Below are 115,343 nucleotides of genomic sequence, written 5' to 3'. Positions count from 1 at the left end.
ATGCATTTGCCCCGGTTGCTGCTCATCCCGAACACCTGGGAACTGAAATAGCAGTTCGCTCCGTGCACGGAACACATATCGCCATGGATGAAATATTCCAGCTCTACACCGCTTCTGCTTCCCAGCAGCTTCGCTGTCTGCAGATCCATCTCACGGGAGGTAACGACCCGGCTGACGCCAAGCTCCTTCAGTGCGTGAATCATCTCCAGATTATGCACATTCATCATGACCGAAGCGTGAACCGGAACGGTAAGCTCCATCTCGCGGATCAGCTCCAGCACAGCCATATCCTGCACGATCAGCGCATCCGGACGGGCTCCGTCAAGAAACCGCAGGTACTCTCTGGCTTCTTCCACATCTTCTTCGCTGAACAGATTATTTACAGTGACGTATACTTTTTTATCCAGCTTGTGGGCGATCGACACGGCTTCAATTATTTCCTCATGACTTAAGTTATAGCCCTTGCGCATCATTCTCATATTCAGCACCGGACCGCCGAAATACACGGCATCACACTTCGATTCAATCACAGCCTTGAAAATCTCAAACGTTCCGGCAGGTGCCAACAATTCAATCTCTTTACCATTAAAATAACGTGCCATTCTTGTTTCCTCCTAAACTTCCTACAATAATGCTACTGCAATTCCTAAGACAACGAACATAGCTACAAACAGCGTATCAGCGGCGCCCCACCTGAGGCGGTGATACCGGCTGCGCGGCGCATCCATACGGAAGCCACGGGCTTCCATGGAATAGACAAGGTCCTGGGCACGCCGGAAAGCACTGGCGATGACCGGAACCAGCAGGGAAACTAGCATCCGCGCCTTCTCTTTCAAAGGGAGCTCCTTCAGATCGGCGCCGCGCGAGGCCTGCGCCTTCAGAATAATCTGCGCTTCATCCAGGATCGTCGGGATAAAACGCAGCGCGATGCTGATCATCAGCGTAATCCGGTCCGGTGACAGGCCGAGCTTCTTAAACGGAGCAAGCACACCTTCAAGGCCCTGGTTCAGCTTGCCGGGCGTGGTCGTAAAGGTCAGCAGTGCCGTGAAGGTCAGCAGGAACAGCATGCGGATGACCGAGAACGCCCCCAGCCGCAGGCCTCCCTCATGCAGCGAGAAGGAGCCAAGTGACCACAGGACATCCCCTTCCTTCACGGACAGGGACTGCACAATGAAGATGAATAACATCAGATAACGCAAAGGCTTCGCAGCCTTAATGAAATATTTTAGCGGGATGCGGGTGGTTGCCATAACAATGATGGAGAACACGGCTATGAGCCCAATCTCCATCCACGAATTGGACAGCAGGATAATCACTACGTAGAGCAGCATGCCCGTAATTTTGGACCGGGCATCCAGCTTATGGACCCATGAGCCCGTATCAATGCTGCGTCCCAGCAGCAGGCGTTCATTCATGGCCATTCCCCTTTTCTTCCATGCCGGCGGCGTTCTTGCGCTCTTCGAGCAGGGCGGCGATCCGTTCCGCGAGGGCCTCTGCCGTAAGGAGCGGCTTCTCGCCGGTCAGGCCGAAGCGCTGCGAGGCAGCCTGCCAGTACCGGAGAGACTGCGGAACCGTCAGTCCGCAGCGCTCCAGGATCGCCGGATCAGCGGCCAGCTCCTGGCCGCTGCCCAAGAAGGCGAGTCCGCCGTCCTTAAGCAGGGCCCAGCTGTCAGCATACGGCAGCAGCTCATCCATCCGGTGCGTCACGATGATGATCGTCCGGCCCTGCTCGCGGCACAGCCGCTCCAGCAGCGCGATCAGCTCGGCGCGGCTTACCGGGTCCAGCGTCGCTGTCGGCTCATCCAGCACGACAATGTCCGGGTCCATCGCCAGCACCGAGGCGATGGCGGCTTTGCGCATCTGTCCGCCGCTCAGGCGGAACGGATTGCGCTCAAGCAGGGCCAGATCCAGGCCCATGTCCGTCATCGCTTTGCGTGCCCGCTCCTTGGCCTCCTCCGGACTCACGCCGAAGTTAAGCGGCCCGAAGCAGAGGTCCTTCTCCACCGTATCTTCGAACATCTGCTGCTCCGGGAATTGAAAGACCAGTCCGACCCGGCGGCGCAGCGGAAGCAGCTTCGGCGACTTCTCTCCTGCAGTGATGGTTATATCAAACACCTGCACCGTACCTTCTGTCGGTTTCAGAATCCCGTTGAACAGCTGGAGCAGCGTGGACTTACCGGAGCCCGTTGCCCCGGCGATCCCGGTCAGCGACCCCTGGGCAATATTCAGATTAATCCCATGCAGCGCCGTCTGCTTCCACATACTGCGGTCAGCATACGTATAGCTTACTTGCTGAAGTTGTATGGCCATAGTGTGTCTATAAGCTCCTTTTCGCTGGCGGGTACATCCACCGTAATCCCCCGGCTCTGCAGTTCACGGGCAAGACGCCAAGGGTAGGGTTCCCGCAAATGGCATTTCTCCAGCAGCTCTTCATTACGGAACAGCTCCGCAGGCGGCACATCCGCCGCTATGCTTCCGCCATGCAGCGCAAGCACACGGTCCGAAGCCAGGATTTCATCCGGATCATGTGTAATCAGCAGTATCGTGTACGCCCCTTCTGCCTGCATGTCCCGCAGAATGCCCATAAGCTCATCACGGCTGCCTTCGTCCAACATAGAAGAGGCCTCGTCGAGGATGACGATGCCTGGCTTCATGGCGAGAATCGAAGCAAGCGCGACACGCTGCTTCTGTCCGCCCGACAGCTCTCCGGGATGCTTGGACAGCAGATGATCAATGCCCAGCTTCACGGTATAGAGATCAAGCCGCTGCTTCATCTCTTCGTAGGGCAGACACAGGCCTTCCAGGCCGAAGAGAATATCTTCCTCTACCGTCTGTCCGATAAACTGGTTATCCGGATTCTGGAATACCATCCCGATGCATTGCCGGATGTCTCCAATTGTCTCTTCCTGCAGCGTATGTCCGCAGACAGTAATCTCCCCGGCACTCTTGGGCAGCAGTGCATTCAGAAGCTTGACGAGCGTAGATTTCCCGCAGCCGTTGGGTCCTACAATGCTTACCCATTGGCCCTGCGGGATAGACACGTTTATGTCATGGAGAATCGGATGCTCCGGATCATATCCGAACGAGACTCCCGCAAGCGTAATAACGGCCGGTTCCTCACCGGCCTCTGTATCTTTGTACGATTGATTCATGTTAGTCATCCTTCCGCAGCTAGTGGCCCGGTCCGTTCAGGAACTCTTCAAACAAGGATATTTTGGATAGCGAGTCTACGACGTACCGCACGGCGAAGCCGACAGCAATCCCCGTCACAATCCCGGTAATCAGCAGAATCGGCAAGTAGTAGAAAATACTCGTTGAATTGAATACAAACGAGGCCGCAAGCAACTGGCCGGTATTATGAGCCAGACCCCCTGCAATGCTGATTCCGATCACACTGAACCTCTTGCCGCCGAGCTTCACCAGTGCGAACATGACCACAAAGCTGAACAGCGAGCCGAACAGGCTGAAGAGCAGACTGGACAGTGTGCCAAGCAGAAATGCGGTCAGCAGCGTCTTCAGAATGACCAGCACGAATACATCTCGTCCACGCAAAAAGTAAATACAGGTCAAAATCATAATATTGGCGAAACCCAGCTTGGCTCCGGGCATCAGCCCCATTCCCGCAAGCGGAATCTGAGCCTCGACAATACTCAGCACTACGGCAACGGCCGCGAAAATCGCAATAATGACCGTCCGCTTCAGCGCTGTAGCCGATTCACTACTGGACATAGGCATCTACTTCATCCTCCCCCGACCCGCTTGCAATTTCAACTAATACCCGGTGCGGAAGGCATACTATGGTCTGCTTGGGCAGCGTGATAAATCCAAAGCCGAGACATACCTGATCGGGACAATCCGCATCGTACATCTCAATCCCGTAATCATGCACCTTCAAAATGTTATAGCCCCGATCTGTGCGAATATCAATGGTTTGCTCTTCTTTGGTAAGCGTTACTGTTTTGAACAGCTTGCCGTCTACCGTTATATTGGCCGTAAGTTCCTTGCCCGGCCCACCTTTATCAGCATCATTTGACAGCCATCTCGGCACCAGAAAAGCGAGCGCAGCAATCAGAACGATAGAAATCAGCAGCACATCTGCGCGTTTCATAGAAATCTCCCTTATTTTTTAATTAAAATCCAGACTTAATAATTATAACGGTCCGCCCGCAATCCTTCAATGAATGTAGTCGTTAATTGTCGCATTTCAATGGCAGTTCACAAAATAGGCACGCAAAGCAGAAGCGGAACCCACCATAAACTGGATGGCATCCGCTTCTGCAAGAAATATAAGGATAACCGGAAGAACGCTGCATCCTTATCCTGTTTTGACGGGATAGCCTGTTTGAAGAGGTTCCGGCTTCCGTCCAAAGTAAGACAGAAACAAGCCGGCGAATTCCGGGTCCCATTGAGTGCCCCTTCCCTGCTCCAGAATAGCCAGTGCCCGGTCGTGATCCATCCCTTTGCGGTAAGGGCGGTTAGAGGTCATGGCATCATAGGCATCCGCCACAGCGATAATCCGGCCATGTAAAGGGATATCCGTACCGGCAAGGCCATCCGGATATCCTTTACCGTCATAACGTTCATGATGGGAACGGACGCCGCCCAGATAGGGTGCCATCTTTTCTACCGGTTCAATCTGCCGCAGAATATTCTCTCCAAGCACCGAATGGCTCTTGATCTGGTCAAACTCCTCATCGGTAAGGGCTTCTTCCTTGAACAGGATGCTGTCCCTCACCCCAATTTTGCCAATATCATGCAGCAGGGCCGTCTTGCGCAGATCGTCCAGCTGCTGCCCGGTGAGTCCAGCCAGCTGGCCGATAATGACAGAGTATTCCGCGACACGCAGGGAATGCCCTGCCGTGTAAGGATCGCGGGCATCCAGCGCCACAGCCAGTGTAGTGAAGTAGCTGCCCAGCAGCTGCCGGCTCTGTTGCTCCCGGGCCTGCAGCCCCCGGACCATCATATTAAACCCCGCTACAAGCTTAGAGAATTCATCGGAGTATTCATCCTGCACCTGAATCATATTGCCGTCCTTCACATGATTCATTGCCTGATACAGCTCATTAATAGGATGCTGCACACTGTTGGTCAGCAGCCATGCTGCAATGGAGGAGAAGAGGGTGCCGATCAGCAGCACCATACTCGCCCAGGCCCAGTAACTTTGAAGCCCCACCACAACTACAGGACCTACATGACCATTCAGACGAATATGGGTAGCCATGATAAACAGGAACAGCGGAAAGGTGCCGATCAGCATGCAGCTCACCAGAAACTTGGGACGGATAGGTACAAATACATGTCCTTCCAGGGAAAAGTCGACACCATACTGCTCCAGCGCCCGGTTCCTGAATTCTTTGATCAGCGGAATAATGGCCGTACAGGTCAGAAAAAATTCAATCAGCGCATGCATACACGCCACAAGAACAGCGCCGCACATAGCCAGAATCAGATAAAAATACGGGATAGTGATCCAGCCGTTGTAGATCATCCAGAATGTCATCAGGACAGCCGGGAGGGACAAGCCCAGAAGGTGAGGCCCCATAATCCGCTGAACCGCGCGCTTCGGCAATTGATGTGTATGCAGATATGCCTCTTCCAGCATAGACAAAGTAAGGTTATCTTCATACAGCGCAGTGCGTACCGGTCTGATCTGATTGATAAAAACACCGATCTCCATGACCGCCATGATCACGAATGACAGGGCGAGCACAAGCAAGAGCCTGAAGTATTCGATGCTGCTAATCTCCAGAGAGGAGAGCAGAATCAAACTCCCTACCGCCAGTACCGCTACTGCTGAGCCGAATATATAATTCCGGATCTGATTTTTCAAAAATCTTCTGTATAATCTCATCTGTCCCATCATCCGTCCCGGCCTCAGCCCAATATCCGCTTGCATTTCTATATATCGCATGTTATAATAATATAATATTTGTTTTCGTGTATGATTATCCCCATCAAGAAGATGTCAGGCCGGTGAATTACTTGTCTTTATTATCGGCAGTTTGGACACAAAATCTTACGTTTTCTTGCAGTACTTTTCCTTTTTATGAGATTAAATTCGAACATAGCATTCCGATTCGCACTGGCGCGGCCACGGAGCCGCAAGGACAAAAGAGAGGTAGGGCTTTTGTCGTATTGGAAGGATTTCTCTCGCCACACGGCTGCTGGAAATAACAAGGAACAACGACACCCGTTTCGCTCACAAACGGCGGGGGATTCATATACCGATAAGACATGGCTGGCTGCTTCCCTGACACAGGGAAAGGCCCCATGTGTGGAACATAATAAGCGCCCGATACCCGCTGTTTGCGGATATCGGGCGCGTCTACGTTCCGGGGACTTTTTTTAGACCCAATCAGCCGCTGCCGGGCTGTGTATATAACGTTCCACGAAGTCGCCTACTGTGCGGATATACTCCCTTTTATCCGTATCATAGGCAAGACCATGCCCCGCTCCATGCACCACCAGCTTCTCCTTCGGACTCTTGCAGGCATCATACAGCTCATCCATCATCGCAAAAGGCACAAACTTATCCGCATCTCCATGGATAAACAGAATCGGCACCCGGGCTTTACGCACCTGATTCAGCGCTGACGCTTCACCGAAATAATAACCGGCCTTCATCCGCGTTACCAGGCTGGCTATCTGCACAAAGGGAAAGCCCGGCAGATGATACATCCGCCACAGCTGGTAAGTCAGCTGCGCTTTGACTGAGGTGTAGCCGCAATCAGCGACAACGGCTTTGACCTGCGGAGGAAGTGGTTCACCGGCGGTCATTAACACTGTCGATCCGCCCATAGATACACCATGCAGCACAATTTGCGCCTCCGGCCCGGTCTCCTGCAGAATAAATCCGATCCACTGCAGATAATCACGGCGCTCCGGCCAACCGAAGCCAATGTAGTCCCCTTCGCTCTTCCCGTGACCTCTGGCGTCGGGCAGCAGTACATTATATCCCAGGTTGTCATAATAGTTTTTGGCGGTTGCCCCCATGTCCTTAGCCTTGCCGGAATAACCGTGGGCGATAATTACGGTACGGCCCGCAGCACGCTCTGAAGCCAGATAGTAGCCCTGCAGCTTCAGTCCATCTTCCGAGACCAGCTCCACTTCACGGAAGTTCTGCCGCGCCACCCATTCCGCCCCTTCCCCCCACGAAGCTCCGGCTACCGGCGGGTCCACCTTCAGATCCGGCGTCTTGCCCAGGAATTCCTTAGGCGCCCGCTTAATAGCCACTCCATAAAAGTAAAATCCGGCATAAGCCAAAATCCCCGCGATTACAACCAGCACTACTAGCAGGTATATACCCCACATAACGTTCACCCTTTCAGTAAGCAACCATCCCTTTGAGGAAATGTGTATTCTTGCTTTTGAATTCTCCCCCACTTAGCTAACGCTTGAAGTGGCGGATTCTTGCGAACAGAAGAGTACCCTCTTCTTATGGAGCAAGCGATCCCTGCGTTCCCGCAGTTTTACATTTTTGACGCAAGTGAAATGTTGAATTCTATCGTTTGGTTAGGTGGCGGTTAAACCGCTACTTGTTCAATATTGTGAGCGGCGTTTTCGTCACGGTCATGGATCGTCCCGCATGCCGTACATGTCCATTCCCGAACGGACAGGTTCTTCACCTCGGGGTGGATCGTGCCACACACATGGCAACGCTGACTGGTCGGCTCAAACGTGTCGGCGATCCGAAGATTTCGTCCATACCATTTCGCTTTATACGTCAGCTGTCGCACCCACTCGCCCCAAGACGCATCAGCAATGGATTTTGAAAGCTTGGGGTTCTGAATCATATTCGCCACACGCAGATGTTCGATACTAATCGTTTGGTTTTCACGAATCAGTCTCGTGGTCAGCTTGTGGAGGAAGTCATTTCGTTTATTGGCAATGCGTTCGTGAATACGAGCGATATGCTGCCTTGCTTTCTTCCAGTTGGAGCCGCCCGGAGTACGCCGAGCCATCCGCCGCTGCCAAAGCGCCAGCTTGTTCTCGTATTGACGGTAAAAGCGAGGATTGGCGATATGTTCGCCGTTTGAGCATACTGCATATTCTTTCAAGCCTAAGTCGATGCCAATAGGTGTATCCACTTGGGGCAGAGGGTTCTTTTGAACTTCGCAAACGAGCGAAACGAAAAATTTCCCGCTGGCGTTTTTACGAACGGTAGCGGACAATATCCGGCCTTCCAGCTTCCGGGAGTTTGCAAAACGTATCCAGCCGAGTTTTGGGAGCTTCAAGCGACTGCCCTCCATGGCGATATTCCCGTTGGTGAATTTGGTCGTGTAACTTTGAATCGGATGCTTTCGGCTCTTGAAGCGTGGCGCTTGATTTTGCTTCTTGAAAAAACGATCAAAGCTATCCGCCACATGACGAGCAGCCGACTGCAAAGCGATGCTATCGACTTCTTTCAGCCAGTCGTATTGTGCTTTTAAACCGGGGAGTTGTGTTGCACAAGCGTGATAAGACAAGCCTTTTCCCGTTTCCACATACCTTTGATTCCAAGCTTCCAAGAAGTAATTGAACACAAAACGGCAGCAGCCAAACATTCGACGAATGAGTTGCTGTTGCTCTGTATTGGGGTAGATCCGATATTTATAGGCTTGATGAACCAGGGGTTTCGAAGAAACCTCCTGCGCAGACACGAGCATGTGCAACACCTCCTTTTAGTGATCTCATTCATATTATAGCACATATGTTCGTATTGAAATCGAAAACTGCTGATTCATCCCCAACCTATCGAGGGTGGAGTATTCTCAGCTTTTTTAGATAAATAATTTGAGCATAGTATAGCATGGTATCCGTCCAACTAAAAACACTGCCGTCAGTCCGGCGCTGTCTGGTGTGTGTAAGTAGTGAGCTACGAATTGAATGCGCTCCCCGTATACAAAAAGACTGCTTCCCGGAGAATCTCTCCGGCAGCAGCCCTCATCCAAACACAGCGGCTTAATCATAATTATTTGCGCTTGTTCACTCTGGCAGTTCTTCTAAGAAGCAGGCCCAGACCGGCAAGAGCAACACCCGCAATATAGTACGGCGCAGGACTTGATTCACCCGTCTGCGGCAGGGTTTGCTCTGCAGTCACACTACCCAGAGGAATCTCGTCATCGATAATGATTTCTTCAGGTGCCGGTCCTGCTACAGGTGAAGGTCCAGGTGCAGGAACCTCCACAACTGGCTGTGGCGCTGTTGTTGTCATCACCGTCACAACCGGTGATGCTGCCGGCCCGAGAGGAACCGGGTCATCAATAATAGTCGTGTCAGTATCAGTCACAATAGTCCCAATCACTGTCGGAGCGGTTGATGTCGGAAATACGAAGCTTGGGACAAAGACGCTCGTGCTGGTTGCTGTTGGTGCCGCTGTAGGTGCCACTGTCGGTACAGCGGTCGGCACTGTTGTTGGTGCCGCTGTCGGTGTTGCCGTTGGCACTGTTGTCGGCGTTGCCGTTGGTGCCGCTGTCGGTGTTGCCGTTGGTGCCGCTGTCGGCGTTGCCGTTGGCGCTGTTGTTGGCGTTGCCGTTGGTGTCGGCGTTGGCGCTGTTGTCGGCGTTGCCGTTGGTGCCACTGTCGGTGTTGCCGTTGGTGCCGCTGTGTGTTGCTGTTGGCGTCGCTGCCGGTGTTGCCGTTGGCGTTGGCGTCGCTGCTGGCGATGCTGTTGGCGTCGGTGTCACTGCCGGCGTTGCTGTTGGCGTCGGCGTCGCTGCCGGTGTTGCCGTTGGCGTCGCTGCTGGCGATGCTGTTGGCGTCGGTGTCACTGCCGGCGTTGCTGTTGGCGTCGGTGTCACTGCCGGCGATGCTGTTGGCGTCGGCGTCGCTGCCGGTGTTGGCGTCGGCGTCGCTGCTGGCGTTGCCGTCGGCGTCGGCGTCGCTGCCGGTGTTGCTGTTGGCGTCGGCGTCGCTGCTGGCGTCGGCGTCGCTGCCGGTGTTGCCGTCGGTGTCGCTGCTGGTGTTGCTGTTGGCGTCGGCGTCGTTGCCGGTGTTGCCGTCGGTGTCGCTGCTGGTGTTGCTGTTGGCGTCGGCGTCGTTGCCGGTGGCGTCGGCGTTGCCGTTGGCGGATCTTGGCCTTTATAAGGTATATGGTGGGATTCTCCCGATCCTGAGAGCGAAGCTCCGATCAGATTCCCGTTGATTTGACCATTATTAAATTGAATAGAGGCATATGGAGCCAGCACAGATCCCAGAACTCCGATACCTTCGATTTGAAGACTGGTCGCTTGACTGAAGTTATATAACACTTTACTGTTCATAGCGTTATCCTTATTTCCGTTACCATTAATTCCAGTCCCCATATTCTTCATAGTTACTGAAGTACCGGAGATATTAACTATAGCTGTTGAGCTATCGGGAATCTTAATTCTCAACTCATTTGCACTAGACAGCTTGCTGCCGTCTACAGTAAATATGTTAACATCCGAATTTGTACCTTCCAAAAAGAAATTACCGGAGTTGGCAGTGGTAACCCCATTAACAGGCAGAGAAGCAAGCTGCTGAGATTTCTCACGGAGCAAACTGAACTCGGCTGCAAAGTCCACAACATTTACTTGTTGTTGTAAGCTTCCTGTTCCCCCGCGCGGGCCGCCGCTGCCGCTATAACTCCCCCGTAGACTACATCACCCACGGTTTCTCCCTGGGAATAATACAGATTACCACCGGCGATGAGAGAGTAGGCTTCCTTCGTTTCCTCACTAGTAAGACTATGTCCCACAGAATAATTAACATTTAAATTCACGTTTCCGCCGGCAGCTAATCTACCTTCAATATCACTATGTTTAACATCAACATCTCCCAAGATGAACACATTATACTTGGATGCATTGCCCGGCAAAGAGTTGCCCTCGGCTTTAACTGAGGTGCTCCCCAGTGAAATAATTCCGCCGCTTCCCACAATCAGAACTGCTATAAGTCCGAACACCGTAAGTCGTTTGAATTTTTTTAATTGGAACATACAGCTCACCTCACAGTTAATATAGATATAGGCCACATTTATATAACAAAAAAAGACCGCCGGAAAGAGGATTGCTCTCTTTACGGCAGTCGGACGATCATTGCGCTCCATCGCGCTTTAGACTCCTGGACTTTGCGTCCCGTCCTTTCGAACGGTTTGCGTTTATACGTCAGTGGAAGATTAGGTTGTGAAATTATGTACTAAATCAAACTTTTATACTAATGTCTATGACATTCGTTACTTTGGAACTATTTTTAGTTTATCCGCTATCAAGGCTGATTGTCAATGAAATCCTTTGAAACATCTGGTAATAGATTATATCTGCTGATTCATTCCAAAGCACTGTTACAAAAGGTTTTTTTAAAGAATCTATAGCTTTTTCACCTAAATCCCGATCCTCTCATCGCCCTCGATGGCACCTACAAGAATATTTTGGAACCATGTATAAAGAACTAATTTTAATATTACAATTTTTAATATAAACATGAGGGCCCATGATCGTAAAGACGCACCTCTTTCTCCTTAGCACATTTTCTTTTACGAGGAAACATAATAACAAATGTATATCCCACATAAAAAAGGCTGCTTTCAGGAGAACGTCTTCTCCCAAAGCAGCCTTTTCCCGATTTAGCGGTGATATCGCCAGCCTTTCGGAAAGGATCTTACGGATTGCATTTATTTACGTTTATCTGTTCTGGATCTTCTGCCGAGGAATATTCCCAATCCTGCAAGGGCTAGACCGACTAAGTAATAAGGAGCCGGACTGGACTCACCAGTCTTCGGGAGCGCGGCATCCGCAGGTACATTGCCTAACGGAATCTCTTCATCAATGATTGTCACAATCGGTGTTGGACTTGGTGTTGCGCTTGGGCTTGGCGTTAGGGTTGGACTTGGTGTCACCACTAACGGCCGAGGTGTTACTGTTGCCACAGGGCCCAAAGGCAGCGGATCATCAATGATTATGGTATCTGGATTTACAATATAGCCGATTATTGGAGTCGGCGTTGGCACTACATTAATAAAGACGGGCGGTGCAGACGATGGCACTGGTGCCGGTGGTAAAGTCGGCGCTGGTGTTGGTGTTGGTGTTGGTGTTGGTGTTGGTGTCGGCTCTGGCGTTGGTGTTGGTGTCGGCTCTGGCGTTGGTGTTGGTGTTGGTGTTGGTGTTGGTGTCGGTGTCGGTGTTGGGGTCGGTTCTGCCGTTGGCGTTGGTGTCGGTGCTACTGTCGGTGTCGGTGTTGGCTCTACTGTTGGCGTTGGTGTCGGTACCGCTGTTGGCGTTGGTGTCGGCTCTACCGTTGGTGTTGGTGTCGGTTCTGCCGTTGGCGTTGGTGTTGGCTCTGCCGTTGGTGTCGGTGTTGGCTCTGCTGTCGGCGTTGGTGTCGGTGCTGCCGTTGGTGTTGGTGTCGGTTCAGCCGTTGGCGTTGGCGTTGGTGCCGCTGTTGGCGTTGGTGTCGGCTCTACCGTTGGCGTTGGCGTCGGTGTCGGTGCTGCCGTTGGCGTTGGTGTTGGTGTTGGTGCTGCCGTTGGCGTTGGCGTTGGTGCCGCTGTTGGCGTTGGTGTCGGTGCTGCCGTTGGCGTTGGTGTCGGTGCTGCCGTTGGCGTTGGTGTTGGCGCTGCCGTTGGTGTTGGTGTCGGTGCTACCGTTGGCGTTGGTGTCGGTGCTACCGTTGGCGTTGGCGTTGGTGCTGCTGTCGGCGTTGGTGTCGGTGCTGCCGTTGGCGTTGGTGTTGGCTCTGCCGTTGGCGTTGGTGTTGGTGCTGCCGTTGGTGTCGGTGTTGGATCTGCCGTTGGCGTCGGTGTCGGTGCTACTGTCGGTGTTGATGTTGGATCTGCTGTTGGTGTTGGTGTCGGTGCTGCCGTTGGCGTTGGTGTCGGCTCTACCGTTGGTGTTGGTACTGCTGTCGGTGTTGGTGCCGCTGTTGGCGTTGGTGTCGGTGCTGCCGTTGGTGTCGGTGTTGGTGCCGCCGTTGGCGTTGGCGTTGGTGCTGCCGTTGGCGTTGGTGTTGGCTCTACCGTTGGTGTTGGTGTCGGTGCTGCCGTTGGCGTCGGTGTCGGTGCTGCTGTCGGCGTTGGTGTTGGCGCTGCCGTCGGTGTTGGGGTCGGCGCTACCGTTGGCGTCGGTGTTGGTGCTGCCGTTGGCGTTGGTGTCGGTGCTGCCGTTGGTGTCGGTGTTGGTGCTGCCGTTGGTGTCGGTGTTGGTGCTGCTGTTGGCGTTAGTGTTGGTGCTGCCGTTGGTGTCGGTGTTGGTGCTGCTGTTGGTGTTGGTGCCGCCGTTGGCGTTGGTGTCGGTGTTGGTGCCGCTGTTGGCGTTGGCGTTGGGGTCGGCGCTACCGTTGGTGTCGGTGTTGGTGCTGCCGTTGGCGTTGGTGTCGGCGCTGCCGTTGGCGTTGGTGTCGGTGTTGGTGCCGCTGTTGGCGTTGGTGTCGGTGCTGCCGTTGGTGTCGGTGTCGGTGCTGCCGTTGGTGTCGGTGTTGGCGCAGCTGTTGGCGTTGGTGTCGGCGCTGCCGTTGGTGTCGGTGTTGGTGCAGCTGTTGGCGTTGGTGTCGGTGCCGCCGTTGGCGTTGGTGTCGGTTTCACTGTCGGCGTTGGCTTCACTGTCGGTGTCGGTTTCACTGTCGGCGTTGGCTTCACTGTCGGCGTTGGCTTCACTGTCGGCGTTGGCTTCACTGTCGGTGTTGGCTTCACTGTCGGTGTTGGCTTCACTGTCGGCGTCGGTTTCACTGTCGGCGTTGGTTTCACTGTCGGCGTCGGCTTCACTGTCGGCGTTGGTTTCACTGTCGGCGTTGGTTTCACTGTCGGTGTTGGCTTCACTGTCGGTGTTGGCTTCACTGTCGGTGTTGGCGTCGGAGTGCACTTAGGTGTCGGCGTTGGCTTCACTGTCGGCGTCGGCTTTACCGTTGGTGTCGGCGTCGGCTTCACTGTCGGCGTCGGCTTTACCGTTGGTGTTGGTGTCGGCTTCACTGTCGGTGTTGGCGTCGGAGTGCACTTAGGTGTTGGCGTTGGTTTTACCGTCGGTGTCGGTTTCACCGTTGCTGTCGGTGTTGGTGTTGCGGTTGGTTTTACCGTCGGTGTCGGTTTTACCGTTGCTGTCGGTGTTGGAGTTGGTTTCACCGTCGCCGTCGGCGTTGGCGTTGCGGTCGGTTTCACTGTTGGTGTCGGGCTTGGTGTTGCGGTTGGTGTTGGCGATGGGCTGGGTGTTGGTGTTGCGGTCGGCGTCGGACTTGGCGGCGGTCCATCTCCCTCGTATGTTCCAAGGTGCATTTCTACTCCGCCGCTAAAAGACTTGGCAATTAGCGTTCCGTAAAGCTCTGCACCGGAATAATTGACATCCGCCTTAGGCGCCAGTATCGTTCCCAAGAAGGTCGTATACGCAATATTCACCTTGGTCGCTTCGTAGAAATTGAACAACACTTGACTTGCTCTACCGTTATTCATTGCGAAACTTGGTACTTTGACCGTAGCTCCACTTATGTTAATAATTAACGTGGCATTCTGGGCAATGTTGAATTGAATATTGTTTGTATTCGCCAGCGTTGCCTCATCCAGATGAACTACGTTGAAAAGATCCGGCGCACTTATTGTAAGTGTTCCATAATTATTACCAACTTCTTTCGTAGCGGACAATGCCCCGTATGCTGCAGAACGCGAGATCAGATACTGCTTCTCAGCCGGGAAATCAATCGGGCTTCCCTGCTTCTTCGCGCCTATAATATTCACACTAGGCTCATTGGCTTCAATGGTGTCCCCATACACAACGTTTCCGTAGATTTCTCCGCTGCCCGAATGTTTAAACTTCTTGCCGGCAACGAGTACGTCGGTGGCTGAAGAATTCCTGTAGGCCCTGGCTACCCCGTAACCTCCAGAGAGAGTAATATTCCCCCCGCTGCAAGACGGCCTTCAATTTGATCATTGCCTTGCGTGAAATCGTCAAAGATAAAAGCATTAAAATTCCCGGCAATCCCCAAGACCGGCGTTGGATTGTAAGGCACACCAGATGTTGCCCTTACCTCCGTCCCCCAAGTGAAGGCGCTACTTACGGTCAGTACGCCCGCCAGAATAAAGGCGGCCGCTTTTCGCATTTTTTTCTCAATAATCTACACCTCCTATTCAACTATTCTATGAAATCGCCGCAAAACTATAACAAAAAAAAGACCGCCACGAAGGGTTAGCTTCACGGCGGCCGGACGACCATAGCCCGGACTTAAGGGGCATCAGATTCCTGACTTTGCGTCCCGCTCTTTCGAAACGGTTTGCGTTTGTACATGATTGATATGAAATTGGAAAAGCTTATGTAATACCCAACTGAAATCTGTGATATTTGTTACTTTAGAACTAACTTCAGTTTAGATGCCGACTGGCATATTGTCAATATATTTCCAATTGATTTCACAGCTATTTTTTTGATGAAAAAAGATTGAAAAAACCCTTTATTTATAAGGATTTATAGAAGTTGAGAATATAACCTCCTGACGAAAAAGGTCGATAATTCCGCTAATTCGCCGCAGTATTTCTTCCTTTTCACAGAGCTGTTTCTTACAATTTTAAATATTAAAATTTAGTATTTTAGTCCTACTCCTTCTCCCTTCCCCCAACTCATCTCCGCTTAAGCAAACCGCACCATGGTAAACGCGAAGAAACGGGCGCCATCCCCTTTAAGGATACCGCCCGTTTTCCGTTCATACCGGAGAGCTCTTTTATAGTAAGGGCTCTATGATATTCATATATTTTCACAAAAACTGGCGCCTAAGCAAACCCTGGCAGCAGTCTTTAATCGACATTTCTAGGGAGTTTGCGTAGAGGGCTGAAAATCTGCACACGCAGGAATCCATTTTTAGAGCAGCTGAATCCAGCCAATCATTGACACCCAGAGCGGAACGCTAAGGAATAACCCGAATAATAAACCGCGGCGGAGATTTCCTTCATGACTCATTGCCATTCTCCTTTTAATCTGATTTATTTTTAATCTTTAATATTTCAATTTTAATATAAAATAATTTTTATTATCTTATTGTGAATTATGTCACATTAATAGCCCTCTTTTTTAAATACTATTGATTTTTTTTGAACTTCGGGTTAAATTACGAATATATGTTCTCATTAGAGGGGTGAGATTGATGCACAGAGCTGAGAGCCAGGACAATATGCTGGTGAAATCATATATCTTGCTGCCGCTCATTTTATCCGCCTTTGAACGCGATGCTTCCATCCTATCTGCAGAGCTGCGCACACCCGCTCCTTACCTGGAGGTTGTCCGGACAGCGGCGGGTGCAGCCATAGCCGATCTGCGGAATGTCCGCACCGAGATGAGAGCCCGTGGTCTGAAGGTCTATGCACAGCAGCAGCTGGAAGTTGGCATTGAAGCCAAATTTGTCTGCAGGGGTTATCATGAACGGATGCTGCTGCTGGATGATGTCATTACCGCCCAGTCTACTATCCGCATGCGCAGATATCTGGGTCTTGGCACTCCGGACTCAACCGCCTTGAGATGAACAGCATTCTGGCGATGTTAATTCTCAGCGTTTCTCCCCTCATAAAAAAGAGGCCCGCCATGATCGGCAAGACCTCAGGGTACCATATTACACCGGGGGATGTTTGGTAACCCCAATATACATCCCTTACCTGAAAATAAGCTGATACCCAGATAAAGATTACATTAAAATCGTCCAATACCCAAGCGTGCCGCAGATAACCACAGCCGCTACGGGATACAGGATCTTCCGGCTTACCTGATCCTTAAACACAATAAACAAACAAAGCATACAAAGCCATGCGATAAGAAGGCTGCCCATCTCTTATGCATACGCTCCTTCCCGGCAATTCTGCCCTGGCTCCTGCAGCATACCGCCGCAGAGCCCGCTTTCCATATATATAAGAAGATTACCCGCTGAATATCCCTATCATACCCGCTGACAGCTGATCTGCATGAAATTTTTATTTATTTGGCCACAAACGGATTCACCACTCCTGCTCAAGAATGGGATATTCCCAGAAACCTAAGCGCCCCTTGACAGGTATAGGATGAGCCAGCGCAACTACCCCCTCCAGCTTCCAGGCATACCGGCCTTCTGCATAATCGCCGAACACATATTCATTCCCGCCCGGCCAGCTCTGCTGCGCCTGCTGAGGCGTAACCCCACAGCAACCGGCCAGCCGGCTGGCGCAAGGATTACTCCGGAGGGCAGATTATCCGCGGTGTAGCCGTGCCGGGCAAGCACTGATTGATACGGCTCCGTCTTGCATATGGCCTTATCTACCTGCATACCGGCATGGATGGCTAAATCCCCCCGGTAAGACGTCGGCCAGGAACGGGTCTCGATCTGTTTTTCACCCAGCGCAATTAAGGTGGCCCAAGGCTGGCGAATCGTCAGACACTTCATACAAGGCTTGCCTCCATTCCAGAAAACACATAATGTCCAGTTTACACTCAGCTTCCCAGTTGTTCAAAAACTGTATGAGCAGCTTCATCGACCGGTAAGTAGGCCTCAATTCTTGGATATAGATGATGGCCAGCGGAAATATGAATTTGCTTGTACCGGATAGGAACCAACTTATCTGAGGCACCCATTCTGGCTAAGATCATTTTGTGCTGACCATACTCGTTACCTGTGTTGTCAGGCCGCTTATTCCAGTACTTATTGAAATCACTGTATTGCCGGAGTCTTTCGAGGCTATGCGTATACCATGGCTCCTGTCTGGAGCCGGTGTGTAATTTTTGGTAAGCATGTATACCCTCCACTGCATGAGATTCCCATAATTCAAAGGATGCGGCATTGAAGGTCGAGCGGGAGCGCACAGGATAATCCGTATTGAAGTGAAGATCTGCCATATTCAAGTCTTTATAGAAAGCTTGATGTGCAGGCAACTCAAATAACCGGCTAAACCGTTCATTCACCGCCTTGATATTTAACATGTGGTTCACAATCATTGCCGGCAGCGGCAGGCTGCTCAGGATCTGCCTCACTTCTTCCAGCGCCTGCTCCATAGCTGCTCCTTCAAGAGCCGGATAGACCGGGAGATAACCGGCAGCCAGCAGCAGAGCATTCCGTTCAACGGCTGTACACTCCAGATATTCAGCAATACAGATAATCATCCGGCGATCCGGCATACGGTGTGAGCGTCCCATTAATAGGTTTTTATACGTAGGGCAAGCCATATCGTTAAGCTCCTGCTGAGTAAACCGTTTCAACAACGGATGGGGTTGATTAGCATAATCCAGTTGACGTGTTACGCGAAGATTCTCAATTTCAGCGATTACCCCCTTCAACGTCTCATCCTGAACGTCCCTATCCTTACGTATAGTCATCAGGCTCACCGCCTTTACCATATTGAGGTGTAATTCTACTCTTGGTACAAGCCAATTCCTACAGTATACTCCACTATGAAAACAGGGCGCAATTTCCATTACGCTTCTAATTATATTTATGGAGGAGATCCTATGAATCGTGCAATTGTTACAGACTCACCGGCTCATGGATATTTGACCGTCAAGGAAGTCGCCGCACCGGAGGCCCAGCCCGGGGAGGCAATCGTTAGAGTGCATGCTTTCTCCCTTAACCGGGGTGAAGTTGTTGATGCAAGGAAGGAGGCTGAGGGATTCCGGCCGGGCTGGGATTTTGCCGGAACTGTTGTCCAGCAAGCCCGGAATGGCACCGGACCCAGAGAAGGAAGCCGTGTCACCGGGCTTCTCCCGATGGGGGCATGGGCAGAGCGAGTAGCAGCTCCCGCTTCGTTCCTGGCAGAGATACCGGATAACGTAACCTTCGCCCAAGCCGCCATTTTGCCTGTAGCAGGCCTGTCCGCACTTTACACCCTTAGAAAGGGCGGGATGCTGCTCGGCAAGAAAATATTGATCACCGGCTCCACTGGAGGCGTGGGAATCATGGCTCATCAGTTAGCCGCACAGTCCGGGGCATTTACAGTAGGTGTAGCAAGAACAAAGGAAAAAGCCCAGGTTGCCCGGGAAGCCGGCGCTAATGAGGTTGTGGTTGGAGAAGCTGCGATATCTCAGGCAATTCCTTTCGGGCCTTATCATCTAATTGTGGATTCGGTGGGCGGTGATACACTGGCTGCTTTGATGCCTCAGCTGGAACCGGGAGGGACCCTAGTCTCGATGGGACATTCAGCCTCTCCTTATTCCACACTTGATGTCAGAGGCTTAGGCGGCAGAACCTTGTACAGCTTCTTTCTTGGAGAAGAAGCTAGCCGTTACTCCGTAGCCGACGATCTCAAACTGCTGGCCGGCCTCCTCTCAACAGGCCAATTAACACCCCTCATTGAAGTGGAAGCGTCATGGGAGAAGATAGCGGAGGTATCCGAGGCGCTGCTGGAACGCAGATATTCCGGTAAGGCCGTGCTGTTAGTCGATTAATTCTGATATAAAAAGCGCCTGTAAAGCACGCACGACAGATATGGCAGACCCGTTTCACCACAAAAGAGGTTAAATTGGTCATAATGTTCTCAATCTCTTAAATGGAGGATTAGGCAACAATCTCAATGAATCAGGCTACCCCCCATTGTATTGAAGGAGGATAATAAACATGCAGAACTAAATAAATAAAGAAAGAAAGGATGAATATAATGGAAGATAGCATTAACCCCTCCCATCCTTATATTGGGATGTGGGTAACCGCAGATGGTTATATAAGGCATGAATTACTGCCTAACGGCCGCTATGATGAAGCACGCGGAAGCAGAAAAAGCGCTTATCAAGGAAGTTATTCTATTACAGGTGATCATATTGAATATGTAGATGATACCGGCTTCACCGCCGATGGTGATTTTCGCGATTCGGTGCTCTATCACGGAGGCATGGTCTTGTATCGGGAGTAAACCAAGTTTCCACATAACAGGAATAACAAAAACACCGCATTCTCAGGAGAATTGGCGGTGTTTTTGTGTGATGCAACTATATCGTTTCCCGGAACCGATGTACATCCCGAATAGGCGGCTGGCCGAACAAGCGGGCATACTCACGATTGAACTGCGTGGCGCTCTCATAGCCAACCTGATAAGCGACACTTGTCGCATCGCTCGTTGTCGCCAGGAGAATTTTCCGAGCTTCTGTCAGCCGCAGGCGTTTCTGATACTGGAGGGGGTCATTGCCGTCACTTCTTTGAAACAGGCAAAAAAAGATGATTTGCTCATTCCGGCTGCTTGCGCGAGCTTCTCCACCCGCATGGGTTCCGCATAGTGGAGATTCATCCCTTCAATCACGTGGGCAATTTGATGGGCACGGCTGCCCAAGAGAGCGAACTGCCGTATAGAGTCCCCTTGCTCAGTCTGCAGCATACGGTAAAGAATCTCGCGCACTGCATAAGGAGCCAGCACCGGTAGATCATCCGGCGTATCCAGCAAACGGATTAGATGCATGACAGCCTCATGAAGCGGATCGCTCATCCGGCTGATAACCAAAGCGCGGGGAGGTTCTTGTCCTGTGTTTTCTGTGACATTAGATTGTTGAATCACATCCAAAATCTGATCCATATCGAACTGTAGCTGAAGGGACAAGTACGGGGTCTCTGGAGAGGCTTCAATGACTTGTCCGGTAATTGGCAGGTGCACGGAAGCGGCCAGATAGCTTCCGTGATTATAACAATAGCTTTCCGGTCCCAGCATTACCCGCTTGGCACCTTGAGCAATCACACACAGGGATGGCTTGTATACCGCAGGCACTGGCGCGGATATGTCGGAAGAACGAATAAAAGAAAGAGCAGGATAGGCGGTAACGATGGTCCCATCTTGTACGGCAATACGTTCGATTCGTTCGGTCAATTCAGTCAAGCGTATTCCTCCATTCTGCGACTATTACAATTTACTTTATTGCATTTTGGAGGATTAGGCAATCTCTTCACAGTATCCGGCTACCGCAAGCTTTGAAGTCGGCAGCATAATGAACATGTAACACCTAAGCGTATTTCATTCATAAAAGGAGCGGTGTGGCATGTCGACATTAAAAGATAAAGTAGTGCTTATTACCGGTGCCAGTAGCGGCATTGGAGAAGCGACCGCCAAATGGCTCGCTAAGCGTGGAGCACAGGTGGTGCTCGGTGCAAGACGGACGGACAGGCTAGAAAAGCTGGCGGAGGAGATCAGAAACGCGGGCGGGATTGCTGAATACCATTCCCTCGACGTAACGGATTTTGAGCAAATGAAATCAATCGTCCAATTTACAGTTCATCAATTCGGACGCCTTGATGCCCTTGTAAATAACGCAGGTGTGATGCCGTTATCGCCACTTGATGCATTAAAGATCGAGGAGTGGAACCGTATGATTGATGTCAATATTCGCGGTGTGCTGCACGGGATCGGAGCTGCTATTCCCGTAATGAAGGAACAGAATTCCGGCCATATCATCAATGTTGCCTCCGTTGGCGCATATACTGTCTTTCCGAAATCATCGGTTTATTGTGCCACCAAGTTCGCGGTCCGGGCGATTACAGAGGGCCTGCGTCAGGAGTTGGGAGCAACAATCCGTACGACGGTTATTTCTCCAGGCGTAACCGAATCCGAACTGGCTGATACCATCACTGATGAGTCAGCCCTCGAGATGATGAAATCCTTCCGGGCCAATGCTTTGCCCTCTTCCGGTATTGCCCGCGCCATTGCCTATGCCCTTGAGCAGCCTGCGGAAGTGGATGTAAATGAATTGATCGTGCGCCCAATGGGGCATCCGGCTTAAACCGCTAAGCAGATTAGGAAATAAGACTTGACGGCTACCAAAAGTGAATTCCGTTACTTCACTCGAATATGGTAGAAGAATGGTAGAGGTTTATGGTGGTACAGAAAAAAGCGCGGCCTCCGAAATCCCCGGAGGCCGCGCTGCATATGAATTCAAAAGATGCTGGTGAAGGGAATTGAACCCCCGGCCTACGCATTACGAGTGCGTTGCTCTACCCCTGAGCTACACCAGCTTAAAGGATAGTCTGCCTGCCAAACAAAAAATATTATAACTCTTTCAGCAGAAAACGCAACCCTTTTTGATCATTCGCGCTGCCTAGTCCTGCATTAGCCCCAGCCCGCGGAAATATCCCAGTGCCTCCTTAGCACTTTCCAACGAGGACACGGCATAAGCCTCTTGCTCTACTATATAGTACAGAATCCCGCTCTCCTCTGCCTTGTCGAAGACGCTCTGGAAATCAACCTGCCCTTTCCCGAGGTCAGTCTCTTCATTATTTGCCCCGAAATCCTTAATGTGAACCAGCGGAACACGGCCGGCATAACGGGAGACATAGTCAATAGGACGTGCTCCGCCCCTGTGTACCCAGCCCAGATCGAACTCTGCAAACATATGCTCCGCAGGAATCTGTTCCAGCCATATATCGATGACTGCTTTGCCGTCTACCTCTGCAAATTCATAATCATGGTTGTGATACCCGTACTGCAGGCCTGCTGCACGGACCATCGCGGAGGCCTTCTCCAGGAAGGGAATCACCGCCGTCACATCCTCCATTGAGGGGTTCTGCGGAAGCGGTGCCGAAGGGGTGATCATATATTGTAATCCAAGTTCCTTCGCATATTCAATTTCTTTGGCTAACGCCCGTTCCATGTTATCCAGACTGCTGAAATCCAGGCCCACATGCGCCGAAGGCGCAGCAAGACCCAACCGGTCCAATGTACGGCGCAGTTCTCCTGCAGACACGCCGAAATAACCGGCGAATTCTACCGCCTGATATCCCATCTCCGCAACTTTGCCCAGTGTACCCAGGAAATCGCGCTCCGTCTGGTCACGCAGTGTGTACATTTGAATCCCGATCTGCTGTGAGGCTTTTGCCATGAAAGATCCGCTCCTTATAGGTTGAATCTGATTACAACTACAGGTACTCTTTACTCTCCTTGCAGCTTGCGTTCCACGGATTCCAGCTTGCTGCGGCTCGTAGAAGGCTTGTCACGACGGTCATCAATCTTAAGCGAGGTGGAAACCCGCTGTGCTCCTGACGTAAACGGCGACTCATGCAGCGCTTCTACCGCAGCAAGAATCCGTGCAACCGGTCCTTCAATAATAGTCCCCATCGAAGTAAGCTCATAGGTAATCCCCTCCACGGTCTGCAGCACACGCTGCATATCGGCCACATAGCTGCTGAGACTGGTACTGCCAGTGCCAATCGGAATAACGGTCACTTCGCCAATCGCCATTATGAAATCCCTCCTGCAAGTTTGATGAGTCTGCTCTGTCCTTACTCCTTAATTGTAACCCTTCAGCGCCTCTCCCACAAATACCCATAGACACCCCCTCTCTATTACTATCTTCCCCGTAAAATTACCAGGATTAGACGCACTCTATTTATGGAGTCTTTGTGGCATCTTTTGGGACAATTTATGACTCATTTAAGGCCATATCCACAGGAAAGTTGTGGATTACCTGTGGACTAACTGTGGATCATCTGTGAGTAAACCTGCGGAACCCGCTCCCCGCGCGGATTCGCAAAAAAATGTTTACAAACACAATATATTGAGTTACTTTTATTTAACAACAACAAAATATAGTAGAAACAGGTGTTTCGCCCTCTTGCCAGGGTTGAAGCTTAATAGGGAAACACGGTGCAAATCCGCTGCGGTCCCGCCACTGTAACCGGATGTTCCAGCTGCCAGACGCCGCTGGAGCAGCATCCTAAGGCAACAAGCCACTAAGGGGCTGCGAGGTCCCTCGGGAAGGCGCCGGAGGGCATGCCGGAAGCCAGGAGACCTGCCTGTTTCTGTGGCACCGGTTAGACTCCTGCGAGGAACAGGCGAGGTGCCCGCATGCGGCCTGCACGAGCAGAGTTAGCCTTTCCGTTAATCGGGCCAGAGGCTGCCGATACCTGAGGACGATAGAATATCGTCCTCAGGTATCGGCTTCTGCGGAAGGTACAAGAACAGGTTCCAGAACAGGACAAGCCCTGTGCCCGTTCGTATTTTCCACATAGACCACCGGCAAATGTCCGCTGTTTCGGATATTTGCAATACGCATTCGGGCATTTCCCGCCTCCCGGCTGGAGATGCCTTTTTACTGATGTCATGGAGCACACGCTTCACGCTTACGATACCGAGAGGAGAGAGCTATACAATGACGCTGCTGGAGAAACGATATAACGAAGGACAAGCTGCACAGGAAGTTCTTTTGGAAGAAGTTATTCATTTGGGACGGGATATTATCGACAGCCGGGATTTGGATCTGCTGCGCGAGAACGCCAACTTGAACGGGGAGAGCTTCTCCGGCAAGATGAGCAAATTCGGCAGTGAATATTCCAAGTGGTACGCCCGCAATTTCACGATGCCGCCACAGCTCGTGCAGGCTATTGAAGATAATGTTGTATATGTACATGACCTGGATCAATATGCCATCGGAACAACCAACTGCATCTTTATCCCGTTTGAACGTCTGCTCCGCGAAGGCTTCAATACCGGCAACGGCAGCGTCCGCCCTCCGAATTCGATTATGACGGCTATGTCGCTGGTGGCGATTATTTTCCAGTCCCAGCAGAATGCCCAGTACGGCGGCGTATCCGCCAACAAGCTGGATTACGATCTGGCGCCTTATGTCACTAAATCCTTCGCTAAGCTGTTCCGCAAAGGAATGGAATATTTCGAGGAAGGTACCGCCGGCGAAGCGCTCGGAGAGGTCACTATGACCCGCAGCGATCTGGAAGAGAAGTATCCGCGTGCCTTCCGTTTCGCCCTGAAAGAGACAGAAATTGAAACCCTTCAGGCTGCGGAGAGCATGGTACATAACCTGAATACCATGTCCAGCCGCTCGGGCGGCCAGATTCCTTTTACCAGTATCAACTACGGAACCTGCACCTCTCCGGAGGGCCAACTGGTGATCAGCTCCCTCTTAACTGCTACTATGAACGGACTTGGCAGCGGAGAAACACCGGTGTTCCCGATTCAGATCTTCAAGTGCAAACAGGGTGTCAACCAGCAGCCTGGTGATCCTAACTATGAGCTGTTCCTGAAAGCGGCAGAGTGCTCTGCACGCCGGCTGTATCCGAACTTCGCCAATCTGGATGCTCCGCTGAATATGCAGTACTACGATCCAACCGATCCGGATACTGAATTTGCTACGATGGGCTGCCGGACACGTGTTCTGGGCGACCGCTTCGGGCGCAATCACTGCTCGGGCAAAGGCAACCTTTCATTCAATACGCTTAACCTTGTACGTCTTGGTCTGGCTTACGGCACAGTAACCGGCCGCCGCCTTGCCGCTGATGAGGAAGGCTTCTTCGAAGATCTTAATCATTATATGGATGTTGCGCTGGACGGCCTGTTGCACCGGTTCCGCATTCAGGCTTCCCAGAAAGCCAAAGCCTCCGATTTCATGATGCGTGAAGGCGTCTGGGAAGGCGGCGAACAGCTTGCACCGGAAGACAGCGTAGGTGAACTTCTGAAGCACGGCAGCCTGTCCCTTGGTTTCATCGGTATGGCCGAGTGCATGAAGGCTATGTACGGCAAACACCATGGCGAAGATATGGAGGTCCATGCCAAGGCGGTGGCTATTGTCCGCCACATGCGTGAATACTGCGACCGCAAGAGCGAAGAGCTGGATCTGAACATTACTCTATTCGCTACGCCTGCCGAAGGTCTCTCCGGCAAGTTCACCAAGATAGACCGCAAGGTTCTCGGTTCCATCCCGGGTGTAACGGACCGTGAATACTATACGAATTCATTCCACATTCCGGTCTATTACGACCTGAGCGCAGCCAAGAAGATCAGCCTGGAAGCTCCATTCCATGAATATTGCAACGCTGGAGCGATCTCTTATGTAGAGCTGAACGGCAACGCCCGCAGCAACCCTGCAGCATTCGTCAAAATCATCAAATACGCGCTGGAGCAGGACATCAGCTATTTCAGCATCAACCACCCGATCGACCGCTGCTCCGGCTGCGGCCACGAAGGTGTAATCGGCACGACTTGCCCATCCTGCGGCGCTCATGAAGATACAACGCATATCCGCCGGCTGCGCCGGGTAACCGGATATCTGACCGGCGACTATCAGACCCGCTTCAATGCCGCCAAGCAAGCCGAAGTACGGGACCGCGTTAAGCATCTATGAACATCTGCGGATATTATCCGGAGTCGATCAATGAAGGAGAGGGATTGCGGGCGGTCCTCTTCTTCAGCGGATGCCGCCACCGCTGCCCCGGATGCTTCAACCCGAAGACCTGGAACTTCAATTATGGAGAGGTCTTCACTCCGGAGCGCAGGCGCGAGATTATCACCGAGATAGCAGATAATCCGCTGCTGGACGGCTTGACTCTGGCAGGCGGGGACCCTTTTTTCTCGGCAGAGGGAGCGGCTGACTTCATCCATGAGCTCCGCGCCGAGCTGCCGGGCTTCCCGGTCTGGATCTATACCGGTTATACGTACGAGGAGCTGACGGCTTCCCCCGGTTCTCCGGAATGGAATCTGCTGGCCCTGTGCCAGGTGGTCATTGACGGACGATTTGTAGAGGAACTCAAAGATACCACTCTCCCCTACCGGGGAAGCAGCAACCAGCGGATTATAGATATCCCGGCAAGTCTTGCCGGAGATACGGTTATACTTTGGGAGCCTGCGCTAAGCTTTCAAAGGGCATAAATCACGGTAAAAGCCGGGCTTACACCCAGCAAAAAGGGCACTAAACTACCGCATTCCGGTGGTTTAGTGCCCTTTTATGTTCCTCAGGAGGGTGATATCTTACGCCTACTCTCCCGACTTACGTGCCGCCTTATGCGCTGTCTCGTCCGCCAGCTCCTCCAGCACGCTGTTCAGCCGCAGCTTCAGCTCCTCGGCCAGCTCAACGACACCCTGGTCGTTGCGCACAGCCTGCGAGTCTACCGCGTAGACTCCGCCAAGAATATGCCGGGCGCCCAGCACAGACAGCACCGGCTTCAGCGCATAGTCGATCGCAAGCAGATGGGCCAGGCTGCCGCCCATGAAGAGCGGCAGCACGATTTTGCCGGCCAGCCCTTTTTGCGGAACCAGATCCAGGAAGGTCTTCAGCACTCCCGTATAGGAAGCTTTGTACACCGGACTGACGACGATCACCGCATCCGCTTCAGCCACCAGGCCATTCGCTTTGACGATGGCTTCGCTCTCAAACCTGGTATGAATCAGATCCTCCGCCGGAAGCTCCGCTACATTAATCCGTTCCACTTCAAACCCGCGTTCCCGCAGATCCCCCTCCGCATATTCGATCACCGCATTGATTCGGGATACCAGGGATGGCGTACCGTTAATTACCACTATTTTGGCCACTTCCGCACCTCTTCCGTCCGCTTTTATAAGATATGCCGGGCTGCTGTGCCGGACACAAATACTTTAAATTAGTAATAATCCTAGCAGAGTACAGGGAATATTGTCAAACCTCAAATGTGCTTGCAACCCGGCCCTTCTCTGGTTATAATAAACGGCAAACCTATATCCCGACCAGGCCAATGACCGGCATCCAACCGCGAGGCGTCTGCGACCGGAGCAATTCTCCTGTTCCCTAAGTTTACCGGGTTTCGCCCGTTACCGCGAAGACCAAAGAGGGCCTTATTCCGTGCTTTACAGCTGTTTTACCGGAATGGGGTCAACCTGGGTGGCACCGCGAGCTGACGCTCCTCGTCCCATGGATGAGGGCGTTTTTTGCATTTTTTTAACACAAAAGGAGCGATAGCGGCATGCTGGACATGAACTGGATCAGGGAGAATGAGGACATTGTACGGAAGACGGCAGAGTGGAAAAAGGTAGCGTTCCCGCTTGCGGAGCTGCTGGAATGGGATGACCGGCGGCGGGTTGCCCGCCGGGAAACCGAGCAGCGCCGGGCAGAGCGCAATGCGCTGACCAAAGAGGTTGAGCGCCTGCTGCGCCAGGGCGATGCTACAGGCGGAGAACAAGCGAAAGAGCAGGTGCGGGAGATCAATGCCCAGCTGACCGCACTGGAGGCGGAGTTGTTGGAGGCGGAGCGCCGCTGCGGCGAGCTGCTGCTGCTCGCGCCGAACCTCATATCGGCCGATACGCCGATCGGGCCGGATGACAGCGCGAATGTGGAGCTGCGGCGGCATGGCGCGCCGCCGGTGTTCGGCTTCAGCGCGCGTGACCATGTCGAGCTCGGAGAGCTGCACGGCATCCTAGACATCCCGCGCGGCGTCAAAGCCGGCGGACCCCGCAGCTATGTGCTGAAGGGGGCCGGGCTGCTCCTGCATCTGGCCGTACAGCGGCTGGCGCTGGATGTGCTGATGCAGCGCGGCTTCACCGTGATGGATGTGCCGGTAATCGTCCGGCCGGAAGCGCTGGAGCGGACCGGGTTCTTCCCGGGCGGCATGGATCAGACCTATGAGCTCACGGGAGAAAAACGCTGGCTCGCCGGCACCTCGGAGGTGTCGCTGGTCTCGCTGTACAGCGATGAGATTCTCGATCTTGAAACGCCGCTGCGGCTCGCCGGAATGTCGGCCTGCTTCCGCCGCGAGGTAGGCTCGGCAGGCCGCGATGTACGCGGGCTGTACCGTGTGCACCAGTTCTCGAAGATCGAACAGGTGGTGATGTGCCGGAACGATCCCGGAGAGTCGGAGCGGATGCTGCAGGAGATTCTCGGCAATGCCGAGCATATTCTCCAGCTGCTGGAGCTCCCTTACCGGGTAGTGGCCGTCTGCAGCGGCGACATGGCGATGAAGACACATAAGCAATATGACATTGAGACCTGGATGCCCAGCAGAGAAGCCTTCGGCGAGACCCACTCGGCCTCGAATCTGCTCGACTTCCAGGCCCGCCGCTCAGGTATCCGCTACCGTGATGAAGACGGGCGGCTGCAGTACTGCCATACCCTGAACAACACGGCGGTAGCTACGCCGCGCATTCTGATTCCGTTGCTGGAGAATCATCAGCAGGAAGATGGATCGGTCTATATCCCGCAGGCACTGCGGCCTTACATGGGCGGTGCAGATAAGCTGATGTTATAGAAACAAGTGGAAACGGCTTTGCCGTCCTTATAAGGACGGTATCATTAACGGCCTCGCCTCCTTCAATGGGCAGCGGGGCCGTTTCTATTATCTTTCATACTTTACATTGCATTAACATTAAGTTTACATAGTTTTCAGGAAATTCCGCTGTATTCCTCATAATTTTCCTTAAATTTTAAAATATTTTAGGAATTCTTCCTATTAATTTATGCACTATTAACAAATTTTGACGAAAAATTGCTTTGGAAACCTATTATCTCTATTATATTTAAGTGGAAATGATATTTTATGGGGAGGTATACTTACATGAAACTTTCTTCACAATGCAGGAGACCGTTTAGTCTATTCCTAGCGGTTGCACTGCTCTTGACCGGGATATTCCCGGGATTATCGTTAGGCTCCGGTATGGCTTCCGCAGATGCTCCATTAACTGTAACAGCTGCTATTGCAAAGTCACCTAGCGAAGCTATCGTAGTCACAGGTTATGTAGTAGGGTATACCTCAAACGGTCCTTCATATTCTTCTACGGACCTTGCCGCTGACACAAATTTGGCTATAGCAGATCAGCCGGGAGAAACGGATAGTTCCAAAATCATGCCGGTCCAGCTCCCGAATACACCTGCCTACATCCGGTCAGAATTCGGTTTGAAATCGAATCCTTCGCTGATTGGAACGCAGATTGTGGTTACAGGAACAAGAGACACTTACTTCAACGTTCCCGGAGTTAGAAACACTTCCAGTGTTACCCTCTACAGTGAGAACCAGGCTCCGCCTGTTACTGCCTCCCCTGCCTCCGGCTCCAAGATAGGCATAGGCTCTGCTATTACATTAAGTACTTCAGTAACGGCAAGCGTATACTACAGCGTGTATGCTAACGACAGTACTATCGCAGAGATTGATAATAAATTATATGATGCGCCTATCCCTGTAAGTTCCAGCTATAATACTCTCACCATTAAAGCCTACTCTTCATTACCCGATTTAGAGAATGGTCCAACAGCAACTTTTAAATACACTGTATCTGCTGTACTGGACAATCTGAAGATCAGCCAGATTCAAGGCGCAGGGCATACATCCCCTTACCTTGACGGCCTCGTTAGTAATGTCAAAGGTATTGTCACTTACATTAAGGATGCGGATAGTTTCTATATTCAATCCGCTGCAGCCGATATGGATGCGGATGTTTCCACCTCGGAAGCGATCCTAATCTATCAAAAGGGAGGCAGCAGCACTGTTAAAGTAGGCGACTCCGTTACAGTAGACGGCATAGTCCAGGAATATGGCTTCTCCGGACAATTGACGACTACGGAAATCGCCGCCAGCAAGACTACTGTTCTCAGCAGCGGCAATCCGCTTCCGGCAGTAACTCTTCTTGGTACTGGCGGACGAGTGGTACCGACTACGGTTATCGATGATGATAAGTTCGCCAAATTCGACCCGACCACGGATGCCATCGACTTCTACGAAAGTCTGGAAGGCATGCGTCTGGAGCTTACCAAACCAACCACTGTGGGCCCTGCTGTCTATTATGCTTCCAGCAGCACGTTCGAAATCCCTGTGGTTACAGTTAACGGAACAGCCAACACGACTGAAGTCACTTCTGCTGCGGGCGGCTTGGTGCTGACTGGTGCGGACTTCAATCCCCAGCGCCTGATCCTCTCCGTGAAATCTGCACCGGTGCTCACCACAGGCCAGCAGTTCACAAGCAACATTACCGGTATTATGAACTATGATTACGGCAAATTCCTGATTTCCACGGAAACTGGCACATTGCCGGATGTCTCACCCAGCAAACTGCAAAGAGAAGTGACTTCTCTCTCTTCCAATGCAGAAGGCAAACTAAATATTGCTTCCTTTAATATTGAGAACTTCTCTAAACTTAACGATCCCAAGAAGATCGAAAATGTAGCCAAGGATATCGTAAACAATCTCAAAACGCCGGACATTATCGGTCTGACCGAAGTGCAGGATAATAATGGTACGGGCACTGGCGTTACCGAGGCTAATGAGAGCTTCGAAGCACTGATTGCTGCCATTGAAGACATCGACGGCGGTGCATCCGCTTATGCCTACACCGACATCGCTCCAGAGAATAATCAGGACGGCGGCGTTAAGGAAGGCAATATCCGCTCGGGCTTCCTGTACAATACGAACCGCGTTGCACTGAAGGATAGCGAAAAAACAAAAGGAACTTCCACTGAATCCGTCACCTACAGCAAGACCTCCGGTCTTAGTGTAAATCCCGGACGCATCGATCCTACGAACGAAGCCTTCATTGATTCGCGTAAGCCAGTGGCTGCCGAGTTTACTTTCGAAGGCAATGATGTGATCGTGATCGCCAACCATTTCAATTCCAAGAGCAGCGACAATTACCTCTTCGGCTCCGTTCAGCCTCCGGTCTTCACCACGGAAGTCCAGCGGGCCAAGATCGCCAAGGTCGTCAACGGTTTCGTAGAGGACGTGCTCCAAGAGAATGCGGATGCCAATATCGTCGTACTCGGCGATTTGAATGACTTCCAGTTTTCCAATACGCTGAATATTCTCAAAGGCAGCGCGCTAACCAATCTCGTAAATACCCTGCCGCTGAACGAACGTTACTCCTACGTATTCCAAGGCAATTCACAGACGCTGGATCATATCCTCGTCAACAATAGACTGGCGTCGGACACCACACTCGACATCGTGCATATCAACTCGGACTTTGCTGATCCAGGAGATTATCCTACAGGCACTGAATTCCCGGCCGATATCCGGATCAGTGACCATGATCCGCTGCTCGCACAAATTGACTTTGCTACGGAGGATTTCAATCTGCGGGTACTGCATACCAATGATACTCACGGTCATTTAGAGAATGTGGCGAAGCGCACTTCAGCTACCAGCAGCGAACGGACAGGCAATACTGTACTGCTGGATGCAGGTGACGTCTTTTCCGGAACCTTATATTTCAATCAGTTCAAGGGCCAGGCAGATATCAAGTTCATGAATAACATCGGCTATGATGTGATGACCTTCGGTAACCATGAATTCGATATGAACAAGGAACAACCGGAAGTGCTGAAGAATTTCGTAACGGCCGCCCGGTTCCCGTTTGCCAGCTCCAATATCGACTTCACCACGAATAACAGTGAGCTTGCGGATCTCTATCATGAGATGACCGGAACACTTGAAACTGATGAGGCCCAGAGTACGGCCAAGGACGGAAACATCTATCCATCGGTCATCAAGGATGTCTACGGCGAAAAGATTGGTATCTTCGGCCTGACTACCGAGGACACGGTCGGATTATCTTCGCCAGGTGATAAGATCATTTTCAAGAATCATATAGAAAGTGCAAAGAAGACAGTTGAGGCCCTGGAGGCGCAAGGGATCAACAAGATTATCGCGGTCACCCATCTGGGTTACACCGTTGATCAGGAACTGGCCAAGGCCGTTCCGGGTATTGATATCATCGTCGGCGGACATTCACATACGAAGGTGGATAATCCTCCAACACCAATCGTTAATGTAGGCACCGGCAAGAATGTACTGATTGTGCAGACCGGTGAGTACAGTCAGTTCCTCGGTGAGCTTGACGTCACCTTCGACAAAGACGGTGAAATCAAGACTTACAAAGGCAAACTGCTGGACGTTAACCTGTTTGGTCCAGACGCTGCGGCTAGCGCACTCCTTGCTCCATACGATGCCGAATTAGCAACTGTCCGGAGTACGGTTGTAGGCTACACCAATGTCGATCTCTACACTTACCGCATGATCAATGGCAAATCGACACGTGTTGTACGCAGTGAAGAAACACCCATCGGGAATATGATTGCCGACAGCATCGCGGAGAAAGTCACAGAACTCCTGCCGAGCTTCGTTTCGGCCAGCGACCGCGCCTCCATCAAGGGTGTTGTTGCTATCCAGAACGGCGGCGGGATACGTGAGGCCATCAATGTTGGTGACATTACAATGGGCGAAGTGCTGACCACCCTGCCTTTCGGTAACGGCCTTGCCGCACTTAAAGTAACCGGTGCTGAAATCATCTCCTCACTGGAGAATGCGGTCAGCGGAATCAGCTCCGACCAGGGCCGGTTCGCACACGTCTCCGGTATGAGATACACGTATGATTCGACCAAAAAGCCGGAGATTGTAGATTCATTAACCAACAAAGTAACTCAGGCTGGCGAAAGAATTGTTTCCGTTGATATTAAGCAGGCGGACGGTTCCTACTTGCCTGTTGATCCGGCAGCCTACTACATCCTGTCCACGAACTCCTTCATGGCAGGAGGCGGCGACTTCTACCGTGCGCTGGCTTCAGCCAAAGCAGACGGACGGTATTATGAGCTGGGTCTACCAGACTTCGAAGTCCTGTTAGCCTACCTGAAGAGCCATAATCCGGTGATTTCCAGCATTGAAGGACGCATCACAGACCTGAAAGGTGCGGCACCGACTCCTACACCAACACCGGCACCGACTTCAGGTTCAGGTGGAGGTCCGGGAACAACGGTACCAACTGCAACACCATCACCTAGTCCAACAGCTACTGCCACAGCAGCAGTGCCGCCGCAGGTAACAACGATTACCGCAGCTGACCTGACTGCACAGCTCGCAGCCCTGCCTGCCGGCACCAGTGAGCTGATCATCCCGCTTACGGCTTCAGCAGGCGGTGCTCAAGTTGTACTGCCGGGCAGTGTGCTGGTTCAGCAGGCTGCTGCGAAACCAAATACAGTGCTGACTTTCACCTCTACCGGCGGAGCATCCTATTCGCTGCCGCTGAGCCTTATTAACGGAACGGCACTGGCTGCCCAGCTTGGTACCAGTGACTTTACGGTTACAGTTTCTCTGCTCCAGGCGGCTACCGCCACGCTCGACAGTCTGAATAAGGCTATCGCAGCGCAGGCTGGCTCCGTCACTCTGGCCGCACCGGTCATTGAATTCTCGGTTACCGCTGAGGCCGGTAATAAAAGTGTGCCGCTGAACAGCTTCGGCAGCACCTACGTGAAGCGGACTATTACTGCGACGGGAGCGTTGAGTTCTCAAGGGGCAACAGCCGTTTCCTATGACCCGGCTACCGGCAAGCTGTCCTTCGTACCTTCGATCTTCGCCGGCATCTCAGACGGAGATACTGAAGTGACGATCAAACGCAACAGCAACAGCTACTATACGGTTGTGAAGTCCACCAAGACCTTCGGTGATACTACAGGGCACTGGGCGCAATCATCCATTGAGCTGCTGGCTTCCAAGCTGATTATTACCGGCACCAGCAGTACCGCCTTCTCGCCTTCGCTGTCTATCACGCGGGCAGAATTCGCGGCACTGATTACCCGCTCTCTCGGACTCGCATCCGCAAGCGGAGGAACCACCTTCAGTGATGTCAGCACAGGCGCATGGTATGCTGATGCCGTACAGACAGCAGCCGCAGCAGGTCTGATTACCGGATATACGGATGGCAGCTTCAAGCCGGGCAATCCGATCAGCCGCCAGGAAATGGCTGCGGTCCTGTCCAAAGCCATCAAGTACACCGGCAAAACCCTGACTGCCGATCCGGCAGTGCTGGCTAAATTCAGTGATGCTGCAGGCATCCCGGACTGGTCCAGAGCAGCAGTAGCAGAAATAGCTGCCGAAGGCATCATTCAGGGGACACCTGACGGCGCGTTCGCTCCGGCGAAGCTGGCTACCCGTGCGGAAGCCGCTACGATGCTGGAGAAGACCTTGAAGTCACTTCAATTCATTAACTGACCAGGTTCAAAGTTAGACATTGAAAAGGCGGTACCCGCGGCGCATGATGCGCTGCAGGTGCCGCCTTTTTCTATACGGGTATGATTACTTCGCCAGCGATGGCACCGGATCCGGCAATGATACCGGTACCTGCACCTCCACCTCAAATTCAGGGATATACTCCTTCTCCTGGTTCCCCTCTGTGTCTATGGACAATATCCGGAAGGGCTTTACCGTAATATGATCCGTCTTATACTGGAGCGGTTCGAATAGAGCAGCAGCGATCAGCACATTGCCTCCTGTGGCATTCCAGCCGGTAGACCCGTTGATCTCCCGCAATACATGGCCCTGATCATCCACAAGATCATAGCCCAAGAAATCCTTATGATTGACAGGCTGACCTGAAGGCCGTCCAAGCCGGGTGGTGATCCTCGTTGTAATCGGAGTAAGCTCAACAGTATCCAGCGTGAAAATCATACCGGAGCTCTGGCGGATTAACGGCTCTGCAATGATGCTGTGGTAGGTCTTCTTTTGCACCGGCAGCTTAATTACAAAAGGCTCCTGTATCCCCAGTACGTCTATGGTAAGCGTAAGCTCAAAATCATCCGGGAAAGCCCGCCCCCCCTGATTCTGCAAATCCGTGAATTGAATGATCCTTGAATCCGCATCCTTCCCGCGAAGCAAGAACGGGCCAAACGAACCGCCGCCGCTGCTGCCAAGCGGACCATAGGTATTAATATCCTCACCGTTGATCGACAGCTTAATATCTGTCATGAGATCACTAACATCCCCCTGCCGGAACTCCAATACATCCGTTTGGCGCCCGATCCCCAGTGATACGCGAATTCCATCGTACAGCACTTCAGGTACAATAAGCGTTAGTCCGTCATGGGTATCGCTCAGCTCAGGTTTCTGTACTGCCGCCAGCCCCTGCTGATCCGCATTCCGCAGCCCCATATCCCCGGCCAGCCTGAAGATCGACTCCATCCCCGGAATCTGCTTAATGGACGCGGCCAGCGTCGGAGAGATAAACTCTGTCCCCGTGATCAGCAGAAACAGCAGCAGCACAGCAGCCACTATGCCTGCACCTCTTCGAAGTACACTGCCTCGTCTTCTGCTTAGTCCGACTGGTTCTGTCCTCGTTCCCCGCTGCTGCCCGTCCTTGTACCGGTTCATTATGCGTTCTTCCAGATCTATCTGGACCGGTGTATCACGGACCATCCGTCCGATCCGCTCCAGTTCTTCTTCCTCCCTGTTAGCGTGGTTCATGAGCGATCACCCCTCCACTGTTTTGACGGCGTCCGAGTTTTTTGCGCAGCCGTTCATATTTTTTGCGGACCGCCCCGGGCTTCAAGTCCATAATCGTTCCGATTTCCTCAAAGCTATGCTCCTCCAGTGCCCTCAGCAGCAGAATTTGCCGTTCCTCCATACTCAGCTTCTCCAGCAGTTCATGAACAACCTCCGTATATCGTGAACCTTCGGCGCACTCCGCCTGCTGCTGATGGCTCCTGTAGATGGAGAGCAGCCTGAAGCCTTTGTTCCTCTGTTTAATCCGGTCCAGGCAATGGTTGCGTGCAATGGTGTACAGCCAGGCCGAGAAAGAGACCTTTGCCGAGTACTGCCCCGCCCGCTCCAAGGCTCTGATAAAAATCTCCTGAGCCGTATCCTCCGCCTCTTCCCGGTTACCCAGCAGGTAATAGCAGTACAGGTAGATCGGCCGCTGAAAATGTCTGATGATCCAAGTGAAGGCCTGTATATCTCCCAGCTGAACCTTCTCAACCCTTTGCTCCATGGTCAGCTCTGCCGCCTGCTCCTGTTCTGCGTCTCTATTCGTCCGGCAGATTTCCGTTTCATCCACAGCTCCCCCTCCTCTATGCCTGTATAACTGTCAAAAGTCTGATTTTGTGACACGCGCTCTTAAAAATCCTGGAGACTCGTGAAGTCAGCCCTTGCAAACGCAAATGTGTTCGTTTATTATAAAACAATAAGTTAGTTCTATATTTATAGAACTAAATCAAAAATAGTTATCATTTGTTCATTATATCTCTGCCGTAATATCACTTCTCCAGAAAGCAGGTACCCCTATGGATTACAAGGTAACAGTCGATTTCGCGCCAATCTATGAGTGCATCTCCAGCTTAAATGCTTTTATCGGGAAGCAGAACCACAATGCTATGGACGCTGGAATCTCCTGGATTCGCGAGGTGCAGATCCGGTTCGCCCCCGTAATGCTTCAGAAAATGAAAGAAGTAATGAAGCTCACCGATAACTTCAGTCTGTCTCCTTACATATGGAGCTGCCCGGAAGAAGAACGCACCGTCAAGAGGTTCCTGAACTGGTTCGAAGCCCTCTCCCCGGGTGAGCTGTATGAGATTGCCGGCCGCTTCGGGCAGACCGTCCCCTCCAACCTGGCCGAGCTGCGAAGCTCTGCCGCTGAAGTCATCAGAGCTTGGGATACGGGGTACTTCAGCAGCATTGATCCGGCCATCATGGAAGGGCTGCAGCAGGAGGCTGGTGCAAGGGCAGCGCTGCTGACCGGCACGAATGATATGGAGGTGTACGAAGCGGCTACAGCAGGTATGCGGCTATACCCTTCAGAAACCCTGAAGCAGGTTATTATTACACCGCAATATCATGCCCGGCCTCTCGTAACCTCCACGCTTTTTGATGAATTTGTGTTCACCAGCTACTCCTGCGATGTTCTTCCTCCGGAAGATGGGCGGCCCGCACCGGCTCTGCTGCGGCTTACCCGGGCGCTGTCGGATGAGACGCGGCTCTATATTCTCCGCCTGCTGACCGGCAGGCAGCTTAATTTCACTGAGATTGTGAAGGAGGTCGGCCTGTCCAAAAGCACGATCCACTACCATCTGATCGCACTGCGGGCGGCGGGCCTGGTCATTGTTCATACTACCAGCAAAAACACGTCCTACAGCCTGCGCCTTGAGGCGCTGAACGGCCTGCCCGGACGAATCGGGGAATATCTGGAGGGGTGAGTTCTATGCAGAAACGCAGCTATTACGGGTTATTATCCACAATTTCCTTGAGTGCCTTCGGCGATGCCTTTGGACTGCTGGCAATGGAATGGCTTGTCTATGAGCTGACTGGCTCCAAGCTGGCTATGGGTGCACTTGCCCTCAGCTCTATGATTCCTGAGCAGGCGCTCCGCCTGCTCGGCTCACCCTTGTCCGACCGGCTGCCCCGCGTCCGGTTCATGGCCTGCCTCGCGTCGCTGCGTCTGCTGGCTCTCCTGCTGCCGCTGGGCATGGGGCTGACCGGCCACCTGCAGCTGTGGCATTTGTTCGCTGCCGCCAGTCTCAGCGGAGCCTGCTCCGCCTTGTTCATGCCAACCGCAATGGCCGTGATTCCCGGCATCGCAAGCACCAGCAAGCTGATGCGCGCCTTCGCCATCATCGACGGCTGCAAGGGTGCCGCCGCACTTCTCGGCCCGGCCCTCGCCGGCGTGTTGACCGCAGCCAGCGGGGCCTTGCCGGCACTCGGCATCAATGCCGTTTGTTATTCGGCAGCGATAGCCACTCTGCTACTGCTGCCTCGCATGGGTAAGCCGGCAGCAGCCCCCGCCGGCAGCTTCTCGACAGCCCTCTATCTGCGGGAGGTAGCCGAAGGCTTCTCGTTCTACCGGCAGTTCCCCGCCATGCTGACGATTATGATGATGGCCGCCGTCAGCAATCTGAGCTCCATTGCCGTATGGACCATGATGGTCCCTTATGTCCGCGAGGTGCTGCACCGGGATGCAGCAGCGGTGGGCTCGCTGTCTACGGCCTCTGCCCTCGGATACTTAGCCGGACTGGGTGTGATCTCCCTGATGGGTGAGATCACGAAGCGGCGTATCGTGATGCTCGGCAGCCTGGGCTTATCGGGTATCGTCACTATGGTGTGGGGGTTCATCCCCAGCTATTTCTTTGCCCTATTTGCGGTATTCGCCGCCGGACTGCTGGGACCTTTCTTCGGTTCCTTAAGCTCCTCCCTGCATGGACGGCTGGTTCCCGGCCACCTGCAGGGGCGGGTCAACTCGGTCCGGTTCCTGATTGGCGGGAGCCTGTCACCGCTCGGCGCCCTGGCAGGAGGAGCGGTCGCTGAGCTCTATGGGGTGCCTGCTCTTTTGCTGGCCGCAGGAATTCTTCCTGCCCTGTATGCTGGAGTGGCGCTGCGCTTGCCGGGACTGAAGGCGCTGGACGGGGACTTATCCGTGCTGGAACAGAGCACGCGGCAGAAAAGTGAAGTTGCCTAGACAGGCAATACACCTGTATAGACTGAACTCTGTTTTCCATAATTTTGGGCTAGGCCACGCTCGAAACTCCGTGAAATGTCTGGACTTCCGGCGGGCATTACAATTTTTGCTGGCTAGAAGTTGAATGTTGTACTTTCTGCAGAATTTTCGCACAGAAGGGGCCTTCCGGGGCGCATTGTTGTACTTTTTGCAGGATTTTTGCCGATTTCGTGCTGGTCAGAGCTCGATTGTTGCACTTTCTGCAAGATTATTGCAGATTCGCTGCCTACCAGAAGCAAATTGTTGTAATTTGTACAGCAATTCATCAGTCTGGACGGAGCTACGGACAGGGCAGCGCAACCAGCTGCTGCTTCACCTGCGAAGCCGCAGGAAGCGGCCGGCGCAACACGTCAAACAGGGCGATGCCGTCATGCACATCGCCCTGTTATTCTTAAGAAGTCCGTGCTGCTGAATCAGGATTCCATCCCGCCCTCAGTGGTCTCATAATGACTGGTATCGCCGTGAAGCACAATCTCGGGCACACCGTCCGTGATATCGATTCTGCACAGACAGGTAGGATAGATGTAGGGCAGATCCCAGAGCTTGTTCATGGCTCTGCTCTCGAAATAAGCCATAAGCACCTTAATCACAACCGTATGCGTCACAATGAGCACCGAGCCGCCTGCGTGGAGGTCTGCGATCTCCCGCAGCTTGCCCAGCGCACGCTCCTGCACCGCTGCAAAGGTCTCACTGCCCTCTACACTGAACTGCTCCGGGTCGCCCCAGAAGAACTGATGCTGCTCCGGATACTGAAGCTGCAGCTCTGCGGTATCACGGCCTTCCCAGACTCCCATGCCGATCTCCTTGAATTCATCGCAGGCCGTAAGCGGCAAGTCCCGCTCTCCCATGATAATCTCCGCCGTCCGCAGCGCCCGGGGACTAGAGCTCGCGTACACCGCGTCCAGCTCCACTTGCTGCATGCTGCGGCTTAGCCATTCTGCCTGCTGGACGCCCAGCGGCGTAAGCTCTGAATCCTGATGGCCCTGCATCCGCTTCTGCACATTCCATTCGGTCTGCCCGTGCCGGGTAATGTACACCGTTGTTGTAGTCATGAAACTTTGCTCCCCTCAAGACGATAGCTCTCTTGCTCTATCCATAATAATTACGCCACCGCACCTCTTATGTGCGCTTGCGTTCCAGCCACTTCACCGCGTAATCCACAATCTCCCGCTGCGGAATCAGCTGTGCCGCCGATGCGGCCACAAGGCCGCTGGCAATAAGCCCGGTCTCCCGGCCAAAATCCACGCCCAGCTCCGTGAAATCATCCGAGTTCCAGTTGTAATCACTGAATTCCATCCATCGTCTGACTCCGTCCACCATCATCGGCGCTGCAGCCATGACTTCCTGTTTCCCGGCATAGTCTGCCCGGTATTCCGCCAGATGCAGTGAGGTATTATTAAGATTGTCTACGCCAAGCAGCAGCACGCTTCCTCCCAGCTCATAGATCCGGGCCAGCGGAGACTGCTCACCGAAGGCGTACTCCAGGCTATGCCCGTCGATTATGACATCCCGGTGCTTCCCCCAAGCGGCAAAAGAGTCAATCGGATGGCTGCTGCGCCGGACGCCTTGCTGCTTGCGGAAGCAGTCCGGAATCACCCCCATCCCTCTAAGCGGGGTCAGGTCCGGGTCATATGCAGGCATATGCTCCCGGATGCCGGGCCACCAGGCCTCCGGCACCGGCGGGTTGCTCCAGCCTGACGGATCGGTCAGATCCGAGGATTGCGTAGGCATAACGAGCGTCCCTTCTTCACCCAGTACCTTCTCCAGCGCCAGGATAACGGCAACCGGACCACCGGCCACCCATTGTCCCAGTGATTTAAAGGAAGAATGCAGCAGCAGGGTCATTCCTTCATGCACGCCCAGCTTACGGAAGTCGGCGGCAAGTGTATCTACGGTAATCAGTGTTCCTTGTACTTCTTCCATTCGGTTGCCTCCAGCCTCTAGCCATCCGTTGTTCATATCTTAAAATTCCTTATCCTCCGTCTGCCCCGAATAACGCTCCATCAGCTGCTTCGCCCGGTATTCACCGGGAGAGATACCCTCCAGCTCCTTAAAGACACGCGCGAATTGCTTGCTGTTCTCAAAACCTACAGCCTCAGAGACCCCGGCCAGCTTGACGGAATGATCAGCCAGCAGCTCCTTGGCGTGGCGGATGCGGACTTTTTTGAGATACAGCACAAAGCTCTCCCCGGTGTACGCCTTGAAGGCTTCACTGAAATATGAATAATTGAGCGAGACATAATTGCTGACCATAGCCATATTCAGCGGACGCGCATAATTCGCTTCGATATACGCCAGCGCTTCTTCCATATCCGCATGCTCGGTATGCGCAGATCTTATACCTATAATATAATCGTTCACACTAAGGAGCAAATGCTCCAGTGCCCGGTAATAGTCATGGAAATTGCTGAAATTATACAAGTTGCCGACCGCTCGGTACAGCTTCAGCACTTCCACCGAAGCCTCTCCATGCACACGGAACACTTCATCCAGCACCCGTTCATTAATACTCCGCCCTACATTCTCCAGGTAATCCAAATCCAGATGCAGCAAATGATCCGTCTGAAAAATAACACCAAGCAGCGTCTTAATCTCCTTCTCCCGCTCGGTTCCCAGCATATTAAGCAGCTTGCGCAGCTCCTCCTCCGGGGAAGGGAAGCTCAGGCGCCCGGCGCGGATATCCTTATAGTCGACAAAGCTGGCCTGCGGGGACAAAAAAGTATACTGCAGCGCCCGGTACGCCTCCATGTAACCGGCACGGAACTGCTCCGGACTCCGGCTCTCACTGCTGATGCCGATGAGCAGCCGCTTAAGTTCTTTGGCCTCAGCCTTACCGGACAGCTCCAGGAAGCTCTCCATATTCCCCACAAGTACAAGCTTCCCGTCCCAATCGGTCAGAATTTCCGTGAATTTATGTTCCAGCGGTCCGATCAGCCGCTCCAGCACGCCCTGGACCTCTCCGTGATTCATCCGCGCGCCGTCCCGGTGATAATAATTGACCACGCCTACTGTAAAAGGAATCTGCAGCGTCGACAGCTCCTCCAGCTGTGCCGCCGATGCTTCTACCTCCCGCTGCATCAAAAGCCCCCGCAGGCGGGCAATCCGCAGCTCGCGGCGGTAGCCTTCCGCCTCCTGCTTCTGCCGCAGGCTGCTCGACTGGCGGTCCATTCCCTCCTTGTCAATCCGTTCGAGAATCTCGAACAGCTCTTCGCGGCGGATCGGCTTCAGCAGATAATCCTTCACGCGGTAGCGGATCGCGCTTTTGGCATATTCGAAATCATCATGGCCGCTTAAAATAATGACAGCAGGCGGCTCCTCCTTGCCTGCTTCCACCGACAAACGTTCCAGCAGCGTGATCCCGTCCATAATCGGCATCCGGATATCCGTAATAATGACATCCTTCCGCTCCTGCTTGTACAGCTCCAGCGCTTCCGCACCGTTGCCCGCCATCGTGATGCTGTAGACAGACGGATATTCCCGTTCGATCATCGCCTTCAGACCTTGACGGATCATTTTTTCATCATCCACGATCAGCAGATTGGTCATAGCTAGTTATCCCCCGTCAATAGAACTTTGGGCAGTGACATGAACACAGTTGTCCATTTCCCTGCTTCACTCTGCACTTCCAGCCCGTAGGCTTCACCATAGAACAGCTGCAGACGCTGATGCACATTGCGCAGTCCGACGCCTCCCGACTTATACCCGCCGCTGCTGGTTCCCGAAGGGTCAGCCCCCGGTTCCTCCTTGGCATAAATCGCCTCATGCAGCTGGGTCAGCTGCTGCGGCGTCAGCCCGAGGCCATTATCGCGCAGCGAGATGAAGATATCCCCCTCGGCCTCCGTAATATCGATCCGCACAACACGGTCCGTGAGCTCTATCCCGTCCGCATTCCACGCATGCTTTACACTGTTCTCAACAATCGGCTGCAGCGACATTTTGAGCACCTCCACTTCCAGATAAGCGCTGTCAATATTAAGCTCCAGCCTAATGGTATGCTCGAATCTTATATTCATAACCTCTATATAGTTCTGGATATGGCGGATCTCGTCTTTCAGCTTCACGTATTCACCCGTCCATTTGAAATTATAGCGCATCATGCCGCCAAGCCGGGTAAGCGCATCCGAGATCGTCCGCTGATTCTCAATCTCCGCCAGCATTTTGATATTCTCCAGTGTATTGTAGAGGAAGTGGGCATCGATCTGATTATGCAGCGTCCGCAGCTCAGCTTCCTTCGACAGCGCCTGTTTATGGACAGCCTGAGCCACCAGCGTATTAATTGTGTTCATCAGCTTGGAGAAGTGATGGGCAAGCTCGCCGACCTCGCCGCCTCCGCTGACGCGGATACTTCCATACGGCTCTCCCCGGCGGACTCTCTTCATCGTTTCGGTCAGCCGGCGGAGATTCTTCAGGATGAATGCATTCAGCACGTAAGCAATGGCAGTGACCAGGAAGATGAAGCCGATATTGACCCCAATAATCAGATTACGGGTACGCGAAATATCCATCATCACACCTTTCATCGAGACCACAGTGACCAGAGAAGCATTGATCTGCTCCAGCGGCGCCTGAATCAGCATGAAGGAATTCCCGTTCTCCTTATAATCCATCACCCATTTACCGGTCTTTCCGAACTCTGCCAGCCGGTCTTTGATTGCCGCAGTCAGCCCCTTATTATTCTCCAGAAAAGAGTTGTCTGTCCGGGTGAACAGGTTCAGCTCATCATCCGCAAGAATCATCTGGGATTCATTATCCTGCACGGAGGTATACGTCTTGGGTGTGAATTTACTCAGCAGCATATCTACCTGAACCATCCCGATGTGATTGCCCGCCGGAATGCTGATCTCCCGCAGCACCGATACCTTCGGTTGCCCCTGCTCTGTTTCCCCCGAGAAGCGCTTCATCAGGTCGATATCCGAGTTCTGAAAGGACCACAGATTCCGCAATCCTTCCAGCTCCAATGCCTTCTGAAACCAGGGCTCCATGGAGACCCGGGACTCACGGAAAATAACCGGCCACATCTCATATACATTTTTGCTGCTGGAATACAGGTACAAATGCTCAATATTCGGATTATTGAACTGGATCTGGCTGAGGTTCATGAAGCTGGTTGTGTTGTAATCAATCAGCTCTCCGAGTGTAGGATCACTTTCGCTGATCAGATACTCCCGGGTGATTTTATCACTATACGCCATCTGGAGCGCCCGCTCCATCGCCTCAATCTGATTGAGTACATGCAGCTTCTCCATCTGCAGCAGATAGTCGTTTTTCTCGATCGCATCCTGCATATACGTATTGTTAATGGCCTTGTACGAATAGAAGGACACCAGCAGACTGGGTCCCAGAATAATAAAGATATAAGCCACAACCAGCCGGCTTTGCAGTGATCTCCGTCCGAGCCAATAACGGAAGGAATTCCATAATGCTCCTGTTCGTTTGCGCATATTCACCTCTCCGTTAATAGCTGGAGCCTTGTAGATCCCGTTACTAGAAAATAACCCAAAAGCCCGCGGTTAGCGGGCAATTGGGTCTTATATTGGAGACTACATTCCGAGTTTTTTCTTGTTCTCTTCATATTTAGTCTGGCGGTATGCATCGAAGGTCGCTTGACCTTCCTTCTCTTTTTTGGTGAGATATTCAGACCAGATCTTATCGAATTCCGCATCGGATTCAGCCATCAGCAGCTTCGGCATAGTTTTGCCGCGCAGCTGTTTCAGCTTGGTCGCGATGATGCCTTCCGGCGAGTTACCGCTAGGATCAATCAGCTGGAATTCCGAAGTATTAATAGATTTCCCGCGGGTCCAGTCTTCCAGTTGTTTGAACGGCTCAACGGATTTTGGTGCCCATTGGTCAGTAATATTCGTATTTTGCATCATCCAGAAGGTGAACGAAGAGCCGTATTGCTTATCAAATGCTGCACGGTCCGAGTTCATCAGCTTAAGGGCTTCAGGGAGGAATTGATCCTTGCCCTCAATTGTATCATAGCTGACCCCTTTTTCGCCCAGGAAAAGATCCTTTTGGCCTTCTTCACTGTTCAGGTAGCTGAGGAATTTAATTGCGCGTGCTTTATCCTTAACATCCTTCGAGATCAGGGTAACGGTCCAGCCGGAGATCCCAGGGCCATTCAGTGTAGGCTGATCCAGTTTGGTGTTGGCTGGTCCATCTACAGCAATGTAGACCATCTCAGGATTCTTCTGGAAAATAGTTCCTTGCTGGGAAGCAAAGTCTGTACGTTGATACAGCATTGCGAAGTAGCGTCCCTGTACGATTTTTTCTTCCATTTGTGCCCGTTTGTCAATGAAGATATCTTTTGCCAGCAATCCATCCTGGTTAGCCTGGCGGAGTGTTTTCATCCAGCGTACATATTCAGGATCGGTTTCACGGTCATATACCTTGCCGTCTTTTTCCCAAGGAATCGCCAGGAAGTTCTGAATGTAGCCTTCCAGCGAGTCGTTGCCGTTCTCAGTGAACTCATGCAGACCCAGCGGAATCAGCGGCTGGCCGTTCACTTCAGGGAATTTCTCCTGTGCAGTCTTCAGCGCAGCGAGGAAGCCTTCAGGGGTACGCATATCCGGACTGCCGATGGCTTCATAAATATCCTTGCGGACTGCGAACGTCTGGTTCGATACATAGGTATCGCCATATTTTTCATAGTCGGCAGGAGAAGAGGAAGAGTTAGGATAGCCGTATACATTGCCGTCCGGCTGAGTGTACCAGCCAAGCTTATCTTTATCGGAAACTTTGTAGAAGTACGGGTCGTATTCATCAGCCAGCTTGTTCAGCGGAAGTACCAATTCGCCTTCTACCATTTTTTTGATGGCATCTTCCCAGTAGCCGAGGGTGATGAAATCAGGCAGCTTGCCGGAAGCAATCAGCGTGTTCAGCTTCTCATTCTCATTCCCTGCAGGCACGATAAAGTTAACGTTAACGCCGGTCTTTTTCGTAACATATTGCGAAGTTGGATCTACGCCCCATTTGTTGGCAAACCAGGCAAAGTTCAGATACCAGTCGAAGGTGATTGGTGAAGTGTCGCTCATCCAGCCTGGCTCATCGCCTGTGGCTGCCGGAGCTGTCGTTTCTGTTGCATTGGTTGCCGGTGCCTCTGTAGCTTCCGTAGCCGGCTTCTCCGTTGCTGTATTTCCGTTTGCGGCATTATTATTGCTTGAACAACCCGCTGCAGAGAATGTCAGCATTAGTCCCAAGAGCAGCAGGACCATTTTCTTTGGCTTATGTTTCATGCCCATGCTTGTTTACCCCTTTTCTAGAAAATAGTAATTATAAGCTCAACCCCGCTGCCCGCAAGACAATGGGCTCCGGAGGAGTTACCCTGTGGTTCGCAGATGCTCAGCCTTTGATGGAGCCGATCATCATGCCTTTAACGAAATAGCGCTGCAGGAACGGATAGACGAACACGATTGGCAGCGTTGTGACAACCATGGTTGCCAGCTTGATGGACTGGGAGGTTACCGACCGTGTGGCCGCGCTGCCCTGGACAGCAACCATCATCGTATTGGAGCTGGACTGGGCCACAACCCGGAACAGATAGGTCTGAATCGGCTGCAGGTCAACATTGTTCACATAGATGATGCCGGCGAAATAATCATTCCATTGATACACGCCGTGGAACAGCGCGATGGTGGCAATAACCGGCATGGAGACCGGAAGCACGATCCGCAGTAAGATGGACCAGTCATTGGCTCCGTCAATCCGCGCTGCTTCTTCCAGACCCTCGGGGATCTCCCGGAAGAAGGTCATGAAGATAATAAGATCGAAGAAGCTGAACATGACAGGAATGATAAAGACCATAAAGTTATCCAGTAAATGCAGATCACGCATCAGCAGGAAGGTTGGGATCAGGCCGCCGTTAAAGAACAATGTAATGGTGCCGATCAGAATGTAGAGCTTGCCGCCAACCAGATCCTTGCGGGACAAGGCATAAGCTACCATCGCTGTAAAGAATACATGGAGAGCCACACCAAGGACTGTCTTGAGTACGGTAACCCCCATCGCCAGCATAATTCCCGGACTTGCAAATACTGCATCGAAGTTCTTCAGTGTGAACATCCGCGGCCACCAGTAGATTCCGCCCAGCATGGCATCATTGCCGTCATTGAAAGCGTTGACGAGCACATACCAGATCGGATACAGCGTCAGGAAGCAGACGCAGAGCATAACCAGATTATTGACGATATCGAAAATCGCTTCGCCTTTAGTTTTACGTTTAAGAGCAAACATATATAGGTCCTCCTTGTCCTAGAACAGCGACGTGTCGTTGATTTTTTTGGATACCTGATTGGCAATCAGCAGCAGAATCAGTGCAATGACCGCTTTGACCAGGGTGACCGCCGCAGAATAGGAGAAGCGGTTGGAGACAATACCTGTCTGATAGATATAGTAATCAATTACATTGGATGTACTGTCGTTAAGTGAATTCCGCAGCACCAGAATCTGGTCGAAGTTCGAGTTCAGTACACCGCTGACTGCCAGAACGAACAGGATGCTGATCGTGGCCCGGATGGCCGGCAGAGTGACAAACCACATTTTCTGGAAACGTCCTGCGCCGTCGATCGTTGCTGCCTCATACATTTCCGGAGACACGCCGGCAATCGCCGCGAGGTAGATAATCGCTGACCAGCCAAGCTCCTTCCAAATGTCGGAGGTGATGATTATCGTCCAGAAGTAACTCGGTTCAGCCAGGTAAGTGATCGGCTTATCAATCAGATTGAGTGCAAGCAGAATATTATTGATAATCCCTATATCCGCGAGCCAGGTGGCCAGAATGCCGCCAAGCACAACCCAGGAGAGGAAATGCGGCAGATAGGAGATCGTCTGAATCGTCTTCTTGAATCTGATGGAACGGACCTCATTGAGGAACAGGGCGAATATAATTGGCAGCGGGAACCCGATAAGCAGCTTGATTAAGCTGATGCCGAGCGTATTGCGGATAACATTCGGCAGATCCTCATCTGCGAACAGTTCCCTGAAATGCTCCAGGCCCACCCAAGGGGCTTCGGCGATCGACTTGACGATATTATATTCCTTGAAAGAAATAATCAAGCCGTAGATCGGGATGTAGTTGAATATGATCATCCACACTACACCAAGCAGTGCCATGGTCTGCAGATGACGCTGGGCTACAAATTTCCTCCAGAGCGTATTTTTGCGAACTGAACCGGTTTCGATTGACGCCGGAATGAGCGGCCCCATTACCGGATTTGGTTTGGTGCTTTGTTTGTTCTCCATCGTATGGACCTCCAAAATCCCCAACTTTAATGTGTGAAGCGTTTTCATCTCTATGTATTTATTGTATGCGTTTTAGTATTTGGGCGTAAGGTCCCAGATTTCGTATTTGGGGGCTCATTTTTCGGCTTGGCTCAAAAACTCAACCGCCATCGGAGATAGGCTGCCGGAAGCGCAGAACTTCCGGCAGCTATTGTCGCCTCCCGCTCCAATCCCCTTCCGCGCTTGCATGGGTGAATGCTACTCTGCCCGTTTGGGACAAATTCAAAGCTACCTGTCCCTCGGGGCTGCTCATGCCGCCCACGTTCGGCGGATTCAGGGGCACTTCTGCCCTTATTTCACCCTACCGCCTACTTCCGGCGGATTCAGGGGCACTTCTGCCCCTCATTCTACCCTATCGCCTACTTCCGGCGGATTCAGGGGCACTTCTGCCCCTCATTCTACCCTATCGCCCACTTCTGGCGGATTCAGGGGCACTTCTGCCCCTCATTTCAACCTATCGCCTACTTCCGGCGGATTCAGGGGCACTTCTGCCCCTCATTCCAGTATTTCGCCCACTTCTGGCGTATTCAGGGGCACTTCTGCCCCTCATTTCAACATTCCGCCCACTTCCGGCGGGATTCAGGGGCACTTCTCCACAGCCCCCTAATGAAGTTGGAGTCCTCCCCCATAAAAATGTAGACTGAATACAGGAGGAGGATGAACACAATGGGAAACTTAACAGGAACAAGAGAGAAGGCAGCGCAAGAGGTGTTGTCTGGCATTAAGGCAGCGGTGGTTGCCCGAAAATATGGGGTGACCCCAGCGACGGTGAATCAGTGGGTGAGAGATTACCGAGAGGCCCATGGGGAACAAGATCATCCGTATCCCCAGGAGCAGGTGGAGGAACTGAAGCGCCTCCTGGAAGTGGAGCAGAAATACGAGAAGGCCGTCAAGATACTCGGCGAAAAGGAGTTAGAGATTGAGATTCTGCGTGAACTGCTAAAAAAGCCAACCCCTGCTTATCCGAAAAAATCGAGGTAGCCGACATGTTCATTAAGCAGGGGAATACAGCAGCTTTGGTACTGCGTCTCATGGGGCTAGCAGAGTCCACGTACTACGACCGTAAGAAACGCAGGTCACTGTCCCCAAAGGCCGTTCAAGGGGGGCGTGGAAGACCCCAGCCAGGCTACTCCTTTAACGAGTCTGGGGAAAAGATTAGTGACGAGGAGATCCAGGAATGGCTGCTGGAATTAATCGCTGGAGAAGAGCACGTGTACGGGTACAAACTCCTGGCCAAGTGCTTGTGGAACCAGCACCGGTTGAAGCTCAATCACAAGAAAAGCTACCGGCTGTGTCAGGCGCTGGATATCCTGCAGCCCCAGCGTCAGAAGCGCTTTAAGCATCCCCGGAAGCTGCCGGAGAACCGAGTCATTACAGGAGCGGGCCAGCTCTGGCAGATGGACATTAAATACGGGTATGTGGAGGGACGTGACCGGCATTTCTTTGTCCTGAGCATTATCGATGTGTTTACCCGCGTCATCGTCGGCTACCACCGGGGATCGTCGTGTGAGGCCAAGCACGCCTGCCAGACGCTGGCGCGCGCCATGGAGCATCACTGCGCCCCTGACAGCGCACGCCCTGTGATCCGCACCGACAACGGCCCACAGTTCGTCAGCCACCTGTTTGGCGACATGTGTGAAAGCTGGGAAATGACCCATGAACGTATTCCGCCTCGAACGCCGGATTTAAATGCTTTTATTGAATCATTCCACAGTAATATCGATCGGGATTTGTTCCGCAAAGAGGCATTCGAAACGTTCGAAGAGGCCTATGAAGCGGTGGACCGGTACATGGACTTTTACAACAATCGCAGAATGCATACGAGCCTTCGTAACCTGCCGCCAGCTACCTTTGCAGAGTGGGTGCTGACCCTAGAAGACCGCTCCCGCTTCTTCTGGCCGAGAGAAAAAGCGAAATAAAGAGCATATCTACAACAAGTACTGATTTTATACGGAGGACTCCGGGATAAGGGGGTCGCACCGACTTCTGCCCCTCATTCTACCCTATCGCCTACTTCTGGCGGATTCAGGGGCACTTCTGCTCCTCATTTCAACATTTCGCCCACTTTTGGCGTATTCAGGGGCACTTCTGCCCCTCATTTCAACATTCCGCCCACTTCCGGCGGGATTCAGGGGCACTTCTGCTCCTCATTCCTCCCTATCGCCTACTTCTGGCGGATTCAGGGGCACTTCTGCTCCTCATTCCTCCCTATCGCCTACTTCCGGCGGATTCAGGGGCACTTCTGCTCCTCATTTCACCCTATCGCCTACTTCCGGCGGATTAAGGGGCACTTCTGCTCCTCATTTCAACATTTCGCCCACTTCTAGCGGATTTAGAGGGATTTATCCCTCTGATTTGCTCGCTCCGCCTACTTTCGGAGATTTAGAGGGATAAATCCCTCTAATTTGCTCATTCCGCCTACTTCCGGCGGATTTAGAGGGATTTATCCCTCTGATTTGCTCATTTCGCCCACTTACGGCGGATTTAGAGGGATTTATCCCTCTAATTTGCTCATTCCGCCTGCTTCCGGCGGATCCAGGAGCACTTCTGCTCCTCATTCCCCGTATCGCCGACAACTGGCGGATTCAAGAGTATCCACCTCTAATCCACCTAACCCCGGGCAATCAAAAGGAGGCCCAACCGGGCCTCCTTCCTGTACCTTTATTAACTTGAATGAATATATAGATTGAACTTGTATTTTTGCTATTATGGGATTGCCGTGACTCCAAAGAATATTTGGCCTCCGGCCGCTGTTGTCTACAAATTTCTTGAATTCAACCCGCTGTTTCGCGGTGGAAATCCGCAGACAAAGGCGGACACTGTCGCTCCTTCAGTTCCAAAATTCTCCTCCGGCACTTTTCCCTATCCGTATATTTTTTAAATTCAATCTATATAGACTCTAATTATTCCATTACCGCACGGATGGCGGCAATCTCTCCGCGCCGCAATGCCTCGGCATCCCCGCCGCGCAGCAGGCCGCCGTCAATCAGCCGTTCCTCGCCGCTGCGGAATTGCAGCGTCAGATTCTGAATGACTGCCTTGCTGCCGCCGAAGGTATCGGCATGACGCGGATTATAATACGTCACTACTGTACTGCCCAGCAGGGTGAAGGACAGGTTGCCCTGCTCATCGAACAGCCAGCCGGGAAGTGCCGGCTCAAGCGACAGCGTTAACTCGCCGTCTTCCACAGAGAACAGCCGGCTGCCGGCCATCATCGTTCTCCACATGCTCAGGAACTCCGCCGTAGAGCCGCTCAGCCGGGCAACAAACCCCCTGCCATGCGTTGCAGGATCGGGATTGCCGCCTGTTGAGATGAACGAGGAATTCTCCAGTGTACTGCGACCGTAGACCTCAGGGTCAAGGAACGGAATCAGCGAGGTTTTCAGCTCGCTGTAGAATTCGTCGTACAGCCCCGCCTTCAGCAGCTCAAGCAAATATTTGTACGACATGTGCAGGAAGTTGGACTCCCGCTCCTGCCAGCCCGGTGTGAAGGCCCGGATGCGGCCGATCTCATGCGATTCTTCTTCCAGCGACACTGAAGTCCGGTACATCGATGTAACCGGATCAAAGAGCCCGCTCTGTTTCACTTTGCTGTAGATTCCCTTGGCGGTTTCCTTGCTGTCCAGCGTTTTGAGCCAGCGGGCAGGACCTTCCAGGAAATACGGCAGAGCAGTAGCTTCGAACTCTTCGACCAGAGCCTTCGGCAGCCCGTAGCCGCTTATGACCGGCTCTCCGGCTTCATCCGTTACAGGCTGGAACCGTGTTGCCTCGAAGCGGAAATAGGTCGGAACCAGTCCGCCGCCAATTCCTACCGCACGCTCAATCCCCTGATCCACCTTACGCAGCCATTTGCCCAGTGCCTCACGGATGACCGCAAGGGAAATTCCGGCGGTCTCGCCTGTAATTCCGAAGCGAATCTCTGCCCGGTAAGCCTCGCGCGCTGAAGCCACGCGGTCCCAATACGGGAATTGGGCCAGTGAACCGTCAAGCACTTCAGTTACAGCACGGTTCACCTGCTCAAGCAGCGAAGCCATCTCTAACGGAAGCGCTACTGTTGAAGGAATAATCGCGCCGCTCTCCAGAGCATCCAGCATGAACACAAGCATCCGCTTAAGTTCAAAGGTCTCGCTCATTCCGGAGCCGACCAGTCCCGGCAGACCGTTCATAGCATCATTCCAGCCCGGCTTGTTGCCTTCCATCTCTACCCCCATCCCGTAAGGATCAAGCGTGGCAAATTTGTTCATGGCAAGCGACAGCATCTTCACAAACAGGCTGGTCCGGTAGATCTCCCCGTGCCCGCCTTGTGTGCGCAGCCACTGGGTATCGCTGGCCTTGCGCTTCAGCTTGTGCAGCTTCTCCTCATCCTCCAGCAGCGCCCCGAATTGCCGCACCTGCCCGCCGCTGATTACATATTTCTCGCTGCGCGGCAGCACATAAGCCGGGCTGTCATAGAACGTATAAGTCTCGTCCCCGAACAGCAGCGCCTCCTGCCGTTCCGGATAAATATCCAGATAACCTTCCACCAGATCAAGATTGTAGGTCCAGTGATCGGACCAGAAGCCTTCTCCGAAGGCGGCTTCAATGTTCTGCTGCGACAGGGCAAGCACACCGCTGAGGAATTCCTGCTCACTGATGTTCAAAGCAATATTGTGATCCGCAATGTAGTTAATCAGGCTTCCTGGTGTGAAGCGTCCGGCCAGCAGCCGCTCAAATCCGGCATGATGCTCCGCAAGCGCCCCGGCAACCCATGCTTTAAGCTTCTCTCCCTCACCCGGCAGAATTTCAAAGCTGGTCCCCTGCACGCTAAGCGGATTGTAGCCGTCTGCCTGAATCAGACTGTAGAACATCTTGATGTTGAAGCTGCCCACCTGCGGGTGGAAGAACACATCGCTGCGCCGGTTCTGGTTCATATCACGGAAGTTCCCGTTGCCCTGCGAATAATATTCAGGCGCCAGCGAGAAGAAGTTATAATCCCGTTCCATATCGCCATGCTTGCGCGAGTATAGATGTACAACAAAGCCTTCACCGCCGTTATCAAAAATAAACGGATAGCCCCCGCGCAGGAAATTGTCGAGATAAGACTGGCGGCAATAAGCATCGAACAGCGGCGAGGAGGTATGCGTAGCAATATCCTCCGTTAAATCCTCTGTCAAACTGGCCGCTTCCTGTGCCTTGGCAGCAAAATAATCTTCCCGGCAGAGCTCAGCCGCCCGATGATTAATTCTGGCAATATCATTTACATGCCCAATGATTGTATTCAGCTTCAGCGAAGCTCCCGGTGCAAGTGTTCTGGATACGCCGCTGAAGCCGCACGGCACCTTGTTGGCCGGATATTGGGCCTGTGCAAGCAGCTCCGCCAGCGGAAGCTCCGCGAAGCGGTCCGGATACGTCAGCGAAGTATTGCCGCCGAAGATTACTTCATAATCTACGACCGGATACAGCTGTTCTCCTTCCGTTGTGGAGGAGAGATAGAAGTGCCCGCTCTCAATCAGGCTCATTTCCGCATCGTCATTCGTGCTGGAGCGCAGCTTGTAGAACGGAATTCCGTTCTCCAGGTTATACACATCCATCCAGCTGCGCAGCAGGTTCCCCATCTCTTTGTAGCCCCCGTTCGCTACGCCGAAGGGAAGAACCTCCGGAAGACCGTCCAGCAGCTCCAGCTCCAGCTCTGTCCCGCTGATATTCTCGATCTCCACCTGCCGGATCAGCGCGGCATAATCGTCACCCGGCAGGTTGAAGTAGTGGACTGTCGTCTTCAGCCCATGTCCTGCATGTGACTCCTCAATGGTCAGTCCGTTCGGCAGGATCGTCATGATCCGCTTGGCCGCAGGATCAGGGCGTGCCGACTGGAACGGCTCATAGACTTCTGCTGTACCCTTCAGCTTGATGAAGGTGCGGAATCCGGTGGAGGCTACATTCTTATACGAAATATTAGCCGGAGAGAACTCCATAATCGGCGAATTTTTGTCCCGTACTCCGAAGCTGCTGATTCCTTGACCCCGGTTCACGTAGAACGTCCACATCGGGATCCCCTTCAATCCGGCAAGTCCGGGCAGGAAGCTGGCGAACGGTTTGCCTTCGTGGAACTGCTCTATGATAAATTTACCTGAATCGAAATAATAATGGCTCATGCTTAAGTCCTCCTAAAAGTTTGTTGATATATGCTTTTGTTACTCTGTTGCGGCAAGTTTGCTCAAGGCAGCCCCTGCTTCCTATGCAGTTCCTGAATGATTGCACTTCCTGCATTAGAAATTGCTTTATTCTGCCCTGAACATCATTCTGTTGTATTTCATACATTTAATTTCCGTTTTTTTGCGGCGGATTTAGGCGACATCTGCTGTAGAAAGTACAATAGACGGCCTCAAGCAAGAGTGTCTCAACTCGCGCTGAATCAGCCTTTGAATCCATCCCATCCGCTTCGTTTCTGTTCATCTTATTCATGTCTGCTGCCAGCTGGCTTAACCTTGCGAAATCAGATGTGTGGCAATGGAATGTGCAGGCAATGTGCACTCAGCGATTTCGCCGCCGAGGCCAAGCGTCAGGGAGCGTTCTGCTTCGCCTTCGTTCATCAATACAACAGCGATGCTGCCGTCCGGATTGCGGAACGCCGCTGACAGCACGCCTTCGGCAGCCGACTGCAGCCCGATCCGTACAGCACCCGGTGCAATGAATTTGCTGAAATGCCCGATGTAATAATACGAGCTGTTATAGTGAACCTCGTCCGTAGTCGTATCCGCAATCACCGGAGCATCGCAGAGATTCCCCACGTGGTTCGGTCCGCCCGTCTCATCCAGCACCAGATTCCAGTCCAGATAGCCCTCTGTCCAGGCATTCAGATCGCCGATCATATTCCGGCCGTAGCGCTCACCCGTGAACCATTCCCCCAGACGCACGCCGCCTTCCTGGCAGCCTTCGGTGAAGAGCACATGCTTATCCGGGAAAAGCTCATGCACCTTCTCCACCTTGTCGAACTCCTCGCCGCCGTACCAGTGGATTCCGGTTCCCCATACATACTGCGCTGCTTCCGGATCGGATAGAATCGGTGTCACGCGTTCGATCATAATATCCCGGTTGTGATCCCAGATGACGATGTTCACATCCTCCATTCCGGCCTCGCGTATCACCGGGCCGAGGTGGTTTTTGACGAAATCGCGTTCTTCTTCAGCAGTGTATACACAGGAGTCCCAGGTCTGCACTGCCGCCGGCTCATTCTGCACCGATACCGCCCAGACCGGAACGCCCTCTTTACGGTAAGCCTCGATGAATTTGGTATAATAGCGCGCCCAGACTGCAGCATATTCCGGCTTCAGCGAACCGCCGTTATTCATCTCCCCGTTTGTTTTCATCCAGGCCGGCGGGCTCCAAGGCGAAGCCAGCATCGTGAAGGGCCCGCCTTTGACCTCCATAGCATCCTTAATGAGCGGCAGGACCCACTGATGATCATGCGAAATATCGAAGGTCGCAAGCTCCGTATCCTCGTCCTGCACATAGGTATAGTTGCCGAGCGCGAAGTCACAGCTATGAATATGCACGCGGCCCATACTGTAACTCAGCCCGTCCACCGGGTGAAAATAACTGCGGATGACCTCTGCCCGTTTCTCCGGACTCATCCGGGACAAGGTATACGCAGCCGCTTCAGTGAAAGCGCCGCCAAAACCAATGATCTTTTGAAACTCCTGCTCCGGCTGAAGCAGTATATCTGCTGTTGTACCAGGGATTCCCGCCTTGAACTGAATACCTTCCCTGGAGCTCAGACGATCTGCTGTATCTTTGGCGGTTACTACGGTTTGAACGGTTGGCATGTGGGTTCACTCCTTCATCATTTGAATTCGAAATAAAACGAAAGAAATCGAAACCGGTTTCGATTTTGCTGAAAAAAAATGCATTCCCGGTTGAACGCACTTTTATCTCTTGACCGGCGGTGCACAGGAATCTCTGACGATGATCTCTACAGGCAGAACCAGCGCCTCCTGATTTGTACGCGGGCCGTTCATCGAAGCCAGTAAAAGCTCCGCCGCCCGGGTACCCAGCAGCTCCGTATTCTGGCGGACGGTGGTCAGCGCAGGGGTAACATATCCCGCAAGCTCAATATCATCATAACCCATGACTGAAATATCCTCCGGTACAGACAGGCCCTGATCCTTGGCAGCCATTACGGCACCCAGTGCAAGCAAGTCACCTGAAGCAAACACAGCAGTTGGCCGTTCCGGCAGCTCCAGCAAAGACTTCATTGCGCCGTAACCGTTCTCCAGAGAGTAGAATGCTCCCTCGGCAACATATTCGTCCGGCACCTCAAGACCCTGCTGCTCCATCGCCGCTCTGTACCCCAGCTCCCGCTGTTGTCCCGGATACGTATTCCCGCCTCCCGAAATATGGGCAATTCTGCGGTGTCCGAGCGAAACCAGATATTCCACTGCCTGCAGTGCACCAGTCATATTATCCGAGCAGACCGTATGCGACAACGCCGTTTCGAAATCGAGAACCACTGTAGGAATATCACTCTCCAGAAGCTCCCGGAAATAAGGATCCTCATAATCGGAAAGGAACACTACAACCCCATCGACTCCGCGAATCCGGCAGTTCTCCAGATATCCGCTCTGCTTGCCGCCGACATCCTTCGAGATAAACATGAGGGCGTAACCCTTGGCTACGGCAACCTGCTTGAAGCTCTCAATAACCGCACTGAAGAAAGGATGGCGGATACCCGCTCCCGTGTTCTCCACAAACAGCACACCGATCGTCCAGGATTTCTTGGTCGTCAGTGTACGCGCATGCGCATTAGGAAGATATCCCATTTCCTGGGCGGTACGCAGTATTTCCTGCCGCGTCTTCTCCCGCACGTCAGAGTAGTTATTGAACGCCTTGGATACCGTGGTTGGTGAATAGCCGGTTCTTTTGGCAATATCGTATATGGTAGTCACTTCCGGTTCACTCCCGCGGCCCAAATGAAAGCCCTTTTATGTTCACTGTCATTCTAACTTCTTTCAGAACGGCCGTCCAGCATAAAATATCTCTGTACCGCAGGCAGCAGCGTAACGATCTGAACCAGCATGCCCAGAGACATGTAGAAAACATGAACAATACTGACTGTATCCATCATATATGTCTGCACCATAATCCAGATAATCTGCCCAAAGCCGATATAAAGCGAGAAGCTCCATGCTGCATGCAGCGCCTTAAACGGAGTGAGCGAATAGCCCCAAGACCACTCAGGCTGCTTAAAAAGACCATAGAGCACCATTAGCGGCAGCAGCCCAAAAATGACCAGCAGCAGAATGCCGGGAATTGCATAACTGTCAAAGGGCGATCTTTCCAGTATGGACGCCGGCATTCCAATCATTTCACCACTGGGATCGGCGAGCAGGACCAGCCCTCCGGCGACAGCTCCAAGGCCTAAGAATGCCTGAAGCACAAATAGCAGTCTTACGGCCCCGGGCTTTTTTTCACTAACGGTCATTCAGCTTCCTCCTCTCTGGTTCATAATTATTGTATTCCTATACAAGCCTCATCATTGATTTACTGCCTTACTTTGCGAGTTTACGGGTTTTTCCTCAAGACTGCGAAGAGGGATGTCACAGCCCTGGAGATTTGCGGCTTTTGGCGCATGCTGTGTGAATACCTGTGCTTTACGCTATACTATTATCAAATCAATGAAATCACATGGCGGTATACCGTAAATAAGTTTCTATTTCAAAATACAGAAGGGATTGGACAGTTGCGGCTGAGGGCCGTTCTGCCAAGTATACTTATGACTGAAACTATTCTTCCTCCATCCAAACAATGTGCCTATTGCCATCAGCTTAAGCCGCTCTCTGAATTCCGCAGACGTACAGGCAAGCGCTCCAAGGGTATCTCCCGGCGCGGAGCCTGCCGGGAATGCCGCAAGCTACGCGAAGCAGGGGCTGCGGCTGCGCCGCCGCGTGCAAGCGCGGCACCCGCACTGCCGGAGCGTCCGCCCGGCACAGGGACTGCCAAGCGGGATAAGACACTGGTCTCGATCTCTGCAGCGGGCTCCGGAGCTGCCAAACCGCCTGCTGCCTTGGGCCGTCAGCCTTCCTTGCCCGAACGTGCCAAGGAAGGCCGCGGCAGCGCGGGTACCTCCGGCCTCAAGGGCAAGTCCCGTCCGCGCAGTGCGGAAACGGGACGCACGATCCCCCAGCAGCGCGGACCGAAGCCCGATCCCCAGGATGCCTCTGCGCTCATCCCTTCAGGCAAGGGTATGATTCTGATGCGCGGACACAGCGACAAAGGCCGGCGCTGGCATCAGGAGATCGATCTTGCGCTTGCGGTAACGCTTGTCCGGGAGCATGCCGCAGTTGTCGTGAACCGCCGTACGATCCGCCGCTTATACAGCAATAAGGATTTCCGCGCCTATATTCTGACCCGGGACCAGTATATCTGCTATTTCTGCGGCTTATACGGGGATACCATTGACCATCTGCTGCCCCGTGCCAAGGGCGGGCACACTACGCCGGACAACTGTGTCTGCGCCTGCAATTTATGTAATCAGACCAAGGCCGACCAGTATGTAGAGGAATTCATGGGCCGCTAAGCAGGGCACATGATCCTGTACGCAAATCAAAAAGCGCCTCTTACCCCGGCGGCTGCCCAAGGGACACAGCCGCCCCGGCTCGCGGCGCTTCTTCATTCTTCTGTATACTGCTTAGCCTGTAATGTTCTTGACCCGTCCTACCTGTCCGTCAGTCAGCCGCACTTTGATTCCGTGCGGATGGCGGGGCGAATTGGTCAGAATATCTTTAACCGCGCCATGTGTGAGTTTGCCGGTCGCCTGATCCTGCTTCAGTACAATATCAACCTGAAGTCCGGGGCGGATATCCGCTCTAACTTGCCCGTTCATGTTCTTCTCCCCTTTCCGGAAATATCTTATATTCTTGTATATAATCAATTTACTATGATCAATAAGGATGATGACAGCTATGGCCTTTGGCATTAACAGAGCAGAGCTAGCCCGCTGGAAACAAGCGGTCTCCGCTGGTGAAATTGCGTTCCTTACACATTACTGGCTGGACAAGCGTTTTCCTGACATCACCACAGTGACCAAGGTCGGGTGCAGTGATCTCCCCCGCCTGAGGGAGTGGTGCAGGAAGAACAGCCTTCCGCCGCAATATATTCATAACCGCCAGCCGTTTCCCCACTTCGACCTGATGGGACCGAAGCAGGAGGAAATCCTCCGGCGTGAGGGGCTATGGGATCAGCTTGAAAGGTTCCGTATGCTATAGCCCCGCAAATGGCCCCCGTCCGAAGGCTCCCGCATTATTTCTTGTTCCGTAAATCCTTCATAATCCGGCGGCCGGTTGGCGTCTGCGCCAGTCCGCCCCCCGCCGTCTCGCGGTGCTTCTCGGGCATGGCGGAGCCCACCTCCAGCATGACCTTGATCACTTCATCGGACGGAATCACACTGCGGACACCGGCCAGTGCCATATCGGCCGCAGCAAGTGCCGTGACGGCACCGAAGCCGTTACGGACAATACATGGAATCTCCACAAGTCCGCCTACCGGATCACAGATCAGCCCCAGTGTATTCTTCAGTGCCAGCCCTACGGCATGCACGGCTTGCGCAGGTGTGCCGCCGCGCATTTCAGTCAAAGCCCCCGCTGCCATCCCGATGGCCGAACCGACCTCAGCCTGGCAGCCGCCTTCTGCTCCCGATACAAAGGAATTGTTGGCGATAACATACCCGATGGCTCCAGCCGCGAACAGGCCGGTTACCATATAGTCATCCTCCCAGCCGAAGCGCTCCTGACAGCTCAGGAACACCCCGGGGATGATTCCGCAGGAGCCTGCGGTCGGCGTAGCGATAATCCGCCCCATGGAAGCATTCACTTCCGAAACCGCAAGAGCATACGCCATGGCCTGACCGGCAGGACCGCCAAGGCAAGGTTCATCCGCTGCATTGTAAGCAGCCACACGCTGGGCGTCAAGTCCTGTCAGGCCGCTGCGTGAGGTGGTGTCTTCATGCATGCCGCGGTGCACCGCTTCCTTCATTACGCCGTAATACTGGCTCATGGTAGCGAACTCCTGCTCCTTGGAACGCCCAGACTCCGCGCTCTGCTCCTCAAGCATCAGAGCGCCGATTCCCAGACCCCGCTCTTCACATAATACAGCCAGCTGGCTGAGTGTTTGAAAATTCATGATGTAATGTCCTTTCCTTTCTGCTCATGTGCCTGTTCATTCAAATCGACGACTTTCACGGACTTCACAGCCGGCAGCGCCCGCAGATTCCGCAGCAGCTCCGGTGTAGCGGCTTCATCCAGCTCCAGCACCGTCAAGGCTGCTCCGCTGCGGTTCTTGCGGTCCAGCGACATATGTCCAATATTGCACTGGCCCTGCCGCATTACATCCGTAACGCTGGCCAGTACGCCCAGATAGTCCATATGATTAATCAGCACGGTTGGATACATGCCGGTAAGCTTCACGCCGAACCCGTCAATATCAACAATTTCGATATTGCCGCCGCCGATCGAGATCCCGGTAAGCATCAGCTCTGTGCCGCTCTCGCTGCCGGTAAGCCGCAGGCGGACCGTATTGGGATGGGGGAACAAGCCCGTTCCCTGACCGAAGGAAATCTCCATTCCGGCTTCGGCAGCAAGCTCTATGGAATCCGGCAGCCGGTGGTCATCGGTCGTAAAGTCCAGCAGGCCTCCGGCAATAGCCCGGTCTGTTCCATGTCCCTGATACGTGGCCGCAAAAGAACCGAAGAACGTGACTTCTGCCGTACGCGGCAATTCACCGAGCACCTGGCGTGCCGCTCTGCCGATCCGCGCCGCCCCCGCTGTATGCGAACTGGAAGGTCCGACCATCGCCGGACCGATAATTGAGAACACATCTTTAAACCGCATCGCTCAGGTCTCCCGCTATCAAAATTCGACATTGCACATAGAATAGTGCAAGTCATTTGTAAAGCTCCTATATATTATACTGCGTCCGGACAAAAGCTACACTATTACATTGTTTGTGACCTATCTCAGCTGTTCCGCGAGAACAGTACAAGGCCATCCCGCTCCTGCCAGCCGGTGCCTGACCAGAAGCTGCGGCCCAGAGCGTTATGCCCGATGACCATCAGATGGCATTTACTGATGCCTTCCTCCCGCAGTCTCTCCAGGCAGCGTGTGACCATCTCACGCCCGGCCCCCTTACCCCGGCTGCTGCTGCTGACAGCCACATGATACATATATCCTCTGCGCCCGTCATGTCCGCACACTGCTGTACCCGCAAGTGTACCGTCCGCATCCACACACACCTGGCTGATTCCCGGATTACGCTCCAGATAACGGATAATTTCCCCGCGCAAGTCCGCTTCACTAAGACCCATCCCGTCCGTATTCTTCCATAATTGATAAGCTGCCTCGTAATCATCGGCTGTCATTGGTCTGTATAGCATTAGTTATTCTCTCCATTTCTAAGGTTTTAGTATGTAAAGTTAAGAGCGTCTTAAGGGTCACCCAGAAGAGGACTGCGGCGCACGCTTTTCTGGGCGCATGCATACCAATATACGGAGAGCCAACAGGCAAGGAGGAGTATCACCCGATGAATCCCGTTTACCCCTATTACGGAGAAAAGACGGTATGCCGCGTGCAGCCTATCGCCTTTCCCCCACAGCATCAGGACCGCCAGCCGGGTCTGGAGAGTCTGATGAATCCGCGTCCGATCAGCGAGAACCCCGAGAGCAGCAGCGGCAGGCTCAAAGGAAAGGTTGCCCTGATTACCGGCGGAGACAGCGGCATTGGAAGAGCAGCCGCCATCGCTTTTGCCAAAGAAGGGGCAGATATTGCCATCGCTTACTTGGACGAAGCTTCTGATGCCGCAGCTACGCAGCAACGGATAGAAGAGCTTGGACGCCGCTGCCTGCGGATTGAGACGGATCTGCGCTATAAAGAGTGCTGCTTCGAAGCGGTGGAGCACACCGTGCGGACCTTCGGCAAGCTCGACATTCTGGTGAATAACCACGCCGTCCAATATCCGCAGAAGAGCATTCTGGATATCACAGAGGAGCAGCTGTACCAGACCTACCGCACCAATATCTTCCCTTTCTTCTTCCTGACCCAGGCCGCACTCCCGCATCTGCACAAAGGAAGCTGCATTATTAACACCGCCTCCATTACCGCTTACCAGGGCAACAAGGAGCTCATTGACTATTCATCCACCAAAGGCGCCGTTGTCTCCTTCACCCGCTCTCTGGCTCTTTCACTGGCGGACAGCGGCATCCGCGTCAACAGTGTAGCTCCCGGTCCGGTATGGACACCGCTGATTCCTTCCAGCTATTCCGCTGAAGAGGTCAGTGTATTCGGCACAGACACCCCGTTCAAGCGGGCCGCACAGCCCTATGAGCTGGCAGGAGCCTATGTCTATCTGGCCAGCCCTGATGCTTCCTATGTAACAGGCACCTGTATTCATGTTAACGGAGGGGACATGGTTACAAGCTGATTCATGCGCCGGATTCGTCCGGTCATTCCGGCCGTGCTCTTCACCCACCCCGAAAGGATGTTAAGCGATGACCACACATAAGGATTATGATCTGCCTTCTGTCCGCCTGACTGCGGGCATGTACGCACTGACCAAGCTGTCGGCCGCCGGACTGACCTTTATTCTCGTTTCCCTGTTTATGCTCGGCCATGGCTACGAAGGCGGAGTACCGGATGGCTGGCCGGTATCAGTGCCGTATGCCATTTACGCTTACGGCTTACCGGCAGCGATACTTGCCGATGCCCTGCTGCGCATGTTCCGGTCCACTTCGCTCAGTCCGGCCCTGGTGTTATACGCCGTAGCCGGCTTTGGAGCCGGCCTGTGGCTGGCCTCTGAGCAGGGCGGCGACGCAATGACCAGCGGTCTTGCCGGACTTGTAGTGCTGCTGTTGTTCCGGTTCGCCCAGATTGCCGGTGAACGCTACCCGCTCCTGCTTCCCTTCTTCGCCTTGTTTATTCCGCTGCTCTGCCTGGTCCTGTTCTGATATAGTGCCGCCGCTGGCAGAGCCGTAATACTAATCCATTCAGGGCAGAGCAGTGCTACCTTTAGACTCGCATAGGCGCAGCAGAAGCGGCAGGATCACGGTTATGGTGTATAGATAATGAGCCGCAGCAGCTCCGGATTTACGGTTCACAGCGCCTCAATAATATCCCCGGCGATCAAGGCCGCCGGGTTATCCCGTTTCCGGGCGGCACGTTCTCCCGCCAGCCCGTGGAGATAGACCCCAAAGGCTGCCGCTTGTGCAGCATCCAGGCCCTGGGCAAGCAGGCCGGAGATGATTCCGGTCAGCACATCCCCCGCGCCGCCGGTTCCCATTCCCGGATGACCCGTGATGTTGATATAAGCCTGTCCTTCGGGCGTTGCTATGACTGTATGGGCTCCCTTGAGCACCAGGATTACGCCGTGCGCTGCGGCATAAGACAGCGCCAGTCCAATCCGGTCACGCTGCACCCGGGCTGTAGAAGTCCCTGCCAGCCGGGCCATCTCCCCGGGATGCGGGGTCAGAATTACCGGATGGCGGCGGCTCCAGGCCCCGTAATCGGCATCCGCCAGTATATTCAGTGCATCCGCATCGATAATCAAGGGAGAATCCGTCTCCTCCCAAAGCCTGCGGAGCCAATCCCTATCTCCCTCGAACCGGCCAAGACCGGGGCCGACAGCCATACAATCACGGCTTCCGCTTAGCTGCAGCACTTCAGCCGCCGTACCGGCATTCCATTCCCCGTCGCTGCCGGATACCGGGGCCAGCATCAGCTCAGGTGCGCAGCCGATCACATAGGGCAGCAGCTTATCCGGCAGCGCCCACGTCACCAGCCCGCAGCCGGCGCGCAGCGCAGCGCGGGCGCACAGCAGGCCGGCGCCGCTCATGCGCAGGCTTCCCGCTGCCAGCAGGACATGCCCGTAAGTGCCCTTGTGGCCTTCGGGCGAACGGCGGCGCGACACGTCGACCTGCAGACGTGTCCGCAGCACTTCCGGCGTCAGCAGGCTGACCGGGACGCCGCTCTCACGCGCCAGGGCAGCGGGGATGCCGATGGAGCGGACCACCACCTGCCCGGCTGCTCCGGCGCCGGGATACTGCAGCAGCCCGCGTTTGAGGAACGCGAGGCAGACGGTCACCGACGCATGAATGCAGGGCTCATGCGTCTCGCCCGTGTCCGCGTCCAGCCCGCTGGGGATGTCCGCGGACACAATGGGCCTGCCGCTGGCGTTCGCAGCGGCAATCAGCTCCGCATAGGCACCGCGCGGGGCTCCCGCGCTGCCTGTGCCGAGCAGCGCATCTATGATGCCGCTGCATGCGGCAAGGTCCACAGCATCCCTGCCGTAGACTACGGCAGGGATGCCCATGGCTGCAGCGGCATCCCGCTGCAGCGCGGCTTCGCCGGCCAGCGACTCCGGCGCGGCCGCATACACCAGCGTGACGGCGATGCCGGCCTCACGCAGGTGCCTGGCGGCGGCGAGCCCGTCGCCGCCGTTGTTGCCTTTGCCGGCGAGGACGAGCCAGTGCTCGCCGCCGGCAGCGGTAAGCGTCAGCGCCGGGTCGGCGCTGACCGAGAAGCCCGGCGGCAGGATCGCCGGCCCGCCGGCCGCATAGCGCTGCGTTCCTCCGCCCATGGCTCCTGCCCCGTAGCTTCGCCCCTCTGCGTCTGCGCTCCCTATGCCGCCCACCGCGCCCGCTCCATAGCTCTGCATTCCTCCGCCCACGCCGCCCACGGCTCCTGCCCCGAAGCTTCGCTCCTCTGCATCTGCGCTCCCTATGCCGCCCACCGCGCCCGCTCCATAGCTCTGCGTTCCTCCGCCCACGCCGCCCACGGCTCCTGCCCCGAAGCTTCGCTCCTCTGCATCCGTGCTCCCTATGTCGCCCACCGCGCCCGCTCCATAGCTCTGCGTTCCGCCGCCCACGGCTCCTGCCCCGTAGCTTCGCCCCGCTGCGTCTGCGCTCCCTGTGCCGCCGCCCGCGCCTGCCCCGCACCGCCGGCACAATGCGATGACCTCCTCGGCAATCGCCCGCCCGGCGTTCTCCATCAGCGCAATGGCCGGAATTCCCAGCCGCTCAATCGTCTCGCGGTCGAATGCCCGCATCTCCTCCGCAGTTACCACATCCATAGCCAAGCCCTCCTTTAGTTGCTTCGATTGTACCCAGTACTATAGAATCAGGCAAATTGCAGACTTTGACACATCCTCATCCGGCTAAGGCGCCCGGAATGACAGCAAAAAGCCCTCCTGAGCGTTCAAGAGGACGGGCTTTAAGCTACGAAGCCTGCATTCTAGGCCGCTTTATTTCCTGACAAGCTTAATCTGCATCTATTAATACCCCACTGTAAAACGGGTCTTGCTGAAATTGCCTTCCTCCAGCTCATCGATAACCGCTACCGCGAAATCCTGGATGCTGATGCTGCTCCGCCCGTTCTCATCCACAATCAGCCGGTCCAGACCAATCCGGAACTGGCCGGTCCGGCGTCCGGCGATAATGGCAGCAGGCGGGCTCAGGTACGTATAATCCAGCTCTGACCCTCTGTAGATTTCATAGGCATTGGCGTGAGCCGACGCAAGCGGACGGAAGTTCTCCGGGAAATCAGCCGTGTCCATCAGCCACTCCCCGGTTTCCGTCTTCAAGCTGCCTGCCCCGCCAATAACGATCAGGCGCTGGAGCCCGGCGGCACGCATCCCTGTCAGCAGGGAATCCGCCGCCTGCAGCAGATCATTCTCATGCCCCGGCGCCGGTCCGAATGCGCTGATAACCTCTTCATGTCCGTGCAGTGCTGCCGTTACCGTGGCCGGGTCCAGCAGGTCGGCTGCAACAACCTTAAGCCGATCATGCTGAATACTGAAGGCTTCCGGTTTGCGGACGGCAGCGGTAACCTCATGTTTTCTTTTTAACGCTTCTTCTACAATCGCACTTCCGATCTTACCCGATGCACCAAATACTACGATATCCATTCTCTTGTTGCCTCACTTTCGTATTTGTTTGCAGCCCTGATCCTCTATTCATCATGAACGCCGCAGGAACATCCCCTGAGAATCCGGCAGGACCGGTGCGAATCCATATTGGGTATACAGCCTGGAGGCTTCCCCGTCAGCAATGAGACTAATATACGCCTTGTCCGGCACGGTATCCAGAAACCGGCGGATTTCCCGCATAATTATTTTCCCCAGACCCTGCCCCTGAAAGGAAGGCTTCACGGCAATATCGGTCACCTGAAAAAAACAGCCCCCGTCCCCGATTACCCGTCCCATTCCAGCCAATATATCTCCTTCATACAAGGTTACAGCAAACGCGGAGCGGGGCAGCCCGATTCCGGCTCCCTCCACACTCATGGGACTAAGCCCGGCTTCCAGCCGCAGGGCCAGGTATTGCTCCACTGTGGGCAGCTCATGCCGGATATCCGGCTGCAATGTCTTGTCCATACATTATCCCCTCTTGTCATGATTATCCGCCTGCACGCGGACACTCCTGTTAACCTGTTACCAATATATATGACTGCAAGGTTTCGAGGCAAGGCAGCGCCTATCTTATCCGGAAAAATGAAACGTCCCGCCCCCCCCGGCGTACAATTACTCAGAAATACAAACGGTTCTGCATCTGTTGCCGGCACAGGGTTATTCTTAGCCCGTATCCTTGGGTAAACTGTGGAATAGGATCTTTATAAGACTACTTGGAAGGCTGGTGGAGTTATTATGTCTCCGATAGGGAAATTATTCAAATGGGGAACTTTCGCTTATGAGGCTTTTCTGGCACTGCCGTTCATCGGCGGGGCATTTGTCGTAGCCAATGCCTGGGTACCGCTGGGGGTTGCTTTTCTGCTCCATGCCGTAGCTGTAATTATTCTGCTGAGAGAACGCGGATCTATCATCGGTAACGCAGTTGGTATCGTCACCTCGGTGGTCGGTTTGATTCCTTTTGTCGGCTGGATTATGCATGCCATCACTGCCCTCATCCTGCTGGTGGAGGGAATCAGCGGATCACGGCGCAACACACGCTACTAAATTAAGGCTTACACTAATGTCCCGGCATACAAAAGGGGTACCTCATTCAGCCATTTCCAGGCTTGTGAGATCCCCCTTTTTTCTGTTCACGGAAATGTATGATCATTTATCAGTGCACTACAGATTGCTATCCTCGTCCCGCAGAACGGGAATCGGTCCGCCGGCTTCCGGTTTCTCCACTATAACGTGCATTTGCTGTGCTGTTCTCGAAACGTTTGCGCTCTGTGCGCTCCATCTGTACGATTTGACCTTCATGCACCACAATATGCAATGAGCCGAACTCCATATCGTTGAGAAGTTCCGTTATCCGCGCAAGCCATACCTCATCCACTTTCAGTGGTTTAGCCATTCTCCAGCCTCCCTTTCCCCGGACAGGGGAGTATCTCCGCCTAAATCCCGTTATTCCGTCATTACCACCTTGTATACTATGAATTAACTTAGCACGGACCCCAAGGACTGTCAATGAGCATTTTTACGTAAAAGCAGACTCTTGACGATCATGGTCACCAGGGCCAGCAGGAGCAACAGGGAGGCAACGGCGAAGGATGCCGAAAATTGATATTCGTTGTACAGAATCTCGACATGAAGCGGCAGGGTATTCGTCTCTCCCCGGATATGCCCGGATACCACGGATACCGCGCCGAACTCCCCCATCGCCCGTGCATTACAGAGAATAATGCCGTACAGCAGACCCCACTTGATATTGGGCAGCGTCACGCGCCAGAAAATCTGCCAGCCGTGCGCACCTAGCGTAATGGCCGCTTCCTCCTCCTGTGTGCCCTGCTCCTCCATCAGCGGAATCAGCTCGCGCGCCACAAAAGGGAAGGTGATAAACAGCGTAGCCAGCACAATACCCGGCAAAGCAAAAACAATCTTGATATCGTGATTGCTCAGCCAAGGACCGAACCAGCCATGCGAGCCGAATACCAGAATAAAGATCAACCCGCCAATTACCGGCGATACGGCAAATGGCAGATCGATCAGCGTAATCAGAAAGCCCTTGCCGCGAAAACGGAACTTGGTCACTGCCCACGCCGCCGTTACACCAAAGATCGTATTCAGCGGAACGGTAATGGCCGCGACCAGCAGGGTCAGCTTCAGCGCCGAGGCGGCATCCGGGTCGGTCAGCGCGGCCCAATAGACATCCAGCCCCCGCTTCAGCGACTCCACCAGCACGATAATCAGCGGCAGGGCAATCAGCCAGAGCAATACAAGTCCGGCAAGGGAAATGAGCACCCATTTCACCGCTTTGGATTCAGTCGTCCGGGGGGACGACACGCTTTTTCGCGGCGCGGGGACATGTAAGGGAACCGTACCGGCCATTTTTATTCCTCCTAAAGTTTTGTTAGCTTAGGCATCCTGAATCTGCTTCGTACAAAACTAACTTCGGAAGCATTCGCTTAGGTTTTATGGAGCCTCCGCTCCTCGATAAACATCGCAATAAAACTCGCGCCAGAAGCACTCACTTAAGTTTTATGGAGCAAAGGCCATCTTGAATGGCCGCCGTTGTCCGGATTTCCTGAATCCTTAACGCGAGCTCTTCCGCGCCCAGTGCTGGAGGCTGTTGATGACCAGCAGCATCAGGAAGGAGATTAGCAGCAGCAGCAGCGCCACCGCTGTTGCTCCGGCATAATCGAACTGCTCCAGCTTGGACATGATGAGCAGCGGAGCAATCTCCGTACGCATCGGCATATTGCCGGAGATAAATACAACGGAGCCGTATTCGCCGATGCCCCGGGCAAAAGCCAATGCAAAGCCCGTAAGCAGCGGCGGGAACAGCTCCGGCATAACAATCCGCACGAAGGTCCGCCAGCGTCCCGCTCCCAGCGTGGCCGATGCCTCTTCCATATCCCTGTCCAGATCCTCCAGCACGGGCTGAACCGTGCGGACCACAAAGGGGATGCCGATAAACATCAGCGCCAGCGTAATGCCAAGCGGCGTGAAGGCTACCCGGAGGCCCAGCGGCTCCAGCAGGGAGCCGATCCAGCCGTTCTGGGAATAAAGTGCGGTCAGTGACACACCCGCCACAGCTGTAGGGAGCGCGAACGGCAGATCGATCAGGGCGTCGAATAGCCTTTTGCCCGGAAATTCATAGCGTACCAGTACCCAGGCCAGCAACAGCCCCAGAACAGCATCGATCAGGGCTGCGGCTGCCGCTGTACTCAGACTGACCCGATAGGAGGCCAGGACACGGGCATCCGTAGCCACATCCCAGAACTTAGCCCAGCTGAGTCCCGTCGAATTGAAGAGCAGCGCTGACAGCGGCAGCAGAACGACAAGACTCAGATACAATACGCTGAACCCCATCGTAATTCCGAAACCCGGCAGAAGCCTGCGCCGTGACACAGCCCCCGCAGCAGCTTTAGTGGTGACATTCATTTGCCCATTCATCCTTTCCTGCCTTCGGCTCGTTGGCCGATCAGCAACCGGGCGGGACCCCGCCTGCAAAATTCGCCTTACCTGTTCTGCTCAGCTCCATCCCGGAACTTGCTATCAGCTGCCCGGCACGTAGATTTTGTCGAAGATTCCTCCATCATTAAAGTGCTTCTCCTGGGTTTCCTTCCAGGTTCCGAATTTGTCCGCCAGTGTGAACAGCTTGATCTCAGGGAATTGGTCCTTGTACTGTTCCTTCACACTTTCCAGAGTCGGGCGGTAATAGTTCTCGGCGGCGATTTTCTGGCCTTCCTCGGTGTACAGGTATTTCAGATAAGCATCTGCGACCTCGCGGGTGCCTCTCTTGTCGACAACTTTATCCACCACGGCTACCGGCGGCTCGGCCAGAATGCTCTCCGACGGATTTACAATCTCGAATTTATCCGGACCCAGCTCCTTGATGGACAGGTAGGCTTCATTCTCCCAGGCGATCAGCACGTCACCGATTCCGCGTTCCACGAAGGTAGTTGTAGAGCCGCGCGCCCCGGTGTCCAGTACGGGTACATTTTTGAACAGCTTCTGTACGAACTCCTGAGCCTTGGCTTCATCGTTATTATTCTGGTCAAGCGCATATCCCCAGGCTGCCAGGTAGTTCCAGCGCGCACCGCCGGAAGTCTTAGGGTTCGGAGTGATCACTTCTACATCGTCCTTGAGCAGATCCGGCCAGTCCTTGATGCCTTTCGGGTTGCCTTTACGCACAAGGAATACGATAGTGGAAGTATACGGGGAGCTGTTATGCTCATATTTACTCTGCCAGTCCGCGCCGATAAGACCTGTTTCCTGCAGTGCATCAATGTCATATCCGAGCGCCAGCGTAACTACATCTGCTTCCAGACCGTCGAGTACAGCCCGGCTCTGCTTGCCTGATCCGCCATGCGATTGCTTGATCGTAACCTTCTGGCCTGTCTCCTGCTCCCAGTAAGCGGCGAATGCCTTGTTATAATTCTCATATAGTTCACGTGTAGGGTCGTAGGACACATTCAGCAGCTCGACCGGATCTTTGGCTGGAGCCTTCGTTGCCTCCGGTGTAGCCGCCGTATTCGCAGCCGCCTCTGTTGCTGCCGGAGCTTCTGTTGCCGCGCCTGCACTGTTCCCTCCATTGTTGTTGCCGCAAGCAGTAAGCCCTGCCGTCAATAATAGTGTGAACCCGGCGATAAGCCCCTTCTTGATCCCTTTCTTCATCACAAACCACTCCCCCATAATGTTCTTGTAATTGCATTATCATTGTGAATTTCTTGTTGGTTGGATTTCCGTCAAAAAAAGACGCAGGAAAGCCCACTTGTGGCTGGTCAAACCGGTCCTATGGACGCGTATCTGCGAGCCTGAAGCAGGCGTTCCTCCGTCTGTACGGTAAGAACTTATTTGATTATTCCTACCCATTTAGTAGGTTATACAGACATAATACTGAATGCCCTGCGCGCTGTCAAACCTTTTTTTCAATTTGGATGAAAGATGGCTCTATTCCGCCCGGCGGCAGCAAGTGGCGCCCGTTCCTGTAAGACCCACTTGTTATTGATGTCTTAAAGTAATATTATTGCTACATCTTATAGGTCAAATTACTAGATATAAGTTGAATTACTAGAGATGAGTTCTGCCGGATTTCTGCAGCCTCTATTTGCCACAAATTGTCGGGGGAAACTATCATGGGAATGGATTTGGAGTATGTACCCGCACCGCAGGGACCACGCCTGCACAGGCGCATACTCAGAGAAATGGGAAGACGCATCTTAGAAACGTACCGGTACGATACAGCATTATGGAGGATTGCGCTCTGCGGTCCTTGGATTCTATGTATTCTGGCTTTTACTATAGCCGTTATGGGCATCCCTACAGGGCTTGGGAGCGCAGCGGATATTATACTGGCTGCCGGCGCGGGAACCCTTGTAATGGCGCTGGCCGGCAACCTGCTGGCTGTACTGCTCTCCTTAACCGGACTGCGCATTCCGCGGCTGTTCACGGGCTCTTGGCTCAGTGCACTGAGCGCCGTGCTGCTTATTCTGTATTACGCCGATCTGGAGCTTGAGGCTGCAGCAGCCATCGCTGGTATCACAGCTTTGGCCGGGGGACTGGGAGGTCTTGCAGCCGGTCTGCTGCGGACGCGGAGAACCCTCACCGGCGGGCTTCTGGCAGCGGTTCTTGTCCTAACCCCCTTGGCACTGGCCTATGGGACGGGAAGCAGCCCTGCTCCCTCCCCATCGGTGAAGACATTGGCTGCGGATGGAGAGGTTCTTCCTGCGGCGGCGGCTGATCCCGGACAGCCGGGGGACTATACGTTCCACAGCTTCACCTATGGGAGCGGCCAGGACCTGCACCGTACAGAGTATGGCGCGGATGCCGCGCTCCTCTCTGCTTCTGTGGATGCTACGGAATACATCAAATCATGGCCTGCGCTGCGTACCTTATTCTGGGGATTCGATCCCGGAGCGCTTCCTCTAAATGCCCGGGTCTGGATGCCTGACGGGGACGGGCCTTATCCGCTCGTGCTTATGGTGCATGGCAACCATATGATGGAGGATTATTCCGAGGGCGGATACGCTTATCTCGGGGAACTGCTGGCCAGCCGGGGATTTATCGCCGTCTCGCTGGATGAGAACTTCCTGAATTATTCTGCGTGGTCCGGCATTCCGGATAATGACTTCCAGGTGCGGACCTGGATGATTCTGAAGCATCTGCAGCAGATCGCAAGCTTCGCGCAGCAATCCGGTACACCCTTCTATCAGAAGGTCGATTATGACCAGACTGCATTGCTGGGCCATAGCCGCGGCGGTCAGGCTGTAGCCATGGCTGCGGATGCCTCGCGCTGGTTCACCGGTGATCCGGCACTGGCGGCAACGAAGCAGTTCAACATCACTTCCGTTATTGCGCTGGCTCCTACGGATAAAGCCATTGACAGCAAACAGGCCAGTCTGGTGGATGTGAACTATCTGACGCTGCAGGGCGCCCGTGACGGCGATGTGCATGACTTCTACGGGGACCGGCAGTATATGCGTACTTCCTACACCGGCAGCACTCCGGCTTTCAAAAGCTCGCTCTACATTGCCGATGCCAATCACAGCCAGTTCAATACAGACTGGGGGCTGTTTGACCAGGCGCTGCCGACAGGGCTGTTCCTGAAACGTACAGACATTATGGATGGTGATGAGCAGCGGCAGATTGCCAAGGTCTATGTCTCCGCCTTTCTGGAGACTACGCTGCACGGGAAGACGGAATATCAGCAGTTATTCCGTGATTACCGCAGCGGTGCGCAGTGGCTGCCGGATACCGCCTATTATAACCGGTTCCAGAGCGGGACTTACATTACGGTAGCGAACTACGAGGAAGACCGCAAAAGAAATACGGTGAAGGGAGGCACTGCCACTGCTGAAGGCCTCACCTGGAGCGAAGAAGCAGCCAAGGACCGCGAGTCCAAGAACAAACCTTCATACGGTATTCTGCTGGAGCGCGGCAGCACCGCTCAGAACCAGGCTGGAGCTGGTGATGCGGATGCTGGTGCGGATGCGGTTGAAGCCTCCTACAAGATTAAGCTTAGTGAATCACTCACCCGTAATCTTGCCGCTTCCGCCGCAGAGGGCTTAGCCTTCTCCTTGGCTAACCGTAATTCCGACGCTGATGATGCAGAGGATGCGGCTGCACCCTCTGCGGCCGCTCTCTCCCCCGATGTGGAGGTGGAGCTGACCGACAGCAATGAGGTCACGGCACGGCTGCCCCTGGATGAGGTAATGGAGATTCTGCCATTGCCCCAGACCGAATTCACGATCAGCCCATGGCTGGAGGAGCGGATCAGCGACGGCAAGTTCGGCGACCGCTCGGAAGCCGTCTTCCAGACCTACGAGCTGCCCTTTGAGCTGTTCCTTGAAGAGGAGCCAGCGCTTGATCCGGACAAGCTGACCGAAATCACCTTCTACCTGCAAGGGGAAGATGACAAGATTATGCTGGATGACATCGGCTTCTATGAGCGGGATGACCAGCTGGGGATGCATTAAAGAGCCTACTCAGAAGATAAAATTACTGTTCCGTGTCCCTCGTGCCACAAGGATATATAATGAGCCCAAACGAAGAACGTCCCAGACTGCCAGCGGGCAGAGGGACGTTCTTTTGGCGTGAACCCGGAAAAGGGAAATGCTTATTCTTAAGCCCACTTTCTATAGATATGTCCATTGGCTTAAATGTTGTATGAATTACAACTTAGATCCACAGATGGCGGGGTAATCCGCTGTATCAAACAGCCACTACACAGACCGGAGACGGAATCTCCAGTTCATTACCGGTAGGAATCAGCCGGCCGCTCTCGCTGTCGATCCTGAAGGATACGATGTTGCCGCTGTTCTGGTTAGCGGCGAGCAGCATGCCGCTGATAATGGCGAAATTCCGCGGTGTCCGGCCGCCGGAGATGACCCAATCCTCCGCTTCCACCAGACCTGTCGCATTATCAATATGGAACAGGGCGATGCTGTCATGTCCCCGGTTCGATACGTACAGGTATCTTCCGCATGGGGAGACATGGATATCCGCCGCTGTATCATCACTTCCGGCCGTGTAATGCTCAGGAAGCGAGCTGACATTCTGCAGGATCTTGAGGTTGCCCTGCTGCTCGTCATCCGCAAAAACGGTAACCGTATTATTCAATTCATTCACCAGATAGATCCATTGCCGTGAAGGATGTACAGCCAGATGGCGCGGCCCCGAGCCCGGCGGCAGATCCACTTCGCGGTGGGTGACCAGCTTGCCCTCCTCCACGCGGTAGAACACAATCTGATCCAATCCGAGATCGCAGACCAGCACATGATCCCCGGTTTTATCGGGAATAACGGAATGCGGATGGGGCGCATCCTGACGGTCTGCACGGATTCCTGAACCTTCATGCTTAACCTGGGAGGACATGTCCTGCAGCGAGCCGTCACTGTTCAGCGGGAATACATTTACATTCCCTCCCGTATAATTAGATACGAATATGTAATCTCCTTGCGGAGCCACGGAAACATAACACGGCGCACCGCCTCCGGTAGCTCTGCTGCCCAGCGGGCGCAGCGCTTTGCTGCCGGGTTCAATGGCGTAGGCATACACCTGGCCTTCATCCTGTTCACTTACCGCATATAATACGGTTCCCGCTGCATTTACAGCCAGATAGGAGGGATTCTCAATTCCGCGGGTGCCGCCCATAATTCTCATTTCGCCCGTTTCCTTATCCAGCGCCCCCAACAGGATGGCTTCTTCCTTCTCACTACTATAGGTTCCGATATAGAACAACACTTCATTAGGCTGGTGCATGGCAACGGCTCCTTTATTGTATAGTGTACAAATATATAACCTGCACAGCGGTGTTTTCACTCAGCTGATCTCCGCAAAATTTACTATAACATGTTTATGTACCCAAGACATTACCAGGCTTAAACAGCATAAATATGGATACAATAGAATACTAATTCTAAGTGTGCAAGCAATATTTGACACTTGGTTTAAACGTCTTGCAGAAGGTTAATAGTAACCATCGAAGATAACAAACACAAAGGAGCTGAAGAATAATGAGTTTATTATGGATGTTGATTGTTGGTGGCGTGATTGGTTGGCTGGCTGGCCTGATTATGGGCAGAGATATTCCGGGTGGCATTATCGGCAACATTATCGCCGGTATTCTGGGTTCATGGCTCGGCGGCATGCTGCTGGGAAGCTGGGGACCTAAGATCAGCGACTACTATGTCTTCCCTTCATTGATTGGTGCCGTAGTTCTGATCTTCATCGTTAGCCTGATCCTGCGTTCGGTTGGCGGACGTAGCCGTTCTTAAGCCCTATGGCAGCATTCATAGCTGAAGCTGCTGAAATACACTTATCAAGCAAACCCGCCAGGGTTAACCCTGGCGGGTTTGCTGTGTGGACCATCCAGGGGCCGCCTTCACCACGGCCGGTGATCCATTCTGAATTGGATCTTTTTTCTGCTATAATGAAGAAATAAGTGACCCAAATCACAGAGAGGAAAGTGAATCATGGGCAATATCAACCCCTCACTTCTGCATGTGGGCTCCACGCTGGGAGCCGTGTTCATGGCGCTGATGGTTATTTTTATCCGCCTGAAGGCTAGTGCCCGTCCGGTAACCGTCCGCAAAATATGGATTCCGCCGCTTGGCATGTCCACCGGATTCGCCATGTTTGTAGTCCCGGAAGTCAGATTTCCCTGGTGGTGGGCTGTTGCAGCTTTCCTGGTCGGCTGGTTTATCTTCGCCTATCCGCTAATGCGCAGCACCCGGTTCGAGGAACGGGAAGGACAGATTTATGCCCAGCGCTCCAAGAGCTTCGCCTTCATTCTGCTTGGACTGCTGCTGATCCGCACCCTTCTCCATGAGTTTATCAATCAATATGTATCTGTCCCGCAATCCGGCGGATTATTCTTTATTCTGGCCTTTGGCATGATTCTCCACTGGAGAGTGTTCATGTATAAGCACTACACCCGGATGCTGCCTGCCGAGGCCCCAATACCACAGACCAGAGGGTAAGCAGGATACATATCCTGGACAGCAGGGTGGAAACGGCTTTGCCGTCTTGTTCAAAGAGCGGCCGCGTTTCAGCGGGAAGTATAAGGATGATTCGTGGAATGACACTTATACATCCTTATATTCACAAACAGGGGGTGTCCCAAACAGCCATGATCATGACTGCTTGGGACATCCCCTTTCATATTTAATAGGCGCCGGGCTTTCTGTATGGTTCTTAACAGCCCGGATCACATAATAATTATAGCAGTGAAGCAGTATAAGGCTGGACCGCCATATTTCTAACCTCCAATGTCAATTGTGTCGAAAAACGGGCAGGCGACGCATGACTTTTTCAACTTCATGTCAGGTAACTTCCGATAAGATCAGTTAGAATAAAAGCATACTTCTAGAGAGTGGGGACAAGGCAATTGAAAAGTAAATCGAGAAAAGTGGCAATCGTCGGCTCTGGTATGGTAGGTTCCAGCTGCGCCTACTCCATGGTTAATCAGGCCATCTGCGATGAGATCATGATGATCGACCGCACCTACGACCGTGCCATGGCACAAGCGCTTGACCTCTCGCACTGCATGGATTTCACCGGAACACGCACTAAGGTGTATGCAGGCACCTCCAGCGATTGCGCCGGGATGGATGTCGTCATTCTGACGGCAGGCGCCAATCCCAAACCGGGGCAGACCCGGCTGGATGTGCTGGATGCCGCCGCTGTCATTACCAGGGAGATTGTTACCGAAATTATGGCCGGAGGTTTCGACGGTATTTTTGTCGTAGCCGCAAACCCCGTTGATATTGTCACCTATATGGTATGGAAAATATCCGGCCTGCCGCGGCACCGGATCATCGGCACCGGCACCTCGATTGATTCTTCCCGCCTGAAGACGCTGCTGTCCGAGGTATTCACCATCGATCCGCGCAGCGTCAACGGTTACGCACTCGGCGAGCACGGGGAATCCCAGTTCGTGGCCTGGTCGCATGTAACGATCGGCGGCAAGCCGCTTCTGCAGATCATGGAACAGCACCGCGAGCGTTTCAGCAGCCTGGACCTTGAGGATATCGCCCGCAAGACGAAGGATGCCGGCTGGGAGATCTTCACCCGCAAAGGCTCCACGCATTTCGGGATCGGCAGTGCACTGGCCTACATCACGCGCTCCATTCTGAATGATGAGCACAAAATCATCGCCGTTTCGGCGATTCTGGACGGCGAGTACGGGCAAAGCGGCGTCTGCGCAGGTGCACCGGCCATTATTGGCAGCGGCGGTATCCAGGAACTGCTGGAGCTGAACCTCAGCGATGCTGAAATGGCGAAATTCGCAGCCTCATGCAGCATTATCCGCGGCGGAATTGAGAGTCTGCAGCTGGAAGAAAAGCTGTAAACCTGACCCGCGTCTGCGGATTGATTCATTAAACAGCAAACACCCCTCTGCTTCACACACGGTAATCCGTGCGGCAGAGGGGTGTTTTTTTATTTCTGCATGGCTTTATTGGAACTTCTCAATCTCGCTCCGCAATTCGGACATCAGCCCATTCAGGGATTCGGCCGAGGTTACAACCCTCCCCATCAGATTCCGCTGCTCGGTTGAAGCTTCTGCAACCATCTCGGCACTTTCCGCAGACTCCCTGGCAATGATCAGCATATCGGAGATGGAAGCCGTAATCTCTTCCGTCCCGGCCGACATTTGCTCGTTGATGGCAGATACATCCTGAATCTGCAAGGAAACCTCGCGGATGGAAGAACGGATATGGTCGAAGGATACGCCCACATTTTTCATTTTCCCCATACCGTCGCCGATTTCAACCACGCTCTTCTCCATAGAGACCGCAGCATTCTTCGTCGATTCCTGAATCTGGCGGATCAGTTCAACAATGTTCACGATGGCGCCGTTCGTGCGCTCAGCCAGCTTCTTCACTTCGTTCGCTACAACTCCGAAGCCGCGCCCGTGCTCGCCTGCTCTGGCAGCTTCAATAGAAGCATTAAGCGATAATAACCCCGTCTGATTGGAGATTTCCGAGATCACATCCACGATCTGTCCAATCTGCTCTGATTGACCGGTCAGGTTGTTGATCAGCTCTGAAGTCTTCCCCGCAGTAGTGCTAATTACTGTCATCTGCTCAAGTGTAGCCTGGATCTCCAGATAACCGTTCTCTACCTCGGTACTGACCGTTTCCGCCTGATCTGATACACTGACCGAGGATTCGGCAATTCTCTGCAGTCCGATAGCCATCTCTTCTGTGGCTCTTGCCGCCTGCTCCGAACCTCTGAATTGCTCCTCCATGCCCCTTGCTACTTCCTGGACCACGGTCTCGATCTCCGCCGAAGTATTGGAGGTCTGATTGGCATAATTCAGCACACCTTCTCCAGAGACAGCCACTTGGGCGACTGTAGCATCGATTTTGCCGACAATTCCGGCCAGGCTTGCGATCATATCATTGATGCTCTGGCTCATCTGGCCAATCTCATCTCCCGAACGCACTGCCACCCGTTCACTCAGATGACCCTCTGCCACCCGTCTCATTACACCGGAGATCGCTACTATCGGCTTCACAATCAAGCGGGTAAGATACAGGGAAATACCGATAACAACGAGCATAACTATAACAACGAATATCAGAGAGATGGTCTGGGCCGAAGTTACTTTGGCTGTAATCTCACTCTTTGGAACGCTGATCAGCAGCTTCCAGTCTGTGCTGGGGATCGTACGGAAATAGGTGATGACCTGCTTCCCGTCTTCGCCCTTGTAGGTCTCCGAACCCTTGTCGTTTGCCAGTATATTCTTGTAGGCTTCCTTCATTTCCGGCGTTCCGGCATAGTCCGCAATGTTCTTCCCGATCCGGTCCGGATCCGAAGAGGTATAATAATTACCTTGTCCTGAGATCACATATCCATAACCGGTTTCGGCTACATGGATGTTCTTGCTCATCTCCGTCAGAATATCAGGTGTTACCGAGAAGGCGATGCCTCCGGCGAATTGATTGTTTTTGTCCACTGCCGGAACGAAGACCGGAATGATATTTTTATTCAGCTGCTCCAAAAAAGACATATCGGCTACAGCCGGTGCATGGCTCGTCTTGGCTTCCTGGAAATAGGCTTCTCCGCTGACATCGGCGGTAAGATTAAGGGAATTCGACAATATCCCTTCCTTATTAATGACACTGTAGCCTTCGGACTGTCTGTCGCTGTCTTCCAGCACCTTGACTACCGGGAATATAGTGCCCGGCTGTGCGGTGTCGAATTCAGGATGCATGGCCATCAGTTCCTGTACCGCAGATGTTTTGGAGTTTATCCATTCATCGATCCGTGTAGTATTCATCTCCAGGATACTCTCTGCCAGCTCCTCGCTGTCCGCCCGGGTCACACCCCCAAAGTATTGCATGAAAAAGAGGGTCGCTCCCAGCAGAGGTATAATGGCAACTGCTAAAATGACCAACGACCACTTTTTCTGCAGAGAACCAGATTTTCCATTGTTTGCATTCATTTTCATTTTTGACCACAAGCCTGCCTTCTTCACCGAATGTCCCCCCAGAAAACCGTTGTAATCTTCCATATGCTGTAAATATATAATGATATATCGGCATAAATAGACAAAAAACATTATACATCCAATAAAAAATAAGCCTCAGGACCCAAAATTTAGGATCATGACGGCTTATTTTTTCATAATTATTTCATAATTTATAAATCAGAATCCGGCAAAAGTAGTGAATTTATAAATATGGCAGCTGAGCATTATCCTGATTTCGGAGGCTGCAATGCACGCATACTGTTGAGCACGGCAAGCACGGTTACCCCGACATCGGAGAATACGGCCTCCCACATGGTGGCAATTCCGAACGCTCCCAGCAGCAGGAAGACGGCCTTGACCCCCAGCGCAAAAATAATATTCTGCCACACAATGGTCCGCGTGCGCTTGGCAATGCCGATAGCGGCGGCAATCTTCGAGGGTTCATCCGTCATGATTACAATATCTGCTGCTTCAATAGCCGCATCGGAGCCAAGTCCGCCCATGGCGATCCCGACATCGGCTCTAGCCAGCACCGGAGTATCATTAATCCCGTCTCCGACAAAAATAATCTTCTCCTTCGGTCCCTTCTCCCGCTCCAGTCGTTCAATCGCTTCGACCTTATCTCCGGGCAGCAGCTCCGCATGAATCTCCTGAATGCCCAGCTGTCTGCCGACGGACTCGGCTACAGATGCAGCATCGCCGGTCAGCATGACGGTCTTGTGGATTCCCAGCGCGTTCAGCTCCTGGATGGCCCGCTGTGCATCCTCTTTCACTTCATCGGCAATAACGATATAACCTGCATACTGCTTATCGACAGCAATATGAACCACTGTGCCGCTCTGCTGCGGGATAGGGCTTGCAATCCCCTCCCGTTCCATCAGCCTTGCATTCCCGGCGAGTACTGCCTTGCCTTCGACTGTGACAGCAATGCCGTGGCCGGAAATTTCATTATAGTCCGTGATGGCTTCTCCAGGGATTACCTCCCCGTAAGCAGAGCGGATCGATTCGGCAATCGGATGACTGGAATGGCTCTCGGCATAAGCAGCAATCCGCAGCAATTCCTGCGGGGTGAATCCTTCCGCCGGATAATTCCCGGTCACACTGAATTGCCCTTTGGTCAAGGTTCCCGTCTTATCAAATACGACAACCTTCACATCATTTAGTGCTTCCAGGAAATTGCTGCCCTTGACCAGAATCCCGTTCCGCGAAGCGGCTCCAATGCCGCCGAAGAATCCGAGCGGGATCGATACGACGAGTGCACAAGGACAAGAAATAACAAGAAAGACAAGTGCGCGGTAGATCCAGTCCGAGAACGTGGCTCCGCTGAGTACCAGCGGCGGAACCACCGCCAGCAGCAGGGCTGTTATCACTACTACCGGCGTATAGGCACGGGCGAATTTCGTGATGAAGTTCTCTGTCTTCGCTTTATTATTGGTCGCATTCTGCACCAGCTCCAGAATCTGCGAGACCGCCGATTCGCCGAAATCCTTGGTCACCTCAATGGTAACCACACCATTGCGGTTAATGAATCCGCTCAGCACCTGGCTGCCCGGCTGGGTTGACCGGGGTACGGATTCACCGGTCAGCGCCGAGGTATCCATCATCGCGCTGCCTTCCAGAATGATGCCATCCAGCGGTACCTTCTCGCCCGGCTTAACCACGATGCTGTCTCCAACTGCTACCTCTTCCGGCGAGACCTTGCGCAGATTACCGCCTTCCTTCAAGTAAGCAAATTCCGGCCGGATATCCATCAGCGCTGTAATCGAACGGCGTGAACGGTTCACCGCCATCCCCTGGAACAGCTCACCTACCTGATAGAAGAGCATAACCGCAACGCCTTCCGGATACTCTCCGATAGCAAAAGCCCCGATGGTCGCCAGCGCCATCAGGAAATTCTCATCAAACACCTGGCCGCGGATAATATTCCGCGCGGCGGACCAGACTACCTCACCGCCGACGATAAGATACGCTGCCAGGAAGATTAACAGTTCCGCGATTCCACTGACAGGGAGGAACATCCCGGCAGCAGCCAGAACGGCTCCGCCGGCCAAACGCAGCAGGATTCTGCGCGTACCGCCTTCCCCGTGCTCATGGCTGTGGCCGTGACTGTGGTCATGACCGTCCTCAGCGGCAGAGGTATGACTATGGGTATCCTCTGCAGCCGCATGGTCATGACCGTGTGTGTCAGCATGGGCATGCGGCTCTCCGCCCGGATGGTCATGCTCCTGACCCTGAGTAGCTACGCGGCGTACCTGGCCTGGGCTGCCAGCAGCCAGCGGCTTCTTGACCGCCCGCGAAGCGGTGACTTCACGCAGCTTCACATGCGGTTCAAGTGCAGTGACAGTATGCTGCGCCTGTTCAGCTACTTCTTCTGCAGCAGAAGCAGCGGTCTCCAGCGTCATGGTCCTCATCGCAAAGTTCACGGAACAGGAAGATACCCCTTCGATCTTCTTGACCTTATTCTCTATCTTCATGGCGCAATTCGCGCAGTCCAGACCCTCGAGCACCCATTTACGCTTCACATTACCTTGTACCGTATTCAAATAACTCATCTCCCTTGGTAAAACCTATATATGAGTATTTGTTCATATGTTAACTTACACATATTATATTCCCCTGAATCTTGCAGTGTCAATGCACTCCGCGCATAGTTTTTGGCTTTTTCATGAAAAATAACAATTCAAACAACGTTTTATAAAGCTTATATAGCTTGAATTGGAGAAGATGCGGCATACCTGTAATTGAAGCGATAGGGATTTATTGCGACAACTAGCTCTGAAACGAAAAAAACTTGCTGCAAACCCTTGTAAAATACATTCAGCCGTCATAATATTAACATATGAGCAATCATTCATATGTTAACTGAAAAGAGGTTTTACCCATGAATCATTCTAAAAATTCCGGCACGACAACGCAGAATGGGGCACCTGATGGTAAGGATGCGGGGCATTCGGGGCATTCAACCCATTCAAACTACTCAGATCAATCAGAGCAGCATCAGCACAGTGAGCATGGAAATGGCGGGCAGCTGCACAACGGACATCAGCACAGTGAGCATGAGAACGGCGGAGACCTGCACAACGGGCATCAGCACAGCGAGCATGGGAACGGCAAAGACCCGCACAACGGGCACAAGGCTGCGGATCATTCCCATTCGAATTCGCACTCGCACTCTCATTCCCATGCACCGGATAATAAGAAAGGTCTGCTGATCGCCTTAATTATCACCGGCGGCATTATGTTTCTCGAATTCTTCGGCGGTCTTGTCACCGGCAGTCTGGCCCTGTTATCTGACTCCGGGCATATGCTCAGCGATACCGCCTCGCTGGCACTGAGTCTGGTTGCGATGATAATTGCTGCGAAGCCGCCGTCATCGAAGAACTCCTACGGGTTCTTCCGGTTTGAGATTATGGCGGCCTTGTTCAACGGGGTGACGCTGTTTGTTATCGCCGGCTTTATTATGTGGGAGGCGTACCAGCGCTTCTTCTCGCCTCCGGCTGTTGCCAGCGGAACCATGATGGTGATTGCCGCTGTCGGACTGCTGGCCAATCTCATCAGCGCCTGGTCGCTGATGCGCAAGAGCGAAGCTAAGGACAACATCAATATCCGGAGCGCTTATCTGCATATTATGGGCGATGCCCTCGGCTCTGTCGGCGCCCTGATTGCCGGCCTTATCATGAATCTGTTCTCCTGGTACGTCGCAGATCCTATCATCAGCGTGCTGGTTGCCCTTCTCATCCTGCGCAGCGCCTGGGGTGTCATTAAGCAGGCCTTCCATATTCTTATGGAAGGTACTCCGCTCACGGTGAATATACGTGATGTGCAGGAAACATTGCTGGGAATCGAAGGGGTCACTGATGTGCATGACCTGCATATCTGGACGATTACCTCCGGACTGGATGCACTTAGCGGCCATCTGCTGATCGGGGATCATACTGACCACCAGCAGGTGCTGAAGCAGGCACTTAAGGTTGTGGAAGACAAATTCGGCATTCACCACACTACCCTGCAGATTGAGAATTCTTCCTTGAAGCATAGGGATCTTCCTGTGTAATTGTGAGGCTTTTGCCGGACAGGGCATAATTGTTGTACATAAGAGTCAATTTCATAATTCAGTTGGCTGAATAGCAAGACTTGGCCAAAATCCAAGGTCGTTTTTTAAAAATTAGGCCACTTGCTGGGAGTTTCTCAACTGCTGGTTCAACTTGTCTAACGCAAATTTACTCAGATTGTAAGCTAGCGTACTGAGCTGGAAATCGACACTTGCCCGGACGCCGCGGTGACGTGTGCGTTTCATTCCAAAATACTCTTTGAGATAGGCAAAAACACGCTCCACTGCCGTACGCTTTTTGTAAAGCTCTGTAAAGCTTTCGCTCCCTCTTGCGGGATAGGTATGCTTACGTAAATCCGTTTGTATGCGGATTTTAAATACCTTTTGACAGCCGGAACCGGAAAGCGGACAGCCTTTGCACTCGCTCGGCCGGGTATACTTCAGCGTTTCGTACTTGGCATCAAAACTGTCGTAACGGTAGGCGTGCCCTTGTGAGCATACCGGAGTGTAATCCAGGTTCATTCCCTCGGGCGGATCTTTGTGGTGAATCATGGGAATCGCCGGATAGGCGCCTAACGAATGAATCAGCTGGTAGATGGCCGCGCAGTCGTATCCTTTGTCGCCCAAAATATGCTTTACCTTCAGCATAGGAAACTTCAGGAGCAGGCCTTTGAGAAGGATGACGGCCATGCGCTGGTCATTCGGATTCGCTGAGCTCCAGAGGCCACTCAGGATATACTGGCAGTCCGTATCGACGAGCAAATTCGCCTTGAACCCGTAGTAACTGGTCATTCGGCCCTTCGTATTTTTCTTGTCACAACGCGCGGCATGCCGGGGCAACGCAGCCAACAGTTCGTCATACGTGTAGGGCAACATCGCTTCAATGGTTTTCTGAAACGGTCCAAGACTTTGTTCATAGGCTTCCAGTTCTTGACGTCGGCGTTCCTTTTCAGCATTAGACGGCCGTCCACGCTTCGTGTACACGGGTTTCTTTGGCGGCTCGTTCTCAGCCTTAGGCTCAGGCTCGGGAAGTTCGAACTGAAGTTGCTCGGCTCCTGGAGCCTCGCTTGGCTTTTGCCCCCGGCGAGCCGCACGGCGCTTGGAGGCCGATTCGCTAAATTGGCAATCCCAAGCCTCGACCATGGAGGAATCCACGGCAATATGTGTGCCGGTCACAAAGCCTTCTTCTAGGGCAGACGTCACCAAGGTATCCTGAAGTTTTTCAAGCATCCCCGTTTGCTCCAGCGCATGAATCAAACGGGAATACGAGGCTTGGCTTGGAATATTGTCGGAGCCACTAAACCGGCACTGTACTCGAAATTCGTTGCTATGGGTCAGTCGGCGGGTCAATGCAGAGACAAACTCAATGTTCTCCATTTTTGCGATAAGCAGCGAGTAGATCATGGCAGGTACGTTTAGTTTTTCCGGCCGTCCGCGATGGTTCTTTTTCCCCAGTGCCAACAAGACCGGTGCCAGATTTAAGTGTTCAAAGATTTGACTATATTTATCTTCTGGGTGCATCAGGAGCAATTCCTCAAAGGAAAACAGCTCTTCTTGTCGAATAGACATAGATAGGGATTACCTCTTTTCATTCTCGGGTGTTGGTTTCGTCACCTATATCTTCGAGAATTTGGGGAGGTACTCCTTTTTCTATGCTCAAAAAAACCGCTCCCAGCAAGGGTTTGGAATTATGAAATTGTCTCCATATTGCAACTTGGGTTCATAGATATCAGGGTGTAGGGGAGGAATGTTGTATGAAATGCAAGAATATTCCCGTTAATCCGCCTGGAAGAGGAAGAATCCTGCATTATGTACAACAATTTTCAATTAGCGCCGTTTTACTGAGCGGAATGTTGTATTTCGTACAGGATTTAGCTCGAAGCAGTTCATTCACCCCGTAATACAAAAAGGGAATGTCCCCGAGCAGCCTATTCGCAGCTGCCGGGACATTCCCTTGTTCATGTTCAGAACTATCTATTCATGCCGGATATGCTCATGGGTCTGCAGGAAGATCTGCTCCACATGTGCATCATTCAGCGAGTAAAATACAGTCTTGCCTTCCTTGCGGCGTTTCACAATCCGCAAATTGCGCAAGTAACGGAGCTGGTGGGAAACAGCGGACTGTCCCATATCCAGGATCGACGACAAGTCATGCACACATAACTCTTGTTGGGATAAAGCGTAAATGAGCCGTACTCTGGTCGGATCGCCGAGTGCCTTGAACATCTCCGCCATCTTGTCTGTAGTCCCGCGGTCAGGCAGGATCAATGCCATAGATTCCGGTTCCAGCTCGGAACCATTGCATGTGTTGTCGCATTCTTCAAGTGCCGCTGGCTCCATGCTCTCGCCCTCCTCCATATGCTTATCCGGCTTCACCGGCCGTTAATAGTTACTTCTACGATTAATTATAGAAAAAACTGCGGTCAATGTCCATGGAGAGAAATGTAGAACAGGAGCGACAGCACATAACTGGTATAAGCAGAAGCAAACTAAAATTAGAAATATCAGCATAATCACACGCACAAATATTATATCCTACTCCGCAATAACCCGGGCTTTATACCGCTTTACGCCAAAAGAAGAACAAACCCGCTCCCAGGAATAACGCCAGGCTCCCGGACACTACAATCATCAGGCTCTCCACAGGCAGGTTGAACGCGCCGAACCGGTCCTCCCCGAAAGGCGACATGGCAAGCATCGGCTGCACCCATGGATAATACGGCCCGTATGTTGCTGAGTTCGCGATCAGGATATTGGGGATGGTGAAGCATACATTTAGCGCAAGAGGAGCGCCAAAGCTGCTCCAGCCCTGGGATACGGCCAGCTGCAGCGCAGCCAGCGGCAGGCAGGCGAACCAGCCGCCGAACAGGCTGGTCAGCAGCAGTTCCCAGGGAATCGCTCCTTCTGCACCGCGGTACAATCCCATCCCCAGCAGAGCTGCAAGAAACAGCAGCTGCACAGCAGCCAGGAGCGCCATAACCATTGTATATTTGGCCAGGTATACCGAGGTCCGTCTAACCGGCAAGGCAAGCAGCAGCTTCCAGCCGCCGTCACTATGCTCATTGCGGCAGATCAGAGCCGCAAAGATGCCCGAGAGCACCGGAAGGAATAACATGGCGTGAATAACCGACATGGCACTGAGCAACACCTGCCAGGTGAATACCCCGTCCGGCTGCCGGTCTGCGACAGCCCCGACGGCCAAGGCGATCAGCGGGCTGATCAGCACCAGCAGCCAGACCCAGGACCCCGACATCTTCAGACGCTCCGCAGACATAATTCGCATGAATGGTCTCATCTTCAGGCCACATCCTTTCGGGCGAAATGCAGGGCTCCCGGCAGCAGCACTATGACTCCAAGGAGCAGGCCTGCTCCGCTGAATAGCCAGGGATGCTCAGCATTCCAGGCCAGGGAAGGCCAGGATAACGGAATCCACTCGGAGAGGAATACCGAGAACAGGCTGAGCAGAGACAATGTCATACCCAGAGATACGGGAAGCGTCTGGTTACGGCTGGACAAGGACAGCCACAGCTGCAGCACAATGACAGGCATAGCCGCTGCGTAAGAAGCAAATCCTATCCGCAGGACATCCGTATAAGGAATGGGCTGCGTACTGAATCCGAGCAGCAGACCCAGGAAGACGGTCCCTGCCGACAGCAGGAGACAAGACACCACAAGCAGCATCAGGCAGATCAGCAGCTTGGACATGAACACAGCCGTGCGCGAGACAGGCAACGCCAGCAGCTGCTTCCACGAACTCGTCTGATGCTCGATATTTGCAATCAGCGAGCAGACCAGTGTCCCGCCGAGATACAGGGCTACCGGCACGAAATCGGACACATTGCGAAGCAGGCCTCCCCACAAATCCGCCTGGTATTGTTCCCGCAGATAATCATAGCGGAGCCCGAAATTCACTCCCTGCATGGCAACCAGGCCGACCGGTCCGAGGAACACCAGGAACCATAAGCCTTTGCCGCGGATCTTGAGCCAGTCCGCTGACAGCGCACGCCACATCATGATTGCCCTCCCCCAACTACCTGCAGGAAGAATTCCTCCAGCGATTGTCTGTGCTCTTCCACTCTGTAGACCGCATGGCCGTCTTCGACCAGCTCTTTGACCAGGAGCGATACTCTGGCATCACTCATCCGGGGCAGGATCAGCCTTCCCTCCTGCAGCTCACCGCCGCACCCGCGCCGCAGTGCAGTCACCAGCGCAGCCTCCGGCTCCGATACCGCCAGGCTCAGATTGCCTGCCGCCTGCTCCTGCAGATGGGCAATCGTATCCTGATAGACCATCTGCCCCTCACGGATAATGCCGACGGTTCCGGCCATTTGCTCAATTTCGCTCAGCAGATGGCTGGATACCAGAACCGTAATTCCCTGCTCTTCCGGCAGCCGCTTAATCAGTGAGCGGATTTCCTGAATGCCCGACGGGTCCAGCCCGTTGGTCGGTTCATCCAGAATCAGCAGCTCCGGGCTGCCGAGCAGCGCAGCGGCAATGCCCAGCCGCTGCTTCATGCCCAGCGAGAAGCCTTTGACCGGCCGTTTCTCTTCCCCGGTAAGCGAGACAATATCCAGCACCTCGGCAATGCGCGGCTTCGGCACATCCAGAATCCGGCGGATTGCCTCCAGGTTGTCCAGGGCACTCAGATGCCCGTAATAGGAAGGGGACTCCACCAGAGAGCCTACTTTGCGCAGGATTTGCAGCTTGTTCCGGCGCAGCTCCCGGCCAAAAATTTCGATACTGCCGGAGGTCGGCTTAATCAGACCCAGCAGCATACGGATCGTTGTTGTTTTGCCGGCGCCGTTCGGACCGAGGAATCCATAGATTTCCCCTTGTCTGATATTCAGATTCAGTTCCTTCACGGCCGCACGGCCACGGTATTCCTTAAGCAGAGCTCTTGTTTCTATTACTGTATCCTTCATTCTCTTCACCTCGGTATTCAGCATAACGTCCCAAGGTTAAAAGCGCGGAAGCAGCAAGTTTAAATTTTGTTTAAATTTTCCGGTCCGGCATTTTGTTTAAATTTTCCGGTCCGGCAGCCGCTTCCAGATTGTAATCCCGGTGCCCTGCCCCGTACTCTCCATACTCCATTCCAGCTCCATCCGCTTGAGCAGCAGATCAACAATGGACAGGCCAAGGCCCGCCCCTTTGGAATCGGTACTCCCGTCCAGGCCGCCGCCATGGTCCGAGATTACAAGGACACGGTTACCGCCGCGGATCTCTGTAAAAATGCCTACATATAGACCGCTGCGCGCATGACGCAGAATATTCTGGAACAGATTATCGAGCACCCTGCGGAACCAGCTGACATCAACATTCCAGTAGAGCGGCGCTGCCTCCAGATCAATCTCAATCTGATACCCCTCCTTCTCCCAGAGCGGATACCAGGCCGCAGCGCTCTCCCGCAGCAGTCTCAGCACATCCTTCTGCTCCAGCTTGAGCATCATCCGCCCGCTGTTCAGCAGATTATAGGCCAGCAGATTGTCAATCAGCCCTCCGAGACTCTCGATCCGCTGATCCATCAGCTCAAGGGATTCCTGGCCGCGCGCCGATAAATCCTCCTTGCCCAGCACATGCAGATGGCTGCGGATCACGGTGAGCGGGGTTCGCAGATCATGTGACAGGTCGGCAACCAGGCGCTTGCGCAGGCCCTCTTCTTCCGTCTCTCTGGAGCGGCTGGCGGCAAGCTCTGTCACCATCGTATTGAATGCCTCCTCAAGCCGCCCGATTTCATCAGGTTTGCCCGGAATAACCGCCTTAGGAAGACCCTCCCGTCCGGTAAAAACCATAGCGGTCTGCAGCCGCAGCAGCCTTCTGCGGATCATAATGAAGAAGAACCAGGAGCTGCCGATGAAGACTATGAAGAATATCATCATGACTACCATATACCATGTATTCAGACCCTGGGCGTATTTCACATTCGTGATTACTTCCGGAATCTGCATGACCATGAAGCCCGCTCCCGCTGCAGCCTGATCCCCCACAAAAGCAACAATCGCCAGCGGTTTAAGCGCTGCGCTATCCTTCATGAAGGACACCGTGTCGGCGGCTGTCCAATAAGAGGGAACCTCCCTGGCGGCATGGCCGCCCTCCAGCAGCGGGGGACCTGAGGGTACCGTGATCAGTTGCGTTCTGCCCTCGTTATCTACCCAGAATATGCGGGCCAGATGGTAGGTTTCACTCAGAGCCCGGAGACGCTCAGTGATCCCCTCCGGCGGCTGTCCAAGCAGCTTACGCGCTTCCTCATGCCATATAATTTCCAGCTTATCGACGCTTGAATACAGCGCATATTCCTCGGGGGGATCTTCACGGGTGAATCCGCCAAAGGTGCTGTACAGAATAATAGTAAGGGGGACAACAACGGGAATAAACAACAGCGCAGCAATAATAATAAGCAGATACCGGAAGAGCAGGGAACGGCGCAGAAATTGGAAACGCCCCGCCCTCTTCATCCTCTCACCCGGTAACCGATACCCCTGACCGTCTCAATAATCTCCGGCGCAGCCGGATCAAGCTCCAGCTTCTCGCGCAGATACCGGATATGTACCATAAGTGTCTTGTCGCCTTCGATATAGCTTTCGCCCCAGACGGCTTCGTAAATCTGCTCCTTGGTCAGAATCTGGCCAAGATGGCGCAGCAGATAAGAGAAGATCTGGAACTGCTTGCCGGTAAGCATGATCTCCCGTCCGCTTGCGGCTTCCGTAACCACACTGCTGCCCGGACTAACCACCAGATGCTTAAGAATCAAGGGAGCAGGGGCAGCCGTGCCGCTTCTTCTTAACAGGACTTCAATCCTGGCTGCCAGCTCATCGGGATGAAACGGCTTGGTTAAATAATCATCCGCGAATTCCAGCCCCTGGAGCTTATCGTCAATGGAGGTACGCGCCGAGAGCATCAGGATCGGCAGCTCCGGGTATACCCGCTTCAGCCGCTGGCCGACGGTGAACCCGTCCAGTCCCGGAAGCATCACATCCAGTATCACCAGCTGGCAGCCCTCAGCCGCTTCCAGCGCGCCTTCTCCGCTCTCCAGCCAGCGGACAGCATACTCCCGTTCCCGCAGATCCGCAGATACTGCGTTGCCAATCTCACGGTCATCTTCTACATATAGTACTGTAACACCCACGCAGAACCTCTCCCCTCTCTCCTTCAAATAACATAATAAATCCCCGGAAGCAGGCAGCCTTCAAGACTGCGCTCCGGGGAGAATGGATCTTGCTGATTCAGGCACTGAATCCGAAATGTGCCGGCGGCTTCTCTTCCGGCTTCCCGAAGAGATACCCCTGCCCCAGATCCATGCCGAGGTCACGGCAGAAGAGAAACTCCTCCCGGCGCTCGATTCCCTCGGCGAGCACCTTTGCACCGAAATCCCCGGCCCGGGAGATAATATCCCGCAGAACGTTCTGCTTGTCCTTATTCTGATCGCAGAAGCTGATCAAATCGCGGTCGATTTTGACATAATCGGGCTGCAGGCTGGACATCACTTCTACAGTCGAATACCCCGCACCCACATCATCCAGCGCAACCAGCATACCCTGCTGGCGGTATTCGGCAAAAATGGCGCGGAGATGCGGCATATCGTTTATTTTTTCCGTTTCCACCACTTCAAATACATAATCCTCCGGATTCTGATCCAGCCGCTGAATCGTCTCGAACGTATGCGTGAGACAATACTTGGGATTATAAATAGAGGAGGGCAGGAAGTTAATGAACCGCTTGATGCCCTTCGGCAGCATTCTTGTACTTGTCTCAATGGCTGAAATCCTGGCCGCGCGGTCAAGAAAGGAATGGAATCCTGTACGCCGGGCAATCTCAAACAGCTCATACGGCTGAAAATGATTCCCTTGCGGCAGCGGCCGCAGCAGCAGTTCAAAGCCAATAATCTCTTCGGAGAAATTCACAATCGGCTGCATGTGGCTGCAGAAATCATGGCTCATAATAATCGAAACCAGATTCTCGCTGGAAAAGCGGACCTTCAGCTGATCCAGAGTCAGCCAGCGCTCCAGAGTAATGCGGGCTCCTCTGCTCTTAATGCATAAGGACAAGGAGATCTGCTGCTGCTGCTCGAATACCTCCAGCTGTCCTAACAGCTCCAGCAACTCTTCTTTGCAGCGGTACGGAATGATACAGGTCCTGCTTGTCCCGAATACTTCATATCCTGCATTCCTTACCGCAGCGGCAAGCGAAACAGAATAGGGGCGCAGCTTCAGCTCCCCTTCATCTTCAATCGGGTCTATGTCAGCGCAGTCAACACAATTCATGGCAATCGCCTCCGCCTCAGGATGTCAAAATACTGAGGCAAGTATAGCATGATTTCCCATGTTCCATCTATTATTTACGGACATGCACAAGTGGAAACGGCTTTGCCGTCCTTTTGTAAGGACGGTACCGTTTCAGCGGGAAATAGAAGGATAAGTTATCGTGTGAAACCTGTAACTTCTTATATTTGCACAACGCGGCAAGGCCCTTCCCGAACCCTAAGGCTCAGGAAAGGCCTGATCATAAACATTACCTCTATTATTATAAAGGACTGGGTCCCTTCAGTACCGCCGCTTGCTTACTTGGATACCGCAGCAGCCCCCTGCCATACTCCGTGTTCCTTATTTTTGCCCATATATTCAATCCGTGTCGGGGAGAGCTCCAGGATTACATAATCGGGATCATCCGGTCCCTTGAACCATTGCTCCAAGGAAGTGTTCCATACTTTCGAACGCAAACCCTCATCTTTGGTGACAGCTACTGTAGCCTCAATCTCCAGCACATCCTTGCCGCCGCCCTGCTCGTAACCCAGCAGCAGACAAGCATTCGGATTATCCTTAAGCTCCTCTACCTTATGGGTCTTGCGGTTCGTAGCCAGATAAATGTTCAATCCGTCATGAAATACCGCCATATAACGCACCTTAGGTTTGTTGCCGGCTTCTATCGTGCCGAAGGACCCGAACTTGTTGTCATCCAGCACCTGTATGATCGTTTTCTCCAGCTCTTTGTTATCCATTGACGAGAAAGCTCCTTTCGAATTCATGTGAATATAAGTTTATATATTCACATCCGCAGTTTGGATTTATTATAAAAACTGTGCTTATTATAGTGTACCCGTTCGGTTCATAATGAATCCCGGACTATGTTCATAAATTCACCCAGAAGGAGTCTCTCCCCTTGAAAAAATTAATCTGGATCGGCTGTCTCTCCTATTTCGTCATCGGCCTTGCCCATGTGGTGCTGGGCTCTATTCTGCCTGTGCTGCTCCAGCATTATGACCGCAGCTACAGTGCCGGAGGCGAGCTGATCTTCAGCCAGTTCGGCGGCTTCCTCGCCGGTGTGCTGGTCTCGCCGCTGCTGAACCGCCGCTTCGGCAAACGCGGGGGCATCCTGATCGCCACCGGGCTGCTGGTCTGCGCCGAAACGGCCTACGCCTTCCTCCCGCCCTGGGGCTGGATGTACGTGATCGCGATAGCTGCAGGCTTCGGCTTCGGCATGATCGAAGCCGTCATCGGCACGATTATTATCGCCGCGATTACCGAAGGAACGGCAATTGCCATGAGCCGGCTGGAGGTGCTATTCGGTGTAGGCGCGCTGCTCATGCCGCTGGCCGCAAGTCCGCTGATTGCCGCCGGCAGCTGGAGGCTGGCTTTCCTGATCGTTGCCGCCTTTTCTCTGGTTTCGCTGCTCTTCTGGGCGAAGAGCAGCTTCGGTCCGCTCCAGCGTGTGCTGGATGAGCGGCCGTCACGCCCTGCCGCTGCCGCGGCCTCCGCAGATGCAGCAGCAAGTGCAACAGTACCCGCCGCCGGCAAATCCGGACGCCTGCCCTACAAAGGTAAACAGTGGGTATTGCTTGGCCTGTTCATCGTCTTCTTCTTTCTCTATGTAGGTACCGAGATGAGTCTGGTCAATTTCATGCCGGCGATCTTCATCGCCAAGCTTGGCATGAGTGAAGCTGCGGCAGCGCTGACGGTTACCTTCTTCTGGCTGGCTATGTCGGCGGGCAGACTATTCGCCGGTGTGGTTGCCGAGCGGATTTCCTACCGCATCTATGTGCTCATCAGCTGCTTCGCCGCTTTGCTGCTGCTGGTTATTTTCCCGTTCGCAGAGCACCGGATTGCCGCATTCGCCGTCATTCTGCTGCTCGGGCTGTTCATGTCCGGCATCTTCTCCATCGCCCTGGTCTTCGCAAGCAAGCTGCTGCCCGGTGCGGAGGAATCCACGCCAAGCATCATGATCGCCTCGGGCGGAATCGGCGGCGCGGTGCTGCCGCTGCTGACCGGCTGGTCCATGGACCATATGCAGGTGGCCCAGACATCGGGGCTTCTGGCCGCTTTTGCCGCCGTATTATTCCTGCTTAGCGTGGCCGCCTGGAAAATCGGGTAATATAGCAACGAGATTAATATCCTGTGAATAAGGACGGAACCCCTATATGGCTGAGCTGCACTCCGAGAGACCCGAACCCACACTGCATACTGCATTACTGCAATTCATTTTCCCCTTCTCCATCAAGGCCGGGCAGGACAAAGAGCTGATCGGGCGTCTGCAGCAGGGCGGGTTTACGCGTTTTTTTCTTGATAACAAGGATCTTGAGCATGCTTATTACGGGGAGGGCTACTGCGTGTCCCATGAGAAAATGGAGCGCAGCTACCTGCCGTTTGCCGCTCATGTCCTCTTTCCGCGTGAGAAGGATGCTGATTCCTTCCGCCGCTTTTCCCGGGTGAACAATCTGCAGTGCCAGCTTGAAATGCCGTTTCAATCCGTGAATTTCCGCGTGCTGTCCACGGATGTGTTCCTGTGCCCGTTTGAGCTGGGCTTCCTGACTGTACGAGTAGCCATAGAGGAGGAGCACCTCACCTACAGCACTGCGCTGGAATTCGCTGACCGCTTCCGTACGCTGGAGGATGTGTCTTATCAGGATAAACAGACTTATATCCATTGTCATAAGAAGTCTTTCGGTCAGGTGGAGGATTTCGTGTTCAAGAATCTGGTTGCCGGGCTGGAGCCGTTTCTCGACCCTGCGGAGATCGATGGCGCGTATTTCGAGACTTTGCCTTTTTTCGTGGACGAACGGATGCTGGTCCAGGCTTTCTACGGCTTCAACCGCGGGGAAGAATCGGATGAGATCAGTATCGAGCTGCGCTACCGTGCCTCCCAGCTGGATGGGCTGAATATGGAGGGTAAACCTTATACCAGTGCCAGCGATCCCGAATATATCGAACAGTATACCTCTGAGCATTGCTACAGCCGTTGGGGGCCGGACACCTATTATATGACCAATGAGCAGACCTTCTGCTGCCTGAGCCGGGCCGAAACTGACATCGCCACCCAGCTGATTAATCAGATGTACGGGGAGTATTATTACGGGCTGCTGCTGAGTATTTTTCATAAAATCGTGCTGTTGAAGCTGGCCAATCTGCATTCCCGCCTGCGCATCAACCACGATTATGACGAGATCGAGAATCTGATCTTCCTGATTAATAAGTTCTCGGCCAAATTCTACTTTCTGGAGCTGATTTCGCAGTCGCAGGGACGGGAGATCTTCTTCCAGCTGCGCAAGGTTTACGGCAATGACGCCCTGTTCGATGAAGTGAAGATGACCTTGAATGACCTGTTCCAGTATCAGGATAAATTCCAGGCCAAACGCCGGGATACGCTGCTGATGGTCCTGACTGTATTTACGGTAATAAGCGGGATTTACGGGATGAATCAGGTCATTGAGGATTTGAAGGCACCGATCAATTGGAGCAAAATGCTGGAGTACTCTGCGTTTGAGTACCTGGCGCTGTTCCTCACCTTCTCCGGGATCGCAGTCAGTCTGGGCCTGACGCTACGGGAGGCGTGGAACGGAATACGCAGCCGCCGTAAGAAGCGGTTCTATGATAAGGATTGAGGGGCTGCCGGTGACGGCGGCTTTTTTTATTATTCACTTCACAATTCTTCTGAGTGATCTTGCCGCCGGCATGCGTAGTAATACATATACGACTTCTTAGTAGGTTACTCATGAAAAGAAATGCCGGAGGTTCCTATGACGCGTAATGATCATGACAGCCTGGACTGGCCCGGCCGGTTCAGAACTAAAGATAAGCAAGCTCTCGCGGATGCCATCGACTTCTACGGACCCGATGTGCACAGACTGGTCCAGCGTATTCTGGCCGGCTGCGGGAGTGCAGAGGATGCCGAGGAATGTGTCAGCGATGTGTTTCTGGCGGCCTGGATCAATATCGGACGTTACGACCCGTCACGCGCTTCCTTCCGCACCTGGATATTCCTGCTCGCAAAATACAAGGCGCTGGATCTGAGGCGTAAATTGCAGCCGGGACTTGGCAGGACGCTGAACGAAGCAGCACTGAACATGCAGAGCGGGACCAACACCGAACAGGAATTTCTACAACGTGAGGCAACGGGGGAATTGCTCCGCTATATCGGGCAGCTCCGTGAACCGGACCGCAGCCTGTTTCTGCGCAGGTATTACCTATACGAGAGTCTGGATGAACTGGCTGCGGCCTTTGGCTTCAGTAAAAAAGCTGTCGAGAGCCGTCTGTACCGCTGCCGGACAATGCTGAAGCAGGCTATACATCTGACTGGCGAAGATGGAAAGGGGGAACTCGGGTCATGGTAAAGGATATGAACAGCGGCGAGAAAAGCATATTTGATCAGCTCGATCTTCTGGAATTCAGCGAGGCTGAACTTGCACTGGACGGATTACTGTCGGAGCCTGAGTCCAGCCCGGTACCCGGGTCTAAAGAAGAGATTGCTTCGCTTGAGCGGATCAAGAGCCGTACCCTCGACCTTATTCAGACTGAACCGGCGCCTGAACTGCCTGCTGCTGTCCGCAAGCCGCGGCGGCGGGCAGCTATTGGAGCGGCGGCGGCCGCGATCCTTATGGCCGCAGGCCTGCTGGCGTTCTCCCCTGACGCCCAGGCAGGTCTAAAGCATGCCCTTAGCTTCCTGCCCGGCTTCGGCACTGTTCTGGAGAGCAGCCCGGGCAGTCAGCTTTATGTTCTGGAGAAGCCCTACACAGTTACCGCAGGCAAGGGAGAGCTGACAGTCAATGCCGTACTTCTGCAGGAGAACAGCGGGACCATTACGCTGCGGGGACAGCAGACTCCCGTCATTACTGAATTTCAGGCAGACATCGGAGGGGACCGTTATACCTTTACTTCCAATATGCGGTCTTCTGCATCCGGAGACTGGTATGCAAGCTACAGCACTGCACTTCCCGGAAATTTGGAGCTTGAAACCGCTGAACCGGTTACTTTGTATATCCATGGAGCAGCAGTCGGGCCACTGGTGCTTCAAGCACCGGTGACCGCCGATGATCTGCAGCATTTAGGCGCAAGCGATGTGCACCAGGAAGTGCGGATTACGGCTTTTCCGGTTCGTCTGGATGACGGACTTGTCCGCGTTGAATTAGTTCCGGCCCTTCCAGATTCGTTCTCCGCCGTCCATTCTTATTCACTGGAGCCGCTGGTATCCTGGAATGGCCTGTATGTCGAGAATGCAGAGGGAGTCAAAGCGAAGGTTGAACCTCCTTCAACCATGGTCTACCCGTCGGAGTTCTCGTTCCGGGAATTGGCATCAGCTGAAGAACAGTCTTACAGGGTCGTCATCCCTTACATCGAAATAGCGGAACGGAAGGCACTCTCCCGGGAGGTCGTTCTGCCGCTGCCCGCCAGCGGGGAGAGTGCGCCTCTCCACATTACCGCTGAGATCGCCGGTTACCCGGTAGAATTCACCCGCATTGAGCGCAGCAGCGGGACGGCTGTCAGCGTTGATGTGGATATGAATTTTGATCCCGAAGCGGCAAAGTCACTGACGCATTTCTTCATCCGCTACCCGGGTTCTGGGGACAAATATTCATACGGCTGGCAGGATACCGAGACATTCCCAAGAATCTTGAAGACTCTTCTTCTGGATGCAGAGCCCGGCGCGGATACGCTGCGTTTTAGAATGTCGGAGCCTCAATTCCTGCTCAAAGGCCCCTGGATTCTGCCGCTAAAGCTCGAAGATTAGAACGGGGAGGCTGGACAACCAGGAAGCTGGCGTCTATAATACACCGTAAGAACATAGCAATACCCGTGAACTTCATAGAACCAGGGGTGCTGGAATTGGCCGGCTGAGATTGTATCCCACAAGATACTGACCCTTATACCTGATCTGGATAATGCCAGCGTAGGAATCTTCATTCAACCCCGAGCCCCTTCATGGGCCTGAAGTTGAACTCACCTTGCGCAAGTAACTGGCGTCCCGGTCTCCGGGGCGCTTTTTGGTATGGGTTACTCTGAATTTTGGAAGACTAGGGATTGCTGGAAGGAGAGAGAAGAGAAATGGGAGTCAAAAAAGTTTTACCGCTGCTGCTCAGCTCTATGCTTGTGCTCGTGATGGCCGGATGCGGCAACGGGAACGTCAACCCGGGCAGCAATGCCGGAGGCAGTACACCTGCCGCCGGGAATAGCACCGCTGCACCTGAAGCAACCGCAGCCGCCAGTACCGCCGACGCGCCTAAAGAGCTGACTCAGGTTAAGATTGCGCTGGACTGGACGCCGAACACGAATCACACCGGCCTGTATACCGCCAAGGAGCTGGGATATTACGCTGAGGAAGGTCTTGACGTGGAGATCGTGCAGCCGGGTGCAGCCGGATCTGACACCATGGTTACTTCCGGTGAAGCACAGTTTGGCATCAGTGCACAGGAGGCGCTCACCCTGGCCCGTCTGCAGGATGTGCCGCTCGTCTCCATCGCCGCTATCATTCAGCATAATACCTCCGGCTTTGCCGCTCCGAAGGACCGCAACATTAAGACGCCGAAAGACTTTGAAGGCAAAACCTACGGAGGCTGGGGCTCTCCTGCGGAAGAAGCAGCCATGAAAGCCATTATGGACCCCGATGGCGGAGACGTCTCCAAAGTTAAATTGGTGAACATCGGTGAAGCTGACTTCTTCACTGCGGTGAAACGCGATATCGACTTCGCCTGGATCTTCTACGCCTGGACCGGGATCGAAGCCGAGCTGCGCGGCGAGCCGCTGGATATGCTGTACCTGAAGGATTATGCGCCGCAGCTGGATTACTACACACCGGTGCTGACCACCAGTGAGAAGGAAATCGCCGAGCATCCGGAAGTGGTGAAGGCTTTCCTCAAAGCTACGTCGAAAGGTTACCAATACGCGATCGATCATCCGGAAGAAGCGGCCACGGTCCTGTCTGATGCCGTGCCTGATCTTGATCCCGAGCTGGTGCTGGCCAGCCAGAAATGGCTCAGCCCGAAATACAAGGACGATGCCGCCCGCTGGGGGGAGCAGAAGCTTGAAATCTGGCAGAATTATGCCGAGTGGATGTACGGCCTGAAGCTGCTGGACAAACCGCTCGATGCCGCAAGTACATTTACGAATGAATTTTTGCCGGAAGGCCCATAACACCGAGTGGAATAGTACTGACACTAACTTACATGAGAGGAATGAATAATAAATGGCTAATACACTGCTTAGCATTCAGGTAATTCCCAAGACTCCAAACAATGAGGATTCGATCCCTTACGTGGACACTGCGATTGAGGTAATTCAAAAGTCGGGGGTCAAGCATCAGGTGAATCCGCTTGATACTACCATGGAAGGCGAGCTCACGGAGCTGCTGGAAGTTGTACGTCAGATGCATGAGGCACTGATTGCCTCCGGCAGCCCGAGCGTGATCTCCCAGATCAAGATCGCCCATAATCCCAGCGGCATCAGCATGGACAAGCTGACGGAGAAATACCGGCCGTGAAAAGCACCTGGAGACAAATCTGGCCGCCCCTTGTGGCGGTCATCTTTTTTCTGGGCGCATGGCAAATTGCGGTATCGGTGTTCCATATCCCGGCCTGGCAGCTGCCGAGCCCGTCCGATATCGCGCGTGAATCACGCGGCAACGCCTCCGGGATCTGGGCGCATACGGCCGCAACGCTGCGGCTGACCCTGATCGGCTTCCCGGTCGGCACCGGCATCGGCCTCATTGTGGCTCTGCTGCTCCATCTGCTGCCCTGGCTCAAAAGAGCGCTCTACCCGCTGCTGATCCTCAGCCAGAATGTGCCTTCCATTGCCCTTGGACCGCTGCTGATTATCTGGTTCGGCTTCGGCCTGCTGCCCAAAATCGTCCTGATCACCCTCGTCTGCTTCTTCCCGGTTGCCGTAGCGGCCATGGGCGGGCTGGCGCAAAGCGACCGGGTAATGTTGAACTATATGAAAATGGCCGGCGCAAGCAACTGGCAGATCTTCACCAAGCTGGAGCTTCCCGGCTCCCTGCCCTCCCTGTTCTCAGGGCTCAAAATCTCCGCGACCTATGCCGTCATGGGCGCAGTGGTTGCCGAGTGGATTGGAGCGGACAAAGGGATCGGCTATTATATGCTGCTGCAGAAGGCCTCTTACCGCACGGACCGGATGTTCGTGGCCATTGTCATTATCGTGCTGCTGAGTCTGGTACTGTTCGCGCTGATTGCCCTGCTGGAGAAATGGCTCGTGCGCTGGAAACCGCGCAAGGAAGCTTAACACGCACAGGGTAACAATACACGCTATACTGAGCACGTTTGAGATAAAGCCTTAAGTACAAAAATTCTATATAGAAGGAGCTGACCGAAGTGTCTCCACTCACGAATACCGTACAGCTCAAGAAGGACGTCCCCGGCAGCAGCCTTGACGAGGCCAGAAGCACACCGCCTGCGCTTGAAGTCAGCAGCGTCTCCAAATCGTTCACGCACCGCCGCCGGGAGACGCCTGTGCTGGATCAGGTGTCGCTGACGGTAGAGCCGCAGGAATTCGTATCGATTGTCGGTCCTTCCGGCTGCGGCAAAAGCACCCTGTTCCATATTATCGGCGGCCTGACGCTGCCGGACGCCGGAACCGTCAGCATGGACGGCATCCCGGTTACCGGGCAGCGCGGCAAGATCAGCTATATGCCGCAGCAGCCCGCGCTGTTCCCGTGGCGCAGCACACTGGACAATGTCCTGCTCGGCGCCGAGCTGCAGGGCGCGCCGCAAGCGGAGGCGCGCGAAGCCGCGCGCCACTGGCTGGCCAAGGTCGGCCTGGGCGGATTCGAGCGCGCTTATCCGCATATGCTGTCCGGCGGCATGCAGCAGCGGGCCGCCTTCCTGCGGGCCATGCTCGCTCCGCAGGAGCTGATGCTGCTCGACGAGCCGTTCAGCGCGCTCGATGCGCTGACGCGCGAGCAGATGCAGCGCTGGCTGCTGGAGCTGTGGGAGGAGAACCGCCGCTCCGTGCTGTTCATCACCCACAACATCGAAGAAGCGCTGCTGCTCTCCAGCCGCATCTATGTCTTCTCCGGACGTCCCGGCTCCGTCCTGCATACCGTAGATGTGCCGTTCCCGCGTCCGCGCCGCGATGAAATCACCGATGCGCCGGAGTTCCTGCAGCTCAAGCGCCAGCTCTCGCTGTGGATGCGCGAGGAGCAGGCTAAGAGCCTCTGACGTGAGTCGCCGCTATTCGGCCCATATAAGCTGAACCTAGCTATTCACATTTTCCGATGACCTGCCGTTTGCGGTGGGGAGTCACATTTTCGTGGAGTTTGGGAGAAATCCTGCACTACACTAAATACAACATTCCCCTCCTTATCCCGGCCCCTGATCCAAGATTGTTGTACAAAAGGCAGCATTTCTCCTTCTCCAAGCGGCTTAGCGGGAGAATTGCTGTATTTCGTACAACAATTCTCCCAAACACCCTATTATAGGGGTACCAGAGTTGCATTACGTACAACATATTGCCTATTCAGCGTGAGTTTAAGATGCTCAATTGTCCCAGTGATTGCATTTGGTGCAACAGAATTCCCAATATTCTGAGATAAATCCCATTCTGCTGTATTTCGTACAACAGATTTCTGAATATTCGTCCAAAAACTCCATCTTTGCAGAGTTCTGCTGTACAAAGTACAACAGAACTGGCAGTAAATCCGGCTCCACCGTTCATCCAGGCCATCTACAATTTAACCCGTTACATCCAATGCCCCGGCCTACATCCAGCCCTTCTCCTCAGCCAGTCGCACCGCTTCAATCCGGCTCTTCACTTCCAGCTTGCCGAGAATCTCCGAGATGTAATTGCGGACGGTACCATAGGAGAGATGCAGTGCCGAGGCGATCTCCCCGGCACTCCGGCCCGCGCCGGCCAGCTTCAGAATCTCCCGCTCCCGTTCCGACAGCGGGTTCTCTTCCCGCAGGCTGCCGAAGACCAGCTCGGGGGACACCTCCCGGTGCCCGCCCATCACCCGGCGGATCGCCTCCGCCAGCTTGTCCACCGGCTCATCCTTCAGCAGATAGCCCAGAATCCCGGCCTTCACGCCCCGCTCGAAATAGCCGGGACGGGCGAAGGTCGTCAGGATGATGATTTTGGTGGCACAGCCCCGCGATTTCAGGATCTCCGCAACCTCAAGACCGCTCATCAGCGGCATCTCAATATCCATCAGACATACATCCGGCTGAAGGCGTTCAATCAGGGCCAGTGCCTCTGCCCCGTCTCCGGCTTCCCCGGCCACTTCGATATCATCCTCCAAATCGAGCAGTGAAGCCATCGCTCCGCGCAGCAGCCGCTGATCCTCGGCAATTACGATGCTGATCATGCCGTTTCCCCGTCCTTTCTATCCTTAACTACTCTTGGCGTCACCACAGTTAACAATGTTCCTGCCCCTGTCCCAGTTCCTGTTCCTGACCCTATGCTACTGCCCGTTCCCGGGCCCAGGGTCAGAGAACCGTCAATCAGGGCCAGCCGCTCCGCCATCCCTTTCATTCCGTTGCCGTCCCGGCGCTGCGCCGCCCCCTCAGCTCCCCTGTCCTGCAGCCCGGCGCCAACTCCGTTATCCTCCACCGTGATCCGCACCTCCCCAGCCGTCATCCCGATGCCAATCCGGCACAGGTTCGCACCGCTGTGCTTCACAATATTCGTGATGGCCTCCTTGATGCAGAGGCTGAGAATATTCTGCGTCAGATCAGATACGCCCGGAAGCGCTGCATCTCCGTCCACTTCAAGCCGAATCTCCGCGCTGCGCAGCATCTCCCCGGCCTCGGCCAGCTCTTCGGCAACAGAGACCGCGCGCATCTCCGAGACCAGCTCCCGCACCTGCCGCAGCGCAGCACGTGAAGTGCGCTGAATCTCCCGCGCTTCCGCCTGCGCCCGTTCGGGATTCTTCTCAACCAGCTTCTCAACCAGCTGGCTCTTCAGCGTAATCAGCGACAGGGTATGGCCCATTGTGTCATGCAGATCCCGGGCAATGCGCATCCGCTCCTCACGTTTGACCATCTCCTTGATAACCTCATTGGCCTGGTCCAGCTCCTTCTCCAGCATCCGCCGGCGGTTCATAGAGCGGATCCCAAAAGGAGTAATCAGCATCATCATGACAAAGGGAAACAGGAATAGCCATTCTGTACCGTACATTTTGCTAAAAGACAGCAGTGCCAGACCGACAACCATCATCGTGAACACAGCAAAGGCCCGTTTGAACCTGCGCAGATCGGTATACCAGCCGACAAAATTGCTTGTAAAGAAGCCCATATAGAAATTGAAAGGGCTGTACACTATACATAACACTGCGATCAGCAGCATTTGCAGTCCCAGCCAGGCCGAGTAGGTCTTGCCCTCTGTCCAGTAGAGCTGGCGGTAGGCGACCGTGAAAATCACCACCAGCGCATATCCCCCAAGTAATTTGTATCCGCTATAGCCCTGAAGATTTAAGATCGGGAATACCAGATAGATCAGCCAAATATACGGGTAGAACCCAAATCTGCGCGGAAATAACCGGAACTGCTCACGTGCCATTGTACATTACACCGCTTCCTGTTTTTTTCGGATATAGACCGATAATAGCATAAAAACTGCGAGGTATCCGAGTAATAGCAGCGCGGAATTCCACTGCGGAACCCCTCCGCCCACAATCTCCCAGGCACCGTCTCCGTAATTGTACGAAGGCAGCCAGCGGCCGATCCGCTGCATTACATCCGGCATAATATCCAGGGGCATCCACATCCCGCCCGCCACCGCCAGCGCCATATAGAGCACGTTGCTGACCCCGCTCGCCGTATCCACCCGCTTCATTGAGCCGATAATCGTACCCAGCGCCAGAAAAGGCAGCGAGCCTGCAAGCAGCCACAGACCGCTAAGCAGCCATTGTCCTGCCGTCAGCGACACCCCGTTGATCAGATATCCGGCAGCAAAAATACACAATACGGAGAACAGATGCATCACCGTCTGGCCGAACATTTTCCCCAGAAAATAAACAGTGCCCGGCAGCGGAGTAATGCGGATGAACGTATTCCAGCCCTGGGTCCGCTCCTGCACCAGCCGGGTGCCGAGGGTCATGACCGCCGAGCCCATAACGCTGAAGGCAGCCATTGACATCAGGTAGTGCGCCTGCCACTCCTGCGTATCATCTGTCCCCGTATTAATCACTCTCGTAAAAATGAAATAGAACATAATCGGCATCAGCAGCGACCAGAACACGTAATAGGGATTGCGGATAATCCGCAGCAGCTCCGCTTTGCACTGGGCCATCATTTGCTTCATCATCATACCGCCGCCTCCTGGCTCATAGTCAACTGCTCGAACGCTTCATCCAGCTTTCCTTGGTCAATCACAACATCCTTCACCGCTAGCCCGCCTGTAAAAATAGCCCGCAGCGCCTCATCCGTATTCTCCGCCGTCACATGCAGCCGTCCGTTCTTCTCGTAACAGGCTTCAACCTCAGGCAGCTCCAGCAGCTGTCCGCGCAGCACCGCCGGGTCGCCGAGCGGCAGGAAGGACACTGACTTACTCACGATTCTGGCCTTAATCTCCTCCGGGCTGCCGTCTGCCACAAGGGTGCCGTGACTGAAGAGCAGAATCCGGTCAGCGATGTCCTCTGCCTCCTGCAGATAGTGGGTGGTGAACAGAATCGTCTTGCCCTGGTCTGCCAGTCCCCGGACCTTCTCCCAGAAACGGCGCCGGGCGGTGGTATCGAGCCCAACCGTCGGTTCGTCAAAAAACAGCAGATCGGGATTACCCGCCAGCGCCAGCGCGAAGCTGAGACTGCGCTTCTGGCCGCCGGAGAGCTTCTCGGCGTAGCGGCTCAGATCGGCCGGGGCAAGCCCCGTGGCCTGAAGCAGCACCTCCATCTCCATCGGCTGGGGATAATAGCTGCGGATCAGGGATAGAATCTCCCGGACCTTTAACCGGTCCATCACACTCACCTCCTGCAGCATCGCTCCCGTAAGCTCCCGGACCCTGGCGTCTTTGGGCGGAAAACCGAATACCTGTACACTTCCTTCTGTGGGCTCAAGCAGCCCCAGGAGCATGGACAAGGTAGTTGTTTTACCTGCTCCGTTAGGCCCGAGCACTGCTGTAATGGAACCTCTGTTAATGGTGAAGCTGACGCGATCCACCGCTTTTTTATCCTGGAAGCTTCTGCTGACATTTTTCATTTCGATCACATGATCCATCCTGTATCCCTCCGTATCCATATGCCCTCCGGCTATATTTCTATAGTACAGGAGGCCGAAAGTGAACATCAGTATGGACTGTCATTCGTTCAAGGTGACAACTGTCACCCGGATAAATAACTTTTTGAGGAAATTATTGATTTTTATGGAGGATTGAATTAAGATAATCCTGCAATAAAAGTAAGCGATTACATTTATGCATAATCGAGAGGAGTTTAAGGTATGATCAAAAGAATTGGACTGGCAGCGCAGGCATTGCGCCGCAACCGGTTTCGGCTGCAGGGGAAACGGCAGAGGTATGGATATCCACCTCGGATCCGAATACGGAGCCGGCTGTCGGATTAAGCACTGGTGCCCGCTTGACCCGCATCGGAGACAAGAGCTTCAGCTCCGCCACCGGAAGCAGCGATTATACAATTACCGTTAACGAAGGCACCAGCTATCAGCAAATGGACGGATTCGGCGTTTCCCTGACCGACTCCTCCGCCTGGCTGCTGAACTATAAGCTGAATGCCGCCAAGCGGGCTGAGGTGATGGAGAAGCTGTTTGGCAACACCGGTATTGGCTTGAGTGTGCTGCGGCAGCCGATGGGCAGCTCGGACTTCACCTGGTCGGCCTACACGTATGATGACACGGCCGGCGACACCTCACTCGGCCAGTTCACGATCAGCCGTGATCTGCCTTATATCGTTCCAATGGTCAAAGCGGCGATTGCTAAGAATCCCGGCATTAAGGTATTTGCTTCACCGTGGAGCGCCCCGGCCTGGATGAAGTATTCCGGCACCCTGAACGGCGGCAAGCTCAAAGCTGAGTACTATCAGACCTACGCCGATTATTTCAAAAAATACATTCAGGCCTATCAGACCCAGGGAATTCCCATTTATGCCGTCACCGTACAGAACGAGCCCATGTATGAAACCGGGGCTTACCCCTCGATGGGCATGAACGAGCAGGATGAGACCGGCTTCATCGGAGACTACCTGGGCCCAACCTTGCAGAATGCCGGGATCAATACCAAGATCATTGCTTTTGACCATAATTATCTGAACTGGAGCTTCCCCAATACGGTCGTTCAGAATCTGAAAAACTCCGGCAAAGCAAGCTATATCGCCGGCAGCGCCTTCCATCACTACGACAGCGGCGACGGCTCGCAGATGACCTCCATGCATAATGCCCATCCCGATAAAGACATCTGGTTCACAGAGGGCGGGTTCGGCACCTGGAATGATCCGCAGAACGGCACAAGCCAGGGCTTCGACAACATGATCACTGAATTCATCAATATTACACGTAACTGGTCCAAATCGGTTATTCTCTGGAACGCCGCACTTGATCAGAAGGACGGTCCTGCCCTGCTGTCCGCCTACAATACCAACCGGGGCATGGTCACCATTCAGAACTCCGACAATTCAAACAGCAACCCGGAGAACAATGTCACTTATACCAAGCAATATTATCTGCTGGGCCACTTCAGCAAATTTGTCGTTCCGGGTGCTTACCGCATCCAGAGCAACACCAGCAACGACCTGAAGAATGTGGCGTTCAAGAATCCCGACGGCTCCAAGGTAGTTGTCGCTTATAATCCGCAGACCTCGGCCAAGAACGTCAAGATACAATGGGGCAGCCAGTCGTTTATCGTAAATGTGCCCGCCAAGTCAGTGATGACATATAAGTGGTACGGCAATCCGTCTTAGAGAGGGCTGAATCCTGTAAACAGCAAGAAGCCTTCGCCCTTTCTTTAAGGGGGAAGGCTTCTTGCTGCTATCCATATAGCTTCAGTCACACACTTTAACCGGTTATCTCTGCATGAACCCTTTGCCCAGCAGGAACTCCTTCATATGCATTCTTGACGGCTGGGCCTGGCGCTTCGCCATGATCTCCGACCACGAGGCCTCACTCTGGCCGCCGGTCCGCTCACGCATATAGTCACGTGAGATTCCGTCGTACACCCCGGCCTGCTGTATTGCTCCTTCGGCATTATAGCCGTTATGATGCAGCACGGCCTGCAGCGGCAGACGCGGCCGCACTCCATTCACGGCGGCGGGATAACCAAGGCACATGCCGAATACCGGATAGACCAGCTCAGGCAGGCCCAGCAGCTCAGACAGCGCGGCAATATTATTGCGGACGCCGCCGATATACACGATGCCTAGACCGAGTGATTCGGCGGCAACCGCAGCATTCTGCGCCGCGAGCGCAACGTCAATGGTAGCGACGATCAGATTCTCGGTACTGTCCTCATAGGATGGCGCCCCCTGCAGATGGGGAGCCGCCGCCTCACGCAGCCGGTACAGGTCGGCACACCAGACCAGGAAGACCGGGCACTGCTCGATATACGCCTGATTACCGGATAAGGCGGACAGCTGCGCTTTAAGTGCAGGCTCCGTTACGGCAATTACGCTATAAGCCTGCACATTGCTGGAGGTCGAGGCCATCTGGCCCGCCCCGATAATGGCAGCGAGCAGCTCGTCACTGACCGGCTTGTCCTGAAACTGGCGGACGGAGGTATGACGGTTCAACAGCTCAAGAGTTTCATTCACAGGTTTCACAGTAGGTTCGCCTCTCTTTTCACAGTTATATAGGAATATTATGAACACAATTTAGTATCCAGACAACAGGAGGGCCTTCGCGCTACCATCCGCCCCCCCGCTTCACCTCCTGGACTATGCCCCTGATCCCCTCATCAATCTGGTCCAGCCCGGCGCGGGAAATACTGATGCGTATGAACTTGTCCCGGTTCCGGTAATCCGATAAATAGAATCCATTACCGGATACGATGCAGATCTTCCGCTCTCCCAGCCGCTTGACCAGCCGTTCCAGATTCACGGTTACCGGCAATTTGAATTGCATGTAGACGCCGGAGCTCTCCGCAGATGCTTCAATTAAACCTTCCGTATTGTGCCGCCGGAGCGCCTCATACACCGCCTGGATTCTTTTGGCGTACATCGCTTTTATTTTGTGCCTGTGGTGCTCATACATGCCGTTCTTAATGTATACCTCAAGCGCTGCCTGGGATAACAGGGAGGTGTCCGTGTATCCTTTATAGGCGCGGAACGTCTCCAGCAACGGCTCCGGCAGCACAACCGCCCCCAGCCTGAGGCCGGGGAAGATGATTTTGGAGAAGCTTTTCAAATAAATCACATGTGAAGTCTGGTCATACGCGTATACAGGATCAAATTGCCGTCCGGCACCCAGATCAGCCATGTAATCATCCTCAACGATATACACATCGTATTTGCCGGCCAGTCTGGCAATAGCCTGCCGCTCTGCTGTGCTGTAAGATGTCCCGAGCGGATTATGATACCTGGGCATGGTATAGAACAATTTAAACCTGCCGCTTGCGAACCGCTCCTCCAGCTCCCGCAGGTTAATGCCGGCTGCGGAGCGGCCGATTCCGCTGACAGGCAGTCCCTCCGCCTCCAAATACCGCAGATAAATATCATACCCCGGCTGTTCCACGAGGATCTCCGTCCTGCCGCTGGGGAACGGCATTCTGGCCAGAATCTCCAATGCCTGCTGGATTCCCGAAGTAATGATAATCCGCTCTGCCTTGGCAAAAACCTGATACTCCGCCAGATGAGACACCAGCGTGCGGCGCAGCGAATCCAGTCCCTGCGCATCCCCGTAAGTGAACAGGTTGTATTTGTACTGGTCAATCGCCTTGTTAAGACAATGCTGGAAATCCAGATACGGAAATACGTTCAGATCGGGCGATGCCGAAGCGAAATCAATTGTTCCGCTGCCCCCGGCTGGCCCGGCTTCCTCCGTCTTCTCCACCATATAATAGCCGCTCTGCGGAATCGAATAGATCAGATGTGTTCGCTCCAGCTCCCCGTAAGCCCGCAGAATGGTGCTGACACTGCAGCCGTAGGATGCTGCGGCGCTGCGCACGGAAGGCAGCTTTTCCCCTGGACGGTGCTGTCCTTCCTTCATCCGCTTCTCCATTTCTAATACAACCTCATGATACTTTTTCATACCTGCCCCGCCTCCCGTCGCCTTCATTCCACGGCCTGCTGTTCATGATACCTCTATTACTCTTCAATTATTATACAGGAAACAACCAACTGTACCGGTACAGTAGCGGAAAGGCGGTATTGTTCTGCTGCTGAATTCCCTTTAATTTTAAAGTAACAGATAAGATGTTTACAACATCCAGTCTTACTCACACAAAGGAGATGTACCTATGCAGCAGCAAGGACTCAAGCTGGCTTATAGCTTTGCCGTACTCAATGCGGTCATTATCGGATTCTCATTCCTGTTCACCAAGGTGGCTCTCGGCCATGCCGGACCGCTCGATACATTAACCTACCGTTTCGCTGCTTCCTTTATTGTAATGTCGGTCCCGGTCGCCTTCGGCTGGGTCAAAATCTCCTACCGCGGCAAGCCAGTTGGCCGGGCACTGCTGCTGGCAGCGATGTATCCGCTGGGATTCTTCACCCTTCAGGTATTCGGACTTCAGCATGCCACCTCTGCCGAGGGCGGAATTCTCTATTCGTTCACTCCGGTCGTGACGATGATCATCGCTTCTATTTTCTTGAAGGAGAAGACGACTCTGCTGCAAAAGCTGTGCATCTTCCTGTCGGTATTTGGCGTTGTGTTTATCTTTGTCATGAAAGGAAGCAATATTCAGCTGTCCAATATGACCGGGATTGTGCTGTTGTTCCTGACTTGTCTCGCGTTTGCCGGATACAGCGTGCTGGCCCGGTCACTCTCCAGGCACTTCAGCCCCGCTGAACTCAGCTACCTCATGATGGGGATCGGCTTCGCAACCTTCCTGATCATTTCACTCACCGGACATGCAGCCAGCGGAACCTTCAGCGAATTCCTAAGCCCGCTGGGGAGCGGCACCTTTATCCTGTCTGCTGTATATCTGGGAGTCATAGCCTCGCTGGTGACTACCCTGACTTCAACTTATATCTTGTCCAAAATCGAAGCTTCGCTCATGAGCGTGTTCACCAATCTCTCAACCATCGTCTCCATTGCAGCCGGGGCGTTCTTCCTGGGGGAAGAGATTACAGTGTACCACTGGATCGGATCGCTTCTGATCATAGCCGGGGTAATCGGCACCAATCGGCTCGGCCGGAACAAGCCTGGCGTGCAGGTTGCCGGCCGGAGCGATTCTGTAAGCAGGTAGCGGGATGTTCCACATTGCTCTATTCAGACTACTTCTGGGGAGTCACATTGTATTCGATTTTTCGCATACAATTGGCCCGGATATCTTCGCGGAGGCAAATTGTATTCGGTTTTTCGCATACATTGGGTCCGGATACCTTCGCGGAGGCATATTGTATTCGATTTTTCGCATACAATTGGTCCGGTTACCTCCGCGGAGGCACATTGTATTCGATTTTTCGAATACATTGGGTCCGGTCACCCTTTGGGCAGCATCCGGCGGAATCAAGGGCACTAGTGCTCCTCATTTCTTCCCTTGGCCCGCTTTCGGCGGAATCAAGGGCACTAATGCCCCTTATTCCCTCCCTTGGCCCGCTTTCGGCGGAATCAAGGGCACTAGTGCCCCTCATTTCCTCCTTTGGCCCGCTTTCGGCGGCGACACAAAGAACCGCCGGCATTAACGCTCCGGCGGTTCTTTGGTTATCGGCGCTCAAGTCCGGATCGCTCCGTCTGCAGCAGAAGCAGTGAACATTACAGCTTGACCCGCTGCAGCCGCAGCGCGTTCAGCACAACGGATACAGAGCTGAAGGCCATTGCTGCACCGGCCAGCCACGGAGCCAGGAAGCCCAGCGCGGCAACCGGTATGCCGATCGTATTGTAGGCAAGCGCCCAGAACAAATTCTGCTTGATATTGCGCATCGTCTTGCGGCTCATCAGAATGGCATCCGGAATGCTCAGCAGATCGCCGCGCATGAGCGTAATATCCGCCGCCTCCATCGCCACATCCGTGCCGGTGCCGATGGCCATACCGGTGTCTGCCGTTGCCAGCGCCGGCGCATCGTTGATGCCATCGCCAACCATGGCAACCTTGACTCCTCCGTTCTGCAGCCTGCGGATCTCGGCTGCCTTGCCTTCCGGCAGCACCTCTGCCAGCACCGTGCGGATGCCCGCCTGCTCGGCAATGGCCTGAGCCGTAATCTTGTTGTCCCCGGTGATCATAACGACCTCGATGCCCATCTCGTGCAGTCTGGATACTGCGGCGCGCGAGGTTTCCTTAATCGTATCCGCCACCGCTACGACACCGGCAATCGCGCCGTCAACAGCTACCAGCATCGCTGTTTTGCCTTCATGCTCAAGCCGGGTCATGATTGCTGTCCACGGTTCGATAGCAAGCCCGCTCTCCTCCATCATCCGCCGTGTGCCCACGCTTACCTTCTGGCCGGCCACTACAGCAGATACGCCACGGCCCGGCACAGCCTCGAACTGCCCAGCAGGCGGAAGCTCAATGCTTCTGCTCTGCGCGCCCGCTACAATGGCATCAGCCAGCGGATGCTCCGAGAGCTTCTCCGCTGCCGCTGTAATCGACAGCAGCCGGTTCTCGGCAAGCACCTTGCCCTGTGCAACAATGCCGGTACTGGTTACAATGTCGGTCAGCACCGGCTTGCCGTTGGTCACGGTTCCGGTCTTATCCACTACAACAACCTTAATGCCCTGTGCAGCTTCCAGATGCTCCCCGCCCTTGAACAGGATGCCGAACTCGGCTGCCCGGCCGGACCCGGCCATTATGGAAGTTGGTGTCGCCAGTCCCAGTGCACACGGGCAGGCGATCACGAGCACCGCGATGGCTTTCTCCAGCGCATCGGCGAACTGCCCGGGTGCACCCCAGATATACCAGATTACAAAGGTTACAGCTGCAATCCCGACGACAATCGGTACAAAGATCCCGGAAATCACATCGGCGATCCGCTGAATCGGCGCCTTCGAGCCCTGCGCCTCTTCTACCACTCGAATAATCTGCGCCAGCGCCGTATCCCGGCCGACCTTGCGGGCTTTGATCCGCAGCATGCCGTTCTTGTTCAGCGTGGCTCCTATAACCGAATCACCCGGCTTCTTCTCCACCGGCATACTCTCGCCAGTCAGCATGGATTCATCGACGGAGGACAGCCCCTCGACCACTTCACCGTCTACAGGCACCTTGGTTCCCGGCTTCACCAGCACGAGATCTCCGATAACGACATCCTCCACGGGAATACTCAGCTCAACCCCGTCGCGCAGCACCAGCGCGGTCTTGGCCTGCAGCCCCATCAGGCTGCGTATCGCGTCTGAGGAACGCCCTTTGGCCAATGCCTCGAACCATTTGCCTACAAGAATCAGCGTAATCAGAATCGCGCTTGTCTCGTAATACATATCCACGGTATGGTTCATCCCGCTCATCTTCAGGGAATCAATCGTCAGGTACAGGCTGTAGAAATAGGCTGCCGAGGTACCCAGCACCACCAGCACATCCATATTGGCACTGCCGTTCTTCAGCGCTTTGTAGGCACTGACATAGAACTGCCAGCCGATCAGGAACTGCACGGGAGTCGCCAGCACCAGCTGGAACCAGGGATTCATCAGCAGCTCCGGTGTCCAGATCCAGGAAGTGAAAGAGAAATGGCCCGCCATGGCCCAGAGCAGCGGCAGTGACAATATAGCAGAGATCATCCACTTGTTCCGTTTGTGCGTGATTTCCTCCCCGCGCTGGCTGGCAATATCCTTGCGGTCCTGCTTCAGCGCCGCCTTGTAGCCGATGTTGCTCACCTTATCCATAATCTCAGCTGTACTGATATTCCCCGGCGAATATTCCACATGTGCTGTCTCCAGCGCCAGATTCACATTCACTGCGGCAATCCCGGGCATCCGTCCCAGCACCTTCTCAATTCTGGCCGAGCATGCCGCACAGGTCATGCCCGTAATATCGAAATCCGCCGATTCCTTCAGCGTATCATAGCCGAGAGAACGGATCTTCTCCTCAATCTGCGGAACGCCAGCGACCTTCGGATCAAATCCCACCGTCGCCTGCTCCAGCGCCAGATTGACATTCGCCCGGGATACCCCCTCCATGCGGGACAATCCCTTCTCGATCCGCGTCGCACAAGCGGAGCAGGTCATCCCGGTAATCTGCAGCGTAGCCTGCTGCTGGACCGGTTCTGCACTCTTTTCCATGATTCACGCACCTCCTCATACCCCCAAGGGGTATATTTATCTTTAAAAGAAAAGGCATTGGCGCCCGGCCCTATTGCTCTAGGGTTCCCGGCTCCAAGCCCTTACATTACAATCCTTCACTTAAACTACGTCATAGCCCTGATCCTCGATAGCCGCCTTGATTGCATCCAGGCTTACAGTGTTCTCGTCAAATTCAACCGCTACCGTCTTCGCCGGAAGATCTACCTTCGCCGCAGCCCCAACGCCGCTCACAGCTTTCTCTACAGCACTTACACAGTGACCACAAGACATTCCTTCTACATTCAATGTTACGTTCGACATTTGATTACCCTCCTAATAGTTTATGGAGCATAGCTCCTTGATTCTTCACCGAACAAACCGGATTTGCAAGCTTGTGCTTAGTTTTCAATAGCAAGCACTTAGCTTTTCATTGCTTCCTTCTCCACCACAGCCTGGATAACTTGAACTATTAAATCAAACAAGGGATGAAAGTAACGGAGGGGAATTTTGAAACTGTAGGAGCGAATGCGTACGCCTTTGTCCACGGATTTCTACCGCAAATAGCGGTTTAAATCAAAGAAATCCGGGGACAACAGCGGCCGAAAGTTCAAACATTCACCGCAGTTACGCCCGCCATCCTTGCATGAATTTAAGAGCTCTGCTTATCCAGGCCCCAATCTCTATTTCATCAGCTTATTCACCGTAATCAGCAGCTCATCGATAACCTCATGCTCGCCGGCTTCGATCCGTTCGATAATGCAGCTCTTCATATGGCCTTCAAGCAGCAGCTTGCCGACACTGTTCAGTGCCGCCTGCACCGCCGCCAGCTGATTAAGCACATCATCACAGTAGGTATCCCGTTCAATCATGCCTTTGACGCCGCGGATCTGTCCCTCAATCCGGTTAAGCCGGGTGGTCAGTCCACTCTTGAATTCCGGGGAATGATGGCTCTTGCGGACACCGGAAGCAGAAGAATGGCAATCCTCGCCGCAGTCATGCCCGGCATGCTCCTTCTCATTTGTTGACACAGGAATCAGCCTCCTCAAGTAACAATATAATATACCCCCCATGGGTATGTCAAGGCCTCACTGCAACTTATCTCCTTTATCCTGTAACACATGCGTATTTGTCATGATTTAGCAGGAGAATTCCCGTTTGAACGCGAATCTCCTAGAATAAAACATCTACAACTACGTGAATGGAGGAGGAGCAGTGCTCAAATCAATCATCAGCCAGATGCATCGCCGCAGGAGCTATTTGTACTCCTTTATCATATGCATTGCCGGGCTGGGCTTGTTCATTTATCAAACGGAACCGCAAATTCTTCAGCTCTCCTCATCCGGCTGGGGCTGGGTTACCGCCATGTCAGGCGCAGCCGTCCTGCTCACCGTCTTCACCTTCCAGCTGCCTCCGCAGGGGAACGGGCTGTCACTGGATTCTTCCATCTATCTGGCCTGTATCTTTATCTTCGGCGCCCCGTCCGCCCTTCTGGTTCTCCTGCTCTGCTCCATCGTACTGCTGTTCATCGAATGGGGAAGCACTCCGCTCTGGAAGCATCTCAATAATTTCGCCGTGTACTGTATCATGATCACTTCCGCAGCCTTTATCTTCTCGTGGTCCGGGGGCCGGCAGGGACCGCTTCTCAGCAGCTATCTGGCAGCATACCTCAGCGCTATGGCCATATATTTCATCCTGAACCTGCTGCTTGTCGGCTTCTTCTACTACATAATTTTCCGTGAGAATCTCTACAATACACTCAAAGCAATGCTGACAGACGCCGTACTGGCCTATTTGTGCACGCTGGTGCTCTCCCTGGTGCTGACCGTTCTGCTCTTCTATAACGGAATTACCGGCCTGGCCTTATTCCTGGGCCTCAGTGTACTGATCTCCTATTCCTTCAAACGGCTGTTCAGCATGTACCGTGACATTGAAGAGCGGGCTAACCGCGATCAGCGTACCGGACTGTTTAACCACAGCTATTTCGAAGCGGCGCTTGAAGAGGAAATGCGCAGATCGCAGGCAGGCGGCAGCGCACTCTCCCTGGCCATGATTGATATTGATGATTTCAAGAAATATAATGATCACTTCGGCCATCTTAAGGGGGACGGGCTGATCGTTTTTCTGGCTGACCTGCTGAAGAAGGAAACCGGGTCCACCGATATTATTGTCTCCAGATATGGCGGTGAAGAATTCACCCTGCTGATGCCGGGCTACGATGCCGTAACGGCCAAGCAATTTATCGAAAAGCTGCGCAAAACGCTCAACAATTCTATGTTTGAAG

General features: G+C 53.7%; 97 protein-coding genes, 1 tRNA gene, 2 pseudogenes and 4 riboswitches (2 of these 104 cut by a window edge). Of the genes and pseudogenes, 33 read left to right on the top strand and 67 right to left on the bottom strand.

Annotated elements, in window-relative coordinates; all coding sequences use genetic code 11:
- The 13 genes and pseudogenes from NSQ73_RS32850 to NSQ73_RS32790 form a co-directional block, all read right to left on the bottom strand.
- Positions 1 to 602: the beginning of a peptidase U32 family protein gene (locus tag NSQ73_RS32850; RefSeq protein WP_340990372.1), read on the bottom strand. It extends 1,324 nt beyond the left edge of the window; the window shows 602 of its 1,926 coding nt (coding positions 1-602); its start codon is at positions 600 to 602; its stop codon lies off the left edge, out of view.
- Between the two features lie 21 nt (positions 603 to 623).
- Entirely contained in the window at positions 624 to 1,415 is a 792-nt protein-coding gene (locus NSQ73_RS32845; protein WP_171720246.1) for an energy-coupling factor transporter transmembrane component T family protein, read from the bottom strand.
- Entirely contained in the window at positions 1,408 to 2,310 is a 903-nt protein-coding gene (locus NSQ73_RS32840) for an energy-coupling factor transporter ATPase (RefSeq protein ID WP_340990369.1), read from the bottom strand. Before NSQ73_RS32840 ends, NSQ73_RS32845 begins: the two co-directional genes overlap by 8 nt.
- Positions 2,286 to 3,152: an ATP-binding cassette domain-containing protein gene (locus tag NSQ73_RS32835; protein ID WP_340990368.1), complete on the bottom strand. Its 867-nt coding sequence runs from the start codon at positions 3,150 to 3,152 to the stop codon at positions 2,286 to 2,288. Before NSQ73_RS32835 ends, NSQ73_RS32840 begins: the two co-directional genes overlap by 25 nt.
- Before the next feature lie 19 nt (positions 3,153 to 3,171).
- A complete protein-coding gene (locus NSQ73_RS32830) occupies positions 3,172 to 3,735 on the bottom strand; it encodes a Gx transporter family protein (RefSeq protein WP_039309812.1) in 564 nt (187 codons plus the stop codon).
- Positions 3,719 to 4,108: a NusG domain II-containing protein gene (locus NSQ73_RS32825; RefSeq protein ID WP_039309813.1), complete on the bottom strand. Its 390-nt coding sequence runs from the start codon at positions 4,106 to 4,108 to the stop codon at positions 3,719 to 3,721. Before NSQ73_RS32825 ends, NSQ73_RS32830 begins: the two co-directional genes overlap by 17 nt.
- 207 nt (positions 4,109 to 4,315) lie before the next feature.
- A complete protein-coding gene (locus tag NSQ73_RS32820; RefSeq protein ID WP_340990366.1) occupies positions 4,316 to 5,830 on the bottom strand; it encodes an HD domain-containing phosphohydrolase in 1,515 nt (504 codons plus the stop codon).
- A gap of 515 nt (positions 5,831 to 6,345) precedes the next feature.
- On the bottom strand, positions 6,346 to 7,311 hold the full coding sequence (locus NSQ73_RS32815) for an alpha/beta hydrolase (RefSeq protein WP_340990365.1): 966 nt from the start codon (positions 7,309 to 7,311) through the stop codon (positions 6,346 to 6,348).
- Positions 7,312 to 7,523: 212 nt separating this feature from the next.
- Positions 7,524 to 8,645, bottom strand: coding sequence for an IS200/IS605 family element RNA-guided endonuclease TnpB (tnpB, locus tag NSQ73_RS32810; RefSeq protein ID WP_340990364.1), 1,122 nt, complete (start codon positions 8,643 to 8,645; stop codon positions 7,524 to 7,526).
- Positions 8,646 to 8,950: 305 nt separating this feature from the next.
- Positions 8,951 to 9,268: an LPXTG cell wall anchor domain-containing protein gene (locus NSQ73_RS32805; RefSeq protein WP_340990363.1), complete on the bottom strand. Its 318-nt coding sequence runs from the start codon at positions 9,266 to 9,268 to the stop codon at positions 8,951 to 8,953.
- Positions 9,261 to 10,939: pseudogene (locus tag NSQ73_RS32800) on the bottom strand (choice-of-anchor A family protein). Before NSQ73_RS32800 ends, NSQ73_RS32805 begins: the two are co-directional and overlap by 8 nt.
- Positions 10,940 to 11,020: 81 nt before the next feature.
- Positions 11,021 to 11,110, bottom strand: a riboswitch (cyclic di-GMP riboswitch).
- A gap of 504 nt (positions 11,111 to 11,614) precedes the next feature.
- A complete protein-coding gene (locus NSQ73_RS32795) occupies positions 11,615 to 14,203 on the bottom strand; it encodes an LPXTG cell wall anchor domain-containing protein (protein WP_340990724.1) in 2,589 nt (862 codons plus the stop codon).
- Between the two features lie 36 nt (positions 14,204 to 14,239).
- Positions 14,240 to 15,021: pseudogene (locus NSQ73_RS32790) on the bottom strand (choice-of-anchor A family protein); the annotation flags it as partial.
- Between the two features lie 93 nt (positions 15,022 to 15,114).
- Positions 15,115 to 15,207: riboswitch (cyclic di-GMP riboswitch) on the bottom strand.
- An 849-nt stretch (positions 15,208 to 16,056) separates the two neighbouring features.
- On the opposite strand from NSQ73_RS32790, the gene NSQ73_RS32785 reads away from it, so the two are divergent.
- A complete protein-coding gene (locus tag NSQ73_RS32785) occupies positions 16,057 to 16,431 on the top strand; it encodes a hypothetical protein (RefSeq protein WP_042133162.1) in 375 nt (124 codons plus the stop codon).
- A gap of 543 nt (positions 16,432 to 16,974) precedes the next feature.
- Here the strand turns inward: NSQ73_RS32785 and NSQ73_RS32780 are convergent.
- Positions 16,975 to 17,319 carry an ASCH domain-containing protein gene (locus NSQ73_RS32780; RefSeq protein WP_340990362.1) on the bottom strand — a complete coding sequence of 115 codons (345 nt, stop codon included), beginning with the start codon at positions 17,317 to 17,319 and terminating at the stop codon, positions 16,975 to 16,977.
- 47 nt (positions 17,320 to 17,366) lie between these two features.
- Positions 17,367 to 18,245 carry an MmyB family transcriptional regulator gene (locus NSQ73_RS32775; RefSeq protein ID WP_039307633.1) on the bottom strand — a complete coding sequence of 293 codons (879 nt, stop codon included), beginning with the start codon at positions 18,243 to 18,245 and terminating at the stop codon, positions 17,367 to 17,369.
- A 132-nt stretch (positions 18,246 to 18,377) separates the two neighbouring features.
- On the opposite strand from NSQ73_RS32775, the gene NSQ73_RS32770 reads away from it, so the two are divergent.
- Together NSQ73_RS32770 and NSQ73_RS32765 are read left to right on the top strand one after the other, a co-directional pair.
- Positions 18,378 to 19,310 carry a zinc-binding dehydrogenase gene (locus NSQ73_RS32770; RefSeq protein ID WP_340990360.1) on the top strand — a complete coding sequence of 311 codons (933 nt, stop codon included), beginning with the start codon at positions 18,378 to 18,380 and terminating at the stop codon, positions 19,308 to 19,310.
- A gap of 209 nt (positions 19,311 to 19,519) precedes the next feature.
- Positions 19,520 to 19,771 (top strand): Atu4866 domain-containing protein, encoded by a 252-nt coding sequence (locus NSQ73_RS32765; RefSeq protein ID WP_340990359.1) that lies wholly within the window; start codon positions 19,520 to 19,522, stop codon positions 19,769 to 19,771.
- 76 nt (positions 19,772 to 19,847) lie between these two features.
- On the opposite strand, the gene NSQ73_RS32760 is transcribed toward NSQ73_RS32765, so the two are convergent.
- Positions 19,848 to 20,009, bottom strand: coding sequence for a helix-turn-helix domain-containing protein (locus tag NSQ73_RS32760; protein WP_340990723.1), 162 nt, complete (start codon positions 20,007 to 20,009; stop codon positions 19,848 to 19,850).
- A complete protein-coding gene (locus tag NSQ73_RS32755; protein WP_340990358.1) occupies positions 20,006 to 20,722 on the bottom strand; it encodes an AraC family transcriptional regulator in 717 nt (238 codons plus the stop codon). Before NSQ73_RS32755 ends, NSQ73_RS32760 begins: the two co-directional genes overlap by 4 nt.
- 160 nt (positions 20,723 to 20,882) lie before the next feature.
- Between NSQ73_RS32755 and NSQ73_RS32750 the strand changes: the two genes are divergently transcribed.
- Positions 20,883 to 21,620 carry an SDR family oxidoreductase gene (locus NSQ73_RS32750; RefSeq protein ID WP_042133152.1) on the top strand — a complete coding sequence of 246 codons (738 nt, stop codon included), beginning with the start codon at positions 20,883 to 20,885 and terminating at the stop codon, positions 21,618 to 21,620.
- 160 nt (positions 21,621 to 21,780) lie between these two features.
- On the opposite strand, the gene NSQ73_RS32745 is transcribed toward NSQ73_RS32750, so the two are convergent.
- From NSQ73_RS32745 to NSQ73_RS32730, 4 genes are all read right to left on the bottom strand, one after another.
- Positions 21,781 to 21,852: transfer RNA gene (locus NSQ73_RS32745), tRNA-Thr, on the bottom strand.
- Positions 21,853 to 21,935: 83 nt separating this feature from the next.
- Positions 21,936 to 22,715, bottom strand: coding sequence for a sugar phosphate isomerase/epimerase family protein (locus tag NSQ73_RS32740; RefSeq protein ID WP_340990356.1), 780 nt, complete (start codon positions 22,713 to 22,715; stop codon positions 21,936 to 21,938).
- A gap of 50 nt (positions 22,716 to 22,765) precedes the next feature.
- The gene (locus NSQ73_RS32735; protein ID WP_042133148.1) at positions 22,766 to 23,074 is read right to left on the bottom strand and encodes an MTH1187 family thiamine-binding protein; all 309 of its coding nucleotides are present in this window, start codon (positions 23,072 to 23,074) and stop codon (positions 22,766 to 22,768) included.
- A 341-nt stretch (positions 23,075 to 23,415) separates the two neighbouring features.
- Positions 23,416 to 23,646: riboswitch (cobalamin riboswitch) on the top strand.
- A 116-nt stretch (positions 23,647 to 23,762) separates the two neighbouring features.
- Positions 23,763 to 23,888 (bottom strand): hypothetical protein, encoded by a 126-nt coding sequence (locus tag NSQ73_RS32730; RefSeq protein WP_256704072.1) that lies wholly within the window; start codon positions 23,886 to 23,888, stop codon positions 23,763 to 23,765.
- Between the two features lie 96 nt (positions 23,889 to 23,984).
- Here NSQ73_RS32730 and NSQ73_RS32725 point away from each other — a divergent pair, with 96 nt between their 5' ends.
- Together NSQ73_RS32725 and nrdG are read left to right on the top strand one after the other, a co-directional pair.
- Complete coding sequence (locus NSQ73_RS32725) at positions 23,985 to 25,970, top strand: anaerobic ribonucleoside triphosphate reductase (protein ID WP_340990722.1); 1,986 nt, start codon at positions 23,985 to 23,987, stop codon at positions 25,968 to 25,970.
- Positions 25,967 to 26,494: an anaerobic ribonucleoside-triphosphate reductase activating protein gene (nrdG, locus tag NSQ73_RS32720; RefSeq protein WP_340990354.1), complete on the top strand. Its 528-nt coding sequence runs from the start codon at positions 25,967 to 25,969 to the stop codon at positions 26,492 to 26,494. Before NSQ73_RS32725 ends, nrdG begins: the two co-directional genes overlap by 4 nt.
- A 105-nt stretch (positions 26,495 to 26,599) precedes the next feature.
- On the opposite strand, the gene ssuE is transcribed toward nrdG, so the two are convergent.
- On the bottom strand, positions 26,600 to 27,154 hold the full coding sequence (gene ssuE / locus NSQ73_RS32715; protein WP_076248839.1) for an NADPH-dependent FMN reductase: 555 nt from the start codon (positions 27,152 to 27,154) through the stop codon (positions 26,600 to 26,602).
- A 407-nt stretch (positions 27,155 to 27,561) separates the two neighbouring features.
- On the opposite strand from ssuE, the gene serS reads away from it, so the two are divergent.
- Together serS and NSQ73_RS32705 are read left to right on the top strand one after the other, a co-directional pair.
- A complete protein-coding gene (serS, locus tag NSQ73_RS32710) occupies positions 27,562 to 28,839 on the top strand; it encodes a serine--tRNA ligase (RefSeq protein WP_340990353.1) in 1,278 nt (425 codons plus the stop codon).
- 306 nt (positions 28,840 to 29,145) lie between these two features.
- Entirely contained in the window at positions 29,146 to 34,560 is a 5,415-nt protein-coding gene (locus tag NSQ73_RS32705; RefSeq protein ID WP_340990352.1) for an S-layer homology domain-containing protein, read from the top strand.
- Between the two features lie 84 nt (positions 34,561 to 34,644).
- Here NSQ73_RS32705 and NSQ73_RS32700 read toward each other — a convergent pair whose 3' ends face one another.
- On the bottom strand, positions 34,645 to 35,808 hold the full coding sequence (locus NSQ73_RS32700) for a DUF4179 domain-containing protein (protein ID WP_340990350.1): 1,164 nt from the start codon (positions 35,806 to 35,808) through the stop codon (positions 34,645 to 34,647).
- Complete coding sequence (locus tag NSQ73_RS32695; protein WP_340990349.1) at positions 35,795 to 36,397, bottom strand: RNA polymerase sigma factor; 603 nt, start codon at positions 36,395 to 36,397, stop codon at positions 35,795 to 35,797. The genes NSQ73_RS32700 and NSQ73_RS32695 overlap by 14 nt, the downstream gene beginning before the upstream one ends.
- A 226-nt stretch (positions 36,398 to 36,623) precedes the next feature.
- Between NSQ73_RS32695 and NSQ73_RS32690 the strand changes: the two genes are divergently transcribed.
- Positions 36,624 to 37,532 (top strand): ArsR/SmtB family transcription factor, encoded by a 909-nt coding sequence (locus NSQ73_RS32690; protein ID WP_340990347.1) that lies wholly within the window; start codon positions 36,624 to 36,626, stop codon positions 37,530 to 37,532.
- Positions 37,533 to 37,537: 5 nt separating this feature from the next.
- Positions 37,538 to 38,788: an MFS transporter gene (locus NSQ73_RS32685; protein WP_340990346.1), complete on the top strand. Its 1,251-nt coding sequence runs from the start codon at positions 37,538 to 37,540 to the stop codon at positions 38,786 to 38,788.
- A 452-nt stretch (positions 38,789 to 39,240) separates the two neighbouring features.
- Here NSQ73_RS32685 and NSQ73_RS32680 read toward each other — a convergent pair whose 3' ends face one another.
- The 7 genes from NSQ73_RS32680 to NSQ73_RS32650 form a co-directional block, all read right to left on the bottom strand.
- On the bottom strand, positions 39,241 to 39,879 hold the full coding sequence (locus NSQ73_RS32680; RefSeq protein ID WP_042133131.1) for a histidine phosphatase family protein: 639 nt from the start codon (positions 39,877 to 39,879) through the stop codon (positions 39,241 to 39,243).
- A gap of 67 nt (positions 39,880 to 39,946) precedes the next feature.
- The gene (locus NSQ73_RS32675) at positions 39,947 to 40,750 is read right to left on the bottom strand and encodes an aminoglycoside N(3)-acetyltransferase (RefSeq protein ID WP_340990344.1); all 804 of its coding nucleotides are present in this window, start codon (positions 40,748 to 40,750) and stop codon (positions 39,947 to 39,949) included.
- A 39-nt stretch (positions 40,751 to 40,789) separates the two neighbouring features.
- Positions 40,790 to 42,373, bottom strand: coding sequence for a response regulator (locus NSQ73_RS32670; protein WP_340990342.1), 1,584 nt, complete (start codon positions 42,371 to 42,373; stop codon positions 40,790 to 40,792).
- Positions 42,374 to 42,375: 2 nt separating this feature from the next.
- Complete coding sequence (locus NSQ73_RS32665; protein ID WP_042133126.1) at positions 42,376 to 44,268, bottom strand: cache domain-containing sensor histidine kinase; 1,893 nt, start codon at positions 44,266 to 44,268, stop codon at positions 42,376 to 42,378.
- Between the two features lie 99 nt (positions 44,269 to 44,367).
- The gene (locus tag NSQ73_RS32660; RefSeq protein WP_340990341.1) at positions 44,368 to 46,068 is read right to left on the bottom strand and encodes an extracellular solute-binding protein; all 1,701 of its coding nucleotides are present in this window, start codon (positions 46,066 to 46,068) and stop codon (positions 44,368 to 44,370) included.
- 100 nt (positions 46,069 to 46,168) lie between these two features.
- Complete coding sequence (locus tag NSQ73_RS32655; protein ID WP_042133123.1) at positions 46,169 to 47,059, bottom strand: carbohydrate ABC transporter permease; 891 nt, start codon at positions 47,057 to 47,059, stop codon at positions 46,169 to 46,171.
- An 18-nt stretch (positions 47,060 to 47,077) separates the two neighbouring features.
- Positions 47,078 to 48,067: an ABC transporter permease gene (locus NSQ73_RS32650; protein ID WP_039309713.1), complete on the bottom strand. Its 990-nt coding sequence runs from the start codon at positions 48,065 to 48,067 to the stop codon at positions 47,078 to 47,080.
- Between the two features lie 705 nt (positions 48,068 to 48,772).
- Here NSQ73_RS32650 and NSQ73_RS32645 point away from each other — a divergent pair.
- Together NSQ73_RS32645 and NSQ73_RS32640 are read left to right on the top strand one after the other, a co-directional pair.
- The gene (locus NSQ73_RS32645) at positions 48,773 to 49,087 is read left to right on the top strand and encodes a helix-turn-helix domain-containing protein (protein WP_340985281.1); all 315 of its coding nucleotides are present in this window, start codon (positions 48,773 to 48,775) and stop codon (positions 49,085 to 49,087) included.
- Between the two features lie 5 nt (positions 49,088 to 49,092).
- Positions 49,093 to 50,025: an IS3 family transposase gene (locus NSQ73_RS32640; RefSeq protein WP_340985280.1), complete on the top strand. Its 933-nt coding sequence runs from the start codon at positions 49,093 to 49,095 to the stop codon at positions 50,023 to 50,025.
- A gap of 984 nt (positions 50,026 to 51,009) precedes the next feature.
- Here NSQ73_RS32640 and NSQ73_RS32635 read toward each other — a convergent pair.
- The 4 genes from NSQ73_RS32635 to NSQ73_RS32620 all read right to left on the bottom strand — a co-directional run bounded on the left by NSQ73_RS32635 (position 51,010) and on the right by NSQ73_RS32620 (position 57,563).
- Positions 51,010 to 54,237 (bottom strand): cellobiose phosphorylase, encoded by a 3,228-nt coding sequence (locus NSQ73_RS32635; RefSeq protein WP_340990340.1) that lies wholly within the window; start codon positions 54,235 to 54,237, stop codon positions 51,010 to 51,012.
- 327 nt (positions 54,238 to 54,564) lie between these two features.
- Positions 54,565 to 55,908, bottom strand: a complete 1,344-nt coding sequence (locus tag NSQ73_RS32630) for a glycoside hydrolase family 30 protein (protein ID WP_340990338.1) — start codon at positions 55,906 to 55,908, stop codon at positions 54,565 to 54,567.
- 102 nt (positions 55,909 to 56,010) lie between these two features.
- Positions 56,011 to 57,027, bottom strand: a complete 1,017-nt coding sequence (locus tag NSQ73_RS32625) for a LacI family DNA-binding transcriptional regulator (RefSeq protein WP_076243580.1) — start codon at positions 57,025 to 57,027, stop codon at positions 56,011 to 56,013.
- Between the two features lie 53 nt (positions 57,028 to 57,080).
- On the bottom strand, positions 57,081 to 57,563 hold the full coding sequence (locus NSQ73_RS32620; protein WP_042133111.1) for a hypothetical protein: 483 nt from the start codon (positions 57,561 to 57,563) through the stop codon (positions 57,081 to 57,083).
- Between the two features lie 291 nt (positions 57,564 to 57,854).
- Between NSQ73_RS32620 and NSQ73_RS32615 the strand changes: the two genes are divergently transcribed.
- Positions 57,855 to 58,658, top strand: coding sequence for an HNH endonuclease (locus NSQ73_RS32615; protein ID WP_076243579.1), 804 nt, complete (start codon positions 57,855 to 57,857; stop codon positions 58,656 to 58,658).
- A gap of 111 nt (positions 58,659 to 58,769) precedes the next feature.
- Here NSQ73_RS32615 and NSQ73_RS32610 read toward each other — a convergent pair whose 3' ends face one another.
- On the bottom strand, positions 58,770 to 58,964 hold the full coding sequence (locus NSQ73_RS32610) for a YwbE family protein (protein WP_042133109.1): 195 nt from the start codon (positions 58,962 to 58,964) through the stop codon (positions 58,770 to 58,772).
- 79 nt (positions 58,965 to 59,043) lie between these two features.
- Here NSQ73_RS32610 and NSQ73_RS32605 point away from each other — a divergent pair, with 79 nt between their 5' ends.
- Positions 59,044 to 59,346, top strand: a complete 303-nt coding sequence (locus tag NSQ73_RS32605; protein ID WP_340990336.1) for a hypothetical protein — start codon at positions 59,044 to 59,046, stop codon at positions 59,344 to 59,346.
- A 34-nt stretch (positions 59,347 to 59,380) separates the two neighbouring features.
- Here NSQ73_RS32605 and sdaAA read toward each other — a convergent pair whose 3' ends face one another.
- The 3 genes from sdaAA to NSQ73_RS32590 form a co-directional block, all read right to left on the bottom strand.
- On the bottom strand, positions 59,381 to 60,259 hold the full coding sequence (sdaAA, locus tag NSQ73_RS32600; RefSeq protein ID WP_340990335.1) for an L-serine ammonia-lyase, iron-sulfur-dependent, subunit alpha: 879 nt from the start codon (positions 60,257 to 60,259) through the stop codon (positions 59,381 to 59,383).
- A complete protein-coding gene (gene sdaAB, locus NSQ73_RS32595) occupies positions 60,256 to 60,966 on the bottom strand; it encodes an L-serine ammonia-lyase, iron-sulfur-dependent subunit beta (RefSeq protein WP_042232115.1) in 711 nt (236 codons plus the stop codon). Before sdaAB ends, sdaAA begins: the two co-directional genes overlap by 4 nt.
- Positions 60,967 to 61,091: 125 nt before the next feature.
- Positions 61,092 to 61,508: a GNAT family N-acetyltransferase gene (locus NSQ73_RS32590; RefSeq protein ID WP_340990333.1), complete on the bottom strand. Its 417-nt coding sequence runs from the start codon at positions 61,506 to 61,508 to the stop codon at positions 61,092 to 61,094.
- Between the two features lie 146 nt (positions 61,509 to 61,654).
- On the opposite strand from NSQ73_RS32590, the gene NSQ73_RS32585 reads away from it, so the two are divergent.
- Both NSQ73_RS32585 and NSQ73_RS32580 read left to right on the top strand, forming a co-directional pair.
- A complete protein-coding gene (locus tag NSQ73_RS32585; protein WP_340990331.1) occupies positions 61,655 to 62,551 on the top strand; it encodes an SDR family oxidoreductase in 897 nt (298 codons plus the stop codon).
- Positions 62,552 to 62,618: 67 nt separating this feature from the next.
- Entirely contained in the window at positions 62,619 to 63,074 is a 456-nt protein-coding gene (locus NSQ73_RS32580) for a hypothetical protein (RefSeq protein WP_039310540.1), read from the top strand.
- 146 nt (positions 63,075 to 63,220) lie between these two features.
- On the opposite strand, the gene NSQ73_RS32575 is transcribed toward NSQ73_RS32580, so the two are convergent.
- The 3 genes from NSQ73_RS32575 to NSQ73_RS32565 form a co-directional block, all read right to left on the bottom strand.
- Positions 63,221 to 65,194: an NAD(P)H-hydrate dehydratase gene (locus NSQ73_RS32575; protein WP_340990329.1), complete on the bottom strand. Its 1,974-nt coding sequence runs from the start codon at positions 65,192 to 65,194 to the stop codon at positions 63,221 to 63,223.
- A 201-nt stretch (positions 65,195 to 65,395) separates the two neighbouring features.
- Positions 65,396 to 66,028 carry an NAD(P)-dependent oxidoreductase gene (locus tag NSQ73_RS32570; protein WP_039299589.1) on the bottom strand — a complete coding sequence of 211 codons (633 nt, stop codon included), beginning with the start codon at positions 66,026 to 66,028 and terminating at the stop codon, positions 65,396 to 65,398.
- Positions 66,029 to 66,079: 51 nt separating this feature from the next.
- Positions 66,080 to 66,496 carry a GNAT family N-acetyltransferase gene (locus NSQ73_RS32565; RefSeq protein WP_340990328.1) on the bottom strand — a complete coding sequence of 139 codons (417 nt, stop codon included), beginning with the start codon at positions 66,494 to 66,496 and terminating at the stop codon, positions 66,080 to 66,082.
- Between the two features lie 270 nt (positions 66,497 to 66,766).
- Between NSQ73_RS32565 and NSQ73_RS32560 the strand changes: the two genes are divergently transcribed.
- Entirely contained in the window at positions 66,767 to 67,075 is a 309-nt protein-coding gene (locus NSQ73_RS32560; protein ID WP_042232103.1) for a hypothetical protein, read from the top strand.
- 127 nt (positions 67,076 to 67,202) lie between these two features.
- Here the strand turns inward: NSQ73_RS32560 and NSQ73_RS32555 are convergent, their stop codons facing one another.
- The 4 genes from NSQ73_RS32555 to NSQ73_RS32540 all read right to left on the bottom strand — a co-directional run bounded on the left by NSQ73_RS32555 (position 67,203) and on the right by NSQ73_RS32540 (position 70,690).
- Complete coding sequence (locus tag NSQ73_RS32555) at positions 67,203 to 67,424, bottom strand: YezD family protein (protein ID WP_315412548.1); 222 nt, start codon at positions 67,422 to 67,424, stop codon at positions 67,203 to 67,205.
- 110 nt (positions 67,425 to 67,534) lie between these two features.
- Positions 67,535 to 68,398 (bottom strand): sulfate ABC transporter permease subunit CysW, encoded by an 864-nt coding sequence (gene cysW / locus NSQ73_RS32550; RefSeq protein ID WP_171720281.1) that lies wholly within the window; start codon positions 68,396 to 68,398, stop codon positions 67,535 to 67,537.
- A 204-nt stretch (positions 68,399 to 68,602) separates the two neighbouring features.
- A complete protein-coding gene (gene cysT, locus NSQ73_RS32545; RefSeq protein ID WP_336101227.1) occupies positions 68,603 to 69,454 on the bottom strand; it encodes a sulfate ABC transporter permease subunit CysT in 852 nt (283 codons plus the stop codon).
- Between the two features lie 114 nt (positions 69,455 to 69,568).
- Entirely contained in the window at positions 69,569 to 70,690 is a 1,122-nt protein-coding gene (locus NSQ73_RS32540) for a sulfate ABC transporter substrate-binding protein (RefSeq protein WP_340990323.1), read from the bottom strand.
- A 461-nt stretch (positions 70,691 to 71,151) separates the two neighbouring features.
- On the opposite strand from NSQ73_RS32540, the gene NSQ73_RS32535 reads away from it, so the two are divergent.
- Entirely contained in the window at positions 71,152 to 73,491 is a 2,340-nt protein-coding gene (locus tag NSQ73_RS32535; RefSeq protein WP_340990321.1) for a poly(ethylene terephthalate) hydrolase family protein, read from the top strand.
- Between the two features lie 235 nt (positions 73,492 to 73,726).
- On the opposite strand, the gene NSQ73_RS32530 is transcribed toward NSQ73_RS32535, so the two are convergent.
- Positions 73,727 to 74,776: a lactonase family protein gene (locus NSQ73_RS32530; protein ID WP_340990320.1), complete on the bottom strand. Its 1,050-nt coding sequence runs from the start codon at positions 74,774 to 74,776 to the stop codon at positions 73,727 to 73,729.
- Between the two features lie 254 nt (positions 74,777 to 75,030).
- On the opposite strand from NSQ73_RS32530, the gene NSQ73_RS32525 reads away from it, so the two are divergent.
- From NSQ73_RS32525 to NSQ73_RS32515, 3 genes are all read left to right on the top strand, one after another.
- Positions 75,031 to 75,291, top strand: coding sequence for a GlsB/YeaQ/YmgE family stress response membrane protein (locus NSQ73_RS32525; RefSeq protein WP_036732764.1), 261 nt, complete (start codon positions 75,031 to 75,033; stop codon positions 75,289 to 75,291).
- A 198-nt stretch (positions 75,292 to 75,489) separates the two neighbouring features.
- Positions 75,490 to 75,996 carry a CcdC family protein gene (locus NSQ73_RS32520; RefSeq protein WP_171720285.1) on the top strand — a complete coding sequence of 169 codons (507 nt, stop codon included), beginning with the start codon at positions 75,490 to 75,492 and terminating at the stop codon, positions 75,994 to 75,996.
- Positions 75,997 to 76,403: 407 nt separating this feature from the next.
- Positions 76,404 to 77,366: an L-lactate dehydrogenase gene (locus NSQ73_RS32515; protein WP_042133078.1), complete on the top strand. Its 963-nt coding sequence runs from the start codon at positions 76,404 to 76,406 to the stop codon at positions 77,364 to 77,366.
- 105 nt (positions 77,367 to 77,471) lie between these two features.
- Here the strand turns inward: NSQ73_RS32515 and NSQ73_RS32510 are convergent, their stop codons facing one another.
- Both NSQ73_RS32510 and NSQ73_RS32505 read right to left on the bottom strand, forming a co-directional pair.
- On the bottom strand, positions 77,472 to 79,364 hold the full coding sequence (locus NSQ73_RS32510) for a methyl-accepting chemotaxis protein (protein ID WP_340990318.1): 1,893 nt from the start codon (positions 79,362 to 79,364) through the stop codon (positions 77,472 to 77,474).
- 353 nt (positions 79,365 to 79,717) lie between these two features.
- Positions 79,718 to 82,036, bottom strand: a complete 2,319-nt coding sequence (locus tag NSQ73_RS32505; RefSeq protein ID WP_340990317.1) for a heavy metal translocating P-type ATPase — start codon at positions 82,034 to 82,036, stop codon at positions 79,718 to 79,720.
- Positions 82,037 to 82,566: 530 nt separating this feature from the next.
- Between NSQ73_RS32505 and NSQ73_RS32500 the strand changes: the two genes are divergently transcribed.
- Positions 82,567 to 83,547 (top strand): cation diffusion facilitator family transporter, encoded by a 981-nt coding sequence (locus NSQ73_RS32500; protein WP_340990721.1) that lies wholly within the window; start codon positions 82,567 to 82,569, stop codon positions 83,545 to 83,547.
- A 111-nt stretch (positions 83,548 to 83,658) separates the two neighbouring features.
- Here NSQ73_RS32500 and NSQ73_RS32495 read toward each other — a convergent pair whose 3' ends face one another.
- The 9 genes from NSQ73_RS32495 to NSQ73_RS32455 form a co-directional block, all read right to left on the bottom strand.
- Positions 83,659 to 85,113 carry a transposase gene (locus tag NSQ73_RS32495; protein ID WP_340986072.1) on the bottom strand — a complete coding sequence of 485 codons (1,455 nt, stop codon included), beginning with the start codon at positions 85,111 to 85,113 and terminating at the stop codon, positions 83,659 to 83,661.
- Positions 85,114 to 85,518: 405 nt separating this feature from the next.
- Positions 85,519 to 85,884, bottom strand: coding sequence for an ArsR/SmtB family transcription factor (locus tag NSQ73_RS32490; protein WP_039299548.1), 366 nt, complete (start codon positions 85,882 to 85,884; stop codon positions 85,519 to 85,521).
- A 217-nt stretch (positions 85,885 to 86,101) separates the two neighbouring features.
- Positions 86,102 to 86,839, bottom strand: coding sequence for an ABC transporter permease (locus tag NSQ73_RS32485; RefSeq protein ID WP_340990316.1), 738 nt, complete (start codon positions 86,837 to 86,839; stop codon positions 86,102 to 86,104).
- A gap of 2 nt (positions 86,840 to 86,841) precedes the next feature.
- Positions 86,842 to 87,558 (bottom strand): ABC transporter permease, encoded by a 717-nt coding sequence (locus NSQ73_RS32480; protein WP_340990315.1) that lies wholly within the window; start codon positions 87,556 to 87,558, stop codon positions 86,842 to 86,844.
- Positions 87,555 to 88,466 (bottom strand): ABC transporter ATP-binding protein, encoded by a 912-nt coding sequence (locus tag NSQ73_RS32475; protein ID WP_042133070.1) that lies wholly within the window; start codon positions 88,464 to 88,466, stop codon positions 87,555 to 87,557. The genes NSQ73_RS32480 and NSQ73_RS32475 overlap by 4 nt, the downstream gene beginning before the upstream one ends.
- A 96-nt stretch (positions 88,467 to 88,562) precedes the next feature.
- Positions 88,563 to 89,996, bottom strand: a complete 1,434-nt coding sequence (locus NSQ73_RS32470) for a sensor histidine kinase (RefSeq protein ID WP_340990313.1) — start codon at positions 89,994 to 89,996, stop codon at positions 88,563 to 88,565.
- Positions 89,993 to 90,667: a winged helix-turn-helix domain-containing protein gene (locus tag NSQ73_RS32465; protein ID WP_171720290.1), complete on the bottom strand. Its 675-nt coding sequence runs from the start codon at positions 90,665 to 90,667 to the stop codon at positions 89,993 to 89,995. The genes NSQ73_RS32470 and NSQ73_RS32465 overlap by 4 nt, the downstream gene beginning before the upstream one ends.
- A gap of 97 nt (positions 90,668 to 90,764) precedes the next feature.
- Positions 90,765 to 91,802, bottom strand: a complete 1,038-nt coding sequence (locus NSQ73_RS32460) for an EAL domain-containing protein (RefSeq protein ID WP_340990311.1) — start codon at positions 91,800 to 91,802, stop codon at positions 90,765 to 90,767.
- 296 nt (positions 91,803 to 92,098) lie between these two features.
- Complete coding sequence (locus NSQ73_RS32455) at positions 92,099 to 92,536, bottom strand: pyridoxamine 5'-phosphate oxidase family protein (RefSeq protein ID WP_042133062.1); 438 nt, start codon at positions 92,534 to 92,536, stop codon at positions 92,099 to 92,101.
- A 161-nt stretch (positions 92,537 to 92,697) separates the two neighbouring features.
- Between NSQ73_RS32455 and NSQ73_RS32450 the strand changes: the two genes are divergently transcribed.
- The 8 genes from NSQ73_RS32450 to NSQ73_RS32415 all read left to right on the top strand — a co-directional run bounded on the left by NSQ73_RS32450 (position 92,698) and on the right by NSQ73_RS32415 (position 100,975).
- Complete coding sequence (locus NSQ73_RS32450; RefSeq protein WP_171720292.1) at positions 92,698 to 93,906, top strand: MFS transporter; 1,209 nt, start codon at positions 92,698 to 92,700, stop codon at positions 93,904 to 93,906.
- Between the two features lie 46 nt (positions 93,907 to 93,952).
- Positions 93,953 to 95,413, top strand: a complete 1,461-nt coding sequence (locus NSQ73_RS32445) for a hypothetical protein (RefSeq protein WP_340990309.1) — start codon at positions 93,953 to 93,955, stop codon at positions 95,411 to 95,413.
- A gap of 135 nt (positions 95,414 to 95,548) precedes the next feature.
- Positions 95,549 to 96,142: a sigma-70 family RNA polymerase sigma factor gene (locus NSQ73_RS32440; protein ID WP_340990308.1), complete on the top strand. Its 594-nt coding sequence runs from the start codon at positions 95,549 to 95,551 to the stop codon at positions 96,140 to 96,142.
- Entirely contained in the window at positions 96,136 to 97,536 is a 1,401-nt protein-coding gene (locus tag NSQ73_RS32435; RefSeq protein ID WP_340990307.1) for a hypothetical protein, read from the top strand. Before NSQ73_RS32440 ends, NSQ73_RS32435 begins: the two co-directional genes overlap by 7 nt.
- A gap of 72 nt (positions 97,537 to 97,608) precedes the next feature.
- A riboswitch (TPP riboswitch) is annotated at positions 97,609 to 97,719 on the top strand.
- 131 nt (positions 97,720 to 97,850) lie between these two features.
- Entirely contained in the window at positions 97,851 to 98,936 is a 1,086-nt protein-coding gene (locus NSQ73_RS32430) for an ABC transporter substrate-binding protein (protein WP_340990305.1), read from the top strand.
- Between the two features lie 52 nt (positions 98,937 to 98,988).
- The gene (locus tag NSQ73_RS32425) at positions 98,989 to 99,282 is read left to right on the top strand and encodes a thiamine-binding protein (protein ID WP_039299512.1); all 294 of its coding nucleotides are present in this window, start codon (positions 98,989 to 98,991) and stop codon (positions 99,280 to 99,282) included.
- Positions 99,279 to 100,040: an ABC transporter permease gene (locus NSQ73_RS32420; RefSeq protein ID WP_340990303.1), complete on the top strand. Its 762-nt coding sequence runs from the start codon at positions 99,279 to 99,281 to the stop codon at positions 100,038 to 100,040. Before NSQ73_RS32425 ends, NSQ73_RS32420 begins: the two co-directional genes overlap by 4 nt.
- 89 nt (positions 100,041 to 100,129) lie before the next feature.
- Positions 100,130 to 100,975, top strand: a complete 846-nt coding sequence (locus tag NSQ73_RS32415; protein WP_340990301.1) for an ABC transporter ATP-binding protein — start codon at positions 100,130 to 100,132, stop codon at positions 100,973 to 100,975.
- Positions 100,976 to 101,514: 539 nt separating this feature from the next.
- On the opposite strand, the gene NSQ73_RS32410 is transcribed toward NSQ73_RS32415, so the two are convergent.
- Genes NSQ73_RS32410 through NSQ73_RS32395 form a run of 4 tightly spaced genes read right to left on the bottom strand, consistent with a single transcriptional unit; the run spans position 101,515 to position 104,965 of the window.
- Positions 101,515 to 102,117, bottom strand: coding sequence for a response regulator transcription factor (locus NSQ73_RS32410; protein ID WP_340990299.1), 603 nt, complete (start codon positions 102,115 to 102,117; stop codon positions 101,515 to 101,517).
- Positions 102,114 to 103,310, bottom strand: a complete 1,197-nt coding sequence (locus NSQ73_RS32405) for a sensor histidine kinase (RefSeq protein WP_340990297.1) — start codon at positions 103,308 to 103,310, stop codon at positions 102,114 to 102,116. Before NSQ73_RS32405 ends, NSQ73_RS32410 begins: the two co-directional genes overlap by 4 nt.
- A 6-nt stretch (positions 103,311 to 103,316) precedes the next feature.
- Positions 103,317 to 104,054 carry an ABC transporter permease gene (locus NSQ73_RS32400; RefSeq protein ID WP_340990720.1) on the bottom strand — a complete coding sequence of 246 codons (738 nt, stop codon included), beginning with the start codon at positions 104,052 to 104,054 and terminating at the stop codon, positions 103,317 to 103,319.
- A 2-nt stretch (positions 104,055 to 104,056) separates the two neighbouring features.
- On the bottom strand, positions 104,057 to 104,965 hold the full coding sequence (locus tag NSQ73_RS32395; RefSeq protein WP_340990295.1) for an ABC transporter ATP-binding protein: 909 nt from the start codon (positions 104,963 to 104,965) through the stop codon (positions 104,057 to 104,059).
- A gap of 359 nt (positions 104,966 to 105,324) precedes the next feature.
- On the opposite strand from NSQ73_RS32395, the gene NSQ73_RS32390 reads away from it, so the two are divergent.
- Positions 105,325 to 106,659: a glycoside hydrolase family 30 protein gene (locus NSQ73_RS32390; RefSeq protein WP_340990293.1), complete on the top strand. Its 1,335-nt coding sequence runs from the start codon at positions 105,325 to 105,327 to the stop codon at positions 106,657 to 106,659.
- Positions 106,660 to 106,761: 102 nt separating this feature from the next.
- On the opposite strand, the gene nfsA is transcribed toward NSQ73_RS32390, so the two are convergent.
- Together nfsA and NSQ73_RS32380 are read right to left on the bottom strand one after the other, a co-directional pair.
- On the bottom strand, positions 106,762 to 107,505 hold the full coding sequence (gene nfsA, locus NSQ73_RS32385) for an oxygen-insensitive NADPH nitroreductase (protein WP_340990719.1): 744 nt from the start codon (positions 107,503 to 107,505) through the stop codon (positions 106,762 to 106,764).
- A gap of 91 nt (positions 107,506 to 107,596) precedes the next feature.
- Positions 107,597 to 108,940 (bottom strand): aminotransferase-like domain-containing protein, encoded by a 1,344-nt coding sequence (locus tag NSQ73_RS32380; protein ID WP_340990291.1) that lies wholly within the window; start codon positions 108,938 to 108,940, stop codon positions 107,597 to 107,599.
- A 208-nt stretch (positions 108,941 to 109,148) separates the two neighbouring features.
- Here NSQ73_RS32380 and NSQ73_RS32375 point away from each other — a divergent pair, with 208 nt between their 5' ends.
- Positions 109,149 to 110,099 (top strand): DMT family transporter, encoded by a 951-nt coding sequence (locus NSQ73_RS32375; RefSeq protein WP_340990290.1) that lies wholly within the window; start codon positions 109,149 to 109,151, stop codon positions 110,097 to 110,099.
- A 509-nt stretch (positions 110,100 to 110,608) separates the two neighbouring features.
- Here the strand turns inward: NSQ73_RS32375 and NSQ73_RS32370 are convergent.
- The 3 genes from NSQ73_RS32370 to NSQ73_RS32360 all read right to left on the bottom strand — a co-directional run bounded on the left by NSQ73_RS32370 (position 110,609) and on the right by NSQ73_RS32360 (position 114,132).
- Positions 110,609 to 113,062, bottom strand: a complete 2,454-nt coding sequence (locus tag NSQ73_RS32370) for a heavy metal translocating P-type ATPase (RefSeq protein ID WP_340990289.1) — start codon at positions 113,060 to 113,062, stop codon at positions 110,609 to 110,611.
- A gap of 120 nt (positions 113,063 to 113,182) precedes the next feature.
- Entirely contained in the window at positions 113,183 to 113,383 is a 201-nt protein-coding gene (locus tag NSQ73_RS32365) for a copper ion binding protein (protein ID WP_039299488.1), read from the bottom strand.
- Positions 113,384 to 113,742: 359 nt separating this feature from the next.
- Entirely contained in the window at positions 113,743 to 114,132 is a 390-nt protein-coding gene (locus NSQ73_RS32360) for a metal-sensitive transcriptional regulator (protein WP_042133035.1), read from the bottom strand.
- 166 nt (positions 114,133 to 114,298) lie between these two features.
- On the opposite strand from NSQ73_RS32360, the gene NSQ73_RS32355 reads away from it, so the two are divergent.
- Positions 114,299 to 115,343: the 5' portion of a diguanylate cyclase gene (locus NSQ73_RS32355; protein WP_340990718.1), read on the top strand. Its footprint extends 773 nt past the window's final position; only the first 1,045 of its 1,818 coding nucleotides appear in the window; the start codon lies at positions 114,299 to 114,301; its stop codon lies beyond the right edge, outside the window.

This window comes from Paenibacillus sp. FSL R10-2736 (assembly GCF_038000245.1).
Taxonomy (GTDB): Bacteria; Bacillota; Bacilli; order Paenibacillales; family Paenibacillaceae; genus Paenibacillus_AQ; species Paenibacillus_AQ phytohabitans.
The sequence above is the reverse complement of the archived record's forward strand: the minus strand, read 5'-3'. Positions and strand labels throughout refer to the sequence as shown.

Coding starts and splice junctions, on each gene's coding strand:
- NSQ73_RS32845 (WP_171720246.1), bottom strand. CDS start 1,415: ATGAATGAACGCCTGCTGCTGGGACGCAGCATTGATACGGGCTCATGG.
- NSQ73_RS32840 (WP_340990369.1), bottom strand. CDS start 2,310: ATGGCCATACAACTTCAGCAAGTAAGCTATACGTATGCTGACCGCAGT.
- NSQ73_RS32835 (WP_340990368.1), bottom strand. CDS start 3,152: ATGAATCAATCGTACAAAGATACAGAGGCCGGTGAGGAACCGGCCGTT.
- NSQ73_RS32830 (WP_039309812.1), bottom strand. CDS start 3,735: ATGCCTATGTCCAGTAGTGAATCGGCTACAGCGCTGAAGCGGACGGTC.
- NSQ73_RS32825 (WP_039309813.1), bottom strand. CDS start 4,108: ATGAAACGCGCAGATGTGCTGCTGATTTCTATCGTTCTGATTGCTGCG.
- NSQ73_RS32815 (WP_340990365.1), bottom strand. CDS start 7,311: ATGTGGGGTATATACCTGCTAGTAGTGCTGGTTGTAATCGCGGGGATT.
- tnpB (WP_340990364.1), bottom strand. CDS start 8,645: ATGCTCGTGTCTGCGCAGGAGGTTTCTTCGAAACCCCTGGTTCATCAA.
- NSQ73_RS32795 (WP_340990724.1), bottom strand. CDS start 14,203: ATGCACCTTGGAACATACGAGGGAGATGGACCGCCGCCAAGTCCGACG.
- NSQ73_RS32785 (WP_042133162.1), top strand. CDS start 16,057: ATGCACAGAGCTGAGAGCCAGGACAATATGCTGGTGAAATCATATATC.
- NSQ73_RS32780 (WP_340990362.1), bottom strand. CDS start 17,319: ATGAAGTGTCTGACGATTCGCCAGCCTTGGGCCACCTTAATTGCGCTG.
- NSQ73_RS32775 (WP_039307633.1), bottom strand. CDS start 18,245: ATGACTATACGTAAGGATAGGGACGTTCAGGATGAGACGTTGAAGGGG.
- NSQ73_RS32770 (WP_340990360.1), top strand. CDS start 18,378: ATGAATCGTGCAATTGTTACAGACTCACCGGCTCATGGATATTTGACC.
- NSQ73_RS32765 (WP_340990359.1), top strand. CDS start 19,520: ATGGAAGATAGCATTAACCCCTCCCATCCTTATATTGGGATGTGGGTA.
- NSQ73_RS32750 (WP_042133152.1), top strand. CDS start 20,883: ATGTCGACATTAAAAGATAAAGTAGTGCTTATTACCGGTGCCAGTAGC.
- NSQ73_RS32740 (WP_340990356.1), bottom strand. CDS start 22,715: ATGGCAAAAGCCTCACAGCAGATCGGGATTCAAATGTACACACTGCGT.
- NSQ73_RS32735 (WP_042133148.1), bottom strand. CDS start 23,074: ATGGCGATTGGCGAAGTGACCGTTATTCCGATTGGCACTGGCAGTACC.
- NSQ73_RS32730 (WP_256704072.1), bottom strand. CDS start 23,888: ATGCGTATTGCAAATATCCGAAACAGCGGACATTTGCCGGTGGTCTAT.
- NSQ73_RS32725 (WP_340990722.1), top strand. CDS start 23,985: ATGACGCTGCTGGAGAAACGATATAACGAAGGACAAGCTGCACAGGAA.
- nrdG (WP_340990354.1), top strand. CDS start 25,967: ATGAACATCTGCGGATATTATCCGGAGTCGATCAATGAAGGAGAGGGA.
- serS (WP_340990353.1), top strand. CDS start 27,562: ATGCTGGACATGAACTGGATCAGGGAGAATGAGGACATTGTACGGAAG.
- NSQ73_RS32705 (WP_340990352.1), top strand. CDS start 29,146: ATGAAACTTTCTTCACAATGCAGGAGACCGTTTAGTCTATTCCTAGCG.
- NSQ73_RS32700 (WP_340990350.1), bottom strand. CDS start 35,808: ATGAACCACGCTAACAGGGAGGAAGAAGAACTGGAGCGGATCGGACGG.
- NSQ73_RS32690 (WP_340990347.1), top strand. CDS start 36,624: ATGGATTACAAGGTAACAGTCGATTTCGCGCCAATCTATGAGTGCATC.
- NSQ73_RS32685 (WP_340990346.1), top strand. CDS start 37,538: ATGCAGAAACGCAGCTATTACGGGTTATTATCCACAATTTCCTTGAGT.
- NSQ73_RS32680 (WP_042133131.1), bottom strand. CDS start 39,879: ATGACTACAACAACGGTGTACATTACCCGGCACGGGCAGACCGAATGG.
- NSQ73_RS32675 (WP_340990344.1), bottom strand. CDS start 40,750: ATGGAAGAAGTACAAGGAACACTGATTACCGTAGATACACTTGCCGCC.
- NSQ73_RS32670 (WP_340990342.1), bottom strand. CDS start 42,373: ATGACCAATCTGCTGATCGTGGATGATGAAAAAATGATCCGTCAAGGT.
- NSQ73_RS32665 (WP_042133126.1), bottom strand. CDS start 44,268: ATGCGCAAACGAACAGGAGCATTATGGAATTCCTTCCGTTATTGGCTC.
- NSQ73_RS32660 (WP_340990341.1), bottom strand. CDS start 46,068: ATGGGCATGAAACATAAGCCAAAGAAAATGGTCCTGCTGCTCTTGGGA.
- NSQ73_RS32655 (WP_042133123.1), bottom strand. CDS start 47,059: ATGTTTGCTCTTAAACGTAAAACTAAAGGCGAAGCGATTTTCGATATC.
- NSQ73_RS32650 (WP_039309713.1), bottom strand. CDS start 48,067: ATGGAGAACAAACAAAGCACCAAACCAAATCCGGTAATGGGGCCGCTC.
- NSQ73_RS32645 (WP_340985281.1), top strand. CDS start 48,773: ATGGGAAACTTAACAGGAACAAGAGAGAAGGCAGCGCAAGAGGTGTTG.
- NSQ73_RS32640 (WP_340985280.1), top strand. CDS start 49,093: ATGTTCATTAAGCAGGGGAATACAGCAGCTTTGGTACTGCGTCTCATG.
- NSQ73_RS32635 (WP_340990340.1), bottom strand. CDS start 54,237: ATGAGCCATTATTATTTCGATTCAGGTAAATTTATCATAGAGCAGTTC.
- NSQ73_RS32630 (WP_340990338.1), bottom strand. CDS start 55,908: ATGCCAACCGTTCAAACCGTAGTAACCGCCAAAGATACAGCAGATCGT.
- NSQ73_RS32620 (WP_042133111.1), bottom strand. CDS start 57,563: ATGACCGTTAGTGAAAAAAAGCCCGGGGCCGTAAGACTGCTATTTGTG.
- NSQ73_RS32615 (WP_076243579.1), top strand. CDS start 57,855: ATGACTGAAACTATTCTTCCTCCATCCAAACAATGTGCCTATTGCCAT.
- NSQ73_RS32610 (WP_042133109.1), bottom strand. CDS start 58,964: ATGAACGGGCAAGTTAGAGCGGATATCCGCCCCGGACTTCAGGTTGAT.
- NSQ73_RS32605 (WP_340990336.1), top strand. CDS start 59,044: ATGGCCTTTGGCATTAACAGAGCAGAGCTAGCCCGCTGGAAACAAGCG.
- sdaAA (WP_340990335.1), bottom strand. CDS start 60,259: ATGAATTTTCAAACACTCAGCCAGCTGGCTGTATTATGTGAAGAGCGG.
- sdaAB (WP_042232115.1), bottom strand. CDS start 60,966: ATGCGGTTTAAAGATGTGTTCTCAATTATCGGTCCGGCGATGGTCGGA.
- NSQ73_RS32590 (WP_340990333.1), bottom strand. CDS start 61,508: ATGCTATACAGACCAATGACAGCCGATGATTACGAGGCAGCTTATCAA.
- NSQ73_RS32585 (WP_340990331.1), top strand. CDS start 61,655: ATGAATCCCGTTTACCCCTATTACGGAGAAAAGACGGTATGCCGCGTG.
- NSQ73_RS32580 (WP_039310540.1), top strand. CDS start 62,619: ATGACCACACATAAGGATTATGATCTGCCTTCTGTCCGCCTGACTGCG.
- NSQ73_RS32575 (WP_340990329.1), bottom strand. CDS start 65,194: ATGGATGTGGTAACTGCGGAGGAGATGCGGGCATTCGACCGCGAGACG.
- NSQ73_RS32570 (WP_039299589.1), bottom strand. CDS start 66,028: ATGGATATCGTAGTATTTGGTGCATCGGGTAAGATCGGAAGTGCGATT.
- NSQ73_RS32565 (WP_340990328.1), bottom strand. CDS start 66,496: ATGGACAAGACATTGCAGCCGGATATCCGGCATGAGCTGCCCACAGTG.
- NSQ73_RS32560 (WP_042232103.1), top strand. CDS start 66,767: ATGTCTCCGATAGGGAAATTATTCAAATGGGGAACTTTCGCTTATGAG.
- NSQ73_RS32555 (WP_315412548.1), bottom strand. CDS start 67,424: ATGGCTAAACCACTGAAAGTGGATGAGGTATGGCTTGCGCGGATAACG.
- cysW (WP_171720281.1), bottom strand. CDS start 68,398: ATGGCCGGTACGGTTCCCTTACATGTCCCCGCGCCGCGAAAAAGCGTG.
- cysT (WP_336101227.1), bottom strand. CDS start 69,454: ATGAATGTCACCACTAAAGCTGCTGCGGGGGCTGTGTCACGGCGCAGG.
- NSQ73_RS32540 (WP_340990323.1), bottom strand. CDS start 70,690: ATGAAGAAAGGGATCAAGAAGGGGCTTATCGCCGGGTTCACACTATTA.
- NSQ73_RS32535 (WP_340990321.1), top strand. CDS start 71,152: ATGGGAATGGATTTGGAGTATGTACCCGCACCGCAGGGACCACGCCTG.
- NSQ73_RS32530 (WP_340990320.1), bottom strand. CDS start 74,776: ATGCACCAGCCTAATGAAGTGTTGTTCTATATCGGAACCTATAGTAGT.
- NSQ73_RS32525 (WP_036732764.1), top strand. CDS start 75,031: ATGAGTTTATTATGGATGTTGATTGTTGGTGGCGTGATTGGTTGGCTG.
- NSQ73_RS32520 (WP_171720285.1), top strand. CDS start 75,490: ATGGGCAATATCAACCCCTCACTTCTGCATGTGGGCTCCACGCTGGGA.
- NSQ73_RS32510 (WP_340990318.1), bottom strand. CDS start 79,364: ATGCAATACTTTGGGGGTGTGACCCGGGCGGACAGCGAGGAGCTGGCA.
- NSQ73_RS32495 (WP_340986072.1), bottom strand. CDS start 85,113: ATGTCTATTCGACAAGAAGAGCTGTTTTCCTTTGAGGAATTGCTCCTG.
- NSQ73_RS32490 (WP_039299548.1), bottom strand. CDS start 85,884: ATGGAGCCAGCGGCACTTGAAGAATGCGACAACACATGCAATGGTTCC.
- NSQ73_RS32485 (WP_340990316.1), bottom strand. CDS start 86,839: ATGAGACCATTCATGCGAATTATGTCTGCGGAGCGTCTGAAGATGTCG.
- NSQ73_RS32480 (WP_340990315.1), bottom strand. CDS start 87,558: ATGATGTGGCGTGCGCTGTCAGCGGACTGGCTCAAGATCCGCGGCAAA.
- NSQ73_RS32475 (WP_042133070.1), bottom strand. CDS start 88,466: ATGAAGGATACAGTAATAGAAACAAGAGCTCTGCTTAAGGAATACCGT.
- NSQ73_RS32470 (WP_340990313.1), bottom strand. CDS start 89,996: ATGAAGAGGGCGGGGCGTTTCCAATTTCTGCGCCGTTCCCTGCTCTTC.
- NSQ73_RS32460 (WP_340990311.1), bottom strand. CDS start 91,802: ATGAATTGTGTTGACTGCGCTGACATAGACCCGATTGAAGATGAAGGG.
- NSQ73_RS32455 (WP_042133062.1), bottom strand. CDS start 92,536: ATGGATAACAAAGAGCTGGAGAAAACGATCATACAGGTGCTGGATGAC.
- NSQ73_RS32445 (WP_340990309.1), top strand. CDS start 93,953: ATGGCTGAGCTGCACTCCGAGAGACCCGAACCCACACTGCATACTGCA.
- NSQ73_RS32440 (WP_340990308.1), top strand. CDS start 95,549: ATGACGCGTAATGATCATGACAGCCTGGACTGGCCCGGCCGGTTCAGA.
- NSQ73_RS32435 (WP_340990307.1), top strand. CDS start 96,136: ATGGTAAAGGATATGAACAGCGGCGAGAAAAGCATATTTGATCAGCTC.
- NSQ73_RS32430 (WP_340990305.1), top strand. CDS start 97,851: ATGGGAGTCAAAAAAGTTTTACCGCTGCTGCTCAGCTCTATGCTTGTG.
- NSQ73_RS32425 (WP_039299512.1), top strand. CDS start 98,989: ATGGCTAATACACTGCTTAGCATTCAGGTAATTCCCAAGACTCCAAAC.
- NSQ73_RS32410 (WP_340990299.1), bottom strand. CDS start 102,117: ATGATCAGCATCGTAATTGCCGAGGATCAGCGGCTGCTGCGCGGAGCG.
- NSQ73_RS32405 (WP_340990297.1), bottom strand. CDS start 103,310: ATGGCACGTGAGCAGTTCCGGTTATTTCCGCGCAGATTTGGGTTCTAC.
- NSQ73_RS32400 (WP_340990720.1), bottom strand. CDS start 104,054: ATGAAGCAAATGATGGCCCAGTGCAAAGCGGAGCTGCTGCGGATTATC.
- NSQ73_RS32395 (WP_340990295.1), bottom strand. CDS start 104,965: ATGGATCATGTGATCGAAATGAAAAATGTCAGCAGAAGCTTCCAGGAT.
- NSQ73_RS32380 (WP_340990291.1), bottom strand. CDS start 108,940: ATGAAAAAGTATCATGAGGTTGTATTAGAAATGGAGAAGCGGATGAAG.
- NSQ73_RS32375 (WP_340990290.1), top strand. CDS start 109,149: ATGCAGCAGCAAGGACTCAAGCTGGCTTATAGCTTTGCCGTACTCAAT.
- NSQ73_RS32370 (WP_340990289.1), bottom strand. CDS start 113,062: ATGGAAAAGAGTGCAGAACCGGTCCAGCAGCAGGCTACGCTGCAGATT.
- NSQ73_RS32365 (WP_039299488.1), bottom strand. CDS start 113,383: ATGTCGAACGTAACATTGAATGTAGAAGGAATGTCTTGTGGTCACTGT.
- NSQ73_RS32360 (WP_042133035.1), bottom strand. CDS start 114,132: ATGGGGGGTATATTATATTGTTACTTGAGGAGGCTGATTCCTGTGTCA.